We start from the raw sequence: 115,343 nt of genomic DNA on the forward strand, positions 1-115,343 counted from the left end.
ATACCTGTTTGTACGATTCACGAAGTTAACCGTGATGAAGTCACCAGTCCTAGAGGATTTTTAGACCTTCTTAGTGCGTACCAACGAGGCGAACTTGAACTCGACAAAAACGCTAAAAACATCTTCGAGAGCTGTTTTTTATGTACCAATTGCGTCGATGTCTGTCCGAACGATTTACCTGTGGATATGATTATTGAACAAGTACGCAATGACATTCGCAAAAAATTTGGCTTGGCTTGGTACAAAAAACTCGCCTTTTTCTTGCTTCGCAACCGTAACATCATGGACGTTCTCGCACGTTTTGGCTTTATGTTCCAAACCTGTGGTTTCAAAATGGTGGGAAAACAAAGCTCGATGTATCTGAGAAACTTCCCCATCATCAAGATGGACAGACTCTTTCCAAGTCTTGCCAAAAAGACCTTTTTGAACTCCCATCCCGATGTCATTCTTAACGGTGGCAAAGGCAAAGTGGGTATTTTTATCGGTTGTTTGGCGAACTACATGTACACCGACATCGGCAAGTCACTTTTGGAAATTCTCAAAGTGCTTGAGATCGACGCATACCTCATCAAACAACAAAAATGCTGTGGTGCGCCCCAATACTTTACGGGCGATTTTGACAGTGTGGATTTTCTCGCAAAATTTAACATCGAGTACATCGAAGGTTTCGTAAACGAACTCGATGCCATCATCATCCCCGAAGCGACCTGTAGTGCTATGATCAAAGAAGACTACGCGCACTTCTTTCACGATCAACCCGAATGGAAAGCAAGAGCCGAGGCGATCAAACCACACATCTTTATGGCAACCGAATACTTAGAGAAAAAGACCAACCTAGCGCAAATCCTAGCCACCAAAGCACGTCAAAGTGAAAGCATCACCTACCACGACCCTTGTCACGCACGCAAAATGCAAGGTGTGTGGAAAGAGCCACGAAACTTACTCTCACAAAATTATGTGATGAAAGAGATGAGTGACCCGAACCGCTGTTGTGGATTTGGTGGTGTAACGATGCAAACCGAAAAATACCGCTTCGCCAAAGCCGCAGGACTCCCAAAAGCGGCGATGATCAAAGAGACGGGCGCTGAGTACGTAAGTGCAGAATGCAGTGCCTGTCGTATGCAGCTTAGCGACGCCATGCACGGACAAAAAGTCGATGTTATCTTTAAAAACCCGATTGAATTAATTGCTAAAGCGCTTCGCGAGGGGTAATGATGTCGGATCAACTTCTTATCACGGCGGAGCGTATTGAAAAAAACATCTATACGGTGCGTGGTATTGAAGTGATGCTCGATAGCGATCTAGCAAACATCTATAATGTTGAAACTAAGCGTATTAATGAAGCAGTTAAAAGAAATCCTAAAAAATTCCCCGATGATTTGATGTTTCAACTGACTCAAGAAGAGTTTGACAATTTGCGGTCGCAAATTGCGACCACAAATTTTACTATGACACGAATACTGCCAAAAGTCTTTACGGAGCAAGGCATTTACATGCTAGCAACCGTTCTAAAAAGTGACAAAGCTACCGATGTGACACTCTCTATCATGCGAACATTTACAAAATTACGACGCTACGCCATGGAACACCAAAATTTAGCCATTCAGATTAAAGCGCTTAAAGATGAACTCAAAGAAGAGTTTACGCAAGAGATGATGAAAACAAAGTCTTGGACAAAAGATAGGTTAAGTGCCGTTGCCGATTCCATCATCATTTTAGAAGAATCTATTACCGAGTTACAAGATGTCTTTAGTGATTTTAAGTCGGCAAACGAAGTCGAAAAAATTGGATTTGAGAGGGATAAGTAAGTTTTCCATTTACTCTTTAAAATTTTGATTGAATTGATTACTAAGGTTCTTCGAAAAAGCTAAGTAAAATGTTTACATGTAATAGACTATTCTAAGAAAGGTATTTAAAAAATAATGGAAATTTTAGAGATACCGCCACTCCCCAAAGAAATAAAAAGAGCAGCTGAACTAGGCGAACTTGTTATTTTTATAGGTGCGGGAATGTCTTATGATTTAGGATGTTCTGATTGGAATGGATTAGCAAAAGAACTTATAAAAACTTGTGAAAATACTCTCAATGAAAATGAACCATTAATCAATAACTTTGAAGCAAATCAATTGCAAAATATGCTTCATAATGGCGTTGGAAATAAAAAAATTATAACCATCTGCAATAAGATTTTAAGAGATAACCAAAAAGAAGATATATTTTTAAAGCAGATGAAAAAATCTTTGAATGATGATGAGGATAAGGTCACAAAAGATAATCCCAAATTGAAAACATATAAAGATTTATTTCAGCTGGATGGTATCTTTGTCACTACAAATGCAGATAGACATATAGATCAAATTTTTGTTAGCGAACAAAATATTATCTATGATGGATTTACAACCAATACCCCACTTATAAATAAAAATCTTTATAAAATACATGGTAGCATCACAAAGCCTGCGAGCTTAATATTTACGGTTGAACAATATTTTAAACGATATAAAGATCAAGAGTTTTTAGGATTTTTAAAAAAACTTTTTGGCACAACAGTGCTCTTTGTTGGTTATGGATTGGGTGAATTTGAGCTATTAGAGTATATGTATAAGGGTATTGATTCAAAAGAAAATAAGTATTTTTATTTAGATGGTTATTATACGCATGAAGCGAAGATTTGCGATTTCGAACAAATGTATTTTGAACAAATGAAAATCAAGCTCATACCTTATTCTAAAGATAAAAAGGGATTTAAACAACTTCCAATTATTATCGAAAAATGGGTTGAAGAAATAAAAAGTACTTCAGGTGTTTTACAGAAAAACTTTGATGAAATTGATGAAGCATTAAGGAATCCATTTTGAATACTATCGTAAATACCATTCAAAAAATGAAACATAATAAAGAATACGAAAGTTATTTTTTTAGGAATGCACCAAAATATCAAAATTTGTATTTATGGCTTGAACCTCTTAAAAATGAGGGTTATTTTACTCCTAAAGAAGATTTAAATCTTGTTCTAGACTATTTAGAAGCGGTATCTTTGCAAAATAAAGATAAGCCAAAAAGTGAAGTTACAGAGACTTTACTAGATATTGTAAACCAAATTATAAACTATCGCAAAGAAGATGGGACAAGAATAGATAATTATATTACAGATTGGTTTATGGGTAAAATCATTTTTAATTTGCCAAAAGAACAAATTACTTTAGATCATATCAAGTTTATAAGCATATCTCTAAAAGAATCCCAATATCAAGGAGTTTTAAGTAGTGAAATTGAAACAATAGTTTTGCCAGTATTATTAGAAAATGAGATGAAAAGTCATTTACTAGAACTGCTTAAAATAATTTTTGATTACAAAATAGTAAACAAAGGCACTTCATATCACGAAAGAGAGCCTTTGATAGAAACTTATTGCCTAGAGAGTCTATTAAAAAAACATTCACAAGGGATGATAAAATTAATTGGCATTGATGGGTTAAAGCTAGTAATTGGGATTATAAAGCAAGTTGTTTTGGAAGATAAAAGTAGTTTTAATAATGTTTGGATTGCAACGATAGAAGATCATGCTCAAAATAGTTTTCCAGATAGATATGACAATCAATTAGTTTCATTTACGAGAGATTTGCTAGAAGATTTAAATGCGATAGAGATAAGAAGTTATATAGAGTCCTTCCTAAAAGATGAGTTTCCATTATTTAAAAGACTAGCTCTTCATACCATTAATCAAAAATATGATGAGTTAAAAGATATTTTTTGGGAATGGTTTAATGCAGGCATTACTGTAAATACAACTTTTAGGCACGAGCTTTATAAGTTTTTAGAAGATAGGAGCGATCAGTTTACTGATGAAGAATTTAGTGCAGTTATCAATTGGATAGAAAGCTTAAAATATCCAAAATATAATGTAGAAGAAACGCCAGAACAGCTAAATAAATACACAGCTTATAGAAAAAAAGAGTGGTTATTGTGTTTAAAACAACATAACAAAAAGGCACAAAAACTTTATGAAAAATATGATGCTATAAATCCATCTGAGATTGAACATGCAGGTTTTGATATGTGGAGTGATGGAGTACAATGGATTGGGAATAGAAGTCCAGTAAAGGATATTGATAACTTTTGCGCTAAATCGGTTGATAACATTGTTATGTATATTAAAACTTTTAATCCATCAGAAATAAAAAAAGAAAAGTTTACAAGTGATGGCGATTTAATTGAAGGTTTAGCTAATGATTTAGCAAGTTGCATCAAGAAAAATCCTCAGAAATTTAGTAATAAAATAGAAATTTTTCATGATCTGCACTTTATTTATAAATATCATTTGATTTATGGTTTTGTAAATGGCTGGAGAGATAAACAAAAATTTGATTGGGAAAAAGTATTTGATTTTATTTTAAAAGAGCTAAATGATGATTTCTTTCAATCAGAAGAACAATATGCTAAATGGCTGAGAGGTGAAATAGCCAATTTGATTGAATATGGTACACAAGAGGATAAAAATGCTTTTGGGAAAGAACATTTACCAAAAGCAAAAGAGATTTTATTTAGATTGTTACACAACAAAGAAGATGAAAAAGACGAACAAAATAATAATTTAGGCATTCATGTATTGAATTCTATCAATGGTAAAGCTCTTCATGCACTGATAAATTACGCTTTAAGATATGGTCGTTTAAATAGTACAAAGCAAATCAAATGGGAAGATGATATAAAAGCATTTTTTACTTACGAATTAACGCAAAACACTGTTTATTCAAAGTCTATATTTACAATTTTGGGACACTATTTACCAAATTTAAGTTTTTTGGATAAACAATGGATAGATGACAATTTTAATCGTATATTTCCTATTGAGAATGATGCACTATGGGAAATTTCAATCACTGGATATTTTGGATATGCAACAACTGTCTATACTGGTATTTATGAACAGTTTAAAAAACATAAACATATTGCTAAAGCATTAGAGTACGCATTCAAATCAAAAGAAGTCAAGAGAAAAGTTATTGAGCATATCTGCATAATGTTCACAAGCAAAAAAGATAATGAGACCATTTTTGATGTTATCAATGCAAAAAATAGAGATAATATTTTAGAAATCATTAGATTTATTTGGCAACTTTTTAGAGATAAAATAGACGAAAATGCATTAAGTCAAATTAATATTTTATGGGGTAAAATTTATCAAACCTTTAAAGATGATGATTCTAGTGAGGCACAAGCAATTTTTTCCACTCTATCAAAGTGGTTTGTTTATTTGGATGTTATTACTGATGCAATAATGCCTCAATTGAAACTTACAGCCAAATATACTGAAAAAAATCATAATGCATATTTTATAATAGAACAGTTAGCAAGGCTTGTTGAAAAAAATCCAAAATTTGTTGGTGAGCTGTATCTTGAAATGCTTTCCAATGGTGTTGTCCCAACTTATAAACAAGAGAATATTGAAAATACTGTAGAAATTTTATATAAACTCAAAGAATATGATAATGCTTTAGAAATATGCAATAGGTATCGGGCAAATAATGTGTATTTTTTAAATGAATTAAGTAAAAAATATGAGGCTATAAAGAGATAAACTCTTTACATGTAAACCCCTCATTTGACAAAACCCCCTCACCAAAGTATAATAAACACCAAATAAAGTACTAAAAAAGGTGTCTATTATGCAACCTATTTTATCCAACTATACAGCAAGTATCACAGAACTTAAAAAATCACCGACGCAAATTCTTGAAAATGCAGGGGATGAGGTTGTTGCCATACTCAATCACAATGTGGCGAGTGCTTACCTTGTTCCTTCTAAAACCTATGAAAAGCTAATGGCGATGTTGGATGATTATATGCTCTCCAAAGAAGTCACAAGCAGGCAAAGTGAAGATTATACGCCCATCAAAGTAACGCTTGATGAGCTATGAGTTAGAATTTCACCCACAAGCGCTTAAAGAGTGGAAGAATTTGGGTGAGACGATTAAAGAGCAGTTCAAAAAGAAACTGAAAGAGAGACTTGAAAATCCGAAAGTTCCCAAAGACAAACTGGTTGGATTTGATGCCGTCTATAAAATAAAACTCAAAGCATTTGGCTATCGACTTGCGTATGAAGTGATTGATGAGAGAGTTGTTGTTATGGTATTGGCGGTTGGAAAAAGAGAAAACAACAGAGTGTATAATGCCCTTCATTCTCGATTTGGCAAATAAATTATCTTTACATGTAAAACCAAAATAGAAGCTAATATTTTAATGTGACATTTTTGTAAAATAATTTTAGTATACTGGATTGCAGAACACGTTGGTTGAATGGAGTAGGCTATGAAAGCAGTTATTTCTCTTCTTTTTGCTGTTTTATCGGTTTTAAGTTGTTTGAATGGTGCTGCTTTTGATATTACTCCCAGTGAACAAGCGTGGCTTGACAAAACCAAAACACTCAAAGTTCGTGTCACCAAAGATCTTCCTCCTTATCAGTTTATACAAAATGGCGAATATGCGGGCATTAGTATCGAGTACATCAAATTTTTTGCATCCACGTTTAATCTCAAAATAGAGTATGTTACGGATGGAAGTTGGGCAGAAGCGTTAGAGCGTGTTCAAACGCACGATGGCATTGATGTGATTTTACGTGTAACGCCTAATGCTAAGCTGAGCAAAACGATGCTTTTTAGTAAAGTTTACAGTGCATTTCCCTTTTCACTCCTCACGCCAAATGAGCTCACATCAGAGAATTTTTTTGGCGCGACACCTAGGAGCGTAGCGATAGTACCAAGTTATATAGTGAATGAGAAGTTGAAACAGGATTATCCTCATTTTCGCTACATCACGTATCCTAATTCGCTTGAGGCGATGAGGGCGGTGAATGAACAGAAGGTCGATGGATTTGTCGGGGATATTGCCATTATGAGTATGTTTGTCAAGAATTATCATCTCACGAATGTTAAAATCTCGCATTTTTCAAATTACACAGCCGAAGAGCAATCGGTTGCAACGGCGGCGGATTGGCCTGAGTTTATCTCGTTGTTCAACAAAATGCTGACTTCCATGCCCTCTGATTTACATGTAAAGATCAAACGCAAATACCTTCCGCTCATCAAAGAAGTACAAGCGCCTTTTATCATGCAAGAGATAGAATTAAGTGCGTCTGAAAAAGCGTATATTGCTGCGCATCCGAGCATTAGCGTGACCAATGAGCTTGGTTGGTATCCGTATGATTTTAACGAAGAGGGCGAAGCTCGGGGCTTTTCGGTTGATTATCTGAGGCTTTTAGGCAAAAAAATAGGGGTTCATTTTAATTTTGTCAGCGACACATGGCCTAATGTGTATGAGAAGTTTGAAAACAAAGAGATCATGATGGCGCACCCACTGATTCCCTCAACTGAGCGACGTCAAAAATTTCGCTTTAGCGATAAATTTATTACGATGGATTTAGCACTCATTACCCAAATCAAACGTCAAGATATTACCTCCATTGAAACGTTAAACGGTAAAACCGTGGGTGCAGGAAAAGGGTGGCCTACGACGAAGTATCTTAAAGAGGAGCATCCTGAGCTCAATGTGGTAGAGTACGAAACCACCAAGGAAATGCTTGAAGCCATTGCGTTTGGGTTGATTGATGCAGGTGTGGATGACGCTTTTACCGCGCACTACATCATCGAGAAAGAGATGTTATCCAATTTGCATGTTGTCTCCAAAATAGAACTGCAAAATTTAGAAGATAAAAACCTCTACATCGTCATGCACCCCGAAGATGAGACACTGCAAACCATCATCAATAAAGCGCTGCGCAGTGTGCGACCTGAAGAGTTAGATGCCCTCAAATCCAAGTGGTTGAAAAGCATTGTACCCAAAGAGACGAAGTTGGCTTTTTCACTCGATGAGCAGCTATACCTTTCCCAAAAGAAGCGTATAATGCTCTGCATTAACCCAGATCAAATGCCCTTAGAGATGAATCAAAAAGGAAAACACGTCGGCATAGTAGCCAATTACATCGATGAAATGGAGCAGTTTATAGGTATACCGATCGAGCTGGTTCAAACCCAAACATGGACAGAATCTCTGAAATATGCCAAAGAGCGCACCTGCGATATTCTCTCCCTCTCTATCGCTACACCTGAGCGTAAAACGTATCTGAATTTTACCCATGCGTATATGCAACTTCCTCTTGTGCTTGTTTCCAGTGAAGATAAAGTGTTTTACTCTGATATAGGGCAACTCGTTGGCAAACCTATTGGGCTTACAAAAGGCTATGCGTTTGGAGAAATTTTAAGAGTTCGCTACCCCAACATTCACTTTGTTGATGTCAGCAGTGATGCCGATGGGCTGAAGCAAGTGGAGCAAAAGAAGCTTTTTGGTTATATCGGCACACTGGCGACGGTGGCGTATCAAATTCAAAAAGAGTATTATGGCTCATTAAAAATTGTGAGTAAACTGGATGATAAGCTGGATCTGAGCGTGGCAACACGAAATGATGAACCACTGTTACACGCTATTTTTGAAAAAGCGGTCAATTCGCTTGATGGTGCAAAAAAGCAGGCCATTTTAAACAAATGGATTTCAATCAATGTTGAAGATCATCTCGACTACACCTCTATTTACATGGCGATGGGGTTCATTGGTGTTATTATTTTGATAGTTCTGATCCGTCAGTATCAACTCAAAAAATACAATGCACAGCTGGAAATTCTTTCCAGCACCGATAAATTAACGGGGATTCACAACCGCTTGAAGCTTGATGATATTTTGGAGTACGAGAAAAAGATGTTCGACCGCGACCAGTTACCGCTTTCGATTATTCTTTTTGATTTGGATCATTTCAAACATGTCAATGACAACTATGGGCACAAAAGAGGCGATGAGGTTTTAAAGAGCATTGCCAAAATTGTGACAGATGCCAAGCGTGAAACGGATGTCTTTGGGCGTTGGGGTGGCGAAGAGTTTTTGTTGATTTGCCACGATACCGATCGTGCGGGAGCAAAAATACTGGCGGAGAAACTACGTTTGGCCATCGCTTCGTATGAATTTCCCGAAATTATCTCTTTAACCGCAAGCTTTGGAGTGGCGCAATTTGAAAAGTACGACAGCATCGTCAAAGTCTTTGACAAAGCAGACAAAGCCCTTTATGAAGCCAAAGAGCAAGGTCGAAACTGCGTTGTATAGTGTTTACATGTAAAGCGTTAAAGTCGTTTTAAAAGGTAGGTTTTCCAAATCCAAATCGCCAAAACAAGCGCGGTCATTCCAAAAAGTGCTCCAACTAATCCGACATGTGCCATCGAACTTCGCGAGATAACAAGACTGCCCACAAAAGCACCGCCACCGATACCAATGTTATAAATGCCCGAATACAGCGACATCGCCACATCGGTGGCATCAGGGGTGAGCTCCAAAACCGTCACTTGAAGAATAAGGCTAATAAGGCAAATCGCAATGCCCCAAAAAAGGCATAAAAGGCCGAGTGGAATGCTATAAGGTGCCAGTGGGAGCATCAAAAGCAAGGCTAAAATAAGTGCTGTGAGGGCGCTTACGATGATCGTAAAAGGGTATTTGCGTTTATAGCGCGCAAACAGCATACTTCCCATTATGCCAGCGATTCCAAAGATGAAAAGCGTGATGGTCGCAAAATCAGCACTTAAAAAGGCGATCTGTTGCACAAAAGGCTCGATGTACGAGTAGGCGGTAAAATGCGCGGTAATGGCAAGCGCTGTGAGAAGATAAACGCCCATGAGTGCGGGTCGTTTGATCAAAAGGGGTAAACTTTTCAGGGAGCCTGCGTTGATGCTAGGAAGAGGCGGTAAGATTTTAAGAAGAAAAAACATCATCAAAAAGGCGATAAACGCAACGCAGGCAAAGGTCGTGCGCCATCCCAAACTTTGACCGATGAGGCGACCCAGAGGTAAGCCCAACACGATGGCGAGCGATGTGCCTGTGGCTAAAATGCCCAGCGCTTTTGTCTTTTGACCTTCAGGCGCTAAACGATAGGTCAGCGAAGCGGTAATCGACCAAAAAATCGCGTGCGAAAGAGCGATGCCAATGCGCGAAATCATCAAAACCCAAAAGCTCCACGCGAGTGAGGAGAGGATATGGCTGGCAATAAAAAAAGAGAATAAAAACAGAAGCAGACGTCTGCGTTCCATATCTTTGGTGAGAAGCATTAACGGTAATGATGTCGTTGCAACCACCCATGCATAAACCGTCATCATAAACCCAGCTTGAGCTTCGCTAATGTTAAAATCGCTTGCGATGTCAGTGAGTAGGCTAATAGGAGCAAATTCGGTGGTGTTAAAAATAAACGCTGAAATGGTGAGACAAACGACCGGAAACCAGGGGTTCCATGAACGTAAAAGGGAAGCAAACATCGTTAAAAAGCCTTGTGGTAAATGAACGGTTAGTGTAGCCAAACTAGGGATAAACCCCGTTTAAATGCCACGCTTGTAGTGGGGATTTATCGAAAAATTTGTATAATAATCGCCTCAAAGCGACGAAAAGAGGAAGAATGAACGAAGCAAATCTCTGTCCGTGTGGCAGTGGAAAAACCTATGAAGCGTGTTGCGAGCCGTACCATAAAAAACACAACGCTCCAACTGCCGTTGCCCTGATGCGTTCACGTTACAGCGCGTTTGTATTTGGACGGGTGGATTATCTTTATGAAACCACGCATCCAAGCCACCGAGCTAAGAATCTCAAAGAGGAAATCGCGTTTACATGTAAAGGTTTGGCGTGGACGAAACTTGATGTTTTAGAGACGTGGCAAGGCGGAGTGGGCGACAAAGTAGGTAAGGTCTTTTTTCGAGCTTCCTTTGTCCAAGAGGGTAAAGAAGGTTTGCATAGTGAACATTCACGGTTTAAACGTTTTGGCAAGGCGTGGATGTATGTTGATGGCGACGTGAAAGGCTAGATATGTACGCACTCGAAGTCCTACAGCAAGAACTCAAAGAGGACATAGAACATTTTGGGCGTGTGGTACATGTCAAAAAAGGCGAAATCCTGATGCGACCCGAAGAGTGCATGGAGCACTTTTTTGTCATCTTGGAAGGGCGTGTGAAAATCTCGCAGATCAATTTTGAGAATGGCAAAGAGCAAATTCTCTATCTGCTCACCAAAGGCGATATGTACGATATCATCACGCTTTTAGATGCCAAAGTGCATGAAAACGTGGCAATGGCACTGGATGATGTGAAACTCCTTGTTTTTCCCATCGAGCTGTTTCGCGAATGGATCGAGACCAAACCTTCGTTTAACAAACTCTTTTTGCCTTATGTCGCTAAACAACTGCGCGATGTAGAAACTTTAGCAAGCGATCTTTCTTTGTATGACACCACGACGCGCTTGGTGAAATTGATCGCTAAAAACATCGAAAAACAAGGTGATCAACAGACCCTAAAACTTATTAACAACCTTTCGCATGAAGAGCTCGCTAGTCTTGTAGGCACGGTGCGCAAAGTGCTCAACCGCAATCTGCAAACGCTTAAAAAGCAAGGGCTGATTGATGTGAAACGCAAAGAGATTTTCATCAAAGACTCCCAAAATCTACTCGAACATCTTCCTGAAGAATAAACGTCATACAAACTACATTCTGCCTCGCAAGAGGCAAGCTTTAGCGCCACAGCGGCTTAGCGTAGGCTTTTGGGCTTTGCCTAAAAGCCGTGATTAAAAATGGTTTTTTGTGCCACTTAAGTGGCAGACAAACATCTTTACATGTAATAAACTTCTTCCATAAATTTTTAAGGAGTTTACCATGTTAGTCACACGATTTAATCCCTACAAAGAGCTTAAAGAGTTGGAGAGTCGGTTGTTTAACTACTATCCTACCGAAGCCAATGAGAGTAGTATCTCCGCGTTTAGTCCAACGGTGAGTACCCGTGAAGGTGAATTTGCGTACCACATTGAGGTCGATCTTCCAGGGATCAAAAAAGAGGATATTCACATTGATCTGAAGGAAAATCAGATCATTATCTCAGGCGAGCGAAGTTTTAAAGAAGAGCGCCAAGAAAAAGACTACTACAAAGTAGAAAGCAGTTACGGCAAGTTCCAACGAAGCTTTGCACTGCCTGAAAATGTGGATGTGGAAAACATTGAAGCCAGCAGTGAAAACGGTGTGCTGGAAGTCGTCCTTCCCAAACTCAAAATCGAAAAAACCGAAGTAAAAAAAATCGAAGTCAAATAAATATCTTGAGGCAAGAGATGAACTCTTGCCTCTGTTAATATCATTCGATTCCTTTTCCTAATTTACGCTACAATTTGCTTTAGTAATGGTGTAAAGGAGGAGTTTCTTGAAACGATTTTGGGAATCTACGCTCTTACCATGGTTTATTTTACTTTTAGGATTACTGTTTTCTTTGTTGATGGCATGGAAGAGTTATCAATGGATTGAAAATGTTGAAGCGATACGGTTTGATGCTGCCTCTAAAGAGATAACCGCTTTAATTCAAAAAGAACTCGACTCCCATGTACAACTTTTAAACAGCAGTGCTGCGTTTATTTTTGCTTCAGAAACTATTACCCGCAATGAGTGGCATACTTTTGCAAAGATGCATGACTTAGCCATTAATTTTCCAAGCCTTTATGCTTTAGGGTATGTGCCTTTGGTGGAAGCTTCGAAGAGAGAAGCCTATGAAAAAAAGATGGCAGAAGACAGTGCTATGGCACAGTATAAGATTTTCCCCTCATCTTCTTCTCATTCAACACTCTTTCCCATTACGTATATTGAGCCTTTTACAGAACAAACTGTACAGATTTTAGGGTATGACATGGGTTCTGAAGCGATGCGCAGGCAAAACATCGAAAAGGCTTTAAAAAAAGGCTCTGTAACCATTACGCCAAAAATTGAATTTGTGAAACAAGCTCAAGCTTCCGAAAAAAAAGGGTTTATTATTTACATGCCTTTTTATTATCGTCATCATTCACTTCAAAATGAGGCAGAGCGTTTAGCTGCTGCAAAAGGGGTTGTTTACAGCGCCATAAAAGTCAATACCTTTTTTGAAAATATTTTAAAAGCGAATGATGGGTTAGTGAGTTTTGAAGTGTATGATTGTGAATCTTTAAGCGAGGAGACACTGTTATATAATTCCAATTCACAATTAACCAAGCCTCGATTAGAGCGTTCCGTTGTATTTACGTCATATGATACTCATTGGACACTCTATTTTAAAGCCAATAGCGTATTGCATAATCAATTAAATCATTATTTCCCTCATATTCAAGTCTTTATTGGCATACTTTTTTCCATACTATTGAGTGGATGGGTGTATGCTTTGCAACGTACACGTAGCCGTGCGTATGAGATTGCGGAAGAAAAAACAAAACAGCTTTCTGAATCTGAGGCATGGGTGCGTCTTCTTTTTAAAACGATGCAAGAGGGTATTATAGTAATCAATCGCGAAGGGGTCATAACAGAGTGTAACGATACTGCGGAAAAGATGTTACCTTCTTTTAATAAGACGCTTAATGGTGATCTTCCATGGAAAGCCCTTCATGAAGATGGTTCTTCTTTTTTACCAGAAGAGCTTCCTTTTATGAAGGTTTTGCGATCGGGTGAGTCACAACATGGCATTATTATGGGGATTCAAAGAGAGGGGTATCCTCTTGTGTGGATGCAAATGAATGCAGCACCTATTTATTTACATCATAAAGATAATATCAGTGCGGTAGTTTTAACCTTGAGTGATATTACCAACTATCGAAAATCAAAATATAAATTGGAAAAATATTTAAGTATGATTGATAAACATGTGATTATCTCAACCACCGATTTAAAGGGTGTGATTACCGAGGTCAGTGAGGCATTTTGTAAGATTTCAGGGTACTCTAAAGAAGAACTCATTGGTGCCAATCATTCGATTGTACGTCATGCGGATGTTCCTTCCTCGGTGTATGAGCAGATGTGGAAGGCGATTAAAAGTGGCTTGATTTGGAAAGGCGAGCTTAAAAATAGACATAAAGATGGCAGTGCGTATTGGGTCGAGACCATTATTGCGCCACGGTACGATGAAGATTACCCTTTAATTGGATATACCGCCATTCGAACGGATATTACGGATAAAAAACGGGTCGAAGAACTCTCTATCACCGATAGACTCACAGGACTTTATAATCGTTTAAAATTGGATGAACTTTTTGCGTACCATCTTTCCATTGCAAGGCGACATCACACACCTTTTTCGATTATTTTGCTTGATATTGATAAATTTAAATCGGTCAATGATATCTATGGGCATCAAGTGGGAGACACGATTTTGCAAGAGTTTGCTTTATGCGTTAAAGCACAGATTCGCTCTGAAGATATTTTTGGGCGTTGGGGTGGGGAGGAATTTTTACTTTTATTGCCCAATAGTACGCTTGAAAATGCTTCTTTACTAGCAGAAAAATTGCGTCTATGCGTTGCATCATTTTCCTTTTCACAGGTTGGGATGAAAACAGCCAGTTTTGGGGTGGCAACCTTTCATGAGGGAGATGATGAAAAAAGCATGATGGTACGTGTGGATGAGGCATTGTACCGTGCTAAAGAGAATGGGCGTAACTGTGTAGAAGTAGAAATTTATACATGTGTTTTGCCTCTCTAAACACTTTCTTAATCTAGATAAGGTACACTTTTCTTTTTTTACATGTAAGGATAAAAATGCCTTTTTGGAATACTATTTACTCACAGTTTGACCCTATTGCGTTTAAGTTAGGCCCTATTGCCGTGCATTGGTATGGATTAATGTACATATTAGCTCTTTTGGGAGCACTGTACGTTGCAAAATGGTTTGTGAAAAAAGACAATTTAGGTTTTAGTAATCAAATTTTAGAAAGCTATTTTATTTGGATTGAAATAGGGATCATTTTAGGTGCTCGTATTGGGTATATTCTTTTTTATGACCCGCATGTGGACTACTATCTCTCCAATCCATGGCAGATGTTTAATCCTTTTTTGGATGGCACATTTGTAGGAATTCGTGGTATGAGTTACCATGGTGCTATTGTTGGTTTTTTTCTAGGAACATGGCTTTTTAATCTTAAATATAAAATCAATGTTTGGAGACTTCTTGATGTTGTTGCTATCAGTGTCCCTGTTGGCTATGTGTTTGGACGCATAGGCAATTTCTTGAATCAAGAGCTTTTTGGTCGTCCGACGGAAGTTACGTGGGGTATTTATGTCGATGGCGTTCTTCGTCACCCTTCACAACTTTACGAAGCATTTTTAGAAGGCATTATGGTGTTTGTGATTCTTTACATGTATCGAAAGTTTAAAAAACACGATGGAGAACTTATTGCGCTTTATGGTTTTTTCTACTCTTTGGGACGCTTTATTGCAGAGTTTTGGCGAGAACCAGACTTTCAAATTGGTTTTGTTTATGGAGAGTGGATGAGTAAAGGACAAGCGCTTTCTGTTCTGATGATCCTCGCCTCTTTACTTCTCTATGGCTTCCTTATTAAACGAGGGAAAAGGGGATGAAAAAATCCCTTTTAAATCCCCTTTTGTATATTATAATTTCAACCTGCATGTATAAAATAACATAGTTATGATGTGTTTAAACTTCTTACAAAATGCCTTTTAAAGGGATTTTTATTCGAAATTGACATTCATAAGTGTGTTATAGTGCACATTTATGAGTGTTTATAAAACTTCACAAAAAGGATAAAATGTGAGTGACCTACTTGAAGGTTTTCTAGGTACGAGCGTTGAGGGAAAAAAGAGTAGAGTTCCTGCGAAATTGGACTATGTTCAAAGTGCAACAGGACTATTCTTAGGTTTGTTTATGTGGGGACATATGTTCTTTGTATCAACTATTTTGATCAGCAAAGACTTTATGTACACCATAACCAAAATGTTTGAAGGCAGTATGTTCTTCAGTGAGCCAAAGCCTTGGATCGTTTCTGCGATCGTATTGTTTGTGTTTGCTATCTTTATTGTACACGCAATGCTCGGTATGAGAAAATTGCCTAATAACTTTAGACAGTATCAAGCCTACAAAACACACATGGGCATGATGAAACACGATGATACGACGATGTGGTTTACACAAGCGTTCACCGGCTTTGCAATGTTCTTCCTTGGTTCTGCACACCTCTTTACAATGGCGGTTAAAGCAGATGAAATCGGACCATACGGTTCAGCAGATAGAATGTACAGTGATTTCATGTGGCCATTTTATCTTCTTCTTCTTCTAGCAGTTGAATTCCACGGTGGTATTGGTCTTTACCGTCTCTGTGTTAAATGGGGTTGGTTTGAAGGCGAACACGCTAAAGAATCTCGTAAAAACCTCAAAAAAGCGAAATGGGCTATAACCGTCTTTTTCTTAGCATTGGGTCTTTTAACACTGGCTGCGTATGTCAAAATCGGATACGAGCACAGAGATAATGCAGGTGAAGCGTATAAACCAACGGCACAAGTAGAAGCAAGATATGATGTGAAGGTTAGGGCGTAAAAATGAACGTAAAATATTGTGATGCACTGGTAATCGGTGGTGGTTTAGCAGGTCTTAGAGCGGCGGTTGCTACGCAATCTCGTGGTCTTAGTACAACAGTTTTAAGTCTTTGTCCAGTTAAGAGATCTCACTCTGCTGCGGCACAAGGTGGTATGCAAGCAAGTCTTGGTAACTCAAAAATGAGCCGTGGCGACAACGAAGATGTCCACTTTGCCGATACCGTCAAAGGTAGCGACTGGGGATGTGATCAAGAAGTTGCACGTATGTTCGTAACCGTTGCTCCTAAAGCGATCCGCGAATTAGCGGGCTGGGGCGTGCCTTGGACGAGAATTGCAAAAGGTAGCAGAGAAGCGATCATCAATGCTGAGAAAACAACAATCGTTGAAGACGAAGAAGTTCACGGGTACATTCACTCACGTGACTTTGGTGGTACTAAAAAATGGAGAACCTGTTATACAGCAGATGCAACAGGACATACCATGCTTTTTGGTGTTGCCAATGAAGCATTAAAACATAACGTCAACATTGAAGATAGAAAAGAAGCGATTGCTTTAATTCATGAAAACAACCGTTGTTACGGTGCGATTGTAAGAGATTTAGTGACAGGTGAGCTTTGGGCTTACGTTGCTAAAGGTACTTTGATAGCAACAGGCGGGTACGGAAGACTTTACAAACAAACAACCAATGCGGTTATTTGTGATGGTATCGGTGCTGCAATTGCACTTGAGACAGGTGTTGCGACACTTGGAAATATGGAAGCGGTACAATTTCACCCAACCCCAATCGTTCCTTCAGGTATCCTTTTAACAGAGGGTTGTAGAGGTGATGGTGGTCTATTACGTGACGTTGATGGTCATCGATTTATGCCAGACTACGAGCCAGAGAAAAAAGAACTTGCAAGTCGTGACGTTGTAAGTCGTCGTATGATGGAACACATCCGTAAAGGTAAAGGTGTTAAATCTCCGTATGGCGAGCACTTGTGGTTAGATATTTCGATCCTTGGTCGTGCACACATTGAGAGAAACCTAAGAGATGTACAAGAAATTTGTCAAATCTTTAACGGTATCGATCCTGCGGATGAAGGTCCAAAAGGTTGGGCACCTGTTCTTCCAATGCAACACTACTCAATGGGTGGTATCAGAACCAAACCAACGGGTGAGTCTCCAACGCTTTCAGGTCTCTTTTCCGCAGGTGAAGCAGCATGTTGGGATATGCACGGATTTAACCGTCTTGGTGGTAACTCAGTCAGTGAAACCGTTGTTGCAGGTATGATTGTTGGTGATTATTTTGCAGATTTTTGTTTGGCAAATGAAGTCAATATCAACACAGCAACAATTGAAAAAACATTGAAAAAACAAAAAGATTTCATCGACCATTTGTTAACCAACAAAGGTAAACACAACATCTTTGAAATCAAAAACAGAATGAGAGATATTATGTGGGAAAAAGTTGCGATTTTCCGTGATGGCAAAGGTCTTGCTGAAGCGGTTAATGAACTTGAAGAATTGCTCAAAAAATCTCATGATGTTAACGTTAAATCTAAAACAGCTTCTGCTAACCCAGAGCTTGAAGAGGCGTACCGAGTGCCTATGATGCTTAAACTCGCATTGTGTGTTGCTATGGGCGCACGTGAGCGAACAGAGAGTCGTGGCGCGCACTACAGAGAAGACTTCTTGAAACGTGATGATGCAAACTGGTTGAAACGAACCCTTACATCATGGTCTGAGGGTGCTACACTTCCAACGGTTAGCTATGAAGATTTAGACATTATGAAAATGGAAATTCCACCAGCGTTCCGCGGATACGGTGCAAAAGGTATGATTATTGAAAATGAACTCAGCCTTAAACGCCAAGAAGAAGTGGACAAACTTCGTGAAGAGATGGAAGCAGCAGGCAAAGACAGACATGTGATTCAAGATGCGCTTATGCCATTTACGCTTCAACCATACTATAAAGCTAAAAATGAGAGATTTGGAGATGCAAAATGAGTAGAACTATTACCATAAGGGCTATGAAATATAACCCACAATCAAAACTTTCTAAAGCGCACTTTGCAGAGTACAAACTAGAAGAAACTGATGGTATGACTCTGTTTATTGCATTGACTAAAATTCGTGAGACAATGGACGCCGATCTTTCGTTTGACTTTGTATGCCGTGCTGGTATCTGCGGAAGTTGTGGAATGATGGTCAATGGTAAACCTGCGCTTGCATGTCGAACATTGACAAAAAATTTCCCAGGTGGTGTGATTCAATTGATGCCTATGCCTGCATTTAAGTTACTCAAAGATCTTTCCGTTGATACAGGTAACTGGATGAACGATATGAGTAGACGTGTTGAGAGTTGGATTCACACGAACCACAAACCAGACATCTCTAAACTTGAAGCACCGATGGAGCCAAAACTCGCGGATGAGACCTTTGAGCTTGATCGTTGTATCGAATGTGGTATTTGTGTTGCAGCGTGCGGTACAAAATTGATGAGACCAAACTTTATTGGTGCCGTTGGTTTGAACCGTGTTGCGCGTTTTGCAATGGATCCACACGATGAGAGAACCGATGAAGACTTCTATGAGCTTGTCGGTGATGATGATGGTGTTTTTGGATGTATGAGTCTCGTTGCGTGCGAAGACAACTGCCCAAAACATTTACCACTTCAATCAAAAATCGCTTATATGAGAAGAAAACTCGTCGCTCTCAAATAAGTTTGCCTTCTTTTAGAGGGATAAGACACTTGTCTTATCCCTTGCCTTAATCTTGACATTTAGTCTTACATTTTTGTTTCTATTATAAGAAATACTGATATAATCAAAAAAACTTTAAAGATAGTATCTCATGCATGTAATCAATGATTTTTTCTTACTTATTTGGAGTGAGAGGTTAAACCAGCAGGCTGTTTTCGATGAAAAACATAAACGAGAGCTTGATCAGATCCTCTCAACCACTTTCGATATTTTTTGCGATAGCGCTGCTATCTTGCTTATCATCAGCCCCCACAATTTTGCCAATATGGCACGCCTTGAAGAACCTAAAACTGTTTTAAAAACCCTGTTTCAACACACAACGTTTAGCAAAGAAACGATTCAATACGCTCAAAGTCAACTGCTCGGATATTTGATAGATCTGGGCAATGTCCAGATCTATCATGCCATTTTGAAACGCTTAGAGCTTTTAAAAAAAGAGGGGATTATCTCCTACGATGCCTTGCGTTCTTTGGGCAGTATACTCTCCCTTATTGAAGAAAAAAAGATCGAAGTCACCGCTTTACATGTAAAGCGTGCAACACCCCAAGAAAACTACTACAAAACAGCGCTCTATAGGCTTTTTGTCGCCATTGAAAACCTTAAAGGTGCGGTTGAGCTTCCAAGGCTTCAAGAGCGTTTACATCTCATCCCTGAACGCCTTGAAAATCAACGCTTTTCCATCGGAATTACGGGCGTTATGAACGCTGGAAAATCCACGATGCTCAACGCGCTTTTGGGGCAAGAGGTTCTAGGCACTTCTGTTGTTCCCGAAACCGCCAATCTAACCTTGATCAAATACGCCAAAGAGCCTTATGCCGTTGTGAACTTTTGGAATGCCAAAGAGTGGAGCAAGATCGAAGAGGGCGCCAAAAGTCTTAAAAGTTTAGAGGCGTTTGTCAAAGAAAGCAGGGCGCATTTTGGTGAAACATTTAACGCACTCGTGACGCCAAAAGGGGAGAGTGCGTCCATCCCTGTGGAAAGTTTAGCGCTGTATACTTCCGCCAAACACTCCGATAAAAAATGCAATCTTGTCAAAAGTGTCGAACTCTACACCGATCTTAAATTTGTCCAAGATGGCGTCCAAATCGTTGATACTCCAGGACTTGATGATCCTGTGATTCAGCGCGAAGAGATTACTCTAGAATACCTAAGCGAATGCGATCTAATGATTCATCTTATGAACGCGGCGCAAGCGGCAACGCAAAAAGATATTGATTTTATCATTGATGCACTCTTATACCGCAATGTGGCGCAGTTACTCATCGTCATTACGCGCATTGACGCGATTGCCGAAAAAGAGCTTCAAGAGGTTATCGCATATACCAAACGCAGCATCGAAGCACGTTTGAAAGAGCAAAACAAGGGCGCGAAACTGGATGAAGTGATCGCTAAAATTGTCTTTATTCCGATTGCAGGAAAACTTGCGTTGATGCATAAATTGGGTCAAGCAAAAGAAGCACTTGCGCTTGGTTATGACATTGAGCGCACAGGGTTACCTCTGGTTGAGGCGTACCTTGAGGATGTTCTGTTTGGAAGTAACAGCCAAAAAGCCAATCTGATCATCTCTTCCAATCGCAAAGAGATCGAGTCGATCATCATTGAATCGATGGCATCGTTTGAGCAAGAACGTCACTACTTAACCATTTCGCACGAAGAGATCGAGCAAGCGTATGCCAAACACCAAGAAGAAAAAACGGTGATGGCACACTTTTTAGAGCAGATCAAAACCAGTGTGGCGCAAAGCAAAGAGGAGATGGAGCACTACTTTGGCACCCTTCAAAAATTTGCAAACAATCAGCTCGATAAATTGAGCTATGTGGTGAAACGTCGCATCAGCGATGATGTCAGCTATGAGTTTAGTAAAAACAAAAAAGCGCCCAAAGAGGAGCGTATTGGCTCGATGATCGAGACGGCGATGAAAGATGGTTTGGTCGATTTGGTGCGGGATTATCGCTACGAGTTTCAAAAAAAGATGCAAAGTTCCTTAGAGTACATGGACGCGAAATACGGCGAATTTAAAAGCGACACATCGGCGCATCATTTTGATGCGAGAGCGTTTTGTGAAGAGCATTTGGGTTCACTCTTGATCTTTAAAAACAGCACGATTGTTATCACAGGAGCCAATGATGCGATCAAAAAATACGGCAAAAATGATCTTAATATGCTTTCAACCGCACTCGATGCGATTTTAGCAACCGAGTTTTTACATGTAAAAGAGATGCTAGAAGAGAAACTGCACAAAATCAATGAAGAGTTGTTAAGCTCCTTTGTAAGTCTCTGCGAAGCACCAGCGCGTTTGATAGAGGAGCGTTTTAGTGCTGAAGAAGCACTGTTAGAAAAAGCAATGCGTCAGATGAAAGATGCAACGCTTAATCGTGAAGCGCGCAGTTTAGAGATAGAAGAAAAAGTGCGTGTAATGGGCATTGTGTTAAATGATTTGAGCGCGACTAAGGAGTCAAAATGAGTCTTATTGAAAGTTTTGTGACCTCCTACAAAGAGCACTTTTTAAAAGTCATTCCCCAGTTTGATGCAACCCTTTTAGGCGCACTCAAAAAAGTACAATATGTGCTTCTTGGTGAAGAGCAACTGCCTTCCATTCAACTCAAAAAAGCACTGGATCGCCTTCAAATGCGCTCAGAAGAGCCGATGAAAGTCGCCATCACAGGACAGTTTTCAAGTGGTAAATCAACCTTCCTCAACGCGCTTTTAGCCAAAAGTATTTTACCCACAGGCATTACGCCCGTGACGTCCAAAGTCAATTACATTCGTTACGGAGAAGAGTTTAAAATCCGTGTGCGCTATAAAGATGGGCGTGATGAATACCATGACATCAACACGATTGCGCACTTTACCGACCAGAGAGAGCATGTAGAAGACATCGCGTACTTAGTTCTTTATGCACCACTTAATATTCTCAAAGACGTTGTGTTTGTCGATACACCAGGACTTAATTCCCAAGCGGCGAGTGACACGCAAACAACTGAAAAAGTGCTCAAAGAAGTCGATGGCATTATCTGGCTGACACTCATCGACAATGCAGGAAAAATGAGTGAGCTTCAGGTCTTAGAAGAGTATCTTGGAAAGTACCAAAACAAGTCACTCTGCGTGCTCAATCAAAAAGATAAATTTACACCCCAACAAATCGAAGAGACGACGAATTACGTTAAAACAGCGTTTAAAGAGTTTTTTAGTGATGTCATCCCAATCTCGGCGCGCCAAGCGTTGGAGTCCCGCAGTCACGACAAAAAAGTGATGATGGAAGAGACGTTAGAATCGTTTATGCACGCTTTACATGTAAAGCTTCAAAACGGTGGCGAGAAGCTTGATTTTAGTGGCATTGAGCATGATTTTAAGACGTATCAAACCACGCTGGATTCGATCTTACAAAGTGACTTGGGTGCCAATCTTAAGCTCTTGGAAGAGTCCAACATCGACAAAGTTTTGGACTTCATTCGCAATGAGATTCAACCCAAATCGACCCAATCCAAAGAGTTCGCGATCAAAAAAGAGGTCAAAGAGATCGTCTCTAAACTCATCGCACAGCATCAGCTTTTCCTCTGCATTTACGATGAACTTTTAGAAGAGATCGTCCGTTTTGAAACCGAAGCCAAAGGGCTTTTTAGCGATCTTAAAAGCAAATTTTCACACGATCTTAAGAGTGCGTTTATGCGCATTGAACAGATCATCGAAACGATTGCGGACGCGATTTATAACCAAATGAGCAGTGAGAAGCTGACACGCTACGAAGCCCAAAAAGCAGGACTTTTTAGCAAACAGGCAACGTTTGTTCCTTTTGAATACCAAGCGCCTAAAATCAACTCCGATCTCATCTATAAAAGCCTCTTTTACGAAGAGAATCTCATTGGCAAAATGTTCAAACAGTATGTGAAAAATTTAGGCGCCATCCAAAACGAAGTTAACGACAAAAACCGTTTGGTCTATCGCTCTTTGGAGCAGGGCATTTTGAAATGGCAAGCGCCCTACGAAGTGATTCGCAAAAGTGAAGAGCTTCACTCCGACATCGAGTTTGCCAACATGCGCCGTTTCGCCTCCAAGGCGTACGAGAGCATTTTGAAGCCTTTCAATGATGAGATTGCAGCTTCGTACGCGAAGATCAGCTCTGAGTTTAACCATCTTTCCAGTGCGGTGAGTTTTAACTACCAAAACGCCACTGAAGTGTGTGTCGCATTTTTGGAAAACAAGATCGAAAAGTCCGTCAAACTGTACGAGGAAAACCCCACAAAATTTTCACTCTATACTCCCAAACTCGATGAGATCAAAGAGCGTCTTAGAACGTCGTTTCATCTCTACGAGCTTGAAAACATGATGAACACACGCAACACGTTTTTGAGTAAAGATTACGACCGTCTCATCAGCCAATTTACCGCCATAAAAGAGGAAAAAGTAGCGTTCTTGGAAGAGCGAAAAGCGCGCCACTACAAGATTTTAGAGCAGATAGAAGCATTGGTTAAAGAGGTAGAATAAATCTATCTCTTTTGTTTAAAAATCATCCACCAACCAACCTATGTTTGTGTAGCGGCAAGAAATAAGAGGCTATAAAATTTTGTAGCTTTTAGCCTCAATGTCTTTACATGTAATGTTTCTCTTTGAGCAGTTTGTAGAGTTTCAAAAGCGATATAAAGAGCGTAGTAATAGCAGGTCCAAGGATCATTCCCCAAAAACCAAACGTTGTGAGTCCTGCAAAAATTGCGAAGAAAATCAAAAGTTCATTGACGGCGGTAGGTGTTTTGACCATCTTGTCGTTGATGTATTTGATGATAAGTGGTTTGATGAAGGTGTCAGCGATGATGGAGATCACGACAATTGAGTAGGTCGCGATGATAATCGCTGTGGTGGTATTGCCATGTGCTACTTCAATCGCGCAGAGTGGAATCCACATGATGGCTCCTCCGATGACGGGAATGAGCGATGCAAAACCGTAGAAAATGCCCAGTAATAGTCCGTCATAGCCAAAGTACATGCCGATAAAAGAGAAAAGCGCACCTTGTAAAATGGCGCTGAGCAAAATGGAGTAGAAAACCACACTCATCACATTGGTGACTTCGGAGAAGACGATATTGACCTCTTTGGCATCAATGGGCATCACGCTTTTAAAATAATCCACCAAATCTTTGCCATTTAGGAGTGCAAAGAAGAAAAAGACAACAATAAGAAGCATATCTTTTAAAAAGCCAGCACTGTTTTTGCCGATAGATCCAAAATACGAAAGTGCTGTACTTGAGAGCTGAGCGATATTCAGTGAGTTGATAAAATCATCCAAGGGTGCTTGCATAAAAGCAAGCGGAGCTGGCAGTTTGTAATCGAGTGTATGCAGATACGCTTGAACGCGCTCGATCATCGAAAAATCAAAATTGTTCACAATGCTACCCACCGAAGTGATGGTATAGACGATTGGACCAAAAAGAAGTAAAGAGAGAAGCATAGTGGATAAAACCGCCGCAATATGCCTGTTTTTAGTGACTCCATAGAGTTTGAAATTGAGATTGTACGTCGCCATGGCAAGCAGGGATGCAATAGCGATAATCATCAAAAAAGGCTGATAGAGTTTAATAATTGAAAAGAGAACGGCTAGAAAAATGGCCGTTAAAAAGAAGCGATGTTCATTCATACATGGTCCTCAAATAATCCATTTTGCAAAATCGGTGGGGTGAGACGAAAAAGCTCATACGTTTTAGGCGTTGCAACTCTTCCTCGCGCTGTTCGTTCGATGTAACTGTTCGCCAGCAAATAGGGTTCGATGACATCTTCGATGGTGCCTTCATCTTCACTCAGCGCTGCTGCCATCGTGCTTAGACCCAAAGGGCGACCTTTGCTTTGCAGTAGTAATTCGAGGTATTTAATATCGAGTTCATCAAAACCAAGGTCGTTGACACCCAGTTCATTCAAGCCATATTGCGCTCTCTCAATGCTAATGCTCTCTTCATCCACCACATCCGCATAATCACGAATACGTTTCAAAAGACGAAGCGCAATTCTCGGAGTTCCACGTGAACGTCTTGCCATCTCATGTGCAGCATCTTGAAGACATATTTTCTCCAGTTTATGAGACGCTTTGGTGATGATGATGGAGAGTTCATCTTTGGTGTAAAACTGTAGGCGAAAGTGCATTCCAAAACGATCGCGAAGTGGCGAGCTAATCATACCCGCTCTCGTGGTCGCTCCTATCAGGGTAAAATGGGGCAGGTCGATCTTGATCGTTTGTGCCGCAGGGCCTGAACCGATGATGATGTCCAGACGAAAATCTTCCATCGCAGGGTAGAGAATCTCTTCAATGGCAGGCGAAAGCCTGTGAATCTCATCGATGAAGAGAATGTCTCCTTCTTGAAGATTGGTCAAAATAGCAGCTAAATCGCCACTTTTTTCGATCATCGGTGCCGCGGTTATTTTCATATTGGCACGCATTTCGTTGGAGATGATATGCGCTAAAGTCGTCTTTCCAAGACCCGGAGGGCCAAAAAAGAGAATGTGGTCTAAACACTCGGAACGTTTTTGTGCCGCTTGGATGAAGACTTGTAAATTTTTTTTGATCTTCTCTTGCCCGATGTAATCTTCAAACGAAGAGGGGCGCAAACTTTTTTCATACTCGTTCTCAAAAGAGATTTTTTCGATTTCGACGATGCGTTCCATCACACTCACTTTGTATAGGTGTAAGAAGCTTCAGGAAAACTTCGCTCTTGCACCTCTTTGACATAGGCATCAACGGCGTCTTGAACCAGCGTGGCACCTTCTAAATAGCGTTTGACAAATTTAGGTTGAAATGCTTGAAAGAAACCAAGCATGTCGCTCCAAACTAAAACTTGACCATCAGTGTATTTACCAGCTCCAATGCCAATGGTAGGAATAGAAATTGCTTCAGAAATACGACGTGCGGCTTCTTCAACAACCCCTTCGATGACCAAACTAAAGGCACCCGCCTCTTCAACGGCTTTGGCATCTTCGATTAAGGCAAGTATGTCCTCTTCCGTGCGCCCACGTACTTTATAGCCACCTTCACTGCGTACGTACTGAGGCATTAATCCGATGTGCCCCATAACGGCAACAGAGTTTTGCGTGAGTGCTCTTATGATGTGAGCGCGACTCACACCACCTTCAATCTTAACGGCATGCGCATTGGTTTGGCTGTAAACGAGAGATGCGTTATGAAGTGCCATCTTCTCATCGGTGTAGGTTCCAAAAGGCATATCGCAAACGATAAAAGTTTCTTTAGCACCCGCACACACTGCTTTGGTATGGTACAACATCACTTCCATGCTAGCGGAGAGAGTGTCTGGTTTGGCATTGAAACTCATATTGAGGCTATCGCCAACGAGGATGATGTCGACCTTTTGATCGAACAGTGAAGCAAAAAGTGCATCATACGCGGTAATGACGCTAAGAGGTGTTTTCCCCTTGTGTTGTTTAATGGATGTAATTGTTTTCATGGAAGAATTATACCCTATTTTATGACAAGAAATTTTTAGATTAAACATGATACAATGAGCTACTTCGGAGGGTAACAACATGGGTGTTTTGGCACAATTGGAAGTTGAATTTGACATCGAAATTGTAGGAGATTTTATCTCTCACTATGCCATTATGTTTGAAAATATGGAACCTCTGATTATTGGGCTCAGCAAAAAAGAGCGTTATGCTGACAATATCGGAGACATTTTTCGCATTTTTCACAATATGAAATCAGCCGCAGGATTTTTAAAACTGGATCCTATTATTAAACTGGCAGTCTTGTGTGAAGATATCGTCGAAGAAGCGCGCGTCCTTAAAGGCCCTGCAAGCGAAGAGTTTATTGACTGGTTATTATTAGTCAGTGATCAGTTTGAAAAGTACCGCAAAGATGTCGAAGATGATGCTGATTTTTTTACCGTTTTAAATCCCTTGATTATTAAAGTACCTCATACGTTGGAGAGAGCGTGAAGCAATTAGTTGCCTACATTACGGCGGGTTTTCCCGATAAAATTTTTTCATTAGATTTAGTTTCTGCCTTAAAAGAAGCAGGTGTCGATAAGTTAGAGTTAGGCATTCCTTTCTCCGATCCTGTTGCGGATGGTCCTATTATTGAGGTGGCAAATTTACATGCACTGCAAAATGGGTTTAAAATGGAGACGCTTTTTGAAATCTCTTCCATCGTTGCGCCTACAATTGAGACCTACTGGATGGGCTATTTTAATCCTTTTTACCATAAAGGCATGGAGACATTTGCCCAAAAAGCAACCGAGTTTGGCGTTAAAGGGTTTATTATTCCCGATCTTCCGCATGAAGAAGCCACTCCTTACATTCCGTTGATGAATCAGTATAACATCTCATTGATTAGTTTTGTAGCGCCAACGCACAGTAAAGAGCGCATCGCCACTGTTGTGAAAGATGCTAAAGGGTTTATCTATTTGGTCGCGTATGCTGGCATCACAGGAGCGCACGCGAGTGAAGACTTGAGCAAAACGATCCAAACCATTAAAGAACAGAGCAACACCCCTTTGTTTGTAGGATTTGGTGTCAATGAAAAGACCGCAAAAGAGCGTGTACGCGGTGTGGATGGCGTTATCGTAGGCAGTGCTTTTGTGGAAGTGCTTTTAAATGAAAGTCTCAGTGGAAGTGAAAAGATTGCGAGTATTGCTCAAAAAGCACGAATCATTAAAGAGAAAATTAACGCGTAAAAAAGTGCGTAGCAGTGATGGTGATCTCACTGCTACTTTTGTGTTGGCTCATCAGGCTGTTTGAGTTTTTCAAGCAGGGAATCAAACGAATCTTTGGTTAAAATATCGGCGAACTGCGTACGGTAGGTTTGAATAATGCTCACCCCTAAAATATCAACATCGTAAATCATCCAGCTGCCATTTTTATCTTTATAAAATTTATAGATAATCTCATACACTTCGCTGTTTTTCATCAGATGCGTCGTTAAATGAATCCGCGTATCTTTGATCTTTTCCAAATTCTTAATAACAATCTTCTCATCGGTGTAAAGATCAAGTTTTTCCATGTACGATGTTTTGAGTTTCATCTCAAAAAGCTTGCTAAATTCCATCTGTTTGGAAGGTGAAAGCGATGCCCACTGTTTTCCACCCAGAGAAAGTTGTGACATTAACGTATAATCAAAAATAGAATCAAAAATGGTGAAAAGTTTTTCGGTTTTTTGAGGCTTTGGCATTTTTTTATCGCGTAAAATGGTGGTTGCAAGGTCTATATTGCTTTGCATAAACGAAGGAATATCCGCTTCTGGAATCGCAAAAGAGATGTTACATGTAAAAAGTAATGCTAAAAAGATACGTGCAAAAAAGTTCATACGTTACTCACTAATCAGTTTAGTTCTGCGTGATTCATAGACATCACGCAAGAAAGGATAGAGCTCAATCGCATCTTTTTTAAAGTTGTCATACTCTTTTACATGTAAAGAAGTTTTATTGATCGTGTAAAAGGCAGTAGCCGCCATTGCTTGATCTGAATTATCGAGCAGATTGGCATCGTGGCGTCCTTTCATGTAGGTGATTGGGTTAAGCCACATATCGCCAGCAAGTCCTGCAATATCGCGAACATTGGATGGTCCAAAGAGCGGAAGGACAACGTGGAAGCCATTGCCAACACCGTAATGTCCCAGTGTCTGACCCAAGTCTTCATCGTGCGCTTTGATGCCAAGCTCTTCGCCCGCCACATCACGAAAGCCTAAAATTCCCATGGTGGAGTTGAGTACAAACCGTTCTGTCTCTTCCAAACTGTTGTAAAATTTGAGTTGCAAAAGGTTGTTCACGAGACGAATAGGATAAAAAATATTCTCAAAAAAGTTTGAAACACCATGACGCGCCATTTCAGGAACGACATACGCGTAGCCTTGTGCGGTTGGTCTTAGAAGGTATTCGTAAAATTTGTCATTGACGCTTGTCATCATTTCATTGTAGCCACTGAGTGGATCGAAAAGATTTTCGCTATTTTTAGTATTAAATTCAGCCTCAAAGTCGTCATTGTTATGTGTCGTCGTGCCAATATAGTCACTTGCGGACAAGAAGGAAAGGCTTATGAAGCAGGCTAAAATAAAACGCAAAATAGTACCTCTTTCTTTTTAAATTGCGCAATTATAGGATTTTTTTGATTTAAAGTAAATTAAAGCAGGCATCTTTGCTTGTAATTAGATTAAAACAAGCAAAATTTAATCTAATTTTGACTATAATCACCGTCCAAATCTCACACACACCAATCCTTTACGGTTGCAGTTTACGCTGTTGATGGGTGTGGAGGCAAAACCAAAAAAAACACAAGGAGCAAATTCATGGTAACCATGAAAGACCTATTAGAATGTGGTGTACACTTCGGACACCAAACACGACGTTGGAATCCAAAGATGAAAAAATTCATCTTCGGCGAGAGAAAAAACATCTATATCGTAGATTTACAAAAAACACTACGTTATTTTAGATACACGTACAATGTTGTTAAAGATGCAGCAGCAGAAGGCAAAACAATGCTTTTTGTTGGTACCAAAAAACAAGCAAGCCAAGCCGTTAAAGAGTACGCAGAAAAATGCGGTATGCCATACGTTAACCACAGATGGTTAGGCGGAATGCTTACTAACTACCAAACAATCAGACAATCAATCCGTAAACTTGACATCATCGAGAAGATGGAAGAAGATGGACAAATCGACCTTCTCACTAAAAAAGAAGCGTTGATGCTTAGAAGAAAAAAAGAGAAACTTCTTGATTACCTTGGTGGTATCAGAAACATGAAAAACTTACCTGATATGATCTTTGTTATCGACACCGTAAAAGAAAAAATCGCGGTTCAAGAAGCAAGAAGACTTGGAATTACCGTTGTTGCTCCTCTTGATACCAACTGTGATCCAGACGTTGTTGATCTTCCAATTCCTGGAAATGATGATGCGATCCGTTCAATTCAACTTTTCTGTAAAGAGATGTGTGAAGCGATGACTGAGGGTTATGAAATCCGTTCAAAAGATGCTCCAGCTGAAGAAGTAGCAGACATTAATGAAGACGAGAAAAAAGAGTTGATCGCGGAAGTGGTCAGCGAAGCAGAGTTTGCAGTAGAGGAAGGCGAATAATGGCTGAGATTACTGCTGCTTTAGTTAAAGAACTTCGTGAGTCCACTGGGGCTGGTATGATGGACTGCAAAAAAGCACTAGTCGATACCGATGGTGATTTTGAAGCAGCCAAAGATCTTTTAAGAGAAAAAGGTCTTGGTAAAGCGGCTAAAAAAGCTGACAGACTTGCTAGCGAAGGTTTGGTCAACGTTTTCGTTGATCCGAGTCTTAAAATAGCAACGGTCAGTGAAATCAATGCTGAAACTGACTTCGTTGCAAAAAATGAAGGCTTTATCAATTTAACCAAAGACACCACAGCACATATTCAAACGACCAATGTTGAAACAACAGAAGAGTTGATGAAAACAACGATTAATGGGACTGTGTTTGAAGAGTATTTTGCAACGAAAGTTGCAACGATTGGTGAGAACTTGGTCGTTAGACGTTTTACAACGCTTAAAGCGGGCGCAAATGGCGTTGTTAATGGGTATGTTCACTCAAACGGTCGTGTAGGTGTTTTAATTGCGGCAAATTGTGATAGCGAAAAAACAGCAGCAGCAGCGGGTGAGTTTATCCGTAACCTGTGTATGCACGCAGCGGCAATGAAACCAAGTTTTTTAAGCTATACAGAGCTTGATGCCGAGTTTGTTGAGAAAGAGACCGTTGGTATTAAAGCGGATATTGAAAAAGAGAATGAGGAGTTGAAAAGACTTCAAAAACCTCTTAAACGTATGCCTCTTTTTGTTTCTCGTGTGCAGTTAACCGATGCTGTTTTAGCAGATGCTAAAGCTGAGATGCAAGCGGAACTTAAAGCACAGGGTAAACCTGAGCAAATCTGGGATAAAATTATTCCTGGACAAATTGATCGCTTTATCGCTGATAATACACAGCTTGACCAACAATACACACTTTTAAGTCAATTCTATGTTATGGATGATAAAAAAACCATTGCACAAGTTGTTGAAGAAAAAGCTAAAGAGCTTGGTGGTAAAATTGAGCTTGTAGGCTACGTTCGTTTTGAACTTGGCGAAGGCTTAGAGAAAAAAGCATGTGACTTCGCGAGCGAAGTTGCTGAGCAACTCAAATAAATCTAAAAATTTTTCGTGGTGGAGAGGCAACTCTTCACCCTCTTTCTTGAAGGACATTGATGTCTTTACTACATGCACAAAATATCTCTCATGCTTTTGATTATCTTCTATTTGAAAATGTTAATTTTACGCTTTCCCCCAAAGAGTCGATGGCAATTTTAGGTGTCAGTGGTAGTGGAAAATCAACCTTACTTCATATCTGTTCGACACTCCTTCAACCTAATCATGGCGAAGTGATTTTGTGTGATCATACTATTTACAGTGATAGTGATGATGCAAGGTTAAAACTAAGACGTTACGATGTAGGGATTATTTTTCAATCTCACTACCTTTTTAAAGGCTTTTTTGCCAATGAAAATGTGGAACTTGCCTCTTTTATCAGTGATCAAGAACTTGATCCTAGCATTTTAGAGCGTTTGGGCATCGCTGATTTTATGCACTACCGTGTGGGAGATCTCTCAGGTGGTCAACAACAACGTGTCTCTATAGCGCGCGTACTGGCTAAAAAACCCAAAATTATCTTTGCCGATGAGCCCACAGGAAACTTGGATGACAAAACCGCTCAAGAGGTCATGAACGTTTTGTTTGAGTACATTGAAAAAGAAAATGCGGCTCTTCTTTTGGTCACCCATAATCATCAATTAGCCAAACAGTGCACCTATACCAGACATCTCCATGTGGATGGACTCAAAGAGGAAGCATAACGTGGAATCACTTGTAAAACTTTTTGGTGAAGGGCAAGTTATTCTCTTTTTTCTTCTTTTCGCTCGTTTAAGTGGTCTTTTTGCGTTTTTCCCTTTTTACTCTCATGCCAATATTCCACTCAGCATTAAATCATCCATCACGTTTTTTATGGTCATTTTTTTATTTCCACTTCTCCCTCCAGCTTTACATGTAAACGCAACACTGCTCAATCTTTCGCTGGCGATTGTCGGCGAACTGTTGATTGGTTTTGTGGCAGGGCTTTTTTTAACCATAACGATTTCTATTTTGCAAATGGCGGGAATGCAGATTTCGTTTGTGATGGGTTTTACGATGGCAAGTGTTGTGGACCCTCAAACGAGTACTTCGATTCCTCTTCTATCCCAAATGCTCTCTTTAATCGGGCTGATGGTCATTTTAGCCTTTAATGGGCATCACCAAATGCTTCTTTTTATCGCCGATTCCCTAACGCTTTTACCGTTAGGAAGTTTTTATCCACAAACCAATATTCTCACCTATCTTCTTAAAGCAATGACAGGAATGTTTGTGTACGGGTTTATCCTCTCTTTTCCTGTCGTAGGCTTTTCCCTTCTGTTGGATGTTGTTTTTGGAATGCTGATGAAAACCATGCCTCAATTTAACCTTTTGGTTATCGGATTTCCTATTAAAATTATGGTTTCATTGGTGGTACTTGTTGCAATACTCGCTTCGATGATGCTGATCTTTAAGAAAGAATTTATCGAAGCGCTCAACCATTTGACCATTCTTTTTGTGCGTTAAAGCAATCATAAATTTTTTTATACTACAATGAGTGTTAATAATTCTCATTCAGGAGTGAGCATGCGCCTGTTACTACTCAATAATAATCCCGCTGTTTCAAGATTGATCAAACTTAGTGCCGAAAAAGCTGGGTATGAGTTAGACGAGTTTGAAGATTACGGCTTAGTGCCACTCACAACGTACGACCTCATTTTAGTGGACAATGAACTCTATGATGAGAATGCCCTCGTAGCACTTCGTGAACATACAGACTGTGACTATGTCGTCTACATCTGCCAAAGAGGTTCCAAAAAACCTGAAGCGGTCAATGTGGTACTTGAAAAACCCTTTTTGCCAACCGATTTTTTAGTCCTTTTAGAGAAGATTAAAAATGTGATTGAAAGTCATAAAGCTGAAGAGGTTACTGAAGATCCCATAGCGACATCTTCTGCAACAACCGATGCTTTTGATATTGATCAAATCGATACGCTTGAGGGCGAAGATGATATGCTTCCTATCAACCTTCTTGAAGAGTATGACAATGACTTTAAAAAAGAGGAATCAAGCGAGCAAAGGGATAGCTTTGACGACCTTGAACGTGATGATTTGAATTTAGATGATAACGCTTTGGAAGATAAACAGAGTGACCTCGAAGAAAAAGAGTTGACGCTGGAAGATCCATTCTCATTTGATGCGGTTGACTCTTTGGATAAAGAGGCTCCAACGTCTTTTGAAGATTTTGATTTTGAAGAAGAACCGAGTACTGTTTCGTCGTCTCTTGATGAAGAAGAGGTGCATAACCCTTCTATTTTGGATAAAGATGATATTGATGAAGTGAAGCAGCTTTTAGATGAAAGCGAAGAAGAAGAGGATGAAAAAGAGATTGACGCATTGTCATTGGATGCGCTTGGTATCGAAGAAGATGATGCGGGAACCTTCTTCTTGGATGAAGAAGAAAAAGAAGAAGAAGAACCTTTGGTAAAAGAGGAAGATTCTTTAGCGCTTGAAGCAGATGATATGTCTGATTTAACCTTTGAAGATGTTCCTCCCGTAGAAGACGAGATGGAAGATGCGCTTGAAAAGGACACGGTTGTTGCAGAAGATCAAGAAGAGATTATTGATGATTTTGCAGAAGTGATCGAGGAAAAAATAGAAGAAGAGAAAGAACAGGCATTAGAAGAAGAGGAATTCCTCCCAAGTCTTGATAGTGCCCTTAGTGGATTGGATGATGCGCTAGGAGAGATTGACTCTTTGGATGATCTCAATGAAACTATGCTCAAAGTCGCTTTTGGTGAAGAGGTTGAAGAAGAAGCTGAAGCTCCTGCTCCTGTAGCGACTGAAGCTCCAAAAAGCCAAGATATTGAAGTGATTCGCGATGAGATTGAAAATAGTATTGCGCGTAGTATCTCAAGCTTAGCGCAAAGCGATATTTTACGTGAAGCGCTTAAGGGAATGCGTCTGAATATCTCCATTACCTTTGATGAGAAGTAGCCGTGAAGGGTAACCTTTTAGTGATTTCAGGACCGAGTGGCTCGGGAAAAAGTTCTTTAATGAAAGAGGTGCTTCAAGAGATCCCCGATGCGTACTTTTCAATTTCAAGCACAACACGCTCCATTCGTGAAGGGGAAAAAGAGGGTGTTAATTACCACTTTATCTCCAAAGCAGAGTTTGAAAAAGATATGGATGAAGGGTTCTTCTTAGAGTGGGCGAAAGTGCATGATAACTACTATGGTACATCACTCAAGCCTATTTTAAAAGAGCTTCATGAAGGTAAATTGGTCATCTGTGATATTGATGTACAAGGGCATAAAATTGCACGGGAAAAATTTGGAAGTATCATCACCTCTGTTTTCATCACAACACCTGATCAAAAGTCGCTCAAAGAGCGTCTGATCAACCGAGGAACCGATAGTGCTGAAGTGATTGAAAAGCGTTTAGATAATGCAGTTTCTGAGATGACACGCATCAGAGAATACGATTATCTTTTAATTAATGACGATTTTAAAACCACACTGCACGCACTGTTTGCCATTGCGCATGCTTCGCGAAAAAAAATGGCGTTGATGGATTTGGGTGAATTTATGAGTGCGTGGGCAAACATCGATTAGACTTTTTGTTTATCAAAAAATGGTACAATACCAATAACTATATATATCGTTATCAGACAAAGGAGAGAGTATGGGTTCATTTAGTATTTCACATTGGTTAGTCATTTTAGCAGTGGTTGTTTTGCTTTTTGGTGCAAAAAAAATACCAGAACTTGCTAAAGGTGTAGGTCAAGGTATTAAAGATTTTAAAAAAGCTATCAAAGAAGATGAACAAGCAAAAACAACAGTCGATCAAGTAGAGACAAAACCAGAATCTGGTGCTACACCAACGGCTACGACATCAACACCCGCAGACGAAAAAAAGTCTGTATAAGGTTACGTATTGAAAAAATCGGTTATTCGTGCTATTAAAGAAAAATTACAAAGAGAGTTTGTTTTAGAGAAACCTACCAATCTCTCTTTTGGTCATTATGCAACCCCCATCGCTTTTTCACTTGCGAAAGAGCTCAAAAAATCCCCTATTGCCATCGCAGAAGAGATTGCTACGCAGTTTGATCTTGGTGAGATTTTTCAAGAAGTTACGCCTATTAAAGGGTACATTAACTTCAAACTCAGCGAAAGCTTTTTGAATCAGTATGCCACATGGGCGATTCAAAATGAAGCGCTTTTTGGAAAAGACGATCAAACTGAGACGATCCTGCTTGAGTATGTCAGTGCCAATCCAACCGGCCCTTTGCATATTGGTCATGCCAGAGGTGCCGTTTTTGGTGATGCGTTAGCTCGCATTGGAAAACATTTAGGGTATAAAATTACCACAGAGTATTATGTCAATGATGCGGGTAATCAAGTAGACCTTTTAGGACTTTCCCTTTATCTCTCAGGACGTGAGCACATTTTAGGCTTACATGTAAACTGGCCAGAAGAGTTTTACAGAGGTGAATACATCATCGATCTCGCGCATGTTGCCAAGACAGAACTGGGCGATGCTATTTTTGAAGATGAAGCCAATATCAAAACGCTCTCCGTCTGGGGAAAAGATAAGATGTTAGAGCTTATCAAGTCCAATCTTGCCGATGTCGGCATTGAATTTGAGCAATTCGTCAGCGAAAAATCCCTTTACGATAAATGGGATGAGAGCTTTGTCAAACTTCAGAAGCATGATAAAACCTACGAAGAGGGTGGTAAAACCTGGATTCGCTCTACCGAACTTGGCGATGAAAAAGATCGTGTGGTGGTGAGAGAAGACGGCAGACCCACCTATCTTGCAGGCGATATTATCTACCACGATAACAAATTTCAACGAGGGTATGATCGGTATATCAACATCTGGGGTGCAGATCATCATGGGTATATTGCACGGGTCAAAGCGGCGATTAACTTCTTAGGGTACGATGAGCAAAAACTTGAGGTTTTGCTGGCTCAAATGGTTTCTCTGCTCAAAGGTGGCGAACCGTATAAAATGAGCAAACGCGCGGGCAATTTCATCTTAATGAGTGATGTGGTCAGCGAAGTAGGCAGCGATGCACTGCGTTTTGTTTTTTTAAGCAAAAAGTCTGATACCCACTTAGAGTTTGATGTCGATGTTTTTAAACAAGAAGACAGCAATAACCCCATTTTTTACATCAACTACGCCCATGCGCGCATCAATCAAATTTTTGCAAAAGCAGAAAAAAGTCTGAGCGATGTCCAAGAGGTTACGTTGGAAAATCTGAACGAAGAGGCACACAATCTTCTCTTTAGCGCACTTTTATTGCCAGAAGTGCTTGAAGATGCTTTTAACTCGCGTCAAGTGCAAAAGTTGACAGAATATCTCAAAAATTTAGCGGCAAGCTTGCATAAATTCTACAATGAAAACCGTGTTGTCGGCAGTGAGGATGAAGAAAAATTTCTCAAACTCTTCGCCGTTGTAGCCCTTTCACTCCGCGTAGGACTTAAACTGATAGGCATTAACGCAAAAGACAAAATGTAGCGTATGCGCGTGAAAAGATCGTTTGTTATTTCTGCTCTAACATTTTGCCTTAAATATCCCAAAGCATTTTTAGTAGCCTTCCTTTTAGGAGGGCTATCCTACTCATACGAAGTTTTCATCGCACGCGATACGATGAGCTTTCAAGGTATTCCTACTGCTGCGACGCAAAACGCATCCTACACACGTATTTTTCGTAACCGTGCATATATGGTCGGTTACTCTGATCTTAAAGGCAATCCTCTGTGGGTTGTGTATCAACTGACTCTTGCAAAAGAGAATGCACCTCACCTGAAACGTCCGGATGGTTTTCATGCAGATTGGCGCAATGTGGGGCTCATCACCAGCAGTGATTATACGAACAGTGGTTACGATAGAGGTCATATGGCGCCCAATCATGCTATCTCGATTCTGTATGGCAAAGAGGCGCAGTATGAGACCTTTTTGATGACCAATATTACGCCTCAAAAACCCTCTTTAAACCAAAAACTGTGGCAACAGTTAGAAGAGAAAGAATTAGAGATGTTTGCGCCAAAATTTAAAGCACTGTGGATCTATACAGGTCCTTTGTTTGATGCAAAGGTTACACGACTGAAAAGCTCGTATTTTGTGGAGATTCCCGATGCGTTTTATAAAATGTATGTGGGAATAGAAGAGGATGGTACGCTTAGAGCCTTAGCCTTTATTCTCCCTCAAAATGCGAAAGCGACGGATCGTTTAGAGAAGTATGCGGTGAGTATTGATGAAGTAGAGCGCCGTAGTGGGTTTGATTTTTTACATGAGCTTGAAGATGAAATTGAAGAAGCGCTTGAAAAAAAGGTAGACGTTAAAGCGTGGTTTTGATCTTTACATGTAAAGATTTTTAGGCGTCTATTAACGGGCTAGGCGTTGAGAAAAAGAGTCCTTGCGCATACTCAATGCCCAAAGATTGAATCATCCCATAAATGGATGCATCGCTGACATACTCAGCAATCACTTTAATCTGTGCTTCCTTCGCAAAGGCAACAATATTTTTGACCAATAAAAAAGAGATTTTATCGTCTAAAACTTTCTGAATAATCGCCCCATCGATTTTAATATAATCAGTTTTTATCTCTGCCAGATAGATGAAATTGGAGTAGCCGCTACCAAAATCATCGATGTAAATCGTATAGCCCAACGATTTGAGCATCAAAAGATTGTTTTTGGCATCTTCTCTGTTGGTAATATCTTCGGTTTCGATGATCTCAAGTCCAAGCCTTGGGGCAATATTTTCTTGCAGTGCATAGTTTTTTAAAATGCTAAGGATCGACTCATCAATCACATCATGCGGATTGAGATTGACGCTAATGCTCACCTTGGGATGGCGTAGCAGCTCTTCGTAACAGATACTCAGCACCTCTTTGGTGATATTGCGTAAAATGAAGGTGCCTTTAATAGTCGGAAGAATGCGATCAGGCAAAATAACGTTTCCATTCTTATCGATGATACGAAGCAGTGCCTCGTAGTGTGAAAGCTCTTGGGTAGTTGTGTGGACAATTTTTTGATAGTAGCACTCGATACGATGCTCTTCAATCGCTGCTTTAATCTCATTAAGTGACATACAGGTATTTTGCGTATTTTCATTCTCATCGTAAATTTCTATAGTATTGCGACCTTTTGTTTTGGCATTATAGAGTGCAATATCAGCTAGTTTAAAAGCCTCTTGGAAGGTTCGTGATTTATGGGGGACAAGGTTAACACCGATGGAAACGGTGATTTTAATCGACTCTTCGTCTGAGATAGCAAAGGCATTTTCTTGGATAGCGTAAAAAATGCGCTCAATCATATTAAGAGCAATCAAATGCCCATCTCTGCGTGTTTTGGCAAGGATTAAAAACTCTTCGCCGCCATAGCGTATGACAATGTCATCTTTATGTCTGATGGTCAGCAAAATGGTACTGGCGACTTGTTTTAAAATGGTGTCGCCGACATCATGCCCGTAGGTGTCATTGACTTTTTTGAAATAGTCAATGTCGAGTGTTGCGAGGATGTAATCGTCAAGGTTAATAAAATCTTCATATTTTTGAAGGTAATTTCGATTGTAAACATTGGTTAGTTTATCGATAAAAGCACTTCTTCTAACGGCACTAAACCGTTTGGTTTGAATGATAACAAAGATAAGTATGGCAAAAATAACGCTCATAACACCCAAAATACCATTTTGGATGGTATGAATAATTTGATTGATCTCTTCAATTTTATCGATGGAAAAATCAATCGCTAAAATCAGCTCGACATCGCCTTTATTTAAGATGGGAACCAAATAACTGATCGAGAGTTGTTGCAAGAGGGTATGTCGAATGATAAGTGGCGCTTTTGTGCTATAAATTTGCAGCCATTCAGGGCTTTCGACATCCAGTTTTTGATCAATAAAGGCTTTTTCTTCATGAATGGAAGCATCGCTTAAAAAGCGAAAAACACCTCTGTTATCTCGGTACAAAAGGTAGGCGTATTTGATATGCGGCGTTAAGAGTGTTTTTAAACTCTCTTCAATTTTGCGCTGAAGAAAACTATTTTTTTTAATATCCTCAGAGAAATGGGTACTCTCTTTTAAAAGCGTTTCGATATAGGTTGCACTGTTATGGGTAATAGAAAAAACATCGGAGGTCGAAATTTCAAAAATTTTAGTTTCAATGCTTTTTTCAAGCCGCATCGTTGCTAAGAGCAAAAAAAGCAAAATAGAGGCGATGACGATAATAGGAACGAGCATATAAAAAGGATTTTTAAACAAAGGCTTCTTATGCATTAAAAATTCTCAACAAACTGATCAAAGGTTTTTGGCAGCTCTATTGCTTTTATTTCAAGCCTTTTTTGGATAAAGACGATATTTGGCCTGCTTTTATTCCAAAAAAGTGCCCCAAAATACTTCTCATCGGAGAGAAGCTTGCGGTAGTTGTTGGTAAAAAAGAGTCGGTTTGTATTATCGCATAAACTCTCTTTTTCGACAGATTTATTGACAAAAACAAAGTTGGATGTTTCACATTTTGAACTCAGTGTAAAATATTTTGAATAGACTTTTTCTTCCATCTCTGACATATGCGGGATAAAAAGTTTTATTTTTCCATGCAGTGAAGCAGTCGCAATTTCAGCAATAATTTTTGCCTCAAGCTCAACCTCTTTACTGTAGGGTTGTACCAAAAAAGTATAGTTTTCGGAACTCAAAAAGCTTAAAAGTGTGATAAGAAGGATAAGTACTCTCATTAGAATACCCACCTTATTGAGAAGGTGACACTTCGATCATTGTCATCTAAAGCAAAAAACCCAGATCCTAAATTAGTAAAATAAAGTGATTGTGTAGAGCGATCTAAAATATTGTTGGCTTTAAGACTGTAGCTCAAATCTTTTGTCACATGATAGGTCACACCAAAGCTCATATCAAAGCTATCGGGAATATCAAGACCCAAGTATTCATACCCATTTCGATAGATAATCGAGGTAAAGTAATCAAACTTCTGGTATCCTCCCATAAATTTGACATAACCCCCTTTGGTGGAGTTGTTAATGGTTTCACTGAGTGTGGATGTATAGTAATTTAAATGGATTTTGTCTCGTTGTGAGAAGCTGTATTCATAGTCAAAAAGAAGTCCATTGGTTTTAATTCTGTGATCAATATTGATAAACCCAATCGGTGAGAGATAAAGAAAATCATCAATCTCCACATGATCAAATGTCACTCCAAATTTTGAGTTACCTTGCGTATAAACGCCCTCGAGTGAGTAGATATAGTATTGTTGCGATGTGAGTGCTGGCTTACTGGTATCGGCATAATCAACGTTATAAAAAGAAGGTGCTAGGGCTGTTTGGGTGTAAAAGCTTTTAAATCCCCAATTATCAGTAGGGGTGTAGATGGCTCCCACTCGCAATAGTGTCTCAGAACTGTCTTTCAAATAGGCATTTCGATCGTAATAGTCAAGCTTCGTGTTAGCGACTAAAATAAGGTCATCTCTCAGTTGATAACTGTCCTGAAAGAGTAATGAAGAGATGGTCTCCTCATCAAAATCGCTAAAGTGCCCTATAGAACTATTTGTATTGCTTTCTCTATTTTGGACATCATAGGTTTTATTTTTAACGTTTACAGCTGCGATAAAGGAGTTATCTTCGACATCAAATGATTTTGAAAGATAAGCATTCGTTTTGATAAAGCGTAAATCCTCACTATAACGTTTAGGCCCGCTAGGACCATATTGAGAAAAAGTGATTAAAGGAACAATAGCAATTCCTTGCGTATTTTCTTCCTCGTAACTGCGATCATTCACATCAACCGAGAGGTTGGCTTTAAGCGATTTATCTTCTAAAAAAGAGTGCGTAACATCAACGAAAAAGTCTTTCGAGAGACTCTTCCCACTATTGGGTGTGGCATCAAAGGCAAGACCGGCGTAGTTGTTTTTAGAAACATCGGTATACCCCATATTGATTTTTGTGGTTTCGTTGCTAATATCAGCATAGAGGTACTGTTTTGTGCCATTTGTATTAAGTTTTTGACCGTTGTAAATGGAGGTATATTTGATCTTTTCGTGATTCAAGAACATCAAATAAGACCAGCCATTTTCAAAGCTTGCAGAGTTGGTGAAACTTTGTGAGTTTGAGCCTTTAGAGGTAATCCAGCTATTAATCTCAGAACTATTCTCTTTAAGCGCTGATTTGGTGTAGATACGTACAAAATAGATGCCTGTTTCATTGCCAAACGAAAACGAGCTCTCTCCGTAATAGATCTCGACATGATCAACAAAATCTAAAGGTAAATCGCTCCAAGAGAGTGAGGTGGACTGATCGTAGCCTGAGCTGATTTCATGGTCATTTATAAAAAAGCGAAAAAAGCCGCTGGTCGTTGTTTTTGAGCCTGTGAGCGAGTAGTTGGTGAGTCCAAATTGGTTGGTATTAATGTTAAAAAGCGGCAGTTCTTTTAAAATATCATTGAGCTTGGTGTATTGCATGAGGCGGATCTCTTTTTGAGAATAAATCACCACATGCCCGATCTTTTCATTGACCGTTTGCAAAGAGTTATCAGACGTTGATTTATACTCTTGCAAGAGGGCATCAAGTGAGTCAGAAAAGAGTAGACTACTAAGGAGTCCAAGCAGCACAATAATCTTCATGGTGGAGTCTGAAATCCTTACATGTAATTTATAAGCAATATTAGTATAGAAAAGAAGAGCTTAATAATCTCTATGGAAGAAGAAAAGCGTAATCTAATTGTAATAGACTATGAAGATGCCCTTAACGTTTTAGCCGCACATACTTTACACATACCATTCATAACGATAAAACTATGACTAATCTGAAAACCACTTCGCAAAGAAATTGTCTCTAAAAAGGGTTTTGTCTCCATAAACATATCTTCGACACTGCCACATTCTGAACATAAAAGATGAATATGGGGTACTTTTTTTATCTCGTACTGCTGCTTTTGCTGCGGAAGTTTAACCTCTTCTAAGATGTGAAAGGAGATGAGATCGTTGATGTTTCGGTAAAGCGTTGCTTTGGACATTGTCGGGTATTTATGAAAAATGGCGTCGTAAAGTGTGTCAATATCGACATGTCCAAACTGATCGATTGAATCTAAAATCGCAAGTCTCTGGTGCGTTGATTTGAGATTGCTTGCTTTTAAAACGTCTTTAAACCGATCCATCTGAATGCTGTCCTTTACATGTAATGCTAAATTTTATAGGAGCTGAACTTAATAAGATATTAACTATCCTATTTATTCCTTAAAAATAATGAGAAATAATTCTAAATAAGATTAATTACTATTTAAGATTTAAATTCATATACTTCTATCACAAACTTAAAAAGGAGAAGAAATGAAAATTTCTAAGGTACTTAGCCTTTGTGCACTCAGTGCAACCGTTGTTTTCGGAGCGAACACGCTGGTAGATAAGGTGAAACAAAATGGAATCGAAGCCATTCCTGTAAGTCAACTGGAAATTTTAAAGCTAATTGATGATCCTAAGGATCCAATTACGACTGCGAAAGTAGAACTGGGCAAAAAACTCTACTTTGATCCTCGTATGTCACGAAGTTCCATCATCAGTTGTAACACCTGTCACAACCTTGCAACAGGCGGTGTTGATGGCATTAGTGCTGCAATCGGTCATGGTTGGACCGCCAACCCGCATCATCTGAACTCTCCAACGGTGTATAACTCTGCCTTTTTTAAAGCACAATTTTGGGATGGCAGAAGCCCACACTTGGCCGATCAAGCACAAGGTCCTGTTCAAGCAGGCCCTGAGATGGCGGCACCTCCAAAATTAGTTGAAGAGCGCATTAACTCCATTCCTGCCTATGTGGAAGAGTTTAAAGGTGCATATGGTGATAATGTGAAAATCTCATTTGAGAAAATTACATCCACGATTGCGATTTTTGAAAAAACCTTGGTTACCCCATCGCGTTTTGATGATTTTTTAAATGGCAATGCAAATGCATTGAGTAAAGCTGAAAAAGAGGGGTTGGAAGTGTTTATGGATAAAGGGTGTGCGAGTTGTCATAATGGTATCGCCTTAGGCGGTACGATGCAACCTTTCCAAGTCGCTGGGAAATATAAATTTGCGCAAGTCGGTGATTTTGCGGGCGATAAAAACGGATTGGTCAAAACACCAACGCTTCGCAATATCACAGAAACAGCACCATACTTCCACAACGGAGCGATCTGGACACTTAAAGATGCGATCAAAGAGATGGGAAGTACACAGCTTGGTATTAGCATCAATGACGTTGAGAGTGCTAAAATTGAAACATTCCTTAAAGCGTTAAAAGGGAGAAAACCAGTGGTGATTTATCCTGAGCTTCCTGAGAGCAGTGAGAAAACGCCAAAACCTGACGCAAAACTTTAATAGACTTTTTCAAAATAGTCAAAAGTTTCTGCCTCAAAAGAGGCGAGCTTTAGTGCATAGCGCAGCGTAGGCTCTTAGGCTTTGCCTAGGAGCCGTTATCAAATAAGATTACTCTACGCCTCTTACTTTTTTCATCTCGTCTTCGCGCTCTTTGAGGAAAAGTTCAAGATTGTATTTTTGACGATACACTGGCGTCATAAGGTGAATTAAAATGTCTCCCATATCAATAACCGTCCAGTTATCATCGGCGTCGACGTTTAAAAAACTCTCCCCCGCACCTTTGAGTTCGGTTTTGAGGTGATCTAAAAGTGAAAGACCATGTCTCTCTCCCATCGTGGTTGCAATCACAACCGTGTTGACAAAATAGTCTTTGCCTGTCATATCAAACACTTGTATCTCTTCTGCTTTTTTATCACTGAGTGCTGTGACAATTCTTTCGATTCTGCTATCCATTGGATTCCTTGTATAAAACGCCATCACTTCATTTTCGATGCTTTTGGGAATAAATCTTCGATCTAAAAATGAGCGGAGCTTTGAAGAACTGATATTAACATTAATTGGTAAAATTTTCAAGTCTTCAGGCGGGTGAAAAGCACCACGAGGAGCTACGACAAATTCTACGTGAGAGCAAAGCTCGTCATAGCGGTTCCATTTGGGCAAAGCGGTGAAACTGTCACTTCCCACAATGAGATAAATCTTGGCATTTTTGTAAAGATGCTTTACATGTAAAACCGTTTCAATGGTCGGAACCTGTCTTTTTTGATCGCATTCGTACGAAAAAATCTCTACTTTTTCCATGCCTTCAAACATCTTCGCAAGCCAACGTTGGCGCATCGGAGCAGGGGCACAAAAACTCTCCTTAAACGGACTTAAGTAGGTCGTTACGACTAAAAGTTTGTCAATATCGAGAATTTCAAGGGCTTTTTGGACAATGAGCTCATGCCCTGTGTGAGGAGGATCGAAAGAGCCTCCAAAAATAGCTATGTTCAACGGTGTGTCTCCATGGACTTTAAACTTTTTTATACATCATTTTTGCTAAAATAATTCGCTTTTCTAAAAGCGAGTATGGATTAAAACGACTATTATATCAAAAGGAAGACCTATGGCACTCAAAATTGCTATAAATGGATTTGGTCGCATTGGAAGATGCGTTGCTAGAATTATTGATTCACGCGATGACGTTGAGCTCGTATGCGTTAACGATACGGCTAATCGTGCTATGACAAAACAGTTACTCAAATACGATAGCGTCCATGGAGTTTTCCAAGGTCACGTTGAATTACTCGAAGATGATTATATGCAGATAGGAAAAGCAAACGTTAAAATGTTTTCAACCCGCGATCCTAAAGCTTTAAATTTTGCAGATTACGGTGTCGATGTCGTTCTTGAATGTACGGGCGCACTTTTAACGCTCAAAGATACACAGGTTTTTATTGACAACGGCATCAAAAGAGTCGTCATGTCTGCTCCTGCAAAAGATGATACACCAACCTTTGTGATGGGTGTTAATGAACACACCTATGCAGGTCAGAGCATTGTTTCTAATGCCAGCTGTACCACCAACTGTTTAGGACCTGTCGCCAAAATTTTGGACGATGCGTTTGGCATTGACAAAGGGTTGATGACAACCGTTCACTCGTATACCAACGATCAAAATATTTTAGATGTCAAACACAGCAAAGATTTGCGTCGTGCACGTGCTGCTGCGATCAATATGATTCCAACGAGTACTGGAGCTGCTAAAGCGATTGGGCTGGTTCTTCCACACCTCAAAGGACGTTTGCACGGACAAAGTATACGTGTTCCAACACCGAACGTTTCGATGGTCGATCTCAACGTTCTTCTTAAAAAAGAGACCACCAAAGAGGAGATTAATGCCCTCTTTACCGAACAAGCCAATGGCAAACTCAAAGGCATTTTGGAAGTCGATGTGGAGCAACGTGTCTCTCAAGATTTCGTTACCAGCACGCTCAGTTCCATTGTTGCCTTAGATCTTACACAAGTCATCGGCGGCACTATGGTCAAAGTGATGGCGTGGTATGACAATGAGTGGGGCTATTCAACCCGTTTGGTTGATATGGCTTTACATGTAAGCAAATAAACGTAAGGATAAGGAATGATTCGCTCCATTAGAGACCTCGATATTGCAGGTAAAAAAGTATTTATTCGTTGTGATTTCAATGTGCCTTTAGATGAGTTTACCAATATCACCGATGACAGACGAGTACGCTCGGCGATCCCTACGATTCGTTACTGTTTGGATCATGGCTGTTCGATTATTTTAGCCAGCCACTTAGGTCGTCCCAAAGGTGCTGTGGATGAAAAATATTCCTTAGCTCCCGTTCAAATGAGACTTAAACGACTTTTAGACAAAGAGGTTCTTTTAAGCTCTGATGTCATTGGGAAAGATGCGCAAGAAAAAGCGACACATTTACAAGCAGGGGAAGTGCTTTTATTGGAAAATTTACGTTTTCACAAAGGTGAAACGGCAAATGATGAAGAGTTTGCTAAAGCCCTTGCGGACATGGCAGAAGTGTACATCAACGATGCCTTTGGTGTGTGTCACCGTGCGCATGCTTCGGTGGAAGCCATTACGCACTATTTCAATGAAAAAAGTTCTGCCGCTGGATTTTTACTTCAAAAAGAGGTTGAATTTTCCAAAAACTTGCTTCGCCGTCCAACACGTCCGTTTGTCGCCGTTGTGGGTGGTAGCAAAGTCAGTGGAAAACTTCAAGCACTGGTAAATTTACTTCCTCGTGTCGATAAACTCGTTATTGGTGGCGGTATGGCGTTTACGTTTTTAAAAGCGCAAGGGTTAGACATTGGTAACTCCTTGGTTGAAGATGAACTTCTAGATGAAGCCAATCGCGTTATGGAAGAGGCAAAACGTTTGGGCGTTAAACTTTACTTGCCAGTGGATGTTGTGGCGGCACAAACCTGCTCACAAGACGCAACGATCAAATTTGTGACGGTTCAAGAGATTCCTAAAGGCTGGATGGGCTTGGACATTGGACCTGCCACATCACGTCTGTTTAGAGAAGCACTCGCCGATGCGCAAACGATTCTTTGGAATGGACCGATGGGCGTTTTTGAACTTGAAAAATTCTCCAAAGGCAGTTTTAAAATGTCTCATGTGATCGCAGAAGCGCACGCAACAACCGTTGTGGGTGGTGGCGATACGGCTGATGTCGTCGCTCGCGCAGGTGATGCTGATGAGATGACCTTTATCTCCACAGGTGGGGGAGCGAGCTTAGAATTGATCGAAGGCAAAGAGCTTCCTGGCGTTAAAGTACTGAGCCAAAGTGAGACTGAGTAAGCATGATCATTGCTTCAAATTTTAAAACCAACTACACCAGAGGCTCTGCAAAGGCGTTTATCCAAGCGATCCAAGCGTTTATTGCCAACACCAAAAGTGAGCAACAAGTGCGCATTTTTGCCCCCTTTACAGCGTTAGATCGCTTTGATGAGGTTGAGACTCTTAAAGTGGGAGCACAAAATTTTTACCCTGTGCAAAATGGCTCCTTTACGGGCGAAATTGGCTTTGAACAGCTCGAAGAGTTTGGCATTCAAACCGTTTTGATTGGGCACAGTGAGAGACGTCATATCTTAAAAGAGTCACAAAGTTTGAGTGCTCAGAAGTATGATTTTGCAAAAGCCAGGGAATCTGAGATCATCTATTGTATTGGTGAGCCTGCTGAGATTCGAGTGCAGGGCATTGATGCCGTGATGAGCTATCTTTGGGAACAGTTTGAAGGCATTGATATCAGTTACGACAAACTCATCATTGCGTATGAGCCTGTTTGGGCGATTGGCACGGGTTTAACCGCTAGTTTGGAAGACATTGAAGAGGTGTTAACACGCCTGCGTGATAAACTCTGCGCACCCCTGCTGTATGGCGGTAGCGTGAAAGTTGAAAACATTGAAACGATCTTACATGTAAACGCATGTGATGGTGTTTTGGTGGGAACGGCAAGTTGGAATGAAAACGCGTTTTGCGAGATGATTCGCATCGCAGATAACGTCAAAAAATAAGAGGAGAGTGAAGTATGGTCATGAAGGGCAAAAAAGGTCTTATTGTAGGTATCGCCAATAATAAATCGATCGCGTATGGCATTGCAAAAGCATGCAGAGAACAAGGCGCAGAGCTTGCATTTACCTATTTGAACGAATCTTTGGAGAAGCGTGTACGCCCCATTGCAGACGAGTTTGGTAGCGATAAAGTGTATGAGCTTGACATCAATAATCCGTCCCATTTAGAAGCACTCACGGCTTCGTTGGAAAAAGATTTTGGGAAGATTGATTTTGTGGTTCATTCTGTTGCCTATGCACCTAAAGAAGCCTTAAGTGGTAAATTTGTCGACACGACCAAAGAGGCGTTTGACATCGCGCTTGGTACATCGGCGTATTCCTTGGTTTCACTCTCACGCGCGTGTTTGCCTGTGATGAATGACAATGGCTCGATCTTAACGCTCTCTTATTTGGGTGGCCCTCGCTATGTACCTCATTACAATGTGATGGGTGTTGCCAAAGCAGCATTAGAAGCTTCCGTTCGCTACCTTGCGGTTGATCTTGGGCGTCAGGGCATTCGTGTCAATGCGATCAGCGCAGGGCCTATTAAAACCCTTGCGGCGAGTGGCATTGGTGATTTTAGAATGATCCTTCGCTGGAATGAGGTTAATGCACCGCTTCGCAAAAATGTGACCACGGATGAAGTGGGCAACAGCGGAATGTACCTTTTGAGTGATCTTTCCAGTGGCGTTACGGGTGAAATTCACTACGTCGATGGCGGCTATAACATCATGGGGATGGGAATGGATGAAACCGATGCGCAGGGGCATACGATCCTTGCATGGGATATGCAAAAATAAGGAAATCGCATGAAATTAGTGCTGCAAAAATTTGGATATGTAGTACTGATGCTCTGCATTATTTCTCTGATCTCTTTTGGAGCCATTCATTTGGCTCCCAACTCTTTCTTCGCCAGTGGCGAGCTTAATCCCAATATTACCCCCGAATCCCTCGAACAACTCAAACGTGTTTACGGGCTTGACCAATCCCTCCCAGCGCAATTTTTCGCATGGTTTAAAGCGATGCTCCAGCTTGACTTTGGCATCTCCTTTGCCAGTGGAAAAGCCGTACGTGATGAGATATTAGAGCGCCTTCCAATCACCCTTTTAATGAACGTCATCAGTATGATTATTGTCTTTATCTTAGCGCTTTATTGGGGCATTAAATCGGCGATGAAGCATTCAAAGCTTTACGATAAAAGTATCAAGCAAGTGGCGCTCATTAGTTATGCGATGCCTTCGTTTTACCTTGCCCTTTTGCTGGTCATTCTTTTGGCGGTTCAGTGGAAACTGTTCCCCATTTCGGGGCTTCATTCACAAGGTGTGAGCAACGATACTTTCGCGTATATGGCAGATATGGCGTGGCATTTAGTTTTGCCCATTTTTGTCATGGTTTTTGGAGGTTTGGGAAGTTTGATCTTGTATGTGCGAAGTTTGACACTCAATATTTTAAAAAGTGACTATATCTTCTTTGCCAAGAGCAGAGGCATTGAAGGAAAAGCGCTTTTGATGCGTTTTATTTTACCCAATCTCTCACCTCCCATTGTAACCATTTTGGGGCTTTCTCTGCCGGGGCTCATCGGCGGCAGTGTCATCTTAGAGTCGATTTTTGCGATCAATGGTATGGGGTTGCTTTTTTACCAAAGTGCTTTAAGCAGGGATTATCCTGTGATTATGGGGATACTGATTATCTCCTCATTTTTGACCTTACTGGGGAATATGATTGCTGATTTGATTTTAACAAAACTCAATCCTCATTTTAAACGCAGAGGATAAAACACTTTAAAGGAAAAAACAATGAAAACTACTTTTTTTACGCTCATCATCGTTGGACTGATGAGTGGGTGCGCGACGTGGGGAGGCATTAAAAAAGATGCCAAAGATGGTGCTGAGTGGACCAAAGAGAAGATCAATAATGGAGCGAGTTACGTGAAAGAGAAGACGGAATAAAGAGGAAAAAGAAGGTTTACATGTAAAGCGTTTTCGCTTTACATGTAAAAAATATTAAAGTCCACCAAAAAGGTTTTTAAGGGCGTTTGGATCGCGTTGTTCGGCTGTCTCATCGCTGTTTGGATTCGCATTTGCACTTGCGCCACCTGATTCGACCAGTTCGATTTCAAACCCTGTCAGCATAGACGTGAGGCGAATGTTGATGCCGTTTTTGCCAATCGCTTTTGATTTTTGATCGCTTGGAAGTGTGACGATGGCTTTGCCATTTTGAATTTTGACATTGGAGATAATGGCAGGACTGAGAGCACGCGCGATGAAAATTTCAGGAACGTTTGAAAACTCAATACAGTCGATATTTTCATTGTGAAGCTCTCTACTGACCGCATTAATTCTCACACCTTTGGTTCCAACCGTTGCACCCACGGCGTCAATATTAGGGTGAAGTGAGGTTAATGCAATTTTTGCTCGCTCCCCTGGGATTCTGGCACTGCCGATGATTTTGATCAGTTCATCTTTGATTTCAGGAACTTCGAGTTCTAATAAAGACTCTAAGAATTTAGGACTGGTACGAGAAAGCTCTACATACATGCCTTGAGATTTATCGATAAGTACTTTACGAATCACGCTTTTAACGACGTTTCCGACTTTAAACTTTTCACCTTTAATACGGTTTTTACGTGGCAATACCGCTCTAATTTCTTCAATTTCAATGTAGGTATTTTCATCATTATCCACGCGTACCACGGTTCCAAAAACGGTTTTGCCCACAAGTTTTTGGTATTTTTCAAAAATATTATTTTCTAAAAGGCGTTGAATGTGATACTCTAGCTCTTTTTGAAGTGTTGCAGCAGCCGTTCTTCCGAGGTTATCGAGTGGCAATTCATAGGTTAGTTCATCGCCAATTTCAATATCAGGATCAACCTCTTTGGCATCTTTAATGGCGATAAAATTTTCATTTCCTTCTAAAAGTCTTGCATCATCAGGTTCAACTACGATGACTTTTTGATACAGTTTAAGTGTTTTTGTCGCAGGGTCAATCTCTGCGCCGTATTCGTATTCTGCGCCGTAAATACGTTTTGCAGTCTTGATGAGTGCCAAGGTTACGGTGTTCTTAACTTCTTTAATGTCGAGCCCTTTTTCATGGGCAATAGATTCTATAATGTCTACAATTTTTTCCATAAGTTTCCTTAATAAAGATACATATTTTTTATGTCATGTGTGATATTCGCAATGATGAAAAATCAAAAATGGAAATTTAAACGATTGCGGTGAAGAGTAAGGATTATAACTAAAATCTTCTTTTATTTTTCTTTATGAGAAAGCAGTTGTTTGCTTTTAATGAGGAATTTATCGAAAACAAAGTATACTTCGCGATATATCTTTGTGCATGTTGTACACATACGATAATTTTTGCGATAGAAAAGAGGTTTACAATGGAAATCAAATTAGCACGAAATGAAATTAATGGAAAACCAAAGACAATTACATTGGACAAAGTGACAGAGATTATTGAGAAAGAGGGACAAAAGATTTTTTATTTTGACAAAGAAAATTCTCATAAAGACCTCGTGGCACTGGTCGAGCACTTTGAAGCACAAGGCTTTAGCGTCTATTTAAGAGACATTCGTTATGGCTTGGGTGAGAGCGATTACATGTACGAAGTACATATCCTCTAAGGCTGGATTTTGGGTATAGCAGAAGCGAAAAAGCTTTATATCGAAACCCTTGGTTGTGCGATGAATGTGCGGGACTCTGAGCACATTATCGCCGAGCTTGGGGATAAAGAAAATTATGTTTTAACGAACAATCTACAAGAAGCAGACCTGATCTTGGTTAATACCTGTAGTGTGCGTGAAAAACCGGTCAGTAAACTTTTTTCAGAGATCGGTAAATACAACCTTCAAAAAAAAGAGGGCGCGAAGATCGGCGTGTGCGGATGTACGGCAAGTCATTTGGGCAAAGAGATCTTTAGACGTGCTCCATATGTGAGCTTCGTCATCGGCGCACGCAACGTCTCCAAAATCTCCACAGCAGTCAATACCGAAAAATTTCTCAGTGTTGACACCGACTACGATGAGAGCACCTACGCGTTTGGCGAATACCGCAACAGTTTGTATAAAGCCTACGTCAACATCTCCATCGGGTGTGATAAAAAATGTACCTACTGCATCGTGCCACAAACCAGAGGCGATGAAATCTCTATTCCTGCGGATTTGATTGTCAATGAAGCACGAAAAGCAGCCCAAAATGGGGCTAAAGAGATCTTTTTACTTGGGCAAAATGTCAACAATTATGGCAGACGTTTTAGCGGTAATGTCGAGCGCTCCATGGATTTTTCAGACCTGCTTAACCTTATCAGTGAAATTCCCGAAGTCGAGCGCATTCGTTTTACCTCTCCGCATCCCCTTCACATGGACGATAAATTTTTAGAGACCTTTGCTAACAATCCTAAAGTCTGCAAATCGATGCACATGCCATTGCAAAGCGGTTCAACGCATATTTTAGAGCAGATGAAACGTGGCTATAGCAAAGAGTGGTTTTTAAATCGCGCGTTAAAACTTCGTGAAATGATTCCCGATGTTTCGATCAGTACTGACATTATCGTCGCTTTCCCAGGCGAGAGTGAGGCTGATTTTGACGATACTTTGGATGTCATACGACAGGTCAAATTTGAGCAAATTTTTGCGTTTAAATACTCTCCTCGACCGCTCACTAAAGCGGCTGAATTTACGAACCAAATTGATTCTGAAATAGGCTCAGCTAGATTGGAGCGCTTGCAGCTTTTGCAAGATGAAATTTTAGATGAGATTGCTGCAAAACACCTCAATAAAACCTATCCAGTTTATATTGATGAACTTCGTAACAGTGGTTTTTTAGCCGGTCGAAGCGATAACAATGCCCTTGTGCAAATTAAAGGTGATGAGAGCTTGCTCGGGCAAACAGTTACCATCAAAATCACCAATCCAAAACGTCTCTCCCTCTATGGCGAAATTGTTCTCTAAAGAGACCAAACGCAAACTCTTGGTGTGGATTCTTCCACGCCTTGCTTACGCGCTTATGAACCTTCTTTTCTTTACATGTAAAAAGAAATTTTACTATCAGCAACATGTTTTTGGTACTCCTACGCTTTATGCTATGTGGCATGGGGAGTTACTGATGGCAGCGTTAGCCTACCGACATTATTCGCAATGCACCCACATTAACACCGTTGATACGATCATCAGTCACCATTTTGATGGGGAGATGATCGCAAAATTGATGGGTTTTTATGGAGCAAAAGCGATTCGTGGAAGTTCTTCAAAAGGGGGTGTGTCTGTTTTGAGACATGCGTTAAAATCGCTTCAAAATGGGCGCGATATTGGTATCACCCCTGATGGTCCTAGAGGGCCAAGACACAGTGTTGCCGATGGCGTTGTAGCGCTTGCACGGATGAAAAAAGTGCCTATCATTGCTATGAATTGCAGACCAACGTCGTATTGGAAAATGAAAAGTTGGGATCAGTTTTGCATTCCAAAACCCTTTTGCACGTTAGAGTTCTACTACAGTGATCCTTTCTATGTGCATGAACTTTCACTCGAAGAGGCAAAGACGTTGATTCAAAAACGTCTTTTAGAACACGCTGTTTGATGCACTTCGCCCAAATGGCACCGCTTTTGCTTAATATTTTACAAAACTTAAGCAAGATTAGTCTAATATATAGTACTAATACAAATTAACACAAGAGTAGTGATGTGAACAAAGAGTCAGTAACATGGGCATAAGAACTGTTCTTCAGAAAAAATTTCAGAACCTTTTTGTGGCTGTTGTGTTAAGTGAGACTGAATGTACACTGCGTTGCAAGGTGCTCAAAGAGGGTGCCATTACCAGAACGTTTACCAAAACCTTTACGTTGTCTCCTCCACTGGATGCGCTTGATAAAAATCTTGAAAATTATTTGATGAATTTGCAAGATGAGTATCAGTTTGTCTACATCGCTTTTTTACTGGGTTCTCTAGGGCAAGGTGCCATTTCAGGTACGGGGAACAGTGCTTTTAGCAAGCACAGCGTTGATATGCAAAATGTTTACAACGTCGCTTTATTCAACCAATGGTCCGCGTATGCTTCGTTCATTGAGATCAAATGGGCTAAGAATCTCTTTTCTGAAGTAGGACTGGATTTTATCTACTCACCTTTTATTCTTTTAAGTGATTTTGTCGTTTCACAAAAACTTAAAAACAAGCCTACGTGCTATATTCTCAACTGCCAAGATTTCTTTATTTTAGCGATTTTCGAAGAGCGACAACTGCACTTTGGTGCTTTTTTCAAAACGCAAACGGACACAGCATTTACCCACAGCAACGATATGAATGATTGGGAAAACGAACAAGAAGAAGAGGGTGTGATCGATTCTCCTGAAGAGATGTCCGAAATGGCAACAGCCAATGATGATGAAGAGGCACAAGAAGAAGGCATTGAAGAACTCAGCGAACTGGGTGAAATTAGTGAGCTTGAAGATATTGATGATTTGCGCTCCACTGACTCTTTTTCGGATGTGAATGATAGATCCTTGAGTCAATTAAGGGGCATGGACGCTTTTAAAGATGAAGACATCAGCCTAGAGCTTTACGGGCGTGATCTTTTAGTCTATAAATACCTTAAAACAGCCCTCGAAGAGTATTATCACAATCCTTTGTATGTCAGCAAATTTATTGATGAGATTATCATTTTTGATGGGTATGAGATCAGTTCCGATTTGATTCATCAACTCGAAGATGAGCTGATGATGGATGTGGAGATTCATAAAGTCGATGTGAGTGATCGTATGTGTGACATCGCGATTAAAGAGGTTTTTAAATGAGACTAAGTTTCATCGCACCTCGCCCAAAGCCCTTTTTATCGCTCTTTAGTAAAATGTGGGTGATTTTTATTGCTCTGATGTCTCTGTTTATGATTATTTTCAATTTTTACATCGTGATTGAGATGAGCTCCTTTAAAAATGGCGTGGTTGATCTGACCAAAGAGCGTGAAATGCTTGAACAAAAGATCGATGAAGACGATGCAACCATTGGCTTGATTTTGCGCCAAAAAGCGCTCTCCGAAGAGATCTTTTCAAACAATACCCTCTTAAAAGAGAGCATGAAAAATCTGTTTGATTTAGTGCCGGATCAAATTACGCTCAAAAAAGTGCAGATGGAGCGCAACTCGCTTATTTTATACGGCATCTCCCCAACGCAAGATACCTTTAATTTCTTGTTAGCCGCACCGCTCAAATCGATTTTTCATACCAGTAACACTAACTTTTACCTGACAAAAGAGGGATGGTATAACTTTGTGAGCATTAACAAAATTATTGGCGAGGATGGCTTAGGTGAATAGTTTTGACCGCAGTTTAGACAAAATCGACATGATGAAATTGCTCATTTTCTTAATGGTTTTTATTATTGTGACCTTTGCGTTTGTTTTTTTATTGATTATCCCTAATGTGAAAGATCACCGCATCTTACAAGCAGAATACAAACGCGTTTTAGTCCATAAAACCAGGGTCGAAAACCTCTTTTTAGAGCGCGAAGCAGAACTTTCAAAACTCAAAGCAGAGAACGTGCATGTGATTTCCGCGTTTAAACACCCGTTTACGCAAGAGGAGTTTATGCGCTATGCAGGGAAATTTTTTACCCACGTTTCACTTACTGAAATCACCAAGTCGGAGTATAAAAAAGAGTTTGTTGAGTATGAGCTCAATGCCACATCAACGCTTAAAACACCAACCAATTTTTACAACTTTTTAGAAGGGCTTAATCGCTACACCAGCATTGTTCAAGCTGATTTCCCGATCTATTTGGAATCAGGCAAAGAGAGCATTAGCTCAACGTTTAAAATTAAAGTGTACGATCTTAACGCAACGCGTTAGGATCAAGACCACACGCGCAGAGATACGGGCGTATTTTTAGAGGAATACGCTCTTTTCGGCACGCCTCTTTAAACGTTTTTTCCATCGTATGTTTAAGATAAGGTGCTATAAAAATTCTCTCCTCTTCAAAACAAACGGCAATTTTCCCGCCCACCACACAGTTTTTGGTTCTTAAAATCTCATCTCTTTGCGCTTTGGTCAAAAGCGTTCCCATTTGTTTGATAATTTTGTCAATTTGACGAATGTTAATAAGATCATCTGCATCTCTTGCGAGTATAAAAAGATCTTGGATATGCTTAGCCTGATGAGGCAAAAGTCGTTTACGATCTTCGTACAAATAAACAAAACTTTTAGCAATGCCCTCTTCATACGCATCCATCAATGGGGTCGCAAACTCATGTCGGAATTGGTTGCGTAAGTGTTTGAGCGATTCATTGCTTTCATCGTTAAAGTAGGTAATTTTGTGCTCACAAAGATAGTTTTGAAGCGTTTTTTTGCTTACATGTAAAAGCGGACGAACCAGAGTATACGTTTTTCGCATTTCCACTTCTTGCATGCCTAGCATCTCCACAAGTCCCGCTCCACGGCTGAGTTGCATTAAAAACCATTCGAGTTGATCGCCCAGATGGTGCGCCATTAAAAGCGTTTCGTAGCCGTGTTCTTGGATGATTGTTTCAAAAAAAGCGTAGCGCTCTTCTCTGGCATGGTGCTCAAAATTGCTTTCTTCCAGTTTACATGTAAGGCTAAAAAGGTGTTTATGATGCGTTGTGGCAAGCGTTTTAGCATACGCCTCTTCGGCATCACTTTGCGCGCGTGTTTGGTAATTAACATGCGCTATATCAAAAGCAATGCCGTGTTCTAGCAGTAAAAAAAAGAGGGCAGTGGAGTCTCCACCGCCTGAAAATGCCACTAAATTTTTAGATGTTTTAAGAAGCTCAATCGTTGCTTTATGCAACAGTAGTGATGGTTGCAATGAGTTGATCCCCAGCACATTCTGTAATGGTCGCGCGGTAGCAAAGTCCTACTTCAATGTTCTCAATATCGGAGTCATTGACCAAGACTTCCCCATCAATGCTCGGTGCCCAGAGAAGTTCGCGTGCGCCCATAAAATATTCATGCTCGCTACTTTCTCCTTCCACTAAAATGATAACCACTTTACCAATTTCGTTTTCAAAGCTCTTTTTTGTTTTTGCTTGGACGAGTTTATCGAGTTGTTTAATGCGTTTATTGATCGTTTTCGTGTCGATCTTCTCTTCCATTTCATACGCTGATGTATCCTCTTCATTCGAATATGCAAAGATGTTGACACGGTCAAAATCAAACGCTTTGGCAAAGTCCAAAAGCTCTTTAAATTCCGCGTCGCTCTCTCCTGGGTGTCCGACAATAAAACTGGTGCGAATAAAGCTATTGGGCGCTTTTTTCATCAGCTCTAACTGTTCAATGATGCGCTCACGTCCAGCGCCACGTTTCATGCGTTTGAGCATTGAATCGCTGATGTGTTGGATCGGCATATCAAAGTAGTTGTGAAACAACGGTGAGCTAATGATGCGCTCAATCAGAGCATTAGATGTTGTCGTTGGGTAAAGATACAAAATACGTGCACTTTTAACACCATCGATCTGCTCAACCGCGTCAATCAGTTTAATAAGCCCCTCTTTTTCACCCACATCGCGAAGAAAGGAGCTGCTATCTTGTGAGATAAAACTAAAGTCATAAAAGCCTTTTGCAACAAGCGCTTTGACCTCTTTAATCAATGATTCAAGGGTGCGTGAATGCAGTTTGCCCTTAAAACCAGGAATCGCGCAAAAGCTACAGGCTTGATTACAGCCTTCAGAGAGTTTGACATACGCATGCGCATTGGAACCCGTGATAACGCGTTCTTCTTCATTGAGTAAGTATGTCGCGGGGCTGAAACGGTTTTGGCGAAGAGCGATGATCTCATCGATCTTGTCATAATCGCCGACACCCGTAAAAAGATCGACCTCTTTAAGCTCTTTGGTCAGATCTTCTTTGTAACGCTCCGTCAAACAGCCTGCCATAACGAGCAGAGAGCCTTTTTTACGTGCTTCATGCAGTGAAAAAATGGTGTTAAGACTCTCCTCTTTAGCAGGTCCAATAAAACCACAGGTATTAACGATCAGTACGTCAGCCTGACTGGGGTCATCGCACATCTCGTAGGCTTGAAGTTTGCCTAACATCACTTCGCTATCGACGAGATTTTTATTACAGCCCAGTGAGACTAAATGTAGTTTTTTCAATGTATTCCTTAAATCCATAAATTATCAATGAGGCGGGTGGTGCCAACTTTGGCGCAGACGAGAATGATAGAGTTGCCTATTTCAATGGTTTCTATTGTATCAAAATCACGATTTAAAATTTCCACGTATTCTACATGTAAAGATTCTAGGGTGTGTACCATTTCAGCTTTAAGGGTTGCAATATCGCGTTCTCCTGCAATAATAGCATGCGTCGCAACTTTGAGTGATTCGCACAGAAGCAGTGCTTTTTGGCGCTCTTGGGGATTGAGATACGCATTGCGACTGGAAAGCGCTAGACCATCATCTTCTCGGATAATTTCACACGGAATAATCTCCAAATCCAAAAAGAAACTTTTGACCATATTTTGCAAAAGATAAAGCTGTTGTGCATCTTTTTTACCAAAATAAGCCCGTGTTGGTTTCGTGAGATGAAACAGTTTGAGTACGACACGTAAAACGCCATCAAAATGCCCAGGGCGCGCTAAGCCTTCTAAAATGTAGGCTTTGGCACTAGGAGCAAGGATGGTTGGCTCCATCTTTGCGTACATCATCTCAGAAGTAGGCATAAACAAAATGCTCACGCCTGCAAGTTCACAGATTTTGATATCGGCTTGGGTGCGTTGTGGGTAGGTACTAAAATCTTCTCCTGCTAAAAACTGTGTAGGATTGACAAAAACAGAGACAATGGTATGCTCATTCTCAGCGATGGATTGTTGCATCAACGAGAGGTGTCCGTTGTGCAAGGCTCCCATGGTTGGCACGAAGCCAATGGAGCCTTGAAGCTCTTTTCTTGCTTGGGATAAATCTTCGATGGTTTTTACTATTTTCATTTTAGGCACTTTTGAGTAAAATATAAGAATAGACTTCTAAGAAACGGTCCTTATGAGAGGTCTCTTAAATTGAAGCGAGTATTATAGCAAAAGGAAACCATTTGGATAGTTACGAATACACCGAACTTCTCAAAAAATTAACCACAAAAGTGGACAACATCGCGCAGATTATCAAGCCAGAAGATTTGACTTCAAGGCTAGGTGAGATTGAGATGATCGAGCAAGACCCCGAATTTTGGAATGATGCGAAGAAGGCTGCTGAGTTACAAAAAGAAAAAACCGCTTTAAACTCCTTACTGACCCGTTACACCAAAGCTAAAAATGTGGTGGTGGACGCAGTGGATTTGTACGAGATGGCAAACAGTGAAAACGATGAAGCGACCATCGAAGAGCTTTACAAAGATGCAGAACATCTTGAAGATCACATCACCAATTTAGAGATCGCCATGATGCTCAGTGGCGAAAATGATAACAACAATGCCATCATCTCGATTCATCCAGGAGCGGGTGGAACGGAGAGCCAAGACTGGGCGAGTATGTTGTACCGTATGTATTTAAGATGGGCGGAACGTTCAGGTTTTAAAGTCGAAGTGCTGGACTACCAAGAGGGTGATGAGGCAGGGCTGAAAGATGTGAGTTTTATCATCAGTGGCGAGAATGCGTATGGCTACCTTAAAGTCGAAAATGGCATTCACCGTTTGGTGCGTATTAGCCCCTTTGATGCCAATGCCAAACGTCACACGTCGTTTAGTTCTGTGATGGTTTCGCCTGAGGTGGATGATGACATTGACATCGTCATCGAAGATCGTGATCTTAAAGTGGACACCTACCGTTCAGGCGGATCAGGAGGTCAGCACGTCAATAAAACCGACAGTGCGATTCGTATCACTCACATGCCAACAGGCATTGTGGTACAGTGTCAAAATGATCGTTCTCAACATAAAAACAGAGCAACAGCGATGAAAATGTTGAAGTCACGTTTGTATGAGTTTGAACTTGAAAAACAACAAGCGGTGAAAGATGGCGTTGAAAAGAGTGAAATTGGTTGGGGCCATCAGATACGCAGTTACGTTTTAGCGCCATACCAACAAGTCAAAGACAATCGAAGTAACATTGCCTATTCACAAGTGAACAACATTTTAGATGGCGATATTTCAAAAATGATCGAAGATGTGCTGATCGCACAAAAACGTTAAAAACACTCTATACAAGGAAGAAACCAATGGAAAAACAAGCAATCTTAACACAACTAGGCTACAGTGTTACACCAAAGTCTGAAGCGCAACTTGAGTGCGTTATCAACAATACCATAGGGTTTGAACATGTTGGCAAACATCTGCTCGCACTGCACGATGCACTGAAAGTTCATCACTCTTTTGTGGCACTCTCTAGTAACAAAGATTACTTCAAAATTAAAAACGAAGCTACCAGCGCTGATCTGATTGACGAAGTCAATGAAATGATTAGTAAATGGGCGGCAAAATATAAAGTTACTTTGGAAAAAGTTCCTCACAAAAACACCTATTACGTCATAGGCTACAAATAACAAAGGCTCTGTATGTCAAAAACAAAATACCTGCTTATCGCGGCAGTGGTTGTATCCGCTCTTGGTGTAGCGCCACTGGTTGTTTCTCACAACGTTGATAGCATCATTGAAACCAATAGCGCACTGCTTGAAAAAAATGGGCTTAAGCAAGTGATTTTAAGCAAAAGTGGCTATTTCACCAGCGTGCGAACCTTTAGCCTTGAAGTGATCGATGCTAAAAAAGCACGCGACTTTTTACTGACGCAGTTGGTTGCGAAAAACGCCCAGTACACGCTTTTTGCCGAGGCGATGAAAGAAGAGAGCAATCATAGCATCAACGAATCGTTTGATGGTCTCACCTTCAAAGGGCAAATGATCCACTCCAATCTTTTGCCAGGTGATGTCAAACTCTCTTTATCCTTGGATCAACTCCCCAAATCAGTTCAAGAAGAGCTTGCCAATAACAAAGCAGCGAGCGATGCGATTATCCCGCTATTGACACGCGGTGTTTTAGCGGTTGATATGACCTTAACGAGCGATCAAAAACTCAAAGATCTAAAGTTCAAAGACATCAAAGAAGAGATCAAAGCTGAAGGTGCTGTGCTGAACATTGACACGCAAAACCAGCGAATGACGTTAAACGAGCGTGGTGACGTCGTGCAAGGTGTTTTAGGCGTTGACAAACAAAACCTTGGCGTTACGGGTGAGATGTTTATGTTTAAAAGTGAGCTCAAAGATTTTGTCTATAACTTTAACTACAAAGATGAACTCAATAACAAAGGCGATATGAGCATTGGCACGTATGCGCTTGAAATGAACGATGAGTATACCAATGTCAAATTTGACCTAGGTTTTCTCAAAGCGAACAGCAGTATTGAGGATGTGCAAAAAGACCTTCAAGTCAAAGCAGACTATACGCTTGGGAACATCGCACTGCTTAGCGATACGGATGATATTAAACTGGACACACTTTTTGCCAAACTCTTTTTACGTGGGGTTCATTCCGACACGATGAAAAAAGTACAAGCAGACTACAATGCGTTGCTCCTTGGTACCACAACGGTTGAAGACAAAGTGCTGATTGATGACTTTGTAGCACTTGTGAACCATGGGGTAAAAATAGATTTAGACATCGCTATGAAGGGGCTTGCAACACAAATGCTGAACTTGAAAGACGTGAGTGTCGATACGAAGCTTGAAATTGCTCCAAACAGTTACAACGACACACAAAGCCCTCTTGCGCTCATTGGACTTGTGGACATTACGTCTAAAGTGAAAGTGCACAAAGATGACCGTGTGATGCTTGAATTGATGGGGTTGACTTCCGCGGAAGATTTTGCGCGAGGCAAGGCTGAGGGTGATTTTTTCATCTATGAAATTGCGATGAAAAAAGGTGCCATTAGCGTTAATGGTCAAACCATCCAGTAAATCATGAACACACCCACTCAAACCAACATTTTTGCCCTAGCTCTTGGAGATACACTCTCTCCAAGGGTTTTACTGGTTTCCCTGCTCTCGTTTATCTTAACCATTGTCGTTTTTATAGGTGCGATTTGGCTGTTATTTGGCGGTATGGGCGCACTCTCCGAATGGGTCGCACAGAGTTTGCAAAGTTTTGAAGGGAGCATCGAGCAGAGTTGGTTTTTGAGTATGGTCTCACTCATTTTTATCACTAAAACGGTGGTGGCGATTCTCTTCTTTTTTACCTCTGCGATGGTTACGTACTATCTTTTTTTGATGGTTTACTCGGTCATTGTAGGGCTTTTTGCGGGCTATTTTATCAAAGAGATCGGCACAACGTACTACCCAAGTGTTGCCTTTCGTGGCATTGGGCTTTTAAGTTATCTGTGGATGGTGCTAAAGACGCTGTTATGGACAACGCTGATGTTTCTGCTGCTCTCCCCTTTGGTCTTTATCCCTGTGCTCAATTTCGCGCTTTTGGTGCCTGTGTATTACCTGTTCCATAAACTCTTAGTCTTGGATGTCGCTTCGATGCTTAATTCAACGCAGGAGTATAGGGAGCTTAAACGCTTGTATGCAGGGCAGATGAGGGGAATTTCGTTGGTCTGTTTTGCGCTGACGGTTATTCCGTTTTTAGGGGTGGTCATCTACCCTTATTATGTGATTGTGATGAGTCACTTTCTGTTTCGTAAAACGAAGGGGATGCGAGCCCTTTAACAGAGCTCAAAAATCCCTTTTTGGCGGTTTTTATAGATACTTCCATGGCTAGCAATCGCTCCGTGCATCGCAAGGTAGACGCCGTTTTTCTCTCTTACATGTAAATCACCCAGTGCCATCATGAAATTCGCGGTTGCTTCGACGGTATCGATGCTAAAAGGCACCATTGCGCTTGTTAGAGAGATGATTTTGTCTTTTACATGTAAGGCTAAAAACGTGGCGGTCACATCCATCGTGTCAGTACCGTGGATGATCAAAACTTTACGAGCGGGTGATGCTTGAATCGTTTGAACGATCAGCTCACGATCCTCTTCGCTCATCTCTAGGCTGTCTTTGTGAATGATGTTTAAAAGTTCATACGAAGTGTTGTAACAGTAGCGTAAAATGGACTCAACAGCGATGCCATCTTGAGGCACTTCAAGCTCTCCTTTGAGGGGATTGTAGCGTTTGTTAAACGTGCCACCGGTGTTGAGAATAAGGATTTTCTCCATAAATTAGACCTTTTGACGAATTTGAATTTTTTGAGGATCAAACAGCTCCGTGGCTTTTTGAACAAAAGGGGTGTTCAGCACCTCTTTGGCATCGATCTCTTTTTTATCTGCCATCAATGCACCTGCGGCACAACTATCGCCCTGAGGTGCCTCTTCAAAGGCAAGATTTTCCATCATTGAGGAGCTTTGATCGTTGGCGTTGAACTCTGCTTCGCTCATTTGAAGCGCTTCGTTTGGGTCGAAAGTCGGTTCAGGCTCTGGAAGGCGCGATTGGATTTTCGTGATTTTTATTTTGGCTTCTACCCCAAAAAGATCTTGCACAAAATGTTTGATGATGCTATAGTGGGTATTGAGCGTTTTACTCGCTTCACCTTCGGCGTTAGAGGTAAGGGCCAATAATTCATCCTCAAAGCTGATAAACCGAATGTGCGTTTTAAAGCATTCGCCGAGTTCCGCGTTACGGTCAAACAGTTTGTCGCAAAGACGTGCAAAAAGCATTGCAGAAGTGACGCCTTGATCGTTTACATGTAAAGGCGCTTCCACCTTTGGTGTCGGTGTTTGCACACTTGTTTCTATCTCAGGTTTTGCCTGAGTTTCTGGAAGGTGATACTTCTCATTTTCAAGCGAATCAATCATCTCTTCAACGGTTTTAATGTTGGTCGCCTCGATCATTTTAAAGAAGATCAGTGAAAGCACAAACCCATTGTTGGCGTTGATGTAAAGAAGGCTCTTTGCTTCACTGAGAATTTTGAAAAAACGCTCATACAACAGTGTTGAGAAACGGCGATCTTGTGCAAAAAAAGCATTTTTAAGATAGGCAATCAACTCATCGATGACGATTTCGCACTCATAACTCTCAAGCTCTTTAATGAGGTGAAGCATCTCGTTTTTGTTTCCGCTTAAAAGGGTGGTAAAGATGGATTCAAGCTGATTTGGGTCTAAAAGCCCCAACATCGTCGCAACGTTCTCAGGGGTAATGTACCCTTTGGAGAAGATGATAGCTTGATCCATAAGCGTCAACGTATCGCGCAGTGAGCCATTTCCTGCGCGCGAAAGCATCTCAAGGGCTTCTTTTTCATACTCAATATTTTCAAGGTTTAAAATATGACAGAGGTGGTTGACGACGTCACTTTGTTTGATCTGTTTAAAGCGAAAATGTTGTGCACGAGATAAAATCGTTGCAGGAAGTTTCAGTGGATCGGTCGTTGCGAGGATGAATTTCACATAACTTGGAGGCTCTTCGAGGGTTTTTAAAAGTGCATTAAACGCTTGTGTGGTGAGCATATGGACTTCATCGATGATGAAGATTTTAAAGCGCGCACTGGTGGGTTTGTATTTGGTACTCTCGATCAGTTCACGAATATCGTCAATCCCACGATTCGATGCTGCATCCATCTCGATGATGTCGATGTGGCGGTTTTCATTCGCACTGAGGCAGTGTTCACACACTTCGCAGGGTGTTGAGGTTGGTCCTTGGTCACACACGAGCGCTTTGGCAAAGATGCGTGCTGTGGAGGTTTTGCCACTGCCCCTAAGTCCTGAGAAGAGATAGGCGTGTGAGAGCCTATCTTGATTCAGTGCTAATGAAAGTGTTTGGGTGATCGACTCTTGGCCGATCAACTTATCAAACGAGGAAGGACGGTATTTTAGAGCAAGTACTTGATGTGACACAGTGCAACCTTTAGGTTTTTAGTCATTCATAATAGATAAAAGTTCTTCATTGTCCTTGGTTTTAAGCATTTTAGCATACAAGAATTTAAGCGCTTCAATGTCATCCATTTGGCTGATAGCACTACGAAGTGCCCAGATTTTTTGAAGACGATCAGGGGAGAGAAGAAGCTCTTCTTTACGGGTTCCTGATTTCATAATGTTAATCGCTGGGTAAATTCTTCTATCGGAGATATTACGATCCAGAACGATTTCGCTGTTACCAGTCCCTTTGAACTCTTCAAAGATAACTTCATCCATTCTACTTCCCGTCTCGATCAATGCGGTTGAAATGATGGTCAAACTACCACCAAATTCGATGTTTCTTGCCGCACCAAAAAAGCGTTTTGGTTTGTGCAATGCGTTGGCATCCACACCACCACTGAGCACTTTTCCACTCGAAGGTGTTACGGTGTTGTATGCACGTGCAAGTCGTGTGATCGAATCTAAAAGAATGATGACATCTTTGCCCATTTCAACGCGACGCTTGGCTTTTTCAATGACAAGATTGGCAACGCGAACGTGGTTGGAGGCTGGCATATCAAAGGTTGAGCTGTAGACTTCACCTTGGACACAACGCTGCATATCGGTGACCTCTTCAGGTCGTTCATCGACAAGTAAAACGATCAACTCCGCTTCGGGATGATTGCGTGAGATACCGTGTGCGAGCTCTTTCATAAGTTCGGTTTTACCACTTCGTGGAGGGGCAACGATCAGACCACGCTGACCTTTACCGATAGGCGTAAAGAGATCAAGGGCACGACCTGTGATTTTCATCGGGTCGTATTCAAGTTTAATTTTTTCGGTTGGATACAGTGGTGTTAAGTTTTCAAAAAGAGGACGTTTCTTACTCTCAATAAGGGGAAGATAGTTGATCGCTTCGATTTTCAGAAGGGCGTAATAACGCTCTTGATCTTTAGGAGGTCTGACTTGTCCTGTGACGATGTCACCCGTACGAAGTGCAAATTTCTTAACTTGCGTACTGCTGACGTAGGCGTCATTGGCACTATCAGAGAAGTTGGCATCGGTGGCACGTAAGAAACCATACCCTTCACCCGCGATCTCCAAGATACCCGTAAACAGAATGAATCCACCTTGGTTGACTTGCGATTTTAAAATTTCAAACATCAAATCTTGGCGTTTTAATTCGTTGGGGTTTTCAATGCCAAGCTCTGTCGCGATCTCTAAGAGTTTTTCCAGTGGTGTGGTTCTAAGACCTTCGATTTTGTAGCCATCGACGGGAACGTGCGTGCGCGTTTTGTTATAGTGGGTTGGTTTTGTTTGTCCGTTTCCGTTCGTGTTTCCGTTGGGTTGGGTTGTATTCGCGCAGGATTGATTGTTTGAGGTAGGAGTGTTTCCGCTCATTGTGCCTTCTTTGTTGTTAGTTTGATCGTTCATGAAGCTAGAGTCTCTTGTATGGTGAAAGGATTCCCAAAGATAGAGTTGCTTGAGTCGATTGTTATGAGACTACTTTGTGAGAATTCTAAAAAGTAGTGATGGTGTAATTTTAGTCAAAGCGGCAAGATTTGTCAAGGTGGGCTAAAGAGAAAAAAGATAAAATGGCGCTCATAAATTGTAAGCTCAAAAGAAGTAAAGAATGAATGATTTAGTGCATTTGGCAATTATTATGGATGGCAATGGCAGATGGGCTCAGCGTCAAGGCAAAGAGCGCTCTTTTGGACACAAAGAGGGTGCAAAAAAGGTACGCGAGATCACGAAGTATGCCGCAAAAATGGGCATCAAATACCTAACACTCTACGCGTTTAGCACTGAAAACTGGGATCGCCCCAAAGCGGAAGTCACGGTTTTGATGAAACTGCTCTCCAAATATTTGCACAGTGAACTTCCAACTCTGTTAGAAAACAACATTCGTTTTGATGTCATCGGCGATATGAGCAAATTTTCCGCGTCACTTCAAAAAGAGATCGCGTATGCCAAAGAGATGACCGAGCACTGCACGGGGCTTAGGCAAGTCCTTGCGATCAATTATGGAGCGCACGATGAGATCCTTCGCGCGATCAATAAATGTTTACATGTAAAGGGTGAAATCACCAAAGAGATATTAGAGTCCAACCTCGATACTGCAGGCATTCCCGATGTTGATCTTCTGCTTAGAACGGGAGGTGACTACCGTCTTTCAAACTTCTTACTCTGGCAGGCTGCGTACGCGGAACTTTTCTTCACAAAAACGCTTTGGCCAGAGTTTTCCACAGGCGAACTCGAAGCGATTATCTCCGAATACACATCCACCGAAAGACGTTATGGCAAAATTTAATCTTTTTAATGTAAAAAACAAAAACGTGACACTTTAATTTTTGCTATAATAAGAAAGAATTACAAATATCATTAAATAGAATAGTGCTATACTGATCTTAGAAGTTTTGATAATTCGTTAAAATACAGTGAGTTATCATGAAAAAGATTATCGTAAGCCTCTTATTTTGTTTATGTCAATTTTTAAGTGCAGAAGAAGCTCTTCGCCTTGGAATTTTAGCCTTCCGCCCTAAAGAGCAAGCGCTGAGTCAGTGGCAACCTTTTGCAACTTACCTTCAAGATACTATCAAGAAACCTATTGCCCTTCACATCTACAATTACCCAGAATTTACACACGCCGTTGCCAATCATGAAGTTGACATCATTTTAACCAATCCTGGGCATTACATTGTTCTCAAAAACAGGCATAAACTTTCCGCTCCTCTTGTGACACAAATCACTCAAAAAAATCACACTATTCTCACCCAATTTGCAGGAGTCATTTTCACACGCCACGACTCACCGCTAAGAGCGCTGAACGATCTTAAAAACGTGAAAATTGCTGTCACCAACACAGACTCTCTTGGCGGGTATCAGATGCAAGCGTATGAGTTGGCACTGAAGGGCATTATGCCCAAGCAGACGCATTTGGTAATCACAGGTATGCCCCATGATAAGGTCATTGAATCAGTTCTCTCACGTAAAGCCGATGTGGGATTTGTACGTACCAATGTTGTGGAAGATATGAGGGAAGAAGGCAAATTAGCGTTGTCCGATATTAAAATCATCAATGAACAAAACGATCTAAACTTCCCTTACATTCGCTCCACCAGACTTTATCCCGAATGGCCTTTGGTGGTGGTTGCAGGCTTTGATGAACATGTGGCACGCGCTTTAACGGTGGCGCTTTTGGCCCTTTCTCCTGAGAGTGAAGCGGCTAGAAGTGCGCAGATTTATGGTTTTACGGTTCCCGCGGATTATAAAGGGGTGGAAGATGCGCTCAGAACCCTTCGTGTACCGCCGTTTGAAGGGGCTCCAAAATTTACCTTAGCCGATTTTTGGGCGCGTTATGCCAACCATATTGCCCTGATGCTCTTTGCTTTCCTCATTTTTCTGATGAGTGTTGGCTTTCAGTTGTACCGTCAAAACAAGCGTATTCGCCACAATGAAAAGCACCTACTTTTAGTTCAAGACAATCTGCAAAGCACTCTCGATGCCATTCCCGATGCGCTGTTTGAAATGAGCCTTGATGGGGTCTATTTCCGTGTGGGGCGAGCACATGCCAATGTGAGCGCCTCTTTGTCTCAAGAGATGATGGGTAAAAATGTGTATGAGATTTATCCCAAGGATGTTGCGGACATTTTTATCCAAGCACTGCGCGAAGCCGACCAAGAGGGGCATGCGTTTGGGTATCAATTTTCCATCGAAGAAAACGCTAAAACGCTCTGGTTTGAACTCTCGGTTTCAAAGAAAAAAGAGTCTCATGAGGTGGCGCATTTCATTGTTTTATCGCATGAAATCACCCACCGCAAAGAGGCAGAAGCAAAGCTCAAACTGGCTGCTAGTGTCTTTACCTACGCGAGAGAAGGGATTATGATCACCAACGCTTCGGGTGAGATCGTTGAGGTTAACGATACCTTTACCTGTATTACGGGCTATGAGCACCAAGAGGTGGTTGGGCAAAATCCACGACTGCTAAAATCAGGCAGGCAAAGTGAGTCGTTTTACAAACAAATGTGGCAATCCCTGCTTGAAAAAGGGCACTGGTACGGCGAAATCTCCAACCGTCGTAAGTCGGGCGAAGTCTATGTGCAGATGACAAGCATCAGTGCCATCTACGATGAACATGAGGTCGTTCAATCCTATGTTGCGCTTTTTACGGACATCACAACGATGAAAGAGCATGAAAAGCAGTTGGAGTATGTTGCCCATTATGACGCGCTGACCTCGTTACCGAATCGTGTGTTATTTGCCGATCGACTCAGACAAGCGATGGCGCAAACGGAGCGAAGGAAAAAAGAGTTGGCGGTTGTCTATTTGGATCTCGATGGCTTTAAAGTCATCAATGACCAATACGGGCATCACGTAGGTGACGAGCTTTTAGTCATTATCGCCGAGCGTATGCAAGAGGCATTGCGCCAAGGTGATACCATTTCAAGGCTTGGTGGCGATGAGTTTGTGGCTGTTTTGACCGACCTTTCCAATCAAGACGAGTGCATCCCCATCTTAGATCGCCTTCTTAAAGCAACGTCTGATCCTATCGTGATCGATAAAAATATCATCCAAGTCTCCAGCAGCATCGGCGTGACCCTTTACCCCAAAGATGGTGTCGATGCCGATCAGCTTTTACGGCACGCTGATCTTGCGATGTATCAGTCGAAACAATCGGGAAAAAACCGTTACCACTTTTTTGACGTCGAGTCTGATCGTGCGATCAAAAAACACAATGAGAGCCTTGAGAGCATTTTATCGGCGATTATCAATGATGAATTTTTGCTCTACTATCAACCCAAAGTAAACCTTGAAACACGTGAACTTGTTAGTGTCGAGGCGCTGATACGGTGGCAACATCCCGAAAAAGGCTTCTTGCTTCCGCACGCTTTTTTGCCGATCGTGGAAGATCATGTTCTGAGCATTAGGCTTGGCGAATGGGTCATCGAGCGAGCATTTAAGCAGATGAGCGCTTGGATCAAAGAGGGGCTCAGCCTCTCGGTAAGCATCAACGTGGGTGCTCGTCAACTGCAAGACTCAAGTTTTACAGAGTATCTGCAAACGATGTTGCTGCGTTATCCCGATGTGCCCGCGCACCTTGTTGAGTTGGAGATCTTAGAGACGAGTGCCCTTGAAGATATGGTGCATGTTTCGCAAATCATGCACGCGTGTAAAAGCCTTGGGGTACGTTTTGCACTGGATGATTTTGGGACGGGGTATTCGTCGCTGAGTTATTTGCGAAAATTGCCAATCGATATTTTGAAAATAGACCAAAGCTTTATCTGCAATCTGTTGCATGACAACGACGATCTCGCCATTGTCGAGGCGATTGTGGGCTTAAGCAAAGCATTTGATCTTCACGTGATTGCCGAAGGTGTTGAAACGCAAGAACACGCAGAACTACTCTTAAAACACGGCTGTGAGTTAGCCCAAGGTTTTGGCATCGCCCGCCCGATGCATCCCGATGCCATCATCGCTTGGAAAGATTCGAGTCTTTACATGTAAAGCCTTGATTGAGATCAATCAATGACTTACTTCTCTCCTCTTGCTAAGATGCTGGAAATTTTTCAAAGAGGATAAAAAATGTCTTTAAACATGTTATGTGATCAATGCTCTATGAGTGCCATCGGTGGCTGCGGTTCTAAAGGTCAAGAGGTAGGAACCTGTGGCAAAGATGCCAACTTAGCGAAACTTCAAGACATCATGATTTACGGTCTTAAAGGTTTGAGTGCTTATCGAACACACGCCAATGAATTTGGTGCCAATACCAAAGAAGTCGATGACGTCATCGCTCAAACACTTTACTTTACACTGACCAATGTTAACTTCAACTTTGACGACCACATCGCTCAACTGATGAAAATCGGCTCTGCGGGTGTTAAAATGATGGACATCCTAAGTGATGCACACACCTCTCACCTTGGCGTTCCAACGCCTGTTCAAATCAGTCAAAACAGAGCGGAAGGTAAAGCGATCTTAGTAAGCGGTCACAATCTTGACATGTTCTTAGAGCTTTTGAAACAAACTGAAGGTAAAGGCATCAATGTTTATACGCATTCAGAAATGCTTCCAGCCCATGCGTATCCTGAGCTTAAAAAATACCCTCACCTTAAAGGTAACATCGGTAAATCATGGTTTGATCAAACCAAACTCTTTGAAGAGTGGGGCGGAACGATCATCGTAAACACCAACTGTATCGTACCTCCAAAATCAAACTCAACCTACATTGATAGACTCTATACGTACGACATCGTAGGCATCAAAGAGGGCAAAAAAATCCACAATAACGATTTTAGCGAAGTCATCGCTCAAACATTGGCACTTTCAGATGTCACAGGTTTTGACAGTAACGAAACACTCGTAACAGGTCACCACTATAAAACCATCCTTGGTCTTGCACCTCAAATTCTTGAAGCAGTTCAAGCAGGCAAAATCAGCCAGTTCTTCGTCATCGCAGGTTGTGACGCTCCAGGAAGCGGCGGCGAATACTACCGAAAAATGGCAGAGAGCCTTCCAAATGACTGTGTCATCTTGACTTCAAGTTGTGGTAAATTTAGATTTAACGACATCGACTTTGGAACCGTTGCAGACACAGGCATTCCTCGCTACCTAGACCTCGGTCAATGTAATGATAGCAATGGCGCTGTTCACATCGCTCTAGCCCTTGCCGGCGCACTGGGTGTGACAGTACACGATCTTCCAGTTTCTATCGTTCTTAGTTGGATGGAGCAAAAAGCCGTTCTTATTCTTCTAGGACTCTTTAGCCTTGGCATCAAAAATATCTACCTAGGACCAAAACCACCACAATTTGTCAATGACGACATCTTCGCGTTCTTGCAAGAGAACTTTAATTTGCATTTGACGGATGATGCGGCATCAGATGTGGAAAAATTACTGCTTAAAAAACCTGCATAAGGTTTACATGTAAAGATGGGGAAGCCTTTAAAAGGCTTTCCTGAACTTCTTACCCCCTTCATCTTTACTTTACATGTAAAGAAGAAAAAGCTTTGAAAAAATATGCTAAAATGGACTTATTAAAGATCAATAAGGAGCATAGGATGAGCACAACAGTTACCATTAAGTCATCGAAACGAAGCGGTAAACCTTGCATTAGAAATTTACGAATTACGGTTTATGATGTACTCAATATGCTTGCAAACGGTATGAGTTACGATGAAATTTTAGAAGACTTCCCAAAACTGACTAAAGAAGACATTTTAGCCGCCCTTGCTTATGCCGCCGATAGAGAGCATAAAACGCTTACGGCAAAACTCAGTGCATAAACTCCTTTTTGACAATAACATCTCCCATCGTGTCTTGTCAAAAATAGCAGACATCTTTCCCAATTCTTTACATGTAATGCTCAAAAACCTTGACGAATCAACCGACTTGGAAGTATGGCGATATGCAAAAATTCACGGCTTTGCCATCGTTACCAAAGATTCTGATTTTAACGATTTGGCAATTTATCGAGGGATTCCACCTAAAATTATCTGGATTAAACTTGGAAATTGTAAGGTTGATGCTATCGCTACGGTGTTGCGAGAGAATTATGAGAGCATTGTAGAATTTTTAGAAGATGACGTGAGTGCTATTTTGGAGATATGAAAAGTTAAATAGGAATTTTACTATGTCGATGAAATATACTTACAAATTTCAACAAGAGATCCAAAATAGAAAAAGAGAATCTGCACATGGATTCTCAAATCAAAAATACAAATTCTTTAATAATCCTTTGAAATATTTTTTTCTAGCTATTGGTGCAATAATCTTAGCTTTTAGCATATTTAATCCTAATTTTTCTTCTGAAAAAAGTACCAATCCCAAAAAAGAACAAGTTCTACCCTTACCTAATAATGGACAAATACAAATTTTTACAGATAAGGAATTGCTTGCTCCTTTGGGAATTATCGCTTCTTCAGATAAAAATTGTTTTTTTAAATTTTATGACACTAAAGAAAATCTAGTTTTTACTTTATTCGTAAGGAAAAATTCTTCTATTAACTTAAAAGTTCCTTTAGGTGAGTATGTTGTCAAATATGCTATTGGTGATGAATGGTATGGCGTTGATACGTTATTTGGATTTTCTACTAATGTCTATGAATTTAACAAAAGGCTACTTTTTTATCGTGAAGGGACAACCATAAACGGGCATACCTTAACATTGAATGAAGTCTTAAATGGGAATCTTCCTAAAAGAACTATATCCAAATCAAGTTTTTAGTCTTTATACATACAAAGGAATCAAATGAAAAAAGAATATGATTTTACCAATGGTGTTCGAGGAAAGTTTCTTCACAAAGATGCTACGTTTGAAATTCCCGTTTACCTTGAACCCAAAAATGAGATATTTGTGCGTAAAATAGCTGAAGAAAAAAAGATGACACTCAGCGAAATCGTCAATCAGCTGATTACAAAAAATAAAGAGATTATTTCACTTGCTGGAAGTCGGGATTAAAAGTTAAATACTAATTTTCATTAATTTAGACCTTATGGAGTTATTATGATTGATAAGATATCTTATAAAAAAAATCCTTTGTATTTTGAAGAGTTATATCCCAATATATGGATCATGGATAATCACAAGTGGGCATATTACGCATGGGAAAAATATTTCCATGAGAATAAATCAATACCAAACACATTAGTTCATCTTGATTTTCACTGGGATGCTGTTAGTGATTTTCATCAGAGTGATGAAAAACAAGATTTATCATGGTTTTTTAAGTTAAGCCTAGAAGAAATAAAAAAACTAATCGCAAAAAATACATATATAAAATTGGATTCTTTTATAGCACCGGCATTAATAAAAAAATATTTTAAAAAGATTCATTTTAATTGTTTTCAATACGATGAGGAAATTGGGTTTTATCATCCAATATTAGAAGAGTATCAAGTTTCTCAATTTGTTCATGAAAGTATAAACGATCTTGTTAGTGCGATTCAACCAAATACTCCTATTGTCTTTGATTTTGATATAGACATCTTTAATCGTTCTGATCAAATGTATGACAAAGGAGACTTATGGTCTGAAGCTGATATAAGGTCATATCTTAAAAGTTGTGAACCTTTGATTTTAAATGCAAAAGTAATTACAATTTCCATGTCTTATGGTTATTCAGGAGATTCTGATGATACAAGATATTTAACCGAATTGGTATTATCATCAATAATAGATATGAAACAGAAGACATAACAATTGACTGAAAAAATAGTTAGTATAAACATAGGGCTAAACATTAAAATTTAGCCCACCTTCACTCCTCCTCAACCAACCTCTGTCGAATCCCCTGCAACTCTTCTTTCCGCTTGTCATCCGTTTCGGGGTAGTGCATATCAAGCGCCTTAAACGTATCCAAAAGAATGTTAGAGATGATAAGACGAGCATTTTTTTTGTCATCAGCAGGTACTATGTACCATGGGGCGTTTTTGGTGCTGGTTGCGCTGAGGCAGGATTCGTAGGCGTGCATGTACTGTTTCCAGTATTTTCGCTCTTCCAGATCTGCAATGCTAAATTTCCAATTTTTGTTGGGTTTATCGATGCGTTCAAGAAAGCGTTTTTTCTGCTCATCTTTGGAGAGATGGAGGAAAAATTTGATGATTTTCGTGCCATTTCGGTGGAGATGGTTTTCCAAATCAGTGATAGAGCGGTACCTCTCTTTCCAAACCGTCTCTTCATCCAGCACGCTATCGGGAAGTCCTTGCCCTTGCAAAATCTCAGGATGCACACGAACGATGAGCACTTCTTCATAATACGAACGGTTAAAAACGCCTATCTGCCCACGCTCTGGAAGAACACACGTCGTGCGCCAGAGAAAATCATGCTCAAGTTCAGCGGCAACAGGGTGTTTGAAACTGAAAACCTGACAGCCTTGAGGGTTGATACCTGAGAGAACATGCCGTATAACGCCGTCTTTTCCTGCCGCGTCCATCGCTTGAAAGATCAACAGTATGGCGTATTTGTTGGAGGCGTAAAGCAGTTCTTGCAGGTCGCTTAACTCTTTTACGCCCTCTTTGAGCGCATCTTCGTAGTCCTCTTTGTCTTTGTAAAATGGTTTAACAAGGGTAGGGGACTTTTTAAGGTCAACCTTTGCGCCCTCGTGCACGAGAAAATCTTCTGTTTTTAGTTTCATAATTCATCTTTGTCCTTACATGTAAAGTCTAAATGGGCTATTGTAAAGCACTCTCAACTTCTATCTTCTCATCGCCCACTTCAATAATCTCGCCTGAGACGATTTTAGCGCGTTTTCTAAGCTCAACTTCACCATTTCGTTTAACCTGTTCCTCTTCAATGAGCATCTTAGCTTGCGCGCCACTCTCTGCAACTCCTGTCACTTTGAGAAGTTTAAATAACTCTATGTATTCTTCTTCTAATTCAAATTTCATTGTATTCCTTTGTTTCTCACCATAATACCCCAATCTATCTTTACATGTAAACGTTTACGAGAGCTCTTCAAGCAAGAATTTTGGCGCATGAAGTGCTAGTTCTTTATACTGTGGTGCAGGGTCGATGAAGTCTATCTCCATCTCATAAATTTGCATCAAGTCTTTAGATGTGACAATGACTTCAAGTGCCTTTTTTAAAGCGCTTAGATGCTCTTTCGAAAATGCTCCACCTGCCAAAGAATCTTGAATAAGCAAAGGATTTTTAGACATGCCCAAGGCGATGTCAAAGATGTCACGGGTATTGCCTTTGTCGCCTCTGAAACGAATCTTTTTAGAAAGAATCTCTTCAATACTTTCAATGTAAACATTTTCAAATCCCCACAAGTTTGTGCAAACACGAGGTGCATTTGTGCGTGGCGTTGTTTCAAAAAACTGTATCTTTTCACTCGGGCTAAGATGTACCTCCACATAATGCCCCGGAAAACGGATGTCATACTTTACATGTAAAGATGCAAAGTAGGCGCGTATGTCGTTTAAGGTGTTAGAATTGTCGATGAACAGGTCGATGTCGGTGGAGTAACGATGCTCCCAATAATAAGCACTCAGTGCCGTTCCCCCACCCAAACTCGCATCTTCATAAATGCCGATGGATCTCAGCGCATCGATAGCAAGAGCTAACATGTTGGCTTGTTTGGAAAAGTCATACATGTGAAAGTTCCTGAGTAAGTCTTGCTTCAAACGAAGAAAATGCGTCAAGCTTCGCAAACGGTGAACCGTGAAAGAGATGTAAAAATGCCTTTTGGGTTGTGACTTTGTGTGAAAAAAGTTGTGCTAGTGTTTCGTCATCGTTTAGTTCACGTACCAATTTAGCAAAGGCTACACGTTCTCTTGATGTAAGTTTGGCATAGCTTTTTTTGGAGAAAAGCTTGAAAATCTCATCATTTTTAAACTGCTCAGTCTCTTTAATATTGCGATTGAGAAGGATCAAAATGGGTCTTGGCACGCTTTGTGTGATGGCTTGAAGGGCACGTTTTGCATCGGTGTGTTTGATGAGCAAATAGAGTTTATGCTTGGCATGTTCAGGCTTGCTCCACTCTTTAAGCGTGCTTCTAGGAATGTTTAAAAGTTTGAGGGCTTCGCTTTCTTGCATGATGTGCTCCTTTGTGTGAAATTATAGCCGAATATCGTCTATAAATCAATGAATATGTAAGCCTCATAAAAGTCAGTTAAATTGCATTAATGGAATTTTGGTAAAATGGCTATGCGTAAAGCATGGCTTAAAGGAAAATGGGGATGGATAGAAACCGAAGACTGGTGAATTACTCGCTCTTAGCGCTTACGGGGACGGGTGTGTATTACACGGTCGGTACGATGTTCCAGTCCTTAGAACCACCCAAAAAAGCACTCCTTGATGCGGCTACTTACATAGATACAACGTCGTTACCGCTCAATGAAATTGCCTATTTTTCGTGGCAGAAAAAACCACTTTTTATCCTCAAAAAAGATGCTTCGCTGACTCTCGATAAAAAACGAGACATTAAAATTGGCGACTATTATTACACGTTGATGGTTGGGATTTGTACTCATTTGGGCTGTGTTCCTAAGTATGATGCTGCCGTTAAACGCTTTATCTGCCCCTGTCATAACGGGCATTTTGATTACAATGGCAACGCACTCTCTGGCCCTGTCACAAAGCCCTTAGTCATTCCTCCTTTTAAAGTGCAGGATGAGACGATTATCGTCGGAGAAATAGGTGAGGCGTACCTCCAACTCCTTGAGGCGGCAAAAGCATGAATGCGAAACTCAAAAACTTCAATATTTTACTCTATAGCGGCGCTATCATGGTGGTTTTGTGCCTTTTGATGTTGGTTTCGGGCATTTTCCTCTCTATGCATTATATCCCCGATGCGGAGAAAGCCTTTGAAAGTGTCCATACAACCATCATGCAAGAAGTCAATTACGGTTGGTTGTGGCGAAAAATTCACGCGGTTGGCTCAACCTTTTTCTTTTTACTGCTCTACATTCATCTTTTAGGCATGCTCTATTTTGGGTTTTACAAACACGGAAAAACGAAGTATTGGTACAGTGGCATGGTGCTTTATTTTTGCTGTATGGTCATCGGTTTTACGGGATATGTGCTTCCGATGGGGCAGATGAGTTACTGGGCGGCGCAAGTCATCACCAGTTTGTTGGAGTATATCCCAGGCGCAGGTGAGGACATCGTGCTGTGGGTTCGAGGCGATTTTAGCGTAAGTGGCATTACGTTGTTGCGCTTTTACACTTTGCACATTGTGGTGATGCCTTTAAGCATTGTCTTGATGATACTGGTGCATACGGATTTTGTAAAGTGGTACGCGACCACGAAGCTTTCATGGAATCGCAAAGGCTTACATGTAAGCAAAGAGGAGCGTTTTAGTAAACACGACATCACCCCAAAAGAGCCAAAACCATTTTTCTCCAATGCCGTTTTAAAGCCATTGTTGGCATGTACACTCTTTTTGGCACTCTTTTTTTATTGCGTCTTTTTTCATGATTACCTAGCGTTTGATGCGCTCAACCTCACCCCTGCGAATCCGAGCGATACCCCTTCCCATATCTATCCTGAGTGGTATTTTTTATGGATGTTACAGTTGCTTAAGAGCTTTTTCTTTGACATCTTGATGATTAAAGGCTCGTACATCGGTATGGCTTCCTTGGTCGTGGTGAATGTTGGGCTTTTGCTGATGCCACTGTTAGACAGAAATCCTCGTCGCATTCCTGCACATCAGCGCCCTTACTTTTTAGTGTGGTTTTGGGCATTGGTAGTCTCTTTAATAGGGCTTACGATTTTAGGAAAATTACCAAGTTCGACGCTTACTTTGTGGATAGGGCTATTCTTCTCCACTGTGCTGATGGCACTTTTTTTCATTTTGCCATTTCTTTCTGGGAAGGAGTCTCATGCCAAATCTTAAAATTTTTGCGGCAATCGTGATGTGCGTTTTTGTCCTTGTCATTGGGCTTGAGTGGTTGCCAAAACAGTATGCCTCACAGAGTAACATTGTTGTAGAACAGACACTTAAAACACATACGAATGAAGAAAAAGCGATTTACGAAAAAGAGATGAGCCGACGTGATACCATCGGATACAGCATTGTGGGGTATTTTCTTTTGCTCTCAGCGCTTTTATACCTTAAAATTGCTCTGCAACGCTCCAAGCCAACCGAGTAAACAAACACTTTACATGTAAAGATTAGGGTTTCTTTTTTCCATCCAAAATCACGTCGATTATCATCGCAAAAATACCTAAAGTAATGAGGGTAAATGCCCATGAAAAACTCTTGGTGATAACGTATCCGACAATTAAAATAGCGAGTGCTGTCGGAACTTCATTGTAAGCTCTGAAAAATTTTCCACTTTTAGTGCAGGTGTCATTAGCAAGTTCCAAACGGTACTTTTCGAGTGAAAACGAGTAGAGTGTGAGCGCAATGAGTACCGTAAACTTCGCATAAATCCATCCACCGCTTGAGAGCAGTTGTGGGTCAAACACTATCATGCCAAGACCACTGGCTAAGGTTGCCCAAAAGGCAGGAAGCCCAATGTACTTATAGATTTTGTACTCTTGAATTTTCACAACTTCCACAAACTCTTTTTTTTCTGCATGCTCAACATGATACACAAAAAGCCGTGGCAAGTAAAATAACATCGCCATCCACGACATCAACGCTATAATGTGAAAAGCAAGAATCCATTTATAGTGTTCCAACATCTATCCTTTTTACATTTTACAGACGCATTATAACACCACAAACTTACCCTAAACTGGCTTTACATGTAAACGCCTCAAACCTCCTCTAAAGTGAAACTATTCTACAATGCCGACAAAGACACAAAGGATGCCAAATCATGCCATTTTCTACCCTCAAACTCTGCCCTCAAATCCTCCAAGCGCTTGCTGAGGTTGGCTATACACAACCAACTTCCATTCAAGAAAAAGTGATTCCGCTTGTGTTGGAGCGAAAAGACATCATGGCAAGAGCCCAAACAGGAAGTGGTAAAAGTGCTTCGTTTGTGCTACCGATGTTGGAACTTTGGAGTGCAAGCAAAGGCGAGGGTAAAGCGAAGATCAAGGCATTGGTTTTAACGCCTACGAGGGAGCTAACCGTACAAGTCGCGGAGGCGTTTGTCACCTTTGGAAAATTCTTACATGTAAAGCCCAAAGTGGTCAGTGTCATCGGTGGGGAGAAGATCGGTGAGCAACTCTATGACATTCAACAAGGGTGCGACATCGTGGTTGCAACTTCGGGGCGTCTGCTTGACATTATGAGCAAAAAGCAAATCGATCTTTCTCGTGTCGAGTTTTTTGTGCTCGATGAAGCAGACAAGATGCTTGACCTTGGTTTTGAGCAAGAGTTAGGCTCTATACTTGAGGCGTTGCCTGCCAAACGACAAAATCTTCTTTTCTCTGCGACCTATCCCGAAAAGATGCAAGCTATTGCTTCCAAGATAACCAAAAATGCTGTGGACGTGAGCATCGAAGCCGAAGCGCCAACAGTTGAGCTTATAAAGCAACGTGCTATCGAGGTCAACAAAGAGAACCGTGCACCACTTTTGCGCCAGTTACTACGTGAAAACAAATGGGAACTGGTTTTGGTGTTTATGGCAAACAAACGCGCCGCCGATAACATCGCCGTGAAGTTTCGTAAACATGGCTTTTTAGCGGAATCATTTCATGGAGATTTACTTCAAGAAGACCGTTCGTGGACGTTGAAGTCGTTTAAAGAGCGCAAGATTCGCGTTTTGTTTGCCACCGACATCGCTTCGCGTGGGCTTGACATCGATGATGTGAGTTGTGTCATCAACTTTGATTTACCGCGTGCAACGGAAGACTACATTCACCGTATCGGACGAACGGGACGTGCAGGCAAAGAGGGTTTGGCGATCTCGTTTATAGACCATGAAGACAAGGCGCATTTTGCACTGATTCAGAAACGGTGTGGTGTGAAGCTTGAAACAGAGCAGATCAAGGGTTTTGAGTTAGAAGGCGTTGCTCCCCAAAAAGAGAAGGGAAGTGCGCCCATCAAGGGAAAACGCAAGAGTAAAAAAGACAAGTTAAGAGAAGCACAAAAAGAGGGTGCAAGCTCCTAAGAGCCTGCACCTAAAAGAGCATTAAATAAAGATAACAGACATAACATAAACGATTGCAATGGTCACAAGTCCTTGTACTAAAGTTGCCATAGTAAATGCCTTGTACGCGGTTGGAACATCCATTTGACTGAAACGTGAGACAACCCAAAAGAAACTATCATTTGCGTGACTGACCGTCATCGCTCCAGCGCCAATCGCCATAACGGTGAGAACTTTACCCATTTCACTGTCTAATCCTAAACTTGCAAGAAGCGGATACATAATGGTCGAAGTCACCACCAGTGCCGTTGTTGAAGAGCCTTGCGCGGTTTTAAGCGCTGCTGCGATGATGAAGGGCACAAAGATACCAAGGCTAAGGGTTTGAAGCGTTAGCCCAAGGTAATCACCAATGCCACTGGCTTTAAGAACCGCCCCCAGCGCACCACCCGCTCCTGTGATGATGAGAATCTCACCTGCATTTTTAACACCTTCACCGACCCACCCTGCTAAACGCTCTTCGTCCCATTTTGGAAGTAAAAGGCTGGCAAAAAGCACACCGACTAAAAGCGCATTGGCAGGGTGACCTAAGAAAACAAAAAATTTATAGATAAACGTTTCACTAGAGCCTTTAAAGGCGAGCTTTGCGATACTTTCTATTGCCATCAAAAGAACAGGGACAAAAATAGGCGCAAAAGATTTGAACGCACTGGGAAGCGTGCCGTATTTGGCTTGGACTTCGCTGTCTTTTTCCAAGTCAATATCAAGGTCTTCGCCACTTTGATACAATGGGCCTCGTTTGATCGCCCAAAAATAACCTGCAAGCATCGTAAAAATAGCGACAAACAGACCCACGAGAATAACAAGACCAAGATTTCCAACCATCAAGTTACCCGCCGCCGCAATAGGGCCAGGTGTCGGAGGAACCAGCGTATGGGTGGCATAAAGCCCCGTTGCGAGTGCGACACTCATTGCCACACCGGAGACTTTAAGCTGTTTGACCATCGAGCGCTTGAGTGCGTTTAAGATGACAAATCCGCTGTCACAAAACACAGGAATCGAGACGATGTAGCCGATGATGGACATCGCTAGAATTGGGCGCTCTTTACCCACAAGTTTAAGAACAACGTTTGCCATTTTAATCGCAGCGCCACTTTTTTCCAAGATGACACCAATGATGGTTCCAAGCACAATGACGATACCAATATACGCTAAAATGCCGCCAAAGCCTGATGTGATGGTTTTTGCGATGTCGGCGTACTTCATACCGACACTAAACGCGATTCCATACGCCGCAATAAGAAGGGCAATAAAAGGGTGCAATTTCCATTTGCTGGTTGAAAGTACGATAAATCCTATCGCTACGAGTAAGATAACGATTAACATTCTGACTCCTTCGTGAGTTTTTTAACTTAAACTATATGCTTAAATTTAAACAGGTAATTATAGTCTAAAAGGAGTCATTTGAAGACGAAAAAACGTAAAGAATGAATCGTTTACGTTTTTTACATGTAAAGGTTTTAAGCGACGATAGCAGCTTTCTTAACTTCGAGTCTATCGTACATATCGAGGATATTGACATAATGTTGATGTAGGCTAACATCGATGAGGTACGCTTTACCATCTAAGATGTTTAAGGCATGTTCGACTTTTTCTTTGCCAAAGATGTCCCAAAGGGCACTTTCATACTCAGCCCAAACCAGTTTTTGCTCTCTCAAAGAGAGGATTTCGCAGAGAAGTTTGCTCATAGGGTTTTGACTAAAAGAGAGCAGCATTTGAGCCTCTTCGTAATTTTCCAACAGCAGATGCACTTGCGCTTTAAGCTCGATCATCTGAAAATTTTGCTCGAAAATCACGCCGATGTATTTTTCCATATTGAGTGAATCTTCCAGCGGTTCGATCGCTTCAAGCAAGGCTTCGTGGTCTTCTTCTTTGAAGTTGAGCACGCTATGGCGTATGAATTTACCACTGTTTCGGTTTTGATAGACCATATCTTCGATAGGGTAAACCTCGGAGATGCTAGGAACGAGCATATGGCATGAATAAAAGTCTAAGTAGGTGTATTCACGCAGGTAAATCTCTTTACCCATTGATTTGACGATGTCGCATAAAAAAGCGTACTCCGCTTCGCTTCCCTCACCCTTGTAATCCCATGGTGCATACTCAAAACTTTTGATAGCATTTAAAAAGCCAAAGCCGATTTTACCGTTAGAATCGATGAAGTGAGCTTCAAGGTTGAAAGTGTCGCCTACGATGCTCATGTCAAACGTTGGCATCTCAAACGCGTCAAGATTTTCAACGCCTCGTCCTTGCATCAGCTCGCTCATGGTGCGCTCCAAACTGACCTCTAAAATCGGGTGGGCGCCAAAGGAGACAAACAGCGTGCCATTGCGTGGGTTAATGAGCGAGATAGCCGTTACGGGGAACTTTCCACCCAAAGAGGCATCAAGCACTTCAACGATGAAGCCTGCTTTTCTAAGCTCAGCTAAATCAGCCTGAAGTTTAGGAAATGTAGCGATGATCGCTTCGGGGTATTTTGGAAGGGCATACCCATTTTGGATGATCTCAATTTTGGCATGACGCTCAAAGATCTCACTCAGCGCCTGCACTTTCGCTTCATCAGGCGTGTTTCCGCTCGCAAGTCCGTTACTGACATAAAGATTGCTCAGAATGTTGAGGGGAATGTAAACCTCTTCTTTCCCAAAAAAGCTCTGAAAAGGGAGTGCCACAATTTTGTCCAGATAGTCACTGTTGAAGTCGACCAAGTCTTCGTGGCTCATTTCATGGGATGGATTATAGATTACATGTAAAGAAGGATTGAGGTACTCACCACCAAATTCAAACACCTTTTGGTCAGGGTAATAGGCACGATTTGGAAGGTGAAAATCGATAAAACAGTTATTGGTTTGAAGGCGTTCGATGTACTCGCCAAGTGCGCTCGCTTTAGAAGCAAGAGAAAGTGTGCCTTTGCCGTTAGAGTAGATGTGATTAGGCGCTTCGATGGAAGCTAAATTGACCGAGTAGCAGTGTGTAAGGGGATGCTTCTCGGTTGCAAATTTCATGCCACAACCAAGGTCTTTTAAAATTGTTTCCATTTTTAAAATAGAAGCTTCAAGGGGTGCATTTTTTGAGAGAATATTCATAATGTCATAATTCCTTTTGGGTGTAACGCGATATGGTAAAATGGGTAAAAGTTGAGTAGGTTTAGGAAGTAACGTGGTCACACTAGAAGTTTAGAACTTCCATTGTGACCACGTTAAAATCAATTCGAATGGTGGAGCTGTGGGGGATTGAACCCCAGTCCAAAAATAGCCACCTATGACGTCTACATGCTTAGATATTGTTGATAGTGTTTAATTTTGCTTCGTACAACAATCAGAAAACTACGCAAAACGAGCCTTTAACTTCGCTGCATGTAAAGGCGTTCATGCAGTATATCTATCATAGCTATGATACTTCCCAATCCTCCTTAGATAGCATTAAAGGGAGAAGCAGTCCTTATGTATTAAACTTATGCAGCTAGTGCGTAAGCAGGACGATAGTTACTGTTGTTAGCAGTTATTGATTGAAGGTTGTGTAACGGAAGACCCTCACTTCCGACATGCAGCCATAAGCTAAAACTACTCCTGTCGAAGCCATGTCAGCCCCATTCGAGGATACGATTTTACCATAATAAATAGGAAACTTTGCTATAATCCGCAAAAATATAGAAGGATTTTGTTTTGAAAAGATTTTTATCGTATCTTTGTGTAGCACTTTTGGTCTTATTGATGCAAGGATGCGCTTCTCGTACACCTCCCGCTTCAACGGTTACAACCTTTGCCAATGAAAAGCCAGATACTACCAACCCGAAACTTTCTAAGCTAGTTGGTAAAAACTATATCAAGGGAATTGTTCGCTCTTTGAAACAAGAGGCAAATTCGCAATTATGGAATTATGAGATTGATGGTATTGATACAACCAATGGAAAATTACCTTATGTGAACTTCAACCACAAAACAGTTCTTGCAAACGAGGGGGATCTCGTTTATGCTTCGTTTGATGGTATGCGTTTAACGGAGATGTTTGTGATCAAAGAGGGCTTTTACAAAGGTGGAAAACGTAATACCTACACACCGCCTGTTAAGAAAAAAAGCACCAGTACCAGTAAAAGTAAAAGCAGCGATGATGGTGGTGCAGGAAAACGTGACAAAGCGCACCAAGTGATAGGCGTTCCAAAAGAAGAGACCATTAAATTCTAAAGGTTTACTTTTGTTAACCGATCGTTTACTTTGAGTTCCTATACTTCTCTTAGCGAATTTCATATTTTCTTCTGAAAGTGAAGACTCAAAGGGGCGATCCGCCAAGCGTCTCTTTGAAACCTTTCTCCAACTCTATCGTAAAAATAGCTCCCCCATTTTCATTTCGTGCTTCAAGTTTTCCTCTCATACTTTTTTCAATGATCAGTTTTGCCATATAAAGCCCAATGCCTGTGCCTTCATTTTGCTCTTTGGTGCTCACATAAGGCTCAAAGATCTTCTCAATAGGCACTATCTTTATTCCCCCACCATTATCTTCAATGCTAAGACGTACCATTTGTTCGTCACTTCCAAGGCTAATGGTAATTTTACCACCTTGTCTTTCTGAAGTGATGATGGCATCTTTGGCGTTAGAGAGAAGGTTGAGAACAACTTGTTCGTACTCACTTTTGTAGCCTATGATAAATTCATCGTGTAAGATATTGACCTCTATTTCGATCTCTTGATTGGTAATAGACATAGCAATGATGCGCAAAACGTCGTCGATAGACGTTTGAATGCTAAACATTTTTTTGTCTTTGTTGGGCATAAAGAAATTACGAAAATCATCGATGGTGTGGGACATATACTCGACAATGGTTTCTGCTTCAACGCATTTAATCTCCATTGCTGTTTTATCGAGCTTGTCCATATTGTATTTTAGTTTGAGCGTCATTAAAAGGGCTGAGAGCTGTGAGAGCGGTTGTCGCCATTGGTGTGCGATGTTGCTGATCATCTCTCCAAGGGCGATAAATTTGGATTTTTGGATGAGTAGTTGCTCTTGTTCGCGGTTTTTCTTGATCTCTTCTGTTACACGACTCTCTAGTGTTTTGTTGAGGTTTTCAAGCTCAAGTGTTTTTTGCTGAACCTGTTTATGGTAAGTGTTTAAAAAGCGTTCGATCCGTTTGCCTAGCATGACGGCAAAGGTATTGGCAATGAGTGCAAAAAGAAGAAAGATGATGATCGCTGATGTGATTTCAAGCTCCATCTTTTTTTTAAAGGCTGCTTTAGCGATGTCGATCTCTTTGTCAATATCATCGGTGTAAGCGCCTGCGGCAATGATGATATTCCACTCTTTGTAGAGCTTAAAGTAAGAGACTTTGGGGCGAATGATGTTGCTATCAGGTTTTTTGTAGATGTATTCGACAAAGGAGTACCCTTTTTCGTGAATATCTTGCAAAAATATTTTACGAAATGCCTTACCATTTTCATCGGTATACGCATCGGAGATGTATTCACCTTCTAAATCAGGACGATTGGGATTGATGAGCATTTTGGCAAACTTGTCTCCACCGCTCATATGTTCAACCTGATACACAAAAATATAGTTGTGCTCTTGCCCACCGTAGCGAATATGGCGTATCCAGTCATACACCTCATGATGTAAAGCCTCTAAGGCACTTGGCTCCATAAGGTTTGTTCGGCTCTTTTTAAATTCGATAAATTCAATAATGGCATCCACTTCACGTTTTAGAACATTACGTTTATTTTCAACGAATGTTTTTTTAGTATCTTCGATCTGCGCTTGCAAAATCTCATACTGCTTGGTAATGAAAAAATACCCGTTAAAAAGCATGAGTGAGCTGATAATAAAAATGGTACTAACGATAATGATCGTAGAGATATTGCTCTCTTTAATAATCTTCACAAAAAACTCCCACAGTGACTGCTATAATAATGAAAACGAAAAAGAATCATAGTCATTCTTTTGAGAAATGTAAAGGGTTGTAAATGGATGAAAAGATGTTAAAAAAGCTTGCGCCATATAGAGTTTTGTATGCCGAAGATGACGTAGGAGTACGTAAAAATGTCTATGAACTGCTCAGCCTTCTTTTCAAAGAGGTCTATCTTGCGACGGATGGGGAAGAAGCGTACACACTTTTCGTGCAACACAAACCCGATCTCATCATTACCGACATTAAGATGCCGCATTTAAGTGGTATTGATTTGGCAAAAAAGATTCGCCAGAACGATCATAAAGCCCATATGATTATCATCACCGCGTACACGGAGGTAGATTTTATGCTTGAAGCGATTGAACTCTCTTTGCTTCGCTACATCGTTAAGCCCATCACAGAGCCTAAACTGTTTGATGCACTGGAAAAATTTTTGCAAGCAAAAGAGAAAGCACACCTTCAAGAATTAGCACCCAGTTGGTATTATGATTCATTGCAAAAAACCATTACACATGAGAGTGACATTTATGAGCTTACCAAGAAAGAGGCAAAGCTTATTGAACTTCTGTTACAAAAAGATTCGATCATCTCTTATGAAGAGATTGAGCAGAAATTATGGGAGAGTGAGTACATGAGTCTCAACGCCCTTCGTTTGATGATTAAGAACTTAAGAAAGAAGTTACCAGAGGGGACTTTAAAAAATATTCAAGGAATTGGTTACAAATTGTAACATAAAAAATCAAGAAAAGTTTAATTTTACCCAGTTTAGTTACAAAAAGAAACCATTGGAGCGTTATTCGTAATACTTTGAAGCTTTACATGTAAAGATACATAACTTTGACATAATTTTCACCTATAATCGACAGTGAAAATACTATGAATAAGGAGTCAACATGACTAAGTTTCTTAAAGTAATGGCGCTAGCAACGCTTCTTGTTTCCTCTGCTATTGCTGCAGAATATACCATCAAAGTGACACACGTCGTCAGTCCAAATACCCCAAAAGGTATGGGTGCTGATTTCTTTGCAAAAAGAGTCGGTGAGCTCACAGGCGGCAAAGTTGAAGTTGTTGTTTTCCCAAACTCACAGTTATACGGTGATGGCGAAGAGATGAAAGCCCTCAAACTTGGAAATGCTCACATCGCAATGCCAAGCTTCTCAAAATTTACCAGTATTGTTCCAGAGATGCAACTTTTCGATCTTCCTTTCATCTTTAGAGACAAAGATCATCTTTATAAAGTCTTAGATGGCGAAGTAGGGCAAGTTCTGAAAGATAAAGTCACCGCAAAAGGTTTCGTTGCGCTTGATTATTGGGATGCAGGCTTTAAACACCTCTCTTCCAATAAAAAAGCAATTTTGACCCCACAAGATGCGGAAGGTCAGAAGTTTCGTATTATGAGCTCACACGTTTTGGAAGCTCAATTCAAAGCGATTGGCGCAAATCCACAAGTCTTGCCATTTTCAGAGGTTTACTCAGCATTGCAACAAGGTGTTGTCGATGGTGCTGAAAATCCACTTTCAAACTTCTATACCAAAAAGTTTAACGAAGTTCAAACAGACTTAACCCTCTCTGACCATGGTTATCTTGGTTACTTGGTCATTATGAGTGAGAGCTTTTGGAAAAAATTCCCAAATGACCTCAAACCAATGGTGCTTCAAGCGATGAAAGAAGCCACCGTGTATGAGCGAAAGCTAGCGGCGCAAGATGATGAAGAGATGCTTACGAAGTTAAAAGAGTATGCAAAAACATCAGGCAACCTCAAAATTCATACATTAACAGCAGAGCAAAAAGCGGTATGGCAAAAAGCGATGGAAGCGATCTATCCACAGTTTTACAAGGTCATCGGTGAAGATCTCATTAAAAAAGTTCAAGCGGTTAAATAACCTAAGAGAAGGCACTTTGTTACAAATGCAAGGTGCCTTTTTTTGTATCTGCGCCTTTATGGCTTAAAAGACTTTATGTAAAAAGTTTGGATAAAAAGAGAAGAGATGAAAAAATATTTTACAATCCTCGATTTAGGGGTTATGGCAATCAATAAAAATATTGCAGTTTTTGGCATTGCCTTGGGTGTTATTCTTGCCTTTACAAACGTGGTACTGCGCTATTTTTTTGAGATGAGTCTTACGTGGGCAGGAGAGCTTACCAACTATCTTTTTATGTGGTCAGCGCTTTTTGGTGCCGCGTATGGTTTCAAAAAAGGGGTTCATATCTCTGTGACAATGCTTTTGGAGAAATTACCACCCATGATGGCAAAAATTATTCTGATGGGGGCACATCTGTTTAGTTGTCTCTACCTTGCATTGATGTCCTATTTTGGGTACGAATTGGTTTTGATGTTGATTGATTTTGGTGAAATGAGCATCGATCTACGCATTCCGATGTGGATTCCACACCTTGTTTTGCCTTTTGCTTTTATTGGCGCGGCATTTCGTGCAGGAGAGAAAATCTTTGAAGTGGCTGCAACGGACGCACATAAAGTGGTCGTAAACAGCGAACTTGAAACATTGCACGATTCATTAGAAATTAGAGGAGTTAAAGATGTTAATGCTTAGTATATTTGGATTACTCTTTCTCCTAATGTTCCTAGGCGTTCCTGTCTCTGTAGCGTTGGGTTCCAGTACACTGATTACCGCTTATTTCTTTACCGATATGGATTTACTGGGTATTACGTCACATGTGTTTGATGGGCTCAACAAGTATTCGCTCATGGCAATTCCTATGTTCATTTTAGCAGGTTCTTTCCTTTCAAAAGGTGGAGCGGCACATCGTATTATTGAGTTTGCAAAGTCGATCGTTGGGCACCTTCCAGGTGGTCTTCCTATCGCAGCTATTTTTGCTTCGATGATCTTTGCAGCCGTCAGTGGTAGTTCACCGGCAACGGTTGCGGCGATTGGCTCGGTTATGTTTAGCGCGATCAAAGAGGCAGGCTATCCAAGAGGTTATGCCATCGGTACGATTGCGACATCAGGAAGTTTGGGTATTTTGATTCCTCCTTCCATTGTTTTCATCGTTTACGGTGTTACCGCAGATCTTTCTATCGGTAAGCTGTTTATGGCGGGTGTTGTACCTGGTCTTTTGTTAGGTTTTATGCTGATGGCGCTAACGTATGTCGGTGCAGTACGGTTAGGCTTTAAACGAACCGAACCGGCTTCTTTTAAAGAGCGTTTGAAAAAATTTAAAGAGGCATTTTGGGCGTTGATGCTGATTGTTTTGGTTATTGGTGGAATTTATGGTGGTATTTTTACGCCAACAGAAGCAGGTGCGGCGAGCGCAGTGTACGCATTTTTTGTTTCAGTTTTCGTTTATAGAGATTTGAAACTCAAAGATGTCTATCCTATTATATTAGAATCAGCACTCACCAGTGCGATGATCTTTTTCGTCATCGCCAATGCAATGATCTTTGCGCACTTCTTAACCGATGAGACGATTCCTCAACAAATTACAAGAATGATTATGGACGCGAATGTTGGACCGATTATGTTCTTGGTTATTGTCAATATTTTGCTTCTTTTAATGGGACAATTTATGGAACCCAGTTCCATCGTTATGATCACGGTGCCATTGTTATTGCCATTGGTTATGGCACTTGGCATCGATCCGATTCATTTTGGTGTTATTATGGTCGTTAACATGGAAATCGGCATGATAACCCCACCCGTGGGACTCAATCTCTTTGTGGCGGCGGGTATGACAGGACTGAGCCTCAAAGAGGTCGTTGTAGCGGCTCTTCCTTGGGTCGCTGTTTTATTTGTAGGACTTCTATTAGTAACCTACATTCCTATGATCTCTTTGTGGTTACCGCAACTGATGTATGGCATTTAAGCTTTACATGTAAAGCATTCAGAAAGCAGTTTCTGCTTTCTGAATGCCCACTACCATTTATGCTATAATTTTCCTGCTTTAGCATTTCACTAGGGAGGTTCTTCATGGATAAAAAAATAATTCTTGATTATTTAGCCAAAAATAAAGAGATTTTCAAAGAAAAATATGGTGTAACGAAAATTGGACTCTTTGGAAGTTATGTAAGAAATGAACAACGTGATGACAGTGATATCGATATTGCCGTAGAAATGATAGAAGAGAAAAAAACGCTTCGTACATTTTTCGGATTTAAACAAGAAGTTGAGCTGGCTTTTGGTAAAAAAGTAGATTTAGGTATTGAAAGTACACTCAAACCTATTGCAAAAGAGTATATTTTAAAAGAAATCATTTATGTCTAAAAGAGACTTGCGGTTATTTATTTACGACATTAAAGAGTCTGTAGAGGCGATTTTGTCTTATGTAGATGGTATAACCCTTGAAGTATTTATGCATGATCGAAAGACCTACAGTGCCGTCATCCGTGAATTTGAAATCATTGGCGAAGCAACAAAACATTTACCCGACACTTTAACACAACACTATACTGATGTAGCATGGAGAGACGTTAAAGATTTTAGAAATCTTTTAATCCATGAGTATTTTGGTATTGACCATCGCATTGTTTGGAATACAATTTTATATGATTTACCAAAATTAAAAATCATCATAGAACAAATCATTATCGAAACGCAAACCAAAAGTTAAAAGTTTAGCCCTGACCCCATTTTGCTTTATAACAATTTGATTACGAAATGCCACATTGTGTGACATTTCTTTAAGAATTTATTGTAATTTTTTATTTTTTGTGATAGACTTATTTCGCCTTTAAAAAATTCAAGGAGATAATATGAAATTAGCTAAACTTAGCTTGGCGGCTATCGTAGTTGCAGGTCTTGCATCTAGTTCTTTTGCAGCAAGTGAAACTCTTGCAGACGCATTTAAAAACGGTAAAGTAAACGGTGAATTAAGAGCATGGTATTTTGACAGAGATACTGGTACAACATCCGAAGACCTTTTTAGTACAGGTGTTATGCTTGGTTACGTTACTGATTCATTCTACGGGTTGAGTTTGGGACTAACAATGCAATCAAACTATGCACCAGATGCAGATACATCAGCAAAACAAATGTATGATGGTGACATGTATGGTTCAGGTGCGGTACTTTCTGAAGCGTATATCGCATACACAATTGGAAAAACGACTGCAAAAGTAGGTCGCCAATTTATCTCTACTCCATTGGTTAATGGTTCTGGTTCACGTATGATCAAAGAGTCCTTTGAAGGTGCATTACTCCTTAACACAGACTTACCACAAACAACATTGGCAGCAGGGTATGTTTCTAAATTCCAAGGAAGAACATCTCAAGTAACTGGTGATGGATACCCAACTGCTGTTAATGGTGAAAGCGATATTCCTGACTTTTCAAAAAATGCAGTATTCTATGGCGCAAGTAACTTTACATTTGATGGTGCTTACACTATCTTAGCTATCAATAAATCAATTCCAAACTTAACCATTACAGGTCAATACGTATTAGTTAATGATGTAGCTGGAGCAACAGTCGGCGATACTGATGTTTGGGTTGGTGGATTGGGTTATGTAGTACCTATGAGCAACTTTAAAATCGGTTTAGATGGTGGGTATCAAGCATCTAAAACTGATAAATACAATGCTGCTGGTAATGCAGGCATTGGTTATGACGGTGGTATGTTCGGACTTCAAGCGTCACTCATTGATCTTGCGGGCTTTGGTCTAAAAACAGCGTATACATCCGTATCAAGTGACGACAATGTTATTCTTGGTATGGGTAATGGTGCTGGTGGTGCTGTTGCATTTACTGCTCCACTTATCGCTGGTGCAAGTAAAGTATCAACGGCTGATACGGATGCGTATAAAATCGAAGCATCTTATGATTTTACAAAAGTGGGCGTTGCTGGTTTAAAATTAATGGCTAACTATATCTCAATTTCTGCTGATGGTACTGTTACCGGCACCACTACTAAAGTAATTAGGTCAACAGATTGGACATATTGGGCAGGTCAAGTTGCTTATGATATCCCCGCAGTTAAAGGCTTGACATTATCTCTTGAATACGAAGATGCTAAACAAGAGCCAGATGGACTAGCATCAGTTAATAGCGATGAACTTAGATTCAGAGCTAACTACAAATTCTAATTTGTACGATTCTTAAATCGTAAGGAGTGGCGCTTGCCACTCCTTTTTTTATCCTCCCTTCTCGGGGTCGGAGCTAAACTTTTAACTTTCCAATATACGCATTTAATACCAAATTAAGTCTTTATTTAATACTATGGTACCATCTTGAAAGAGGAGGAAACAGTGTATTTAAGTCAAGACATTAAGCCAATCAGCTATCTCAAATCAAATACAGCACATGTTGTCAATAGTGTTACGGAAACACGAAGAGCCATCTATATAACACAAAATGGTGAGGCGAAAGTTGTCGTTCAAGACATCAAATCATTTGAAAATACTCAAAATATGCTGACACTTCTTAAGTTAATTGTGCAAAGTGAAAATGAGATGAATGACACTAAAATAATTGAACAAGAAGGTATGTTTCTTTCCCTTGAAGCGAAACTTTTTCATGAAACTATATGAGGTTTATTGGACACATAGTGCACAAGGAGATTTAGAACATAGTGTTGAGTATATAAAGCTGGATAGTTTAGATCTTGCTAAAAAGGTCTTTTTTGAAATCAAAGAGTCTTGCGATGCGTTGTACCATTTTCCAGAACGAAAAAGAGTTGTGCCAGAACTGAGCTATATTGGCATCACCCATTATCGAGAAGTTATCCATAAACGATGGCGAATCATTTTTAAAATAGAACGAAATGCTGTCTTTGTTTTATTGGTAGCAGATAGCAGTCGAAATTTTGAAGATCTCCTTTTGCAACGCCTCCTTAAATAGTTCAAATAAATTTCCATATCCTCCCTTTTCAAGGTCAGGGTTAAACTTTTAACTTTTTACAACAAAATATATAATCTCTTTGTTCAACTTTATATTTTGATATAATGACACAATGAAATATAAATTAACTGGGCATGCTATAGATGTCATGACTTCAAGAGGTATCACGATAGAGTGGATTGAACGGGCAGTTGAGTCTCCATCTTTTCACACCAGCATTTCTGATTTTGAAGAACATTTTTTTAAAACTATTGAAGAAGTTTCAAATTGGTGCTTAAAAGTAGTGGTTAATCCAACAAGTATGAAGATAGTCACTGCCTATTTTGATAGAAACATGAGAAAAAAAGGATGCAAAGATGAAAATTAAATACGATAAAGAGATAGATGCCATTTATGTCATACTATCATCTGACGTGATAGTTGAGAGTGAAGAAAAATTGAAAGATATCATCGTTGATTACAATGACAAAGATGAAGTTGTTGCGATAGAAGTATTGAATGTCAAAGAAACTACACACGAAATTGATTTGCCATTTATTCTAAAAACTGCATAACCGAAAAATTATCAAGCAAATAAAATCTTTAGGAGGAATGAAATGAGTACTTTAATCTTACTTATGGGAGTATCTTTTTTTAGTGTTTTGGGTTATATTGTTTATACTTCTCTTAATTTAGAACTCTAAAAAGATTATCGCTTATCAATAAGGAGTTATACTTTTAACTCTTCAACCTAATAAATTTGCCCCTCAAAGTATGGTATACTATGGTAATTATTTTAAGGAAAATACCATGACTAAAAAAATAACCATTACTTTGGAAGAGACTCTTATTGATGAATTAGGTCTTATTGCACTCGAAAGTGGAAAGAAAAAAGCTCAGGTCATTCGTGAAGCCTTACAAGATTATTTTGATGTACAAGCTGTTAGTAAAACAGTACAAGAGTACAAAATGGGTATGCTCAAAACCATCTCTCACAAAGATATAAAGGCTGAACTTGGCTTATGATATTATTTATGACCCAAAAGTTCTCAAACAACTCAAAAAATTAGACAAAGAGATAGCTTCTTTGATACTTGAGGGTATAGAATCTTTCGCAAAGAGTCCTGTGCTTACCAAAATTAAAAAACTTAAAACACCGTTTGATGGGGCATATAGACTTCGCATTGGTGATTATAGAGTTATTTTTTATCATGAAGAAAATCTAATGCTTATTTCTAAAGTTGCGCACCGAAAAGATGTTTATCTGTAAATTATAGCATTAAACGTTTACATGTAAACGTTTAAAGTTCAGTCCTCCCCGATAAATTCACATCGTCTTGACAAATAAACTATCTTGTATTAAAATGCCAATATATTGTCAAAAGGAGCTTTAGATGCAAGCCATTTTTTATTCACAGGCTAGAAATAACCTAAGAAGTATTATAAGCAAAGCATGCACGGATTTTGATCAGTTCATCATTACAACAAAAGATAATCAGTCTGTTGTGCTCATGTCCTACGATGAATACAGTGCCATCAAAGAAACAATGTACCTACTTTCTTCAAAAACTAATAGAGATAGGCTCTTAGATGCTGTTGAAGAGATTGAAGGTATGAAATTTACATGTAAAGAAATTGCATGATCATTGGCTTTGCCGCGAAAGGATGGGAAGATTATCTTTATTGGCAAGAAAATGATAAAAAAATTGTAAAACGCATCAATCTACTTTTAGAAGATATTAAACGAAATCCACATGATAGCAATGGTATTGGAAAACCAGAACGACTAAAAGGTGACTTGGAAAAATACTTTTCAAGGCGTATTACTGCAGAGCATCGATTGGTTTATAAATTTTTGGATGATTTAATTATTGTGGCACAATGCAGATTTCATTATTAAATTTTTTTAAACCTCTTTAATTTCTAAAAAGCTTACTATTTCATCACACATTTATTTGACTTTATTACTTTTTTTTGTATACTTCTGATTGTAACCGAATGGTAACCAAAATTTAAGGAGAAAATATGAAATTAGCTAAACTTAGCTTGGCGGCTATCGTTGTTGCTGGACTTGCATCTAGCTCATTCGCAGCAGACACACTTGCTGACGCTTTTAAAAATGGTACAGTAAATGGTGAGCTTAAAGCTTATTATTTTACAAGAGATAATGGTAATGATGATTCAGATATCTTTACAACAGGTGTTATGCTTGGCTATAAAACAGCATCATTCTATGGCTTTACTCTTGGATTAACGGCTCAAGGTAGTTCATCTCCTTTTGCTGATGATGATGCAAAAGGTGAGAATGGCAATACTGCAAGTTTTGTAAGTGATATGTATGGTTCAGGTGCTGTACTATCAGAGGCCTATATCGCATATAACATCGGTAAAACAACAGCAATGGTCGGACGTATGTTCTTAGATACTCCTCTTGTTGCTTCTTCTGGTAACCGTATAATTAAAGAAGCGTTTGAAGGCGCTGCTGTAATCAATACAGATCTTCCAAACACTACTTTAATTGCTGGGTATGTTCAAAAATTCCAATCAAGAACAGACCGTGATGGCAATATTGGTGAATTTACTAAAACATTCTCAACAAACTCTTCAGTTAATGCAGAACTTGATAATGGTGGATATACATTTGCCGTTATCAATAAATCAATCACTGGTTTAACCTTAACAGGCGCATATGCTTATGCAGATGCTTATTATGAAACAGATGCTGGCGTAGTAGCTGTTGATGGTGGTGTTAATGTTGGTTATGTTGAAGCATTGTATGAAGGTAAAGTTGGCGAGGTTGGCTTTACACTTGGTGCACAAGACTATTATAATAGTTTTGAAGATTCTACAACAGCTGATGATAGCATTAATTTATATGCATTTAAAGCTGGTCTAAGCTTTAAAGGTATCAACGGTACTGTAGCATATTCTCAAGTAAGTGATGATGCCGTAGCAGGTGATGCCCTTATTTCTGGATTAGGTAATGGCGCTGATCTTCTTTATACTGACCCAGTTATTGCAATGAACGGTTACAACAGAGATACAAAATCATACCTTATTGATTTAAATTATGATATAACTGAAGCAGCAAACATTGGTGTACGTTACGTACTTGCTGATGGATATTTAGGTGCAACATCAAATCCAAAGACTGTTACATCAGATAAATACGAAGCTTCTTCTTCAGCTGTGTATGGTTCTTATAAATTTGCAGGTGCTCTTAAAGGATTTAGCCTTGGTGCTCAATATGAGAAACAAGATAAAGATGTTGATGGCGACGACCTTTGGGTTAAAGCTAACTACAAATTCTAATTCTCACTTTTTAATCGCTCCGTCTTGTTATGAGGCGGAGTTACTCTCTCTTCCCTATAACGTGTTCTTCGCTATAAATTACGAATCATACTCCAATAGATTTCTTGCACAGCACCGAATGTGTTATAATGTAAGTAATCAATTTATAGGAGGCAGATATGAGTCGTGAAGATATTTTATCTTTTTTACAATCACATAAAGATGAATTCTATCAAAAGTATTCTGTCACAAAAATTGGCTTATTTGGTAGTTATGCAAAAGGTACAGCAAGCAGTGAGAGTGACGTGGATGTCATTGTTCAGCTTGATAAACCAAACCTTTTAACGCTCTCAGCGATTCGCCAAGAATTGCAAGAAACTTTTAAAATACCTGTCGATGTCATTCGTCTCAGAGAGACAATGAATCCTTTTCTCAAACAGCAAATTACACAAGAAGCCATTTATGTCTGATGCTTCAGTATTAGAGACACTAAAACAAATCGCAAGTGCAGCAGAAAGAATCTTATTGAAAAGTGATCTTCAAGCTTCTTAACAGCCCCGACTTTTCTTACCAATTTTTTGTCTTCTTGATCACTACTTTACTCTAACTTATAAAAGCTTATTTTTTTATTGTTTTTGTTATAATGATTTCTATAAGGTTTCAACTCTTATGATCTGGAGTATAAACATGCCACCTATTGATAAACTTAAAGAAGAACTTGCTGTTTTAAGAGAAGAATATAAAAATCTTTTTATTTTCTTTTTAGCTACAATTACGGGAACGGTAACAACTTTTTATCAAGCATTGACACATCAAGTAGAGTTTTATATTATTATCTTGTCTGCACTTGGGTTTGGCGTTTCGACTTTTGTATTGCTTCTTTTGAAAAAAGTCAGAGAGAAAATTGATAAAAATATTGATGAACTAGGGAGTTTAAAATGATGATACTAACGACAATCATAGGTGGCATCTTAATTGCAGGGCTTTTAATGTATGCGGCGAAAATAATGGTCAGTGTCAAATAAACATAAGTGATGAAGTACGCCTTTACATGTAAATGTAAGAAGTGATCTTCAAGCCTCTTAGGAGCTCTTCTTAATCTTAGTAACAACCTTAATTTCTTTTGAAGGTCACTTCCTTTATCTGCACATTTTTTATACAGCAACCCTCCAACTTTACATTCAACCTTAAGTAACTTTCTTGTAATATATTTTCACAACTATACTAAGGAGTTTTCATGAAGAAACTAGCTCTGCTTGCTACCTCTGTTGTGCTTTTAGCATCGTCTTCTTTTGCAAAAGAGATCAGCGTAGGTGTTACGATGTCTATGAGTGGTCCGCTTGCTGCGTACGGACAAACTGCGTATGAAGGTATTGAGTTTGCAAATGCTTTGCAGCCAAAACTTAAAAATGGAGACACCATTAAATTGGTACTCATCGATACCAAAGGTGATAAAGTAGAATCTGCGAATGCGGCGACACGACTTATCAGTTCTGACAAAGTTGTGGGAATCATTGGTGAGCTTACGAGCACCAATACCGCTCAAGTCATGGCAATTGCTGAGAAAAAACAGATCCCTGTTATCTCTCCTGTTGCAACCAATGATAAACTGACTGAGCAAAAAGAGTTTGCAAACCGTGTTTGTTTTACGGACTCTTTCCAAGGCGCTGTCGTTGCTAACTATGCAACAAAAGACCTCAAACTCAAAACTGCAGTTGTTGTCGTTGATCAAGCGCAAGTTTACTCTCTTGGTCTTGCAAAAGCCTTTGTGGAGGCATTTACAAAAGCTGGTGGTAAAGTAGTCAAAGAGATCAAAGTAAGCTCAGGCGATAAAGACTTTAAAGCGGTTGTTTCTCAAATTAAAGCTGCAAATCCTGACATGCTCTTCTTGCCAATGTATCACCCTGAAGTTTCTATGATCGCGCGTCAAGCAAAACAAATTGGGCTTGTTAAACCAATGTTCTCAGGCGATGGTGTTGCCAATCAAACCTTTATCGATTTAGGTGGCGACGCGGTTGAGGGTTACATGTTTACAGACTTCTTTGACTATGCTGCACCTCCGACACAACGTTCAAAAGATTTTATTGCGGCATATGCTCAAAAAACTGGCAAACAAGAGGTTAACTCTTTTGTGGCGCTTGGTGCAGATGCGTATAACGTTATGCTTGATGCAATGAATCGTTGTGCCAATCCAGAAGACAGCATTTGTATCAACAAAGAGATCAAAGCTACGGCTAACTTTGAAGGCGTATCGGGTGTTATCAACATGGATAAAACCGGTAACTCTACACGTTCAGCGGTTATCAAAGTCGTTCAAAATGGCAAAGCAGTTTACAAAGCAACTGTCAATCCATAAATTCTTTTCTCTCTTTACATGTAAAGGTGTAAAGAGAGATTTTAGAGCAATTTCCACTTGCAAAAGTGGGCATTGCTCTAAAATATTTTAGGAGATCTATTTGGATTTAACAATGTTTATGCAACAAATGATCAATGGCTTTAGCCTTGGTAGTATGTATGCGCTGATTGCCATTGGTTATACGATGGTATATGGAGTATTAAGACTCATTAACTTCGCGCATGGCGATATTATGATGGTGGGTGGATTTTTAGGTTATTTTGGTATTGCTGTACTAGGGCTTCCTTTTGGAGCAGCTGTTATTTTGGCTATTGTTGGTTCAGCGCTTTTGGGTATGGCGAGCGATCGTATTGCGTATCGACCCTTGCGAAGTGCTCCTAAAATTTCACTTTTAATTACCGCTATTGGTGTCAGCTTCTTTCTTGAAAATGCGTTTAACGTCTTTTTTGGTGGCGTTCCTAGAGCGTTCCCTGTGCCTGCTTATTTGGAAGAAGTGGTTAACTTTATGGGCTTAATGATGCCTGTTTCAGCGATTATCGTGCCAATTATCACCGCATTTTTACTGGCAGTTATTTTATGGGTTTTGTTTAAAACAAAATATGGAATGGCAATTCGTGCCCTTGCTTTTGATGTTGGAACGGTCAATCTGATGGGCATTGATGCCAATCGTATCATCACCCTTGTTTTTGGTATAGGATCAGCGCTTGCCGCCGTCGGCGGTATCTTTTGGGCGGTGAATTACCCTTCCGTTGAGCCGATGATGGGTGTGCTTGTAGGACTCAAAGCGTTCGCCGCTGCGGTTGTTGGAGGTATTGGTAGTGTTGGAGGTGCCGTACTTGGAGGTTTAATTATCGGTTTTACGGAAGTCGTTGTGATTGCTTTCTTCCCCGAACTGGGTGGTTATAAAGACGCCTTTGCGTTTATTTTCCTGATCTTAATCCTTCTCTTTAAGCCCACAGGTATTTTGGGCATTGATTTTGAAAAAAGTAGGTTTTAAGATGAATACACTTATGCTAAAAAAAGAACAGTGGCTCAAAATTTCATTTGTTGCCATTGCCGTGTGGTTTATCTGGTTTTCAAATTCTCATTTTGATGAATACACGATTCGAATTTTAAATAACATCGCTATTTTTATTATCTTGGCGGTAAGTTACAATCTGATCAATGGTGTGACCGGTCAGTTTTCCTTGGAGCCCAATGGTTTTGTTGCCATCGGTGCTTATGTCGCAGCGCTTTTGTTGACGAGTCCTGAAGCAAAACAGTACCAATACGCGATCGTCGATCCCTATCCGTTTGTTTTAACCTTGCATGCAAATTTTGTGGTAGCGCTTCTTTTAGGAGGTGCTTTTGCCGCAAGCTTAGCAGCGTGCCTCTCGTTTCCTGTGTTTCGAGTACGCGGCGATTACCTTGCTATCGTAACCCTTGGCTTTGGATTTATTATCAAAATTCTAGCGATTAACGTTCCTGAAGTGACCAATGGTTCTTTAGGCATCAATGACATTCCTGAGTTCTCCAACCTCTACTGGACGGGTGGCATCGCGATGATTGCGGTCATTGTCGTGCTAAACATCATCAACTCCAAATTTGGTCGTGCGATGAAAGCGGTTAGAGATGACGAAGATGCTGCGATTGCGATGGGTGTGAATACCTTTAAAGCCAAAACACTTGCTTTTTGTACGAGTGCCTTTTTTGAAGGCGTGGGTGGTGGACTTTTAGCAGCACTTCTGACGAGCATTTCTCCCGATCTTTTCGACTTTTTCTTTACGTTCCAATTGCTCATTATCATCGTTTTGGGTGGTCTTGGCAGTACAACGGGTGCGATTATTGGTACGGTGCTTGTCATGGGAGGCAGTGAGTGGATGCGTTTCTTGGATGAGCCGATGAACCTCTTAGGGTACGAAACAACGGCAATGCCTGGTATGCGCATGGTTGTCTTCTCTCTTGGACTTATTTTGATTATGCTTTTTGCGCGCGAGGGTGTTATGGGAAAACGTGAGTTGACAGACCTCTTGAAATGGCGTAGAAAGGGTGGCAAATGATCTTGAAAATTGACAATGTCACGAAAAATTTTGGTGGCGTTACAGCCATCAAAGAGACCAGTTTTAGTGTAGCACCTAAAGAAATTTTTGGACTGATTGGTCCTAATGGTGCGGGTAAAACCACGATGTTTAACATCATTACGGGCAATTATGTCCCAACATCGGGTGAAGTGATTTTTAGAAACGAAGCGATTAGTGGGCTTAAGCCTCACCATATTGTTCGCAAGGGCATCGCACGAACCTTTCAAAATATCAGGCTTTTTTCAAGCATGAGTGTTTTAGACAATATTTTAATCGGGTTTGATTTCCAAGCACGCTATGGATTTTTTGAATCCATCATCCGTTTTCCTCGTTTTATCACAGAAGAGAGACGTATTAAAGCGCGTGCAATGGAAATTTTGGACTATTTTGACATGAGCGCATTGGCGCATGAAAAAGCGGTTGATCTCAGCTACGGACAACAACGCAAAGTAGAAATCGCGCGAGCACTTGCGACCAATCCAGACCTTTTGCTTCTTGATGAACCAGCAGCGGGCATGAATCCTTCTGAAACGGAAGAGCTTGGTGACATCATCAAAAAAGCACGTGTTGATTTTGATTTGACGGTTCTTTTAATCGAACACGACATGAAATTTGTCAACCAACTGTGCGACAAAGTTTTAGTGCTTGATTATGGTAAAACAATTTTTGAGGGTAAACCCGCTGACGCGATTCAAGACCCTGAAGTGATAGCAGCGTATTTAGGAGATTTTCATAATGATTAGTGTTAAAAATTTACATGTCTATTATGGACTGATCGAGGCTGTTAAAGGGATTGATTTTGAGGTGAAAGAAGGGCAGATTGTCTCGTTGATTGGCTCCAATGGTGCGGGTAAAAGCTCAACGCTGAAAGCCCTTTTAAACAGCGTGAAAAAAACGGGCGATATTAATTTTCTAGGCTACGACACGCGTAATCATAAAACGCACACGCTGGTACAACATGGTCTTTCTTTGGTACCTGAGGGGCGTAAAATTTTCATCAACTTAACGGTTGAAGAAAACCTTCGTATGGGTGCGTTTAACAACGATGAAAACTACGAACACCTGCGCGATACGATGTATGAGCTTTTCCCTCGCATCAAAGACAAGCGCTATCAGCTTGCAGGAACGATGAGTGGTGGTGAGCAACAGATGCTTGCGATCTCAAGGGCGCTTATGGGTGAGCCTAAGCTTTTAATGTTGGATGAGCCGAGTCTTGGGCTTGCGCCAAAGATCGTTGGGGAAGTGTTTGAGATTATTATGCGATTACGCGATGAGGGCATTACGATTCTTTTGGTCGAGCAAAATGCTTTTGCGGCACTTAAAATCTCAGACTATGCGTATGTGCTTGAAAATGGCAAAATTGTGATGAATGGCATTGCGAAAGAGATGATCGGCGATGATACGATTCGCAAAAAATACCTCGGCGGATAAGCCAAAACTGCTTTACATGTAAGCCTCTAAATCTTAGAGGTTTTCTCCAAAATAAGACTTTTTGCACGGACACATATATTTAATATTGTTATGTAAGGAAAGTCTTATGATTTATAAATTATTTACTCTAAAAAGGTACCATAATCACCAGACTTCTTTCATCGCGTTTCGTCGCCATGCACGTTAAAAACACGATGAAAGAAGTCTTATTTTCCAGCCGAGGGAGTTTTATGGATTTTGTATTGAAGCAGGTTTTTTCGATGAAGTCAGCGATCATTCTTTTACTGTTTTTTGGACTTTTTAGTGGTGTTGCTACGTTTATTGAAAATGATTTTGGTGTCGAAACCAGTTGGGCACTGATTTATACCTCTTGGTGGTTTGAGCTACTTCAAGTCGCCTTATGTGTCATTCTCATCTACAATATGATCCGATATAAAATTTATACCCTCGATAAACTTCCTTCCTTTCTTTTCCATATCAGTTTTATTTTTATCCTTATAGGCTCTGGCGTTACGCGCTATTTTGGCTTTGAAGGATCTTTACATGTAAGAAATGGAATGCTGGAAAATAAGGTCGTCTCTAGCGATGCGTTTATTCAAGCCAGTGCTCTTAAAGAGGGAAAAACCTACAGCTATGCCAAGCCTCAACTGATTTCACATGTTGGCGGCAATCGATTTTCGTTTGCATTTGATGTGGGTGGCGATCAAGCGGCGGTGAAATTTAAAGAGTATCTGCCTAATGCAACGGCAAAAGTTGTGGATGATGCTTTTGGCGTGCCAATGATTTCAATGATGCTCAGTGGATATGGTGAAAGCTTGAGCGTTGTGCTCAAAGAGGGCGAAACATACGAAACCAGTGAATATATTTTTAGTTTCAATGCCAAACCTGTGCAAAGTGCTAAAGAGATCATCGCGTTTACCCTTGAAGAGGGCAAATTTTACTTCTCCTCAAAATCGAAAATCGCATGGTTTAAAATGGTTGAGAACAAACGGGGCGAATACGAAGCCAATACCAAAGAGGACTTCATCACAGGACAGCTTTATACCATTGGCAATGTCAATTTTGCTCCACGCTACATCGGCTTAAAAGGTAAAGAAAAAGTCATTGAAGATAAAACGCCTATGGCAAAAGGCAATGCGACATCTGCGGTCATTGTCGATGTCAGCTTTAAAGGGGAAACCAAAGAGGTCGCTATGTTTGGTCATGGCAAAGGAAGTCAGGGTGCACCAACCAAAGAGATGATTGCAGGTATTCCTTTTATCTTTGAATGGGGTTCACAAATTTTTGAACTTCCCTTTGACATCAAACTCAATGAATTTCAACTCGATCGTTACCCTGGCTCTATGTCACCGATGTCCTATGCCAGTGAAGTTGAAGTGGTGGACACAGAAAAAGGTGTGCATATGCCATTTCGTATTTATATGAACCACGTACTCGACTACCGGGGCTTTCGTTTCTTCCAAAGCTCGTACGATACCGATGAAAAAGGAACCATTTTGTCTGTCAATAACGATCCTGGAAAAATTCCAACGTATTTTGGTTATTTTCTGTTATCTCTTGGTCTTTTTCTCAATCTTCTCAATCCCAAGAGTCGTTTCCGTAAACTAGCAAGCATGGTGCAAAGAGATATGACAAAGATGAAATCTCTCTTTTTAGCACTTTTTATAGGGCTTTCTTTGATGCACAGCAGCGGTTTACAGGCTGCTACGACGTACACGAATGAAGATTACATCGCTTTTTTAAAACAGTACGATGTCAAACATGCCGATCAATTTGGAAGGCTGTTGGCTCAAAGTGCCGATGGAAGAATCAAACCTATCGATACAATTTCCACGGAGCTTTTGAATAAAATTTATGGTGGCTCTACATTTGAGGGCATGAGTGCCAATCAAGTGGCTCTCAGTATGATGAGTTCACCTGCGGAGTGGCAAAGTTTGCCGATTATTAAGGTGTTTCATCCTGAACTTAAAAAAATCATCGGCATTGCGGAAAATCAAAAATACGCCTCATTTAATGACTTTTTTGAAAAAGAGGGCGATCATGCCTTTAAACTGACGAAATACTCAGAAGAGGCGAATCGTAAAAAACCAGCTCTTCGCAATCAGTTCGATAAAGACATTCTCAAAGTAGACGAACGCGTTAACATCTGCTATATGGTCTATACGGGTGAAGTTTTCAAAATGATTCCAAAGCAAAATGACCTCTCCAAACGTTGGTTCGCACCTCAAGAAGCGGTGATGAATTTCTCCAAACAAGAGGGCGATGAAGTAAGAGCGCTCCTTGGTGGCTATTTTGAAGCGATCAGTGAAGGACTGGAAAAAAGCAGTTGGGAAAGTGCCAATAAAGCACTTGAAAAGCTTCAGTCGTATCAAGAGCAGTATGGTTCTGAAATTATCCCCAGTGAGAGTCGCATTAAAGCGGAGATTTTCTTTAACCATGCGAAGATTTTTGATCGTTTGACCCCTGTTTATCTCTTGAGCGGTTTAGTATTGCTCTGTTTTATTTTTGCTAAAATGATTAACCCAGCTTTACGCATTGTGACAGTGACAAAAATTGTTTTTGCAATCAATTTTATGGCATTTTTAGCGCATACAGGAGGCTTAGGGCTTAGGTGGTATATCTCAACCCATGCGCCATGGAGTGATGGCTATGAGTCGATGATCTACATTGCGTGGGCGTTAGCCTTGGCAGGTATTTTCTTCTCGCGTCAATCGGTTGTCTCGCTTGCCCTGACCTCTATCTTAACGGGTGTGACGCTCTTTGTGGCACATCTAAGTTGGATGGACCCCCAGATTACGAATCTTGTTCCGGTTTTAAAATCCTACTGGCTTAATATCCACGTTTCGGTGATTACGGCGAGTTATGGTTTCTTTGGATTGTGTGCCATTTTAGGCTTATTTACATTGATTCTTTTCATTTTGCGTGACAAAAAAACCTCTAAACGTAACCAAGAGATTGATCGAAATATCATTGAAGCAACGCGTATCAACGAAATGGCGATGATCTTAGGCCTAAGTCTTCTTGCCGTGGGTAACTTTTTAGGTGGCGTTTGGGCGAATGAGTCTTGGGGAAGGTATTGGGGTTGGGATCCAAAAGAGACATGGGCATTGGTCTCAATTTTGATTTATGCCGCGATTGTGCATTTTAGATTTGTTCCTAAACTCAGCACTCCTTTTGTTTTTGCGGTTGCCTCAACCGTTGCCTTCTCTTCGATCATTATGACCTATTTTGGTGTGAACTTTTACCTCTCAGGCATGCACTCGTACGCCGCAGGTGACCCGATCCCTATTCCAACGTTTGTCTACTACACCGTTGCCATTGTAAGCCTTGTCATAGCCTTTGCCTATCCTAAACGCGATATCACAAAAACAGCGTAAATGAAAAGAGGGGAACTTTTCCCCTCTTTCTAAGTTGTGCTATAATAGGCAAAAATTTAAGAGGCGCTCCTTCATGCAAGAGAATTATCTCATTATCACGGTTGTGGTTGTTATTGCTATCGTCTTAATCTCTCTTTTTATTCTTGTCTCCAATATGCAAAAAACAGTGATTATTGAAGTCTCTCATACGCCCGAACAAGAAGAGAAAGAGCGAAAAATTGCTATTGAAGCGCTCATTGATATTGCAGCAAAACGTAGCACAACGCGCAATGAGCTCACCAGTGCTATTTTAAAAGCAGCCAAAGAGTGTCCTTTTCCGCTCAAAGAAAAAGGCATGGCTCCTAAAGTTGCGAAAATCTATCTCAATTTTGTTTTATTGGTAGCCAGCCATCACAATGCAGATGCAAAATTAATCGCTTTTATGGATGAAGAGCTTAAAAAAGCCAATCCTGAGTATAAACATGAAATTGATGTGTATGAAAATGAAGGAATAAACCAAAGAGGTAATAGAGTTTAATCTAGGGAAAATGGCGACCCCAGGGGGACTTGAACCCCCGTTCCCGCCTTGAGAGGGCGGTGTCCTAACCACTAGACGATGGGGTCGCACAAGTGTGTTTGTTTAGGACAATGGTGACCCGTGATGGATTCGAACCATCGACCACCTCCTTAAAAGGGAGATGCTCTACCGACTGAGCTAACGAGTCATGCTCAGGCAGTTTCATAACAAATGAGAAAATGCTGAGGGAAAACAAAATCGTGGCGCGGCGGACGGGGCTCGAACCCGCGACCCCCGGCGTGACAGGCCGATATTCTAACCAACTGAACTACCGCCGCGCGTAAATGGTGGTCGCTATAAGACTCGAACTTATGACATCCACCTTGTAAGGGTGGCGCTCTACCAACTGAGCTAAGCGACCATCTGGGACACTAAAGAAGAAACATATATGGCGACCCCAAGGGGATTTGAACCCCTGTAACCGCCGTGAAAGGGCGGGATCCTGGACCACTAGACGATGGGGTCGCACAGATAAAAGTGGTGACCCGTGATGGATTCGAACCATCGACCACCTCCTTAAAAGGGAGATGCTCTACCGACTGAGCTAACGAGTCGTTCACCGTTCTTCTCGTAATGAGGCTGAAATTATAGAGAAAAAAATCTCATTTGTCAAGACATTTTTTCACTTTTTAAAAAAATGCTTTCGCCTACATGTAAAAGCAACTTTAAAGCATGGTAGGCACTTTGGGTTTGTATGTACTCACGGTCACCCTCTAAAAGAAGCCTTTCGATGAGAACATCACCCATTTTATTGCGTGCGCCTACGTAAACGGTTCCGACGGGTTTTTCGATGCTTCCTCCCGTAGGGCCTGCTACACCACTGGTGGCGATCGCGTAGTCAGAGAGACTCGCATTGAGCACACCTTCAAGCATTTCACGCACGCACAGCTCACTCACGGCGCCAAACTGATCGATCGTCTCAGGACTCACACCCAGCCACGACTCTTTAATTTCATTGGAGTAGGTCACCAGTCCACCTTTGAAAACAGCCGATACACCTGAACGTTTGGTGAGCATTGAGGCAATCAAGCCTCCCGTGCAACTCTCAGCAATGCTGAGTGTCTGTCCTTCACTTTCCAAACATTGTGCGATATGCATGATGACATCGGGGTGATTGATGACTTTTTGAGGTAAAAGTGCTTTGACGGCTTTAAAGAAACTCTCCAAGTTGCCGTATTTGTTTGAGATCGCTTCAACGCTGATCCAACCATCGACAATGGTCGTCGGAGTGATGCGAATTTCATAATTTTGAGCCAGCGGTTCGACGAGGATTTTAAGGGAATCTTCATCAATATTAATGATCGAAAAAAGTGCAGATGCGTTGCTGTTTTGAATGAGAAGTGGAGGTAATTGTTTGTTTTCACGTGCTTTGATGACGTTGATGTGCTTACCCGATCGGTCTAAAAGGTAGCTATTGTCTTCAAAACGAACCGCTTTGGAAGGAATGAGCATGCCCCCTTTGAGTTCCAAAGACTCTTCTCCCAGTGTCGCAATGACTTTATTAACCAGATTGAAACTGTCATTGGAGGTGACAATAACGATTTCATCGGCATGTGCGATGGACTCTTCAAGAACGAAAAAAAGATCCTTATCGTTTTTATCGATGTAGACGGTTTGATCGGGAAGATCAAGATGTTTGGTAATGGTTGCATGAATGTAATTTAAAAATGGCAGATTGTATCGCAATGCTTTTCCCACAACGATCAAAGAGCTTTTCATAGGAGTACCTTTTTTACTTTGCATTATAGCATCTTGCGGTGCGTAAGTGCTTCTTAAATCGTTTTTAGATAAACTTGCCTCATTTTAAGAGACGCTTACATGTAAAGAGTTGTAGCTTCCAAGGAGAGATAAATAGATGGACTATAAAGAGACCTTGCTTCTTCCTCAGACCGATTTTCCAATGCGTGGCAACCTCCCTCAAAACGAGCCTGCACGCTATGCCAAGTGGTTTTCCAAAGAGGGAAGCGCTTATGCAAAAATGATTCACAACAGAGAAAATGCCCCAACGACATTTATACTTCATGATGGCCCTCCGTATGCCAACGGGCACATTCACATCGGACATGCACTCAACAAAATCCTTAAAGATGTGATCGTTAAAACCCACTATTTTTTCGGTGAAAAAGTCCGTTACGTTCCAGGCTGGGATTGCCATGGTTTGCCGATTGAACAACAGGTCGAAAAGAACCTTGGAAAAGAGAAAAAAGACGCATTGCCTAAAAGCAAAATTCGCGAATTGTGTCGTGAACATGCACGCAAATTTATTGATATTCAACGTGAAGAGTTTAAATCATTAGGTGTCATTGGCGATTGGGACAATCCGTATATGACGATGAAATTTAAATTTGAAGCCGACATTTACCGTGCGTTGTGCGGTGTCGCCGATAAAGGACTTTTGGTTGAACGAAGTAAACCCGTTTACTGGTCATGGGCGGCGCGTAGTGCGTTAGCCGAAGCCGAAGTGGAGTATGAAGACAAAGAAGACTACTCCATCTTTGTTGCCTTTGCACTCACGCCTGAGGCGAAAGCAAAACTTGATATCAGCGTTGATGCCTCGGTCATTATCTGGACAACAACACCTTGGACGCTGCCTGCAAATGTGGGTATTGCGTTTAGTCCCGAAGAAAATTATGTGCTCACGAGTGATGGTTATATCGTGGCTGAGCCTTTACATGTAAAGCTTTTGGAGCAAGGTGTGGTGAAAGGTGAAATCGTTAAAACCTTTAAAGCCAGTGTGCTTGAAAACAGCTTTGCACTCAACCCACTTAATGGTCGAAAATCCCAATTTGTTTTGGGTGAGCATGTTACGATGGATGGCGGTAGTGGTTGTGTTCACACCGCTCCAGGACATGGTGATGATGACTACAAAGTAGGGCTTCGTTACGGTCTTGAAGTCATTATGCCAGTCGATGAGCGTGGTTGTTACGACGAGACTGTCGTTCGTTTAGGACTGCTTCCAGATGCGGAAAGTTTTGTCGGCGAGCATATTTTTAAATGTAACGAGCGTATTTTAGAGCTTTTGGGCACACGCCTTTTGAAATGTTCAAAGTTTACCCACTCCTATCCATTTTGCTGGAGAACGCATCAACCGGTCATTTACCGTGCCACCAAACAGTGGTTTGTGGCAATGGATGAAGCTATTGGTGGACGCGCGAGTCTTCGTAAAATGGCGATGGATGAGCTTGGAAAAGTTCGTTTTTATCCCAAATCAGGCATTAACCGTTTAGGTTCGATGATCGAGAATCGCCCTGATTGGTGTATCTCAAGGCAACGTGACTGGGGTGTACCAATCGCATTTTTTAGAGATAAAACTACGGGTAAACCGATCTTTGATACAAAAGTGGTGACACATATTGCAGACATTTTTGAAGAAAAAGGTGCAGATGCATGGTGGGATTTAGAGATTAAAGACCTTTTGGTTGCAAACAGCGGTTACAACCCTGAAAACCTTGAAAAAGTGATGGATATTCTCGATGTTTGGTTTGACAGTGGAAGTACGTGGAAAGCGGTTCTTCAGTCACCTGAGTATGACGCAGGTGATTACCCAGCGTCGATGTATTTGGAAGGAAGCGATCAACATCGTGGTTGGTTCCAAAGCTCACTTTTAGTCAGTACCGCCAATAACGGCATAGCACCGTACGGTAAAATCTTAACACACGGATTTACGGTCGATGAGAAGGGCGAGAAGATGAGCAAATCCAAGGGCAATGTTGTTGCCCCGACCGATATTGCGAAAAGCCATGGTGTCGAGATTTTACGTCTTTGGGTTGGCACGAGCGAATACACGACCGACCTTAAAATCAGCGACAATATTTTAAAACAGATCAGTGAGCAGTACCGAAAAATCCGCAATACATTCCGATTTTTACTGGCAAATATCAATGATTTAGAGACCATTTTGCCGTACGATCAGATGGGTGTGCTTGATCAGTGGATTTTAGTGCATGCCAAAGCGGTTTTTGATGAAGCGCAGGGTTACTTTAGAGAGTACGAATTCTCCAAAGGGTTTGCACTTCTCAACCATTTTATTGCCGTGGAACTCAGCGGAATTTATCTGGATATTTCTAAAGATAGGCTTTACTGTAACGCTAAGCATGACACGATTCGTCTCTCCGCGCAAAGTGCGATGGCGCTCATTGCTGAAAAATTGATGGTGTTGATGGCACCAACGTTGACCTATACGATTGATGAGATTATGGAGTATGCACCTGCTATCCTAAAAAGCAAAGGTGAGAGTGTTTTTGACCTTGTCTATGAGTCACTTCCTACGATGACAACGGCGTTTGATGAAGCGTATATGGTCGAAGCGCGTGAGAAATTCTTTGAAATCGTTGATGCGCTTAAAAAAGAGAAAATCATCAAATCAACTCTAGAGTTAGTGCTTCAAACCACATCAGCGAAAATTGTGGCACTCGAAAAAGTGGACGCAGAAGATTGGTTTACGGTGAGCAAAGTGATCGAACACAACGAAGAGGGCGAAATGGGCGTGTTTGAAGTAGCCGGTGATAAGTTTAAAATCCTCAAAGCGACCAAATGCAAATGCCCACGTTGTTGGAAATACAAATCAAAAAGCGAAGAAGAGCTGTGCCACAGATGTCATGAGGCACTCAATGGTTGATTTGAGCGCTCCTATCGAGCTTAGCTTTGTTTTTATCACCATTGTCGCGATTTTTGCGGTCATTGGTGTGTGCATTTATCTGATCAATAAAAGAACGAAAACGTTAAAGGATCACAGTTGATTACATTGAAAGAGGCATTAGGACTTCCTGCTGAAGCCATTGCTGAGATACGTGAAGATTTAAAAAGAGCGATTGAAGCTAAAAAAGAGCTGGGCGCGTACATTGAACAGCTTACATATAAAACGATAAGTGAGTACGGTTCTGGCATTCCGATTGCGATAAAAGACAATATTCAAGTGAACGGTTGGGAAGTGACGAGCGGTTCGAATATCCTTCAAGGCTATGTTGCCCCTTACAATGCAACGGTCATTGATAACATGCTTCGTCATGGACTCTCCCCGTTTGGTCGCACCAATATGGATGAGTTTGCGATGGGAAGCTCGACCGAATCTTCGTTTTATGGAAAAACCTTAAATCCGCACAATCCAAAATGCGTCCCAGGTGGCAGTAGTGGTGGAAGTGCCGCTGCGGTTGCGGGAGGCATCGCGATTGCAGCCCTTGGCAGTGACACGGGTGGAAGTATTCGCCAGCCAGCCGCTTTTTGTGGCTGTGTAGGACTTAAACCCACCTATGGAAAAGTGAGTCGTTACGGTTTGGGTGCGTATTCAAGTTCGCTCGATCAGATTGGGCCAATTACCCAAAACGTTGAAGATGCGGCGATTTTGTATGACATTATCGCAGGGCACGAGCCAAAAGACTCCACGAGTGCGACTATGGCACATCAAAGTGTAGCCGATAAGCTCAATGCGGATCGTAAAATGACGATTGCTGTGATTGAAAATTACTTGAACGAAGCGAGTCCTGAAGTGCGTGAACGCATGATGGATGGCATCCGTGCGCTTGAAAAAGCGGGACACACCATTATTTATCGTAATTTCATCAACAACAAATATGACATTGCAGCCTATTATGTGATTGCCACCGCTGAAGCGAGTGCGAACCTTAGCCGTTACGATGGCGTTCGTTATGGTAACCGTGGAAGCAATGAAAACCTTAAAGAGATGTTTATTCAAAGCCGAAGCCTTGGGTTTGGCGAAGAGGTTAAACGAAGAATTTTGCTGGGGACGTTTGTTTTAAGCAGTGGTTATTACGATGCGTATTACATCAAAGCACAAAAGGCGCGCCATTTTATCAAGGCGCAGTATGAGGCGATTTTTAAAGAGGCTGATCTGATTTTTATGCCTGTCACGCCAACCACTGCCTTCGAGTTTGGTTCAAAAGCGGATCCGTTGGAGATGTATTTGAGTGATATTTACACGATTTCACTCAATCTTGCAGGACTTCCGGGTATTTCAGTGCCTCTTGGTAAGGATAGTAAAGGTCTACCTGTTGGTGGACAATTGATCGCTCAAGCGTACGGTGAGCAGGCACTCTTAGATGGAGCGCTGAGCTTAGAGAGAGAATTAGGGTTATAAGGACACACCATGAAAATTAGAAAAAGAGCATTGACATTTGAAGACGTATTATTGGTTCCTAAATATTCAGAGATTTTGCCCAAAGAGGTTGATATTAAAACAAAACTAACGAAAAATATCACTCTCAATATCCCTCTTGTATCGGCTGCAATGGATACGGTAACGGAACACCGTGCGGCGATTATGATGGCGCGTCTTGGGGGCATTGGTATTATTCATAAAAATATGGACATCGAATCTCAGGTACGTGAAATCAGACGTGTTAAAAAAAGCGAGAGTGGCATCATCATCGATCCCGTCTCCATTAAAGCGACTGCAACGCTTAAAGAAGCGCTTACCATTATGTCAGAGTACCGCATTTCAGGTGTTCCTGTCATTGATGACAATGATATTCTGATTGGTATCTTAACCAACCGTGACCTTCGTTTTGAAAACGACTACAGTAAAAACGTTGAAGAGCTCATGACCAAAATGCCTCTAATTACCGTCAAAAAAGGAACGACCTTGGATGATGCTGAGGCGATTTTTAGAACTAATAAAGTTGAAAAACTCCCTGTGGTCGATGAAAACAACAAGCTTGCAGGGCTTATTACGATCAAAGATCTTAAAAAACGTCAAGAGTATCCGCATGCAAACAAAGACAGTTTTGGACGACTTCGTGTCGGTGCGGCTATTGGTGTGGGGCAATTAGATCGTGCTCGTGCTTTAGAAGAAGCAGGTGTGGATGTACTGGTTCTTGATTCGGCGCATGGACATTCAAAAGGTATTATTGATACGGTTAAACTCATCAAAAAAGAGCTTAAAGTTGACATTATTGCGGGAAATATCGCGACGGCAGAAGCGGCGCTTGCGCTCGTTGAAGCGGGTGTTGATGGCATTAAAGTAGGAATTGGACCAGGAAGTATTTGTACGACGCGTATCGTCTCAGGAGTGGGTGTACCTCAAATGTCAGCTATTGAAGAGTGCTCTGATGTAGGCCGTAAATACGGCGTTCCTGTTATTGCTGATGGTGGTATTAAATACTCTGGCGATTTTGCAAAAGCATTGGCTGCTGGTGCTCAAAGCGTTATGGTGGGGAGCTTGCTTGCAGGAACCGATGAGAGTCCGGGTGAATTTATCACCTATCAAGGACGTCAATACAAAACGTATCGCGGTATGGGAAGCATTGGCGCGATGACCAAAGGAAGCAGCGATCGTTACTTCCAAGAGGGAACGGCGGCGGATAAACTCGTACCTGAGGGCATTGAAGGACGTGTGCCACACGCTGGCTCTATTCGTGATGTCATTTTCCAAATGGTGGGAGGTCTCAGGTCATCTATGGGTTATGTGGGTGCGCGTGATATTCTTGATTACCAAGAGAAAGCGGAATTTGTTGAAATTACGAGTGCTGGTCTTAAAGAGAGCCACGTGCATGATGTTATCATTACCCACGAAGCGCCTAATTACAGAGTAAACTAAGCATTATACGTTTTACATGTAAAGAATATTCTGTTTCGAAAGAGACAAGCTTCAGTGCCACAGCGGCGAGCGTAGGTTTTTGGGGCAAAACCCAAAAACCGTGGTAAAAAGTAATAAGGAACGGTGTGAAAATTCAAACGGCGGTTGCCCATTTTGATGAACCCCTCTATTTGGAGAGTGGTCGTATCTTAGAAACCTACGATCTCAAATACGAGATGTACGGTGAAATGAACGAGACCAAAAGCAATGTCATCGTGGTTTTTCATGCCCTTACGGGAAGTTACCATGCGGCAGGTCGTTATGAAGGTGAGACCAAAGCAGGGTGGTGGGACCCGCTCATTGGAGATGGTAAGATCATTGATACGACGAAGCTTTGTGTCATCTGTGTCAATATTCTTGGGAGCTGTTTTGGCTCCACGGGACCGATGAGTGTGAATGTTAAAACCAAAGAACCATTGCGCCTGAAATTTCCTGTTTTAACGATCAGCGATATGGTCAGAGCGCAAATGAACCTCTTTGCGCGCCTTGGTATCAAAGAGGCATACGCGATCATTGGAGGCTCTCTTGGAGGCATGCAGGGGCTTTGTATGTCCATTGAATATCCTGAGTTTGCCAAACGAGTGATTTTGCTGGCAACCACCTACGCGACAGGGCCTTGGGCGATTGCGTGGAATAAAATCGCGATTGAGGGCATCGTCAATGACCCTCGATTTAAAAATGGCAATTATAATCCCGAAGATTTTGAAGAAGAGGGACTGCTCAGTTTTGCGATTGGTCGCATGGCGGGGCACATTAGCTTTTTAAGTCCCTATTCGATGAACAAAAAATTTGGGCGTAATTACGTAGAGACGGACGGTTTGTACGAGCTTTTTGGACGTTTTCAAGTCGAGCGATACATGGAGTACAACGGTTACAGTTTTGCGAAACGGTTTGATCCGCTGAGTTACCTTTACATCATTAAAGCGATGAATATCTTTGATGCGACGCGTAATTATGATTCATTGGAAGATTCGATCAAGCATATTAAGGCCAAATTGACCTTGATTTCATTTCAAGGCGATTGTCTGTTTATGCCCGAAGAGATGGCGTTGATTAAGACAACGATGGAAAATATGGGAAGAGCGGACCTTGTCGATTATGTCTGCATTGATAGCCAATATGGGCATGATGCCTTTTTGGTTGAGTACGACAAGTTTGATTTTTACATTAAAAAAGCACTGGAATCAAAAGTTTAGTGCACCTAGAAGGTTGAGTAAAATGGCAGAAAAAGAGCAAAGTTTTGAAGCAAAACTTGAGAGTGCAAAAACAATCTTAGAGAACCTTTCCAATCCTGAACTCTCCTTAGAAGAGGGGATGAAAAAGTATCAAGAGGGCATTGCAATCTTAAAAGAGGCGACTAAGATGCTGGAAGAGGCAAAGTTGACTTACACCAAATTGCAAGAAAAAGAAGCGTTGTCATGAAAATAGCGGCACTGCAACTTAGCACACTTCCGATGAGTGAGGCAAAACTCGATTACTATTTTCGCATTTGCAAGCAAAAAGAGGTTGAAGTTGTTTTAATCAGCGAATACGCGCTCAACAGTTTTTTCAAAGAGCTAGAGGGTATGCCACTTTCAATGATTAAAGAGCAGTCGAACCATAAAATCGAGGTTTTAAAAAAACTCTGTGCCGATTATGATCTGCATGTTATCGCGCCGATTGTGAACATTAAGGGTGATTTTTGCTACAAAAGCAACGCCCATTTTTCACCCAAATCCGTCCATTTTTTCGATCAGCAATTTTTGATCAACTATAAACACTGGAATGAAGAGAAGTTTTTTGCCAATGCGGTTTCCAAGTACACCTTGCCGATCTTTTTACTGGGCGGCATTCGCTTTGGAATCGTGAGCGGTTTTGAGCTTCATTTTGACACCGTTTGGATGGAAGTGATGAAGAAAAATGTGGATGTCGTGCTCACACCGACCTCTTCGACCTTTGACTCAGCGCCCCGTTGGGAAGAGCTTTTGAAGATGCGCGCCATGCTGAACAATGTCTATATCTTGCGCGCGAACCGTGT

117 protein-coding genes, 6 tRNA genes and 1 other RNA gene (2 of these 124 only partly in view) are annotated in these 115,343 nt (G+C 40.7%); 90 read left to right on the forward strand and 34 right to left on the reverse strand.

Annotated elements, in window-relative coordinates:
• The 7 genes from SMUL_RS02690 to SMUL_RS16475 form a co-directional block, all read left to right on the forward strand.
• Nucleotides 1–1,212, forward strand: the 3' portion of a protein-coding gene (locus SMUL_RS02690; RefSeq protein ID WP_025343722.1) for a (Fe-S)-binding protein. Its footprint begins 51 nt before the window's first position; 1,212 of the gene's 1,263 nt are visible here — the last part of the coding sequence; its start codon lies beyond the left edge, outside the window; it ends in the stop codon at nt 1,210–1,212.
• Nucleotides 1,213–1,214: 2 nt separating this feature from the next.
• On the forward strand, nt 1,215–1,808 hold the full coding sequence (locus SMUL_RS02695) for an ORF6N domain-containing protein (RefSeq protein ID WP_025343723.1): 594 nt from the start codon (nt 1,215–1,217) through the stop codon (nt 1,806–1,808).
• Between the two features lie 114 nt (nt 1,809–1,922).
• Complete coding sequence (locus SMUL_RS02700; RefSeq protein WP_025343724.1) at nt 1,923–2,858, forward strand: SIR2 family protein; 936 nt, start codon at nt 1,923–1,925, stop codon at nt 2,856–2,858.
• Complete coding sequence (locus SMUL_RS02705; RefSeq protein WP_025343725.1) at nt 2,855–5,581, forward strand: hypothetical protein; 2,727 nt, start codon at nt 2,855–2,857, stop codon at nt 5,579–5,581. Before SMUL_RS02700 ends, SMUL_RS02705 begins: the two co-directional genes overlap by 4 nt.
• Before the next feature lie 88 nt (nt 5,582–5,669).
• Complete coding sequence (locus SMUL_RS02710) at nt 5,670–5,921, forward strand: type II toxin-antitoxin system Phd/YefM family antitoxin (RefSeq protein ID WP_025343726.1); 252 nt, start codon at nt 5,670–5,672, stop codon at nt 5,919–5,921.
• Entirely contained in the window at nt 5,911–6,201 is a 291-nt protein-coding gene (locus SMUL_RS02715) for a type II toxin-antitoxin system RelE family toxin (RefSeq protein WP_025343727.1), read from the forward strand. Before SMUL_RS02710 ends, SMUL_RS02715 begins: the two co-directional genes overlap by 11 nt.
• Nucleotides 6,202–6,312: 111 nt before the next feature.
• Complete coding sequence (locus SMUL_RS16475; protein ID WP_025343728.1) at nt 6,313–9,150, forward strand: transporter substrate-binding domain-containing diguanylate cyclase; 2,838 nt, start codon at nt 6,313–6,315, stop codon at nt 9,148–9,150.
• Nucleotides 9,151–9,167: 17 nt separating this feature from the next.
• Here the strand turns inward: SMUL_RS16475 and SMUL_RS02725 are convergent, their stop codons facing one another.
• The gene (locus tag SMUL_RS02725) at nt 9,168–10,346 is read right to left on the reverse strand and encodes a sugar transporter (protein ID WP_025343729.1); all 1,179 of its coding nucleotides are present in this window, start codon (nt 10,344–10,346) and stop codon (nt 9,168–9,170) included.
• A gap of 137 nt (nt 10,347–10,483) precedes the next feature.
• On the opposite strand from SMUL_RS02725, the gene SMUL_RS02730 reads away from it, so the two are divergent.
• The 10 genes from SMUL_RS02730 (at nt 10,484) to SMUL_RS02775 (ending at nt 23,625) form a co-directional block, all read left to right on the forward strand.
• On the forward strand, nt 10,484–10,885 hold the full coding sequence (locus SMUL_RS02730; protein WP_025343730.1) for a YchJ family protein: 402 nt from the start codon (nt 10,484–10,486) through the stop codon (nt 10,883–10,885).
• Nucleotides 10,886–10,887: 2 nt separating this feature from the next.
• Nucleotides 10,888–11,544 carry a Crp/Fnr family transcriptional regulator gene (locus tag SMUL_RS02735; RefSeq protein ID WP_025343731.1) on the forward strand — a complete coding sequence of 219 codons (657 nt, stop codon included), beginning with the start codon at nt 10,888–10,890 and terminating at the stop codon, nt 11,542–11,544.
• A 181-nt stretch (nt 11,545–11,725) separates the two neighbouring features.
• Nucleotides 11,726–12,154, forward strand: coding sequence for an Hsp20/alpha crystallin family protein (locus SMUL_RS02740; protein WP_025343732.1), 429 nt, complete (start codon nt 11,726–11,728; stop codon nt 12,152–12,154).
• Nucleotides 12,155–12,260: 106 nt separating this feature from the next.
• Nucleotides 12,261–14,549, forward strand: coding sequence for a diguanylate cyclase (locus tag SMUL_RS02745; protein ID WP_025343733.1), 2,289 nt, complete (start codon nt 12,261–12,263; stop codon nt 14,547–14,549).
• Nucleotides 14,550–14,605: 56 nt separating this feature from the next.
• On the forward strand, nt 14,606–15,424 hold the full coding sequence (gene lgt, locus SMUL_RS02750; RefSeq protein ID WP_025343734.1) for a prolipoprotein diacylglyceryl transferase: 819 nt from the start codon (nt 14,606–14,608) through the stop codon (nt 15,422–15,424).
• 190 nt (nt 15,425–15,614) lie between these two features.
• Nucleotides 15,615–16,397, forward strand: coding sequence for a fumarate reductase cytochrome b subunit (locus tag SMUL_RS02755; protein ID WP_025343735.1), 783 nt, complete (start codon nt 15,615–15,617; stop codon nt 16,395–16,397).
• Nucleotides 16,398–16,399: 2 nt separating this feature from the next.
• Nucleotides 16,400–18,385 (forward strand): fumarate reductase flavoprotein subunit, encoded by a 1,986-nt coding sequence (locus SMUL_RS02760; protein ID WP_025343736.1) that lies wholly within the window; start codon nt 16,400–16,402, stop codon nt 18,383–18,385.
• Nucleotides 18,382–19,101 carry a fumarate reductase iron-sulfur subunit gene (locus SMUL_RS02765; protein ID WP_025343737.1) on the forward strand — a complete coding sequence of 240 codons (720 nt, stop codon included), beginning with the start codon at nt 18,382–18,384 and terminating at the stop codon, nt 19,099–19,101. Before SMUL_RS02760 ends, SMUL_RS02765 begins: the two co-directional genes overlap by 4 nt.
• A 130-nt stretch (nt 19,102–19,231) precedes the next feature.
• A complete protein-coding gene (locus SMUL_RS02770) occupies nt 19,232–21,604 on the forward strand; it encodes a dynamin family protein (protein ID WP_025343738.1) in 2,373 nt (790 codons plus the stop codon).
• Nucleotides 21,601–23,625 (forward strand): dynamin family protein, encoded by a 2,025-nt coding sequence (locus SMUL_RS02775; protein WP_025343739.1) that lies wholly within the window; start codon nt 21,601–21,603, stop codon nt 23,623–23,625. The genes SMUL_RS02770 and SMUL_RS02775 overlap by 4 nt, the downstream gene beginning before the upstream one ends.
• 103 nt (nt 23,626–23,728) lie before the next feature.
• On the opposite strand, the gene SMUL_RS02780 is transcribed toward SMUL_RS02775, so the two are convergent.
• The 3 genes from SMUL_RS02780 to panB are packed head-to-tail and all read right to left on the reverse strand — an operon-like array spanning nt 23,729 to nt 26,582.
• Nucleotides 23,729–24,769 (reverse strand): AI-2E family transporter, encoded by a 1,041-nt coding sequence (locus tag SMUL_RS02780; RefSeq protein WP_025343740.1) that lies wholly within the window; start codon nt 24,767–24,769, stop codon nt 23,729–23,731.
• On the reverse strand, nt 24,766–25,788 hold the full coding sequence (ruvB, locus tag SMUL_RS02785; RefSeq protein ID WP_025343741.1) for a Holliday junction branch migration DNA helicase RuvB: 1,023 nt from the start codon (nt 25,786–25,788) through the stop codon (nt 24,766–24,768). The genes SMUL_RS02780 and ruvB overlap by 4 nt, the downstream gene beginning before the upstream one ends.
• Nucleotides 25,789–25,793: 5 nt before the next feature.
• Complete coding sequence (panB, locus tag SMUL_RS02790) at nt 25,794–26,582, reverse strand: 3-methyl-2-oxobutanoate hydroxymethyltransferase (RefSeq protein WP_025343742.1); 789 nt, start codon at nt 26,580–26,582, stop codon at nt 25,794–25,796.
• Nucleotides 26,583–26,661: 79 nt separating this feature from the next.
• On the opposite strand from panB, the gene SMUL_RS02795 reads away from it, so the two are divergent.
• Complete coding sequence (locus SMUL_RS02795) at nt 26,662–27,072, forward strand: Hpt domain-containing protein (RefSeq protein ID WP_025343743.1); 411 nt, start codon at nt 26,662–26,664, stop codon at nt 27,070–27,072.
• Nucleotides 27,069–27,809 carry a tryptophan synthase subunit alpha gene (trpA, locus tag SMUL_RS02800; protein ID WP_025343744.1) on the forward strand — a complete coding sequence of 247 codons (741 nt, stop codon included), beginning with the start codon at nt 27,069–27,071 and terminating at the stop codon, nt 27,807–27,809. Before SMUL_RS02795 ends, trpA begins: the two co-directional genes overlap by 4 nt.
• A gap of 32 nt (nt 27,810–27,841) precedes the next feature.
• Here trpA and SMUL_RS02805 read toward each other — a convergent pair whose 3' ends face one another.
• Both SMUL_RS02805 and SMUL_RS02810 read right to left on the reverse strand, forming a co-directional pair.
• A complete protein-coding gene (locus SMUL_RS02805; protein ID WP_025343745.1) occupies nt 27,842–28,438 on the reverse strand; it encodes a Tgt2/MlaC family protein in 597 nt (198 codons plus the stop codon).
• 3 nt (nt 28,439–28,441) lie between these two features.
• Complete coding sequence (locus tag SMUL_RS02810) at nt 28,442–29,191, reverse strand: MlaA family lipoprotein (protein WP_025343746.1); 750 nt, start codon at nt 29,189–29,191, stop codon at nt 28,442–28,444.
• Nucleotides 29,192–29,416: 225 nt separating this feature from the next.
• Between SMUL_RS02810 and rpsB the strand changes: the two genes are divergently transcribed.
• The 9 genes from rpsB to SMUL_RS02855 all read left to right on the forward strand — a co-directional run bounded on the left by rpsB (nt 29,417) and on the right by SMUL_RS02855 (nt 37,590).
• The gene (gene rpsB, locus SMUL_RS02815) at nt 29,417–30,205 is read left to right on the forward strand and encodes a 30S ribosomal protein S2 (RefSeq protein ID WP_025343747.1); all 789 of its coding nucleotides are present in this window, start codon (nt 29,417–29,419) and stop codon (nt 30,203–30,205) included.
• Nucleotides 30,205–31,272 (forward strand): translation elongation factor Ts, encoded by a 1,068-nt coding sequence (gene tsf, locus SMUL_RS02820; RefSeq protein WP_025343748.1) that lies wholly within the window; start codon nt 30,205–30,207, stop codon nt 31,270–31,272. Before rpsB ends, tsf begins: the two co-directional genes overlap by 1 nt.
• 59 nt (nt 31,273–31,331) lie before the next feature.
• A complete protein-coding gene (locus tag SMUL_RS02825; RefSeq protein WP_025343749.1) occupies nt 31,332–31,976 on the forward strand; it encodes an ABC transporter ATP-binding protein in 645 nt (214 codons plus the stop codon).
• A complete protein-coding gene (fliR, locus tag SMUL_RS02830; RefSeq protein WP_051492661.1) occupies nt 31,954–32,754 on the forward strand; it encodes a flagellar biosynthetic protein FliR in 801 nt (266 codons plus the stop codon). The genes SMUL_RS02825 and fliR overlap by 23 nt, the downstream gene beginning before the upstream one ends.
• 60 nt (nt 32,755–32,814) lie before the next feature.
• Nucleotides 32,815–34,224, forward strand: coding sequence for a hypothetical protein (locus SMUL_RS02835; protein ID WP_025343751.1), 1,410 nt, complete (start codon nt 32,815–32,817; stop codon nt 34,222–34,224).
• A gap of 2 nt (nt 34,225–34,226) precedes the next feature.
• On the forward strand, nt 34,227–34,841 hold the full coding sequence (gene gmk, locus SMUL_RS02840; protein WP_025343752.1) for a guanylate kinase: 615 nt from the start codon (nt 34,227–34,229) through the stop codon (nt 34,839–34,841).
• Nucleotides 34,842–34,911: 70 nt separating this feature from the next.
• The gene (gene tatA, locus SMUL_RS02845; RefSeq protein WP_025343753.1) at nt 34,912–35,154 is read left to right on the forward strand and encodes a twin-arginine translocase TatA/TatE family subunit; all 243 of its coding nucleotides are present in this window, start codon (nt 34,912–34,914) and stop codon (nt 35,152–35,154) included.
• A gap of 9 nt (nt 35,155–35,163) precedes the next feature.
• Nucleotides 35,164–36,750, forward strand: coding sequence for an arginine--tRNA ligase (gene argS / locus SMUL_RS02850; protein WP_025343754.1), 1,587 nt, complete (start codon nt 35,164–35,166; stop codon nt 36,748–36,750).
• Between the two features lie 3 nt (nt 36,751–36,753).
• Entirely contained in the window at nt 36,754–37,590 is an 837-nt protein-coding gene (locus SMUL_RS02855; protein ID WP_025343755.1) for a DNA/RNA non-specific endonuclease, read from the forward strand.
• Nucleotides 37,591–37,609: 19 nt separating this feature from the next.
• Here the strand turns inward: SMUL_RS02855 and SMUL_RS16930 are convergent, their stop codons facing one another.
• The 4 genes from SMUL_RS16930 to SMUL_RS02875 form a co-directional block, all read right to left on the reverse strand.
• Nucleotides 37,610–39,514: a bifunctional diguanylate cyclase/phosphodiesterase gene (locus SMUL_RS16930; RefSeq protein ID WP_084613066.1), complete on the reverse strand. Its 1,905-nt coding sequence runs from the start codon at nt 39,512–39,514 to the stop codon at nt 37,610–37,612.
• A complete protein-coding gene (locus tag SMUL_RS02865) occupies nt 39,514–39,969 on the reverse strand; it encodes a hypothetical protein (RefSeq protein ID WP_025343757.1) in 456 nt (151 codons plus the stop codon). Before SMUL_RS02865 ends, SMUL_RS16930 begins: the two co-directional genes overlap by 1 nt.
• Nucleotides 39,969–41,864, reverse strand: a complete 1,896-nt coding sequence (locus SMUL_RS02870; RefSeq protein ID WP_025343758.1) for a TonB-dependent receptor plug domain-containing protein — start codon at nt 41,862–41,864, stop codon at nt 39,969–39,971. Before SMUL_RS02870 ends, SMUL_RS02865 begins: the two co-directional genes overlap by 1 nt.
• A 107-nt stretch (nt 41,865–41,971) precedes the next feature.
• Nucleotides 41,972–42,397: a Fur family transcriptional regulator gene (locus SMUL_RS02875; protein ID WP_025343759.1), complete on the reverse strand. Its 426-nt coding sequence runs from the start codon at nt 42,395–42,397 to the stop codon at nt 41,972–41,974.
• Nucleotides 42,398–42,569: 172 nt separating this feature from the next.
• On the opposite strand from SMUL_RS02875, the gene SMUL_RS02880 reads away from it, so the two are divergent.
• The gene (locus SMUL_RS02880; protein WP_025343760.1) at nt 42,570–43,598 is read left to right on the forward strand and encodes a cytochrome-c peroxidase; all 1,029 of its coding nucleotides are present in this window, start codon (nt 42,570–42,572) and stop codon (nt 43,596–43,598) included.
• 108 nt (nt 43,599–43,706) lie between these two features.
• On the opposite strand, the gene nadD is transcribed toward SMUL_RS02880, so the two are convergent.
• Complete coding sequence (nadD, locus tag SMUL_RS02885) at nt 43,707–44,588, reverse strand: nicotinate (nicotinamide) nucleotide adenylyltransferase (RefSeq protein ID WP_025343761.1); 882 nt, start codon at nt 44,586–44,588, stop codon at nt 43,707–43,709.
• A 112-nt stretch (nt 44,589–44,700) separates the two neighbouring features.
• On the opposite strand from nadD, the gene gap reads away from it, so the two are divergent.
• From gap to SMUL_RS17220, 6 genes are read left to right on the forward strand one after another with little or no spacing between them, the layout of a single operon-like run.
• On the forward strand, nt 44,701–45,699 hold the full coding sequence (gap, locus tag SMUL_RS02890; protein WP_025343762.1) for a type I glyceraldehyde-3-phosphate dehydrogenase: 999 nt from the start codon (nt 44,701–44,703) through the stop codon (nt 45,697–45,699).
• A gap of 15 nt (nt 45,700–45,714) precedes the next feature.
• Nucleotides 45,715–46,914, forward strand: a complete 1,200-nt coding sequence (locus tag SMUL_RS02895) for a phosphoglycerate kinase (RefSeq protein WP_025343763.1) — start codon at nt 45,715–45,717, stop codon at nt 46,912–46,914.
• Between the two features lie 2 nt (nt 46,915–46,916).
• Nucleotides 46,917–47,630 (forward strand): triose-phosphate isomerase, encoded by a 714-nt coding sequence (locus SMUL_RS02900; protein ID WP_025343764.1) that lies wholly within the window; start codon nt 46,917–46,919, stop codon nt 47,628–47,630.
• Between the two features lie 14 nt (nt 47,631–47,644).
• Complete coding sequence (gene fabI / locus SMUL_RS02905) at nt 47,645–48,466, forward strand: enoyl-ACP reductase FabI (protein WP_025343765.1); 822 nt, start codon at nt 47,645–47,647, stop codon at nt 48,464–48,466.
• Nucleotides 48,467–48,475: 9 nt separating this feature from the next.
• Nucleotides 48,476–49,441, forward strand: coding sequence for an ABC transporter permease (locus SMUL_RS02910; protein WP_025343766.1), 966 nt, complete (start codon nt 48,476–48,478; stop codon nt 49,439–49,441).
• Nucleotides 49,442–49,462: 21 nt separating this feature from the next.
• A complete protein-coding gene (locus tag SMUL_RS17220) occupies nt 49,463–49,615 on the forward strand; it encodes a hypothetical protein (protein ID WP_169730517.1) in 153 nt (50 codons plus the stop codon).
• Between the two features lie 54 nt (nt 49,616–49,669).
• Here the strand turns inward: SMUL_RS17220 and nusA are convergent, their stop codons facing one another.
• Complete coding sequence (gene nusA / locus SMUL_RS02915) at nt 49,670–50,794, reverse strand: transcription termination factor NusA (protein ID WP_025343767.1); 1,125 nt, start codon at nt 50,792–50,794, stop codon at nt 49,670–49,672.
• A 254-nt stretch (nt 50,795–51,048) separates the two neighbouring features.
• Here nusA and SMUL_RS02920 point away from each other — a divergent pair, with 254 nt between their 5' ends.
• From SMUL_RS02920 to SMUL_RS02945, 6 genes are all read left to right on the forward strand, one after another.
• A complete protein-coding gene (locus SMUL_RS02920) occupies nt 51,049–51,291 on the forward strand; it encodes an HP0268 family nuclease (protein ID WP_025343768.1) in 243 nt (80 codons plus the stop codon).
• 60 nt (nt 51,292–51,351) lie between these two features.
• Nucleotides 51,352–52,617, forward strand: coding sequence for a tRNA (N6-isopentenyl adenosine(37)-C2)-methylthiotransferase MiaB (gene miaB / locus SMUL_RS02925; protein WP_051492722.1), 1,266 nt, complete (start codon nt 51,352–51,354; stop codon nt 52,615–52,617).
• Nucleotides 52,598–53,242 (forward strand): lysophospholipid acyltransferase family protein, encoded by a 645-nt coding sequence (locus tag SMUL_RS02930; protein ID WP_038532939.1) that lies wholly within the window; start codon nt 52,598–52,600, stop codon nt 53,240–53,242. Before miaB ends, SMUL_RS02930 begins: the two co-directional genes overlap by 20 nt.
• 124 nt (nt 53,243–53,366) lie before the next feature.
• The gene (locus tag SMUL_RS02935) at nt 53,367–54,452 is read left to right on the forward strand and encodes a hypothetical protein (RefSeq protein ID WP_025343771.1); all 1,086 of its coding nucleotides are present in this window, start codon (nt 53,367–53,369) and stop codon (nt 54,450–54,452) included.
• Nucleotides 54,449–54,970, forward strand: a complete 522-nt coding sequence (locus SMUL_RS02940) for a hypothetical protein (protein WP_025343772.1) — start codon at nt 54,449–54,451, stop codon at nt 54,968–54,970. Before SMUL_RS02935 ends, SMUL_RS02940 begins: the two co-directional genes overlap by 4 nt.
• Nucleotides 54,963–55,502 carry a hypothetical protein gene (locus SMUL_RS02945; protein WP_025343773.1) on the forward strand — a complete coding sequence of 180 codons (540 nt, stop codon included), beginning with the start codon at nt 54,963–54,965 and terminating at the stop codon, nt 55,500–55,502. The genes SMUL_RS02940 and SMUL_RS02945 overlap by 8 nt, the downstream gene beginning before the upstream one ends.
• On the opposite strand, the gene tilS is transcribed toward SMUL_RS02945, so the two are convergent.
• From tilS to panC, 3 genes are read right to left on the reverse strand one after another with little or no spacing between them, the layout of a single operon-like run.
• Entirely contained in the window at nt 55,486–56,475 is a 990-nt protein-coding gene (gene tilS, locus SMUL_RS02950; RefSeq protein WP_051492662.1) for a tRNA lysidine(34) synthetase TilS, read from the reverse strand. The two genes, SMUL_RS02945 and tilS, sit on opposite strands and share 17 nt — an antisense overlap.
• Nucleotides 56,450–57,760 carry a 30S ribosomal protein S12 methylthiotransferase RimO gene (rimO, locus tag SMUL_RS02955; protein ID WP_025343775.1) on the reverse strand — a complete coding sequence of 437 codons (1,311 nt, stop codon included), beginning with the start codon at nt 57,758–57,760 and terminating at the stop codon, nt 56,450–56,452. The genes tilS and rimO overlap by 26 nt, the downstream gene beginning before the upstream one ends.
• 8 nt (nt 57,761–57,768) lie before the next feature.
• The gene (panC, locus tag SMUL_RS02960) at nt 57,769–58,590 is read right to left on the reverse strand and encodes a pantoate--beta-alanine ligase (RefSeq protein ID WP_025343776.1); all 822 of its coding nucleotides are present in this window, start codon (nt 58,588–58,590) and stop codon (nt 57,769–57,771) included.
• 101 nt (nt 58,591–58,691) lie between these two features.
• Here panC and prfB point away from each other — a divergent pair, with 101 nt between their 5' ends.
• The 4 genes from prfB to SMUL_RS02980 are packed head-to-tail and all read left to right on the forward strand — an operon-like array spanning nt 58,692 to nt 62,293.
• Complete coding sequence (gene prfB, locus SMUL_RS02965) at nt 58,692–59,786, forward strand: peptide chain release factor 2 (RefSeq protein ID WP_025343777.1); 1,095 nt, start codon at nt 58,692–58,694, stop codon at nt 59,784–59,786.
• Nucleotides 59,787–59,812: 26 nt separating this feature from the next.
• On the forward strand, nt 59,813–60,136 hold the full coding sequence (locus SMUL_RS02970) for a hypothetical protein (RefSeq protein WP_025343778.1): 324 nt from the start codon (nt 59,813–59,815) through the stop codon (nt 60,134–60,136).
• A gap of 12 nt (nt 60,137–60,148) precedes the next feature.
• The gene (locus SMUL_RS02975) at nt 60,149–61,543 is read left to right on the forward strand and encodes a YdgA family protein (protein ID WP_025343779.1); all 1,395 of its coding nucleotides are present in this window, start codon (nt 60,149–60,151) and stop codon (nt 61,541–61,543) included.
• Between the two features lie 3 nt (nt 61,544–61,546).
• Nucleotides 61,547–62,293: an EI24 domain-containing protein gene (locus tag SMUL_RS02980; RefSeq protein ID WP_025343780.1), complete on the forward strand. Its 747-nt coding sequence runs from the start codon at nt 61,547–61,549 to the stop codon at nt 62,291–62,293.
• Here the strand turns inward: SMUL_RS02980 and SMUL_RS02985 are convergent.
• Genes SMUL_RS02985 through rho form a run of 3 tightly spaced genes read right to left on the reverse strand, consistent with a single transcriptional unit; the run spans nt 62,290 to nt 65,856 of the window.
• Nucleotides 62,290–62,784 carry an asparaginase domain-containing protein gene (locus SMUL_RS02985; RefSeq protein WP_025343781.1) on the reverse strand — a complete coding sequence of 165 codons (495 nt, stop codon included), beginning with the start codon at nt 62,782–62,784 and terminating at the stop codon, nt 62,290–62,292. The two genes, SMUL_RS02980 and SMUL_RS02985, sit on opposite strands and share 4 nt — an antisense overlap.
• A 3-nt stretch (nt 62,785–62,787) precedes the next feature.
• The gene (locus tag SMUL_RS02990; protein WP_025343782.1) at nt 62,788–64,455 is read right to left on the reverse strand and encodes a DNA polymerase III subunit gamma/tau; all 1,668 of its coding nucleotides are present in this window, start codon (nt 64,453–64,455) and stop codon (nt 62,788–62,790) included.
• An 18-nt stretch (nt 64,456–64,473) separates the two neighbouring features.
• On the reverse strand, nt 64,474–65,856 hold the full coding sequence (gene rho, locus SMUL_RS02995) for a transcription termination factor Rho (protein ID WP_025343783.1): 1,383 nt from the start codon (nt 65,854–65,856) through the stop codon (nt 64,474–64,476).
• Nucleotides 65,857–66,088: 232 nt separating this feature from the next.
• Here rho and SMUL_RS03000 point away from each other — a divergent pair, with 232 nt between their 5' ends.
• The 8 genes from SMUL_RS03000 (at nt 66,089) to SMUL_RS03035 (ending at nt 73,651) form a co-directional block, all read left to right on the forward strand.
• On the forward strand, nt 66,089–66,766 hold the full coding sequence (locus SMUL_RS03000) for a di-trans,poly-cis-decaprenylcistransferase (RefSeq protein WP_025343784.1): 678 nt from the start codon (nt 66,089–66,091) through the stop codon (nt 66,764–66,766).
• Between the two features lie 137 nt (nt 66,767–66,903).
• A complete protein-coding gene (locus tag SMUL_RS03005; protein ID WP_025343785.1) occupies nt 66,904–69,960 on the forward strand; it encodes an EAL domain-containing protein in 3,057 nt (1,018 codons plus the stop codon).
• A 78-nt stretch (nt 69,961–70,038) separates the two neighbouring features.
• Nucleotides 70,039–71,370 carry a hydroxylamine reductase gene (gene hcp / locus SMUL_RS03010; RefSeq protein ID WP_025343786.1) on the forward strand — a complete coding sequence of 444 codons (1,332 nt, stop codon included), beginning with the start codon at nt 70,039–70,041 and terminating at the stop codon, nt 71,368–71,370.
• 143 nt (nt 71,371–71,513) lie between these two features.
• Nucleotides 71,514–71,738 (forward strand): DUF433 domain-containing protein, encoded by a 225-nt coding sequence (locus tag SMUL_RS03015; RefSeq protein WP_025343787.1) that lies wholly within the window; start codon nt 71,514–71,516, stop codon nt 71,736–71,738.
• A complete protein-coding gene (locus tag SMUL_RS03020; protein WP_025343788.1) occupies nt 71,731–72,063 on the forward strand; it encodes a DUF5615 family PIN-like protein in 333 nt (110 codons plus the stop codon). The genes SMUL_RS03015 and SMUL_RS03020 overlap by 8 nt, the downstream gene beginning before the upstream one ends.
• Nucleotides 72,064–72,085: 22 nt before the next feature.
• Complete coding sequence (locus SMUL_RS03025) at nt 72,086–72,679, forward strand: hypothetical protein (RefSeq protein ID WP_025343789.1); 594 nt, start codon at nt 72,086–72,088, stop codon at nt 72,677–72,679.
• Between the two features lie 24 nt (nt 72,680–72,703).
• Nucleotides 72,704–72,913, forward strand: a complete 210-nt coding sequence (locus SMUL_RS03030) for a hypothetical protein (RefSeq protein WP_025343790.1) — start codon at nt 72,704–72,706, stop codon at nt 72,911–72,913.
• A gap of 45 nt (nt 72,914–72,958) precedes the next feature.
• Nucleotides 72,959–73,651, forward strand: coding sequence for a peptide arginase family protein (locus SMUL_RS03035; RefSeq protein WP_025343791.1), 693 nt, complete (start codon nt 72,959–72,961; stop codon nt 73,649–73,651).
• Between the two features lie 61 nt (nt 73,652–73,712).
• On the opposite strand, the gene SMUL_RS03040 is transcribed toward SMUL_RS03035, so the two are convergent.
• The 4 genes from SMUL_RS03040 to SMUL_RS03055 are packed head-to-tail and all read right to left on the reverse strand — an operon-like array spanning nt 73,713 to nt 75,991.
• A complete protein-coding gene (locus SMUL_RS03040) occupies nt 73,713–74,588 on the reverse strand; it encodes an ADP-polyphosphate phosphotransferase (RefSeq protein WP_025343792.1) in 876 nt (291 codons plus the stop codon).
• A 37-nt stretch (nt 74,589–74,625) separates the two neighbouring features.
• Nucleotides 74,626–74,841 (reverse strand): RNA-binding S4 domain-containing protein, encoded by a 216-nt coding sequence (locus SMUL_RS03045; RefSeq protein WP_025343793.1) that lies wholly within the window; start codon nt 74,839–74,841, stop codon nt 74,626–74,628.
• Between the two features lie 54 nt (nt 74,842–74,895).
• Nucleotides 74,896–75,549: a nucleotidyl transferase AbiEii/AbiGii toxin family protein gene (locus SMUL_RS03050; RefSeq protein WP_025343794.1), complete on the reverse strand. Its 654-nt coding sequence runs from the start codon at nt 75,547–75,549 to the stop codon at nt 74,896–74,898.
• The gene (locus SMUL_RS03055) at nt 75,542–75,991 is read right to left on the reverse strand and encodes a hypothetical protein (RefSeq protein ID WP_025343795.1); all 450 of its coding nucleotides are present in this window, start codon (nt 75,989–75,991) and stop codon (nt 75,542–75,544) included. Before SMUL_RS03055 ends, SMUL_RS03050 begins: the two co-directional genes overlap by 8 nt.
• 143 nt (nt 75,992–76,134) lie before the next feature.
• Here SMUL_RS03055 and SMUL_RS03060 point away from each other — a divergent pair, with 143 nt between their 5' ends.
• The 3 genes from SMUL_RS03060 to SMUL_RS03070 are packed head-to-tail and all read left to right on the forward strand — an operon-like array spanning nt 76,135 to nt 78,048.
• Nucleotides 76,135–76,635, forward strand: coding sequence for a QcrA and Rieske domain-containing protein (locus SMUL_RS03060; RefSeq protein ID WP_025343796.1), 501 nt, complete (start codon nt 76,135–76,137; stop codon nt 76,633–76,635).
• A complete protein-coding gene (locus SMUL_RS03065) occupies nt 76,632–77,792 on the forward strand; it encodes a cytochrome b (protein WP_025343797.1) in 1,161 nt (386 codons plus the stop codon). The genes SMUL_RS03060 and SMUL_RS03065 overlap by 4 nt, the downstream gene beginning before the upstream one ends.
• Nucleotides 77,779–78,048, forward strand: coding sequence for a hypothetical protein (locus SMUL_RS03070; protein WP_025343798.1), 270 nt, complete (start codon nt 77,779–77,781; stop codon nt 78,046–78,048). The genes SMUL_RS03065 and SMUL_RS03070 overlap by 14 nt, the downstream gene beginning before the upstream one ends.
• A gap of 22 nt (nt 78,049–78,070) precedes the next feature.
• On the opposite strand, the gene hemJ is transcribed toward SMUL_RS03070, so the two are convergent.
• Nucleotides 78,071–78,583 carry a protoporphyrinogen oxidase HemJ gene (hemJ, locus tag SMUL_RS03075; protein WP_025343799.1) on the reverse strand — a complete coding sequence of 171 codons (513 nt, stop codon included), beginning with the start codon at nt 78,581–78,583 and terminating at the stop codon, nt 78,071–78,073.
• A gap of 140 nt (nt 78,584–78,723) precedes the next feature.
• On the opposite strand from hemJ, the gene SMUL_RS03080 reads away from it, so the two are divergent.
• The gene (locus tag SMUL_RS03080; RefSeq protein ID WP_025343800.1) at nt 78,724–79,965 is read left to right on the forward strand and encodes a DEAD/DEAH box helicase; all 1,242 of its coding nucleotides are present in this window, start codon (nt 78,724–78,726) and stop codon (nt 79,963–79,965) included.
• A gap of 21 nt (nt 79,966–79,986) precedes the next feature.
• On the opposite strand, the gene SMUL_RS03085 is transcribed toward SMUL_RS03080, so the two are convergent.
• The 3 genes from SMUL_RS03085 to ssrA all read right to left on the reverse strand — a co-directional run bounded on the left by SMUL_RS03085 (nt 79,987) and on the right by ssrA (nt 83,589).
• Entirely contained in the window at nt 79,987–81,327 is a 1,341-nt protein-coding gene (locus SMUL_RS03085) for a GntP family permease (RefSeq protein WP_025343801.1), read from the reverse strand.
• A 134-nt stretch (nt 81,328–81,461) separates the two neighbouring features.
• Nucleotides 81,462–83,084, reverse strand: a complete 1,623-nt coding sequence (locus SMUL_RS03090; protein WP_025343802.1) for a YcaO-like family protein — start codon at nt 83,082–83,084, stop codon at nt 81,462–81,464.
• A 129-nt stretch (nt 83,085–83,213) separates the two neighbouring features.
• Nucleotides 83,214–83,589: a transfer-messenger RNA gene (gene ssrA, locus SMUL_RS16935) on the reverse strand.
• 74 nt (nt 83,590–83,663) lie between these two features.
• Between ssrA and SMUL_RS03095 the strand changes: the two genes are divergently transcribed.
• Nucleotides 83,664–84,182, forward strand: a complete 519-nt coding sequence (locus SMUL_RS03095) for a hypothetical protein (protein ID WP_025343803.1) — start codon at nt 83,664–83,666, stop codon at nt 84,180–84,182.
• Between the two features lie 85 nt (nt 84,183–84,267).
• Here the strand turns inward: SMUL_RS03095 and SMUL_RS03100 are convergent, their stop codons facing one another.
• A complete protein-coding gene (locus SMUL_RS03100) occupies nt 84,268–85,866 on the reverse strand; it encodes a sensor histidine kinase (RefSeq protein ID WP_025343804.1) in 1,599 nt (532 codons plus the stop codon).
• 83 nt (nt 85,867–85,949) lie between these two features.
• Between SMUL_RS03100 and SMUL_RS03105 the strand changes: the two genes are divergently transcribed.
• The 25 genes from SMUL_RS03105 (at nt 85,950) to SMUL_RS03225 (ending at nt 105,696) form a co-directional block, all read left to right on the forward strand.
• On the forward strand, nt 85,950–86,624 hold the full coding sequence (locus tag SMUL_RS03105; RefSeq protein WP_025343805.1) for a response regulator transcription factor: 675 nt from the start codon (nt 85,950–85,952) through the stop codon (nt 86,622–86,624).
• Nucleotides 86,625–86,787: 163 nt separating this feature from the next.
• Complete coding sequence (locus tag SMUL_RS03110; RefSeq protein WP_025343806.1) at nt 86,788–87,777, forward strand: TRAP transporter substrate-binding protein; 990 nt, start codon at nt 86,788–86,790, stop codon at nt 87,775–87,777.
• A 105-nt stretch (nt 87,778–87,882) separates the two neighbouring features.
• A complete protein-coding gene (locus SMUL_RS03115) occupies nt 87,883–88,446 on the forward strand; it encodes a TRAP transporter small permease (protein WP_025343807.1) in 564 nt (187 codons plus the stop codon).
• Nucleotides 88,433–89,716: a TRAP transporter large permease gene (locus SMUL_RS03120; protein ID WP_025343808.1), complete on the forward strand. Its 1,284-nt coding sequence runs from the start codon at nt 88,433–88,435 to the stop codon at nt 89,714–89,716. The genes SMUL_RS03115 and SMUL_RS03120 overlap by 14 nt, the downstream gene beginning before the upstream one ends.
• A gap of 104 nt (nt 89,717–89,820) precedes the next feature.
• On the forward strand, nt 89,821–90,114 hold the full coding sequence (locus tag SMUL_RS03125; protein WP_025343809.1) for a nucleotidyltransferase family protein: 294 nt from the start codon (nt 89,821–89,823) through the stop codon (nt 90,112–90,114).
• Nucleotides 90,107–90,460, forward strand: a complete 354-nt coding sequence (locus SMUL_RS03130; RefSeq protein ID WP_025343810.1) for a HepT-like ribonuclease domain-containing protein — start codon at nt 90,107–90,109, stop codon at nt 90,458–90,460. Before SMUL_RS03125 ends, SMUL_RS03130 begins: the two co-directional genes overlap by 8 nt.
• Nucleotides 90,461–90,602: 142 nt before the next feature.
• Nucleotides 90,603–91,931, forward strand: coding sequence for an OprD family outer membrane porin (locus SMUL_RS03135; RefSeq protein WP_025343811.1), 1,329 nt, complete (start codon nt 90,603–90,605; stop codon nt 91,929–91,931).
• 162 nt (nt 91,932–92,093) lie between these two features.
• A complete protein-coding gene (locus tag SMUL_RS03140; RefSeq protein ID WP_025343812.1) occupies nt 92,094–92,375 on the forward strand; it encodes a type II toxin-antitoxin system Phd/YefM family antitoxin in 282 nt (93 codons plus the stop codon).
• On the forward strand, nt 92,362–92,685 hold the full coding sequence (locus SMUL_RS03145; RefSeq protein ID WP_025343813.1) for a type II toxin-antitoxin system RelE/ParE family toxin: 324 nt from the start codon (nt 92,362–92,364) through the stop codon (nt 92,683–92,685). Before SMUL_RS03140 ends, SMUL_RS03145 begins: the two co-directional genes overlap by 14 nt.
• Before the next feature lie 112 nt (nt 92,686–92,797).
• A complete protein-coding gene (locus tag SMUL_RS03150) occupies nt 92,798–93,052 on the forward strand; it encodes a DUF4258 domain-containing protein (RefSeq protein WP_084613067.1) in 255 nt (84 codons plus the stop codon).
• A complete protein-coding gene (locus SMUL_RS03155; protein WP_025343815.1) occupies nt 93,042–93,239 on the forward strand; it encodes a DUF2283 domain-containing protein in 198 nt (65 codons plus the stop codon). The genes SMUL_RS03150 and SMUL_RS03155 overlap by 11 nt, the downstream gene beginning before the upstream one ends.
• Before the next feature lie 235 nt (nt 93,240–93,474).
• The gene (locus tag SMUL_RS03160; protein WP_025343816.1) at nt 93,475–93,690 is read left to right on the forward strand and encodes a CopG family transcriptional regulator; all 216 of its coding nucleotides are present in this window, start codon (nt 93,475–93,477) and stop codon (nt 93,688–93,690) included.
• Nucleotides 93,680–93,934: a type II toxin-antitoxin system RelE family toxin gene (locus SMUL_RS03165; protein ID WP_025343817.1), complete on the forward strand. Its 255-nt coding sequence runs from the start codon at nt 93,680–93,682 to the stop codon at nt 93,932–93,934. Before SMUL_RS03160 ends, SMUL_RS03165 begins: the two co-directional genes overlap by 11 nt.
• 124 nt (nt 93,935–94,058) lie before the next feature.
• Complete coding sequence (locus tag SMUL_RS03170) at nt 94,059–94,307, forward strand: type II toxin-antitoxin system Phd/YefM family antitoxin (RefSeq protein WP_025343818.1); 249 nt, start codon at nt 94,059–94,061, stop codon at nt 94,305–94,307.
• Nucleotides 94,304–94,564: a Txe/YoeB family addiction module toxin gene (locus SMUL_RS03175; RefSeq protein WP_025343819.1), complete on the forward strand. Its 261-nt coding sequence runs from the start codon at nt 94,304–94,306 to the stop codon at nt 94,562–94,564. Before SMUL_RS03170 ends, SMUL_RS03175 begins: the two co-directional genes overlap by 4 nt.
• Nucleotides 94,565–94,689: 125 nt before the next feature.
• Nucleotides 94,690–95,976 carry an OprD family outer membrane porin gene (locus SMUL_RS03180; protein ID WP_025343820.1) on the forward strand — a complete coding sequence of 429 codons (1,287 nt, stop codon included), beginning with the start codon at nt 94,690–94,692 and terminating at the stop codon, nt 95,974–95,976.
• A gap of 158 nt (nt 95,977–96,134) precedes the next feature.
• Nucleotides 96,135–96,425 (forward strand): nucleotidyltransferase family protein, encoded by a 291-nt coding sequence (locus SMUL_RS03185; protein WP_025343821.1) that lies wholly within the window; start codon nt 96,135–96,137, stop codon nt 96,423–96,425.
• Between the two features lie 217 nt (nt 96,426–96,642).
• Nucleotides 96,643–96,897, forward strand: a complete 255-nt coding sequence (locus tag SMUL_RS03190; protein ID WP_145923217.1) for a hypothetical protein — start codon at nt 96,643–96,645, stop codon at nt 96,895–96,897.
• Nucleotides 96,898–97,192: 295 nt separating this feature from the next.
• The gene (locus SMUL_RS03195; RefSeq protein ID WP_025343823.1) at nt 97,193–98,311 is read left to right on the forward strand and encodes an ABC transporter substrate-binding protein; all 1,119 of its coding nucleotides are present in this window, start codon (nt 97,193–97,195) and stop codon (nt 98,309–98,311) included.
• A 100-nt stretch (nt 98,312–98,411) separates the two neighbouring features.
• Nucleotides 98,412–99,308 carry a branched-chain amino acid ABC transporter permease gene (locus tag SMUL_RS03200; protein WP_025343824.1) on the forward strand — a complete coding sequence of 299 codons (897 nt, stop codon included), beginning with the start codon at nt 98,412–98,414 and terminating at the stop codon, nt 99,306–99,308.
• Nucleotides 99,309–99,321: 13 nt separating this feature from the next.
• Nucleotides 99,322–100,350: a branched-chain amino acid ABC transporter permease gene (locus SMUL_RS03205; RefSeq protein ID WP_038533777.1), complete on the forward strand. Its 1,029-nt coding sequence runs from the start codon at nt 99,322–99,324 to the stop codon at nt 100,348–100,350.
• Complete coding sequence (locus tag SMUL_RS03210; RefSeq protein WP_025343826.1) at nt 100,347–101,114, forward strand: ABC transporter ATP-binding protein; 768 nt, start codon at nt 100,347–100,349, stop codon at nt 101,112–101,114. The genes SMUL_RS03205 and SMUL_RS03210 overlap by 4 nt, the downstream gene beginning before the upstream one ends.
• Nucleotides 101,107–101,802, forward strand: coding sequence for an ABC transporter ATP-binding protein (locus SMUL_RS03215; RefSeq protein WP_025343827.1), 696 nt, complete (start codon nt 101,107–101,109; stop codon nt 101,800–101,802). The genes SMUL_RS03210 and SMUL_RS03215 overlap by 8 nt, the downstream gene beginning before the upstream one ends.
• 230 nt (nt 101,803–102,032) lie before the next feature.
• On the forward strand, nt 102,033–105,179 hold the full coding sequence (ccsA, locus tag SMUL_RS03220; RefSeq protein WP_025343828.1) for a cytochrome c biogenesis protein CcsA: 3,147 nt from the start codon (nt 102,033–102,035) through the stop codon (nt 105,177–105,179).
• A gap of 73 nt (nt 105,180–105,252) precedes the next feature.
• Nucleotides 105,253–105,696 (forward strand): hypothetical protein, encoded by a 444-nt coding sequence (locus SMUL_RS03225; protein WP_025343829.1) that lies wholly within the window; start codon nt 105,253–105,255, stop codon nt 105,694–105,696.
• A gap of 11 nt (nt 105,697–105,707) precedes the next feature.
• Here the strand turns inward: SMUL_RS03225 and SMUL_RS03230 are convergent.
• The 7 genes from SMUL_RS03230 to SMUL_RS03260 all read right to left on the reverse strand — a co-directional run bounded on the left by SMUL_RS03230 (nt 105,708) and on the right by SMUL_RS03260 (nt 107,454).
• Nucleotides 105,708–105,782, reverse strand: a tRNA-Glu gene (locus tag SMUL_RS03230).
• A gap of 25 nt (nt 105,783–105,807) precedes the next feature.
• Nucleotides 105,808–105,883, reverse strand: a tRNA-Lys gene (locus SMUL_RS03235).
• A gap of 53 nt (nt 105,884–105,936) precedes the next feature.
• Nucleotides 105,937–106,013 (reverse strand) — tRNA-Asp (locus SMUL_RS03240).
• Nucleotides 106,014–106,020: 7 nt separating this feature from the next.
• Nucleotides 106,021–106,096, reverse strand: a tRNA-Val gene (locus tag SMUL_RS03245).
• Nucleotides 106,097–106,124: 28 nt separating this feature from the next.
• Nucleotides 106,125–106,200: transfer RNA gene (locus tag SMUL_RS03250), tRNA-Glu, on the reverse strand.
• Between the two features lie 13 nt (nt 106,201–106,213).
• Nucleotides 106,214–106,289 (reverse strand) — tRNA-Lys (locus tag SMUL_RS03255).
• 55 nt (nt 106,290–106,344) lie between these two features.
• On the reverse strand, nt 106,345–107,454 hold the full coding sequence (locus SMUL_RS03260) for a CinA family protein (RefSeq protein WP_025343830.1): 1,110 nt from the start codon (nt 107,452–107,454) through the stop codon (nt 106,345–106,347).
• Nucleotides 107,455–107,590: 136 nt separating this feature from the next.
• Here SMUL_RS03260 and ileS point away from each other — a divergent pair, with 136 nt between their 5' ends.
• The 7 genes from ileS to SMUL_RS03290 all read left to right on the forward strand — a co-directional run.
• On the forward strand, nt 107,591–110,353 hold the full coding sequence (gene ileS, locus SMUL_RS03265) for an isoleucine--tRNA ligase (protein ID WP_025343831.1): 2,763 nt from the start codon (nt 107,591–107,593) through the stop codon (nt 110,351–110,353).
• A complete protein-coding gene (locus SMUL_RS17620) occupies nt 110,346–110,474 on the forward strand; it encodes a hypothetical protein (protein ID WP_280938048.1) in 129 nt (42 codons plus the stop codon). Before ileS ends, SMUL_RS17620 begins: the two co-directional genes overlap by 8 nt.
• The gene (gatA, locus tag SMUL_RS03270; RefSeq protein WP_025343832.1) at nt 110,471–111,829 is read left to right on the forward strand and encodes an Asp-tRNA(Asn)/Glu-tRNA(Gln) amidotransferase subunit GatA; all 1,359 of its coding nucleotides are present in this window, start codon (nt 110,471–110,473) and stop codon (nt 111,827–111,829) included. Before SMUL_RS17620 ends, gatA begins: the two co-directional genes overlap by 4 nt.
• 9 nt (nt 111,830–111,838) lie before the next feature.
• Complete coding sequence (gene guaB / locus SMUL_RS03275; RefSeq protein ID WP_025343833.1) at nt 111,839–113,287, forward strand: IMP dehydrogenase; 1,449 nt, start codon at nt 111,839–111,841, stop codon at nt 113,285–113,287.
• A gap of 125 nt (nt 113,288–113,412) precedes the next feature.
• Nucleotides 113,413–114,522, forward strand: a complete 1,110-nt coding sequence (metX, locus tag SMUL_RS03280; protein ID WP_025343834.1) for a homoserine O-acetyltransferase MetX — start codon at nt 113,413–113,415, stop codon at nt 114,520–114,522.
• A gap of 22 nt (nt 114,523–114,544) precedes the next feature.
• A complete protein-coding gene (gene xseB, locus SMUL_RS03285; protein WP_025343835.1) occupies nt 114,545–114,748 on the forward strand; it encodes an exodeoxyribonuclease VII small subunit in 204 nt (67 codons plus the stop codon).
• A protein-coding gene (locus SMUL_RS03290) for a carbon-nitrogen hydrolase family protein (protein ID WP_025343836.1) crosses the window boundary here: on the forward strand, nt 114,745–115,343 show its 5' portion. It continues 193 nt past the right edge of the window; 599 of the gene's 792 nt are visible here — the first part of the coding sequence; its start codon is at nt 114,745–114,747; the stop codon falls past the right edge of the window. The genes xseB and SMUL_RS03290 overlap by 4 nt, the downstream gene beginning before the upstream one ends.

Origin of the sequence: Sulfurospirillum multivorans DSM 12446 (assembly GCF_000568815.1) — a bacterium.
In the GTDB taxonomy this organism is placed as follows: Bacteria; Campylobacterota; Campylobacteria; order Campylobacterales; family Sulfurospirillaceae; genus Sulfurospirillum; species Sulfurospirillum multivorans.

Bases quoted from the DNA above. Each gene is read 5' to 3' on its own strand.
- SMUL_RS02695 (WP_025343723.1), top strand. From the start codon at position 1,215: ATGTCGGATCAACTTCTTATCACGGCGGAGCGTATTGAAAAAAACATC.
- SMUL_RS02700 (WP_025343724.1), top strand. From the start codon at position 1,923: ATGGAAATTTTAGAGATACCGCCACTCCCCAAAGAAATAAAAAGAGCA.
- SMUL_RS02710 (WP_025343726.1), top strand. From the start codon at position 5,670: ATGCAACCTATTTTATCCAACTATACAGCAAGTATCACAGAACTTAAA.
- SMUL_RS02715 (WP_025343727.1), top strand. From the start codon at position 5,911: ATGAGCTATGAGTTAGAATTTCACCCACAAGCGCTTAAAGAGTGGAAG.
- SMUL_RS16475 (WP_025343728.1), top strand. From the start codon at position 6,313: ATGAAAGCAGTTATTTCTCTTCTTTTTGCTGTTTTATCGGTTTTAAGT.
- SMUL_RS02725 (WP_025343729.1), bottom strand. From the start codon at position 10,346: ATGTTTGCTTCCCTTTTACGTTCATGGAACCCCTGGTTTCCGGTCGTT.
- SMUL_RS02730 (WP_025343730.1), top strand. From the start codon at position 10,484: ATGAACGAAGCAAATCTCTGTCCGTGTGGCAGTGGAAAAACCTATGAA.
- SMUL_RS02735 (WP_025343731.1), top strand. From the start codon at position 10,888: ATGTACGCACTCGAAGTCCTACAGCAAGAACTCAAAGAGGACATAGAA.
- SMUL_RS02740 (WP_025343732.1), top strand. From the start codon at position 11,726: ATGTTAGTCACACGATTTAATCCCTACAAAGAGCTTAAAGAGTTGGAG.
- lgt (WP_025343734.1), top strand. From the start codon at position 14,606: ATGCCTTTTTGGAATACTATTTACTCACAGTTTGACCCTATTGCGTTT.
- SMUL_RS02760 (WP_025343736.1), top strand. From the start codon at position 16,400: ATGAACGTAAAATATTGTGATGCACTGGTAATCGGTGGTGGTTTAGCA.
- SMUL_RS02765 (WP_025343737.1), top strand. From the start codon at position 18,382: ATGAGTAGAACTATTACCATAAGGGCTATGAAATATAACCCACAATCA.
- SMUL_RS02770 (WP_025343738.1), top strand. From the start codon at position 19,232: ATGCATGTAATCAATGATTTTTTCTTACTTATTTGGAGTGAGAGGTTA.
- SMUL_RS02775 (WP_025343739.1), top strand. From the start codon at position 21,601: ATGAGTCTTATTGAAAGTTTTGTGACCTCCTACAAAGAGCACTTTTTA.
- SMUL_RS02780 (WP_025343740.1), bottom strand. From the start codon at position 24,769: ATGAATGAACATCGCTTCTTTTTAACGGCCATTTTTCTAGCCGTTCTC.
- ruvB (WP_025343741.1), bottom strand. From the start codon at position 25,788: ATGGAACGCATCGTCGAAATCGAAAAAATCTCTTTTGAGAACGAGTAT.
- panB (WP_025343742.1), bottom strand. From the start codon at position 26,582: ATGAAAACAATTACATCCATTAAACAACACAAGGGGAAAACACCTCTT.
- SMUL_RS02795 (WP_025343743.1), top strand. From the start codon at position 26,662: ATGGGTGTTTTGGCACAATTGGAAGTTGAATTTGACATCGAAATTGTA.
- SMUL_RS02805 (WP_025343745.1), bottom strand. From the start codon at position 28,438: ATGAACTTTTTTGCACGTATCTTTTTAGCATTACTTTTTACATGTAAC.
- rpsB (WP_025343747.1), top strand. From the start codon at position 29,417: ATGGTAACCATGAAAGACCTATTAGAATGTGGTGTACACTTCGGACAC.
- tsf (WP_025343748.1), top strand. From the start codon at position 30,205: ATGGCTGAGATTACTGCTGCTTTAGTTAAAGAACTTCGTGAGTCCACT.
- SMUL_RS02825 (WP_025343749.1), top strand. From the start codon at position 31,332: ATGTCTTTACTACATGCACAAAATATCTCTCATGCTTTTGATTATCTT.
- fliR (WP_051492661.1), top strand. From the start codon at position 31,954: ATGGACTCAAAGAGGAAGCATAACGTGGAATCACTTGTAAAACTTTTT.
- SMUL_RS02835 (WP_025343751.1), top strand. From the start codon at position 32,815: ATGCGCCTGTTACTACTCAATAATAATCCCGCTGTTTCAAGATTGATC.
- tatA (WP_025343753.1), top strand. From the start codon at position 34,912: ATGGGTTCATTTAGTATTTCACATTGGTTAGTCATTTTAGCAGTGGTT.
- SMUL_RS02855 (WP_025343755.1), top strand. From the start codon at position 36,754: ATGCGCGTGAAAAGATCGTTTGTTATTTCTGCTCTAACATTTTGCCTT.
- SMUL_RS16930 (WP_084613066.1), bottom strand. From the start codon at position 39,514: ATGCATAAGAAGCCTTTGTTTAAAAATCCTTTTTATATGCTCGTTCCT.
- SMUL_RS02865 (WP_025343757.1), bottom strand. From the start codon at position 39,969: ATGAGAGTACTTATCCTTCTTATCACACTTTTAAGCTTTTTGAGTTCC.
- SMUL_RS02870 (WP_025343758.1), bottom strand. From the start codon at position 41,864: ATGAAGATTATTGTGCTGCTTGGACTCCTTAGTAGTCTACTCTTTTCT.
- SMUL_RS02875 (WP_025343759.1), bottom strand. From the start codon at position 42,397: ATGGATCGGTTTAAAGACGTTTTAAAAGCAAGCAATCTCAAATCAACG.
- SMUL_RS02880 (WP_025343760.1), top strand. From the start codon at position 42,570: ATGAAAATTTCTAAGGTACTTAGCCTTTGTGCACTCAGTGCAACCGTT.
- gap (WP_025343762.1), top strand. From the start codon at position 44,701: ATGGCACTCAAAATTGCTATAAATGGATTTGGTCGCATTGGAAGATGC.
- SMUL_RS02895 (WP_025343763.1), top strand. From the start codon at position 45,715: ATGATTCGCTCCATTAGAGACCTCGATATTGCAGGTAAAAAAGTATTT.
- SMUL_RS02900 (WP_025343764.1), top strand. From the start codon at position 46,917: ATGATCATTGCTTCAAATTTTAAAACCAACTACACCAGAGGCTCTGCA.
- fabI (WP_025343765.1), top strand. From the start codon at position 47,645: ATGGTCATGAAGGGCAAAAAAGGTCTTATTGTAGGTATCGCCAATAAT.
- SMUL_RS02910 (WP_025343766.1), top strand. From the start codon at position 48,476: ATGAAATTAGTGCTGCAAAAATTTGGATATGTAGTACTGATGCTCTGC.
- SMUL_RS17220 (WP_169730517.1), top strand. From the start codon at position 49,463: ATGAAAACTACTTTTTTTACGCTCATCATCGTTGGACTGATGAGTGGG.
- nusA (WP_025343767.1), bottom strand. From the start codon at position 50,794: ATGGAAAAAATTGTAGACATTATAGAATCTATTGCCCATGAAAAAGGG.
- SMUL_RS02920 (WP_025343768.1), top strand. From the start codon at position 51,049: ATGGAAATCAAATTAGCACGAAATGAAATTAATGGAAAACCAAAGACA.
- miaB (WP_051492722.1), top strand. From the start codon at position 51,352: ATGAATGTGCGGGACTCTGAGCACATTATCGCCGAGCTTGGGGATAAA.
- SMUL_RS02930 (WP_038532939.1), top strand. From the start codon at position 52,598: ATGGCGAAATTGTTCTCTAAAGAGACCAAACGCAAACTCTTGGTGTGG.
- SMUL_RS02935 (WP_025343771.1), top strand. From the start codon at position 53,367: ATGGGCATAAGAACTGTTCTTCAGAAAAAATTTCAGAACCTTTTTGTG.
- SMUL_RS02940 (WP_025343772.1), top strand. From the start codon at position 54,449: ATGAGACTAAGTTTCATCGCACCTCGCCCAAAGCCCTTTTTATCGCTC.
- panC (WP_025343776.1), bottom strand. From the start codon at position 58,590: ATGAAAATAGTAAAAACCATCGAAGATTTATCCCAAGCAAGAAAAGAG.
- SMUL_RS02970 (WP_025343778.1), top strand. From the start codon at position 59,813: ATGGAAAAACAAGCAATCTTAACACAACTAGGCTACAGTGTTACACCA.
- SMUL_RS02975 (WP_025343779.1), top strand. From the start codon at position 60,149: ATGTCAAAAACAAAATACCTGCTTATCGCGGCAGTGGTTGTATCCGCT.
- SMUL_RS02980 (WP_025343780.1), top strand. From the start codon at position 61,547: ATGAACACACCCACTCAAACCAACATTTTTGCCCTAGCTCTTGGAGAT.
- SMUL_RS02985 (WP_025343781.1), bottom strand. From the start codon at position 62,784: ATGGAGAAAATCCTTATTCTCAACACCGGTGGCACGTTTAACAAACGC.
- rho (WP_025343783.1), bottom strand. From the start codon at position 65,856: ATGAGCGGAAACACTCCTACCTCAAACAATCAATCCTGCGCGAATACA.
- SMUL_RS03000 (WP_025343784.1), top strand. From the start codon at position 66,089: ATGAATGATTTAGTGCATTTGGCAATTATTATGGATGGCAATGGCAGA.
- SMUL_RS03005 (WP_025343785.1), top strand. From the start codon at position 66,904: ATGAAAAAGATTATCGTAAGCCTCTTATTTTGTTTATGTCAATTTTTA.
- hcp (WP_025343786.1), top strand. From the start codon at position 70,039: ATGTCTTTAAACATGTTATGTGATCAATGCTCTATGAGTGCCATCGGT.
- SMUL_RS03015 (WP_025343787.1), top strand. From the start codon at position 71,514: ATGAGCACAACAGTTACCATTAAGTCATCGAAACGAAGCGGTAAACCT.
- SMUL_RS03025 (WP_025343789.1), top strand. From the start codon at position 72,086: ATGTCGATGAAATATACTTACAAATTTCAACAAGAGATCCAAAATAGA.
- SMUL_RS03030 (WP_025343790.1), top strand. From the start codon at position 72,704: ATGAAAAAAGAATATGATTTTACCAATGGTGTTCGAGGAAAGTTTCTT.
- SMUL_RS03035 (WP_025343791.1), top strand. From the start codon at position 72,959: ATGATTGATAAGATATCTTATAAAAAAAATCCTTTGTATTTTGAAGAG.
- SMUL_RS03040 (WP_025343792.1), bottom strand. From the start codon at position 74,588: ATGAAACTAAAAACAGAAGATTTTCTCGTGCACGAGGGCGCAAAGGTT.
- SMUL_RS03045 (WP_025343793.1), bottom strand. From the start codon at position 74,841: ATGAAATTTGAATTAGAAGAAGAATACATAGAGTTATTTAAACTTCTC.
- SMUL_RS03050 (WP_025343794.1), bottom strand. From the start codon at position 75,549: ATGTATGACTTTTCCAAACAAGCCAACATGTTAGCTCTTGCTATCGAT.
- SMUL_RS03055 (WP_025343795.1), bottom strand. From the start codon at position 75,991: ATGCAAGAAAGCGAAGCCCTCAAACTTTTAAACATTCCTAGAAGCACG.
- SMUL_RS03060 (WP_025343796.1), top strand. From the start codon at position 76,135: ATGGATAGAAACCGAAGACTGGTGAATTACTCGCTCTTAGCGCTTACG.
- SMUL_RS03065 (WP_025343797.1), top strand. From the start codon at position 76,632: ATGAATGCGAAACTCAAAAACTTCAATATTTTACTCTATAGCGGCGCT.
- SMUL_RS03070 (WP_025343798.1), top strand. From the start codon at position 77,779: ATGCCAAATCTTAAAATTTTTGCGGCAATCGTGATGTGCGTTTTTGTC.
- SMUL_RS03080 (WP_025343800.1), top strand. From the start codon at position 78,724: ATGCCATTTTCTACCCTCAAACTCTGCCCTCAAATCCTCCAAGCGCTT.
- SMUL_RS03085 (WP_025343801.1), bottom strand. From the start codon at position 81,327: ATGTTAATCGTTATCTTACTCGTAGCGATAGGATTTATCGTACTTTCA.
- SMUL_RS03090 (WP_025343802.1), bottom strand. From the start codon at position 83,084: ATGAATATTCTCTCAAAAAATGCACCCCTTGAAGCTTCTATTTTAAAA.
- SMUL_RS03105 (WP_025343805.1), top strand. From the start codon at position 85,950: ATGGATGAAAAGATGTTAAAAAAGCTTGCGCCATATAGAGTTTTGTAT.
- SMUL_RS03110 (WP_025343806.1), top strand. From the start codon at position 86,788: ATGACTAAGTTTCTTAAAGTAATGGCGCTAGCAACGCTTCTTGTTTCC.
- SMUL_RS03115 (WP_025343807.1), top strand. From the start codon at position 87,883: ATGAAAAAATATTTTACAATCCTCGATTTAGGGGTTATGGCAATCAAT.
- SMUL_RS03120 (WP_025343808.1), top strand. From the start codon at position 88,433: ATGTTAATGCTTAGTATATTTGGATTACTCTTTCTCCTAATGTTCCTA.
- SMUL_RS03125 (WP_025343809.1), top strand. From the start codon at position 89,821: ATGGATAAAAAAATAATTCTTGATTATTTAGCCAAAAATAAAGAGATT.
- SMUL_RS03130 (WP_025343810.1), top strand. From the start codon at position 90,107: ATGTCTAAAAGAGACTTGCGGTTATTTATTTACGACATTAAAGAGTCT.
- SMUL_RS03135 (WP_025343811.1), top strand. From the start codon at position 90,603: ATGAAATTAGCTAAACTTAGCTTGGCGGCTATCGTAGTTGCAGGTCTT.
- SMUL_RS03145 (WP_025343813.1), top strand. From the start codon at position 92,362: ATGAAACTATATGAGGTTTATTGGACACATAGTGCACAAGGAGATTTA.
- SMUL_RS03150 (WP_084613067.1), top strand. From the start codon at position 92,798: ATGAAATATAAATTAACTGGGCATGCTATAGATGTCATGACTTCAAGA.
- SMUL_RS03155 (WP_025343815.1), top strand. From the start codon at position 93,042: ATGAAAATTAAATACGATAAAGAGATAGATGCCATTTATGTCATACTA.
- SMUL_RS03160 (WP_025343816.1), top strand. From the start codon at position 93,475: ATGACTAAAAAAATAACCATTACTTTGGAAGAGACTCTTATTGATGAA.
- SMUL_RS03170 (WP_025343818.1), top strand. From the start codon at position 94,059: ATGCAAGCCATTTTTTATTCACAGGCTAGAAATAACCTAAGAAGTATT.
- SMUL_RS03175 (WP_025343819.1), top strand. From the start codon at position 94,304: ATGATCATTGGCTTTGCCGCGAAAGGATGGGAAGATTATCTTTATTGG.
- SMUL_RS03180 (WP_025343820.1), top strand. From the start codon at position 94,690: ATGAAATTAGCTAAACTTAGCTTGGCGGCTATCGTTGTTGCTGGACTT.
- SMUL_RS03185 (WP_025343821.1), top strand. From the start codon at position 96,135: ATGAGTCGTGAAGATATTTTATCTTTTTTACAATCACATAAAGATGAA.
- SMUL_RS03190 (WP_145923217.1), top strand. From the start codon at position 96,643: ATGCCACCTATTGATAAACTTAAAGAAGAACTTGCTGTTTTAAGAGAA.
- SMUL_RS03195 (WP_025343823.1), top strand. From the start codon at position 97,193: ATGAAGAAACTAGCTCTGCTTGCTACCTCTGTTGTGCTTTTAGCATCG.
- SMUL_RS03205 (WP_038533777.1), top strand. From the start codon at position 99,322: ATGCTAAAAAAAGAACAGTGGCTCAAAATTTCATTTGTTGCCATTGCC.
- SMUL_RS03210 (WP_025343826.1), top strand. From the start codon at position 100,347: ATGATCTTGAAAATTGACAATGTCACGAAAAATTTTGGTGGCGTTACA.
- SMUL_RS03215 (WP_025343827.1), top strand. From the start codon at position 101,107: ATGATTAGTGTTAAAAATTTACATGTCTATTATGGACTGATCGAGGCT.
- ccsA (WP_025343828.1), top strand. From the start codon at position 102,033: ATGGATTTTGTATTGAAGCAGGTTTTTTCGATGAAGTCAGCGATCATT.
- SMUL_RS03225 (WP_025343829.1), top strand. From the start codon at position 105,253: ATGCAAGAGAATTATCTCATTATCACGGTTGTGGTTGTTATTGCTATC.
- SMUL_RS03260 (WP_025343830.1), bottom strand. From the start codon at position 107,454: ATGAAAAGCTCTTTGATCGTTGTGGGAAAAGCATTGCGATACAATCTG.
- ileS (WP_025343831.1), top strand. From the start codon at position 107,591: ATGGACTATAAAGAGACCTTGCTTCTTCCTCAGACCGATTTTCCAATG.
- SMUL_RS17620 (WP_280938048.1), top strand. From the start codon at position 110,346: ATGGTTGATTTGAGCGCTCCTATCGAGCTTAGCTTTGTTTTTATCACC.
- guaB (WP_025343833.1), top strand. From the start codon at position 111,839: ATGAAAATTAGAAAAAGAGCATTGACATTTGAAGACGTATTATTGGTT.
- xseB (WP_025343835.1), top strand. From the start codon at position 114,545: ATGGCAGAAAAAGAGCAAAGTTTTGAAGCAAAACTTGAGAGTGCAAAA.